Raw genomic sequence first — 100267 nt, forward strand, 5'->3', positions numbered from 1 at the left:
TAGCCTGATTGGAGGCCATTAAGCAAGCTATTGAAAGTGCGATTTTTTTCATCATTTTCCTTGAAGCATATAACGCCTTGTTAAGGTGTGAGCAACGCATTACCAAAGCCGCCGCATACCACCTTAAACACATAAACCAACGCAAAGTGAAAATGCCACGCGTTGCGAATCACTCTTGAACAATTTGTTAGAAGTTTGCTCACCTAGTGCTCCGACTTTCCCTTTTCGCGTCATGTGGGAAACAGTTTGTATACGCACGAGCGACATGACTTTTGCCATTGTCATCTATGACTACACAAACGAGATTGCACGGATTTCCTAATGCACTGCGCCAATTGTGATGACGTTCCTCATATTCTGCTTCAAATTCAACATAAATGTATGCTGAGCGAACCCATTCAAACGGAATTGAATGTTTTACAAGCAACCCTTTAAAAATCTTTGAATAGCGTTCAGTCATGAGGTCAAAGTGCGGGTAATATGGAGCAATCTGTTGGGAGCAAAGGTCTATTGAAACACGCTTGCTTTGAAGGTGGTCTACGGACAGGTAAAGCTTACCGATACCCCAATAACCATCGACATCATTGTTTCTACTCCGAAACGAGCCAATAATACCGCTTGCAATACTACCTAGTTCTCTCCTGCGTCCCATATTTATTCCTAAAACTTCTAACTCTTATTAGTCGGCTAAAATCCGTTTTTTATCCACTAATAATGCAACCTTTTTAATGCCATATCAACGTGTAATCAATAGGTTAATGAGCATTAATAGGGGTTAGATTGCATGATGCCTTATAATTAAAAAAGACGCTCTCCAAACTCCTTCGAATAACTTTTGATAGGGAGAATTACTAGGTTTGAAGTGAGCAATAGCTTTTGCTCTATATAGCCTTGAGGCAAAGGTGAGCCAGCGCTGATCTGGCTGACTCGAAGACGGACAAACTATTAAATCATGCGGCATCACTAAGACGGAGGCTTTCATAATAGTCTTCCGCCAGAGCGGTCATTTTAAACTCAGCATCTACTCCAGCGATCTTTTCAACGGCATCTTTAATTTCCTCTAGATCGACACTGAAGAACTCCTTGCGAAGGTTAACTGCATTAACACGTTGAGAATGGAATTCACGGTGCAAAGCTGTTTCGAGTGCAGGGGCATCATCAGTATAAATCATGGCATGTACGTCAAATGGGAATGGTACACTGGCATCACCAAGCTCTTTAACTCTGTCCATAGGCTCTAACCTGCGCGTTAAACCTATCTTGTAAACATCTTCTCCAAAGGAACCAATGTTACTTATCACGTACACATGGCCCTTACGAGTTTGCTCCGCCATACTCTTAGCACGCTCTTCTTTAGCTTCAGCTTCGGCCAATTGCTGCTCTAGAATGGCTATTCTTTGTTCCATTTCACTACGTTCTTGTTCATTAGCTTGAGCAAGCTCTTGCTGAGCTTTATCAAGAAGGTTTCGATACATTTTTTCTTCTTTCTCAGCTTCAGCAATCGCTTTTTCAAACTCTTTTATTGCTCTCTGCTCTTCACGAATTTGCTCTTTGATGAGCTTTTGCTCGGCAATTTCTTCCTGTTTCTTCAGGGTATATTGATACTGAAGCTTACATTCTTCGAATTTTAGTTCGATGTAGTCAATATCAAAACCACACTCCAGTGTCGCAGCCGACTTTTCTAGATTGTTTGCTAGTTTCTCGATTCGTTCCAGCGTACGACCAAATGAGCTTGGAGAAACCTTGCCAATAAGCATGTCACATTCAATATTGAACGCAGTTAGCATTAGCTTAACTTGACCATTGAGGATTTTTTTATTTAAAGACTTGTCATTAGAAATAACGGTCGTTTCTGGGAAGGTGACTGCGGTCTTCGCTTTAATCATGTCTTTTTGTTGCTGCCGTATGTCTTTGATCTCTTCAGAATAGCGAGTTGATGTTTCGTAAAGATATTGTGGCATTTCAAAATGACCATGAGCAGTATATTCATCGAGTCGTGAATACAAGTCTATCCCACCCATTAGCTCGTTCAGATCCAGTTCGCCTTTTTCAATATTGGCATGAAGTTCATTTAGAGTGTTTTGGGCAGCGTCAAGAGACTGTTGCTGTTCTAGAATACTAATTTTAAGAGAGTCATCTTGTCCTTTCAAAGCTTGTAGATCGGCAGTTTCAGCGTTAATTTTGGAAAGCGCCTTCTTTGCTATCTCAGTAGCTTGCTGTAGTGATTCATTTGCTTTCTTTAATGTCTCGTGCTCTTCTTTGGCTTTCGTTAACGCTTCATCAATTGACTTGTACTGTCCAACTTTTTTATCCGCAGAGCGTTTCGTCACTATATAGGTCAGCAAAACTACTAACAAAGATATGCCTGCTAATATCAGTAAATTATTATCCATTGTTTACCTTAAAACCTCTTGTATGAATTGCTTTCTAAGGGCGGCTCGTTCTTCGCAGCGGTCTTGGTACTCTTCATTTGCATTTGATAGCGCATTTTTAAATGCTTGCTTTGCTGCGGATTGTTGCTGTCTTACTTGCCGCTCTAGTTCTCGCTGAGCTTCGCGCACACCTCTTTCATGCTCTCTAAGCGCTTGAGCTTCAGCACGTTGCCGAGCTTTCTCTCTACGCTGAGCTTCGCGGGCGGCTTGTTTGTTGGCCCTATCTATAGCTTTAACAACCTTTATAGCGGTCCTTAAACCACTTCCTCGTCTGGCCAATGCATTTCTCCTCTGAGCAAATTAAAAATATGCTTCCGATGCTAGCACAACAAAATTGGAAGGGTTGTTATTGAAGTCAAACAGATTGCATAAAGTCTATAGCTATGAGAGTGCTAAGGTTTCAAATATCTATGTTTCTCACAGGCAGATTAGCCCCTTGCTTTGGGTTAGAAAAAATATTCCAAATGATGGCATGGAGAGTAATGACTCATGCAGTCGCTGACTCGTTTTGGGGCATAAATGCTTCAGCCAGACTCGCAGTATCAAAACTCTACAATAGCAATCGACGACTAACCCGAAGCGTAAAGAAAATCCCTTTACACCCTACCCTCTTTTCAAGCATTTTTATTGGTGTATGTATATGAAATTGGCGAATTATGCACGATAGGTAGCCCTACTGCCGACCCGATACATCCTAAAACACTTAGTAGGATTAGTGCGTTATTTTCTCTCTAATGCCCTTGACGATCAAACCGTTTAGTTCCAAAATAACTGTATATATGTACAGTTATATTTTTATTATGAAAGTTATCCCTATCTTAGCAAGCGCTGGTATTACAGGCTTTGAAAGCCCTGCTGCTGAATACAGACAAGTAGGAATGAGCCTTGATGAACTGCTAGTTGAGCATCCAAGTGCTACATTCATCGGACAAGCAATGGGGGAATCTATGCAAGAGATTGGCATTTTTGATGGTGACTTGTTGATTGTAGATCGTCACGTTGCCGTCCAAAACCTTGATGTAATCGTGGCCAATTATAATGGTGAGTTCGTTTGTAAAATGCTAGATATGACACGTCGATCACTCTTATCTGCAAATAAAGCAATGATGCCTATCTGTATTCATGCTCAAGATACATTTTCGATTGAAGGTGTAGTGATTCGATCTATCCGTTGTCACCGCCCAAGCTGTTTACTCTCATCTCGTAGAAAATAATGTTTGCCCTAGTTGATGCTAATTCCTTTTATTGTAGTGCTGAACAAGTTTTTAGACCCGAGTGGAGAGGTAAGCCCGTAATCGTTCTGTCGAATAATGATGGCTGTGTCGTTGCAGCTAATCGTCAAGCTAAAGAAGCAGGTATAGCAAAGTTTAAACCTTACTTTGAAGTCAAAGCATTGTGTGAGTTGAAAGGTGTAATTGCTCTATCATCTAATTATGAACTTTACGCAGATTTGTCGTCCAAAATGATGGATGTTATTGGGCGGTTTGCGCCTGAGCAATATGTATACTCCATTGATGAATCATTTCTTTCCTTTCATCGCTGCTTTCCTGCCATTAAAGACTTACGAGAACATGGCTCTTTAATCCGACGAGCCGTTTGGAAAGAGTGTCGATTACCAGTATGTATAGGTATGGGAACAACGCTAACCCTCGCCAAAATTGCCAATCATGCAGCTAAAAAAATTCAAGGCTGTAAGGGCGTTTGCGTTATCGACAATGAACATCAGCGTACCTCTATATTAAAGCAGCTAGAAGTTGGTGATGTATGGGGAGTGGGCAAAAAAATATCAACACGATTAAAACATATGGGGATTAACTCGGCTTATGATTTGTCTCAGTATGCCCCAGAACAAGCACGTCGGGAATTTTCAGTAGAAATTGAAAGAACCGTTCGTGAATTAAATGGTGTCGCTTGCAAGGGCTGGGACACAGCTAGAGCTGATAAAAAGCAGATTTACTCAACTCGTAGTGTTGGAACAAGAATCACCGACCTTGAACTACTGAAGCAAGCACTAAGTAAACACGCCGCGATAGCAGCACGTAAAGCACGAAATCAAAAGTCGCTGTGTAAAGCTATGCTCTGTTTTGCTTCCAACTCCCCATTTGATGATAAACCTCAGAGCTTCCGTATAGTTCATCATTTTGCATATCCAACTGCTGACTCAATGCAGTTGGTCAAAATTGCTACGAAGGCAGCAACACAATTGTTCAAACCAGGTGTACGTTATTACAAAATTGGCATCGGTTTGATCGATCTAGTTAATGGGCAGCACGAACAATTAGATCTGTTAAATCAAACTCCGAGTAATGATAAGTTAATGAAAGTGTTGGATAGTCTTAATAATCGGTATGGCACTGATACGCTTTTTGTTGGTTCCCAAGGCATAGAGCAGAAATGGAGCATGCGGAGAGAAATGCTTACTCCGCAATATACAACCAACTGGCTAGATATACCTAAAGTAAGGTGTTAACAGTTCAATTCTTAACACCTTACTTTAGGTATATTTTCTGTCTTCTACTGGCTCCATTTGGATTGCCTTCATGTACTCTTCAGCAGCCCCGTCTTAAACTTCTTTACGCTCGTTAGAGTCAAACGCCCTAACGTGAAGAAAATTCTCTTACTCTACTAAGACCTTTGAAACATATCTCTTTATTGAGCACTCCAACAAGACTGCCGTTTCAATCAATTTTTATCTAAAACGCCGTGTTAAAATAGCTGATTATACAACGCACTATTTATGGCGATGAAAACAAAATTAGTAATCTTAGATCTGTAGAGTTCAGCGCCAAAAATAGGATTCTGACGATAGCAATAGATGATGATAGAGACTTGCAAACAAGAATCAGAATGGACGATAAAATCGAAGAAGCTGTGTTCCTTGATGAGTTTATAGATAAAGGCACGTTAATCTACGCCGACGGTAACTATCGTTACCAAGGCCGATGCCAACACGTTCAATTAGAATGGCAAAAAGGTGAGTTGCTCTTACCGAAATACTACAAGGTATTTTTGAATGAGACCTGTTAAAAACTTGGTGCTATAACACTCGTTGTCAGCGGGCTGTGATAAGACTGATTTGGTAGGTAAGTTAGCGTAGGATTCAGAACATAATTTGGTTCTCAATTTCTTGCATGGCAATAATCCTAGGTAGCCTGGGTGTTCTGTTTCTATCTCATCACAAGCTTCATCATGCGCTTCTTACACTCAAGAGCAGCGACTTGATTGCCCGTGAGTAAGAAAATCAATGGCCTATTTGAGAACGGCTAGTACTATTTAACCATCAACTCGGTTCTTCAAGTTTGGTGTTCTTCTGTAAAGCATCGACACCACAGTTTCAACTAGTTCTTGATAGCGATAGAACGTATCTCGTGAGATACCCATAATCTTGCAGGCAACTAGATACATTGCCAAGTTCTTCTGCAAGATTGAGAAGCCCAGCTTTGTATTTGATGATTGGATTACTAGTATGAAGCATGAGAGTTACCACTAGTTGTCTTTGATTACGAATTAAACTCCTTTAATAAAAGTGGGTAACAATCTTATTATCAAACTTAAGTGTCAGATCTAGTCGGAACTAGTACAAGTCACTAGATAATAAACTCTTAGTTATAAACCGACCAGTCAAAATTTAATAATAAAAATACTAATTATAAAAAAGACGTTTAAAGTTTTTGTCTTTAAATTTTATTTTATACATATCTTTGTCTGCTTTTTTTATAACTTCATTAAGATGGCAACTATGTTTAGAATATACTGAGACCCCCATACTAAATTCAATCTTTAATTTAGATGAAAGTCCATCGATAGAGAAAGGCTTAGATAATACATTGGTAATTTTACACTTTATAGCGTCTATTTGATATTCTTCTTTATATGAATCCGTCAGCTTAAATAGAATTATAAATTCGTCCCCACCAACACGGAAACACATATCGCATTCTCGAACACTTTCTATAAGTCTAGAGGAGACACCTTTAAGTAATAAATCTCCCACATTATGTCCATAGGTATCGTTAACAACCTTAAAATCATCAAGATCTAAATAAGTCACTATGTATGAAGAAGAACTGAACAACAAATCAGAACTTTTGTTAATAATACGATCCAATTCGTGTCTATTAAATAACCCAGTCAGAGGGTCTTTGAAGGCCTTAACGTGAAGATCCTCAATTAGTTTCTCAGTGCTAGTAACATCAAAAATGGTTGCAATAGCACAGTCCATTCCATCAAAATAGATATTTGCTATTGAAATTCTTGCTCTAAAAAACTTCCCATTTGAACGTACACACAGGATTGTTCCTCTAGAAGACATATTTCTACTTTGACATTTGTTGGATATAAAATCATCAACTTTTTTATGGTGCTGTTTTGCAAAGTAACTGGGAATTATAACGTCCAATTTTTCATTAAAAATTTCGTTTTTATTAAATCCAAACAATTTAAAAAAATAGGTATTTGCAAATACAATATTAGAATATTTATCTACAATTATATTTGCGTCAGAAAGACAGTTTAAGAAATCTGAAATGTGTTCGGTTGCATTCACTCTACATATACCTTATCAAACCAAAGGATATCTAACCAAAGTGACCCAATGAAAGTGATAAAGATAAATTATATATTTAATACAACATATATCCATTTCTTTATGTATATTTGTGATCTAAGCACGCTCAAAGAAAAATTAAAATTTTAATATATTTAAACAAATTTTAAAAATTTACAAATATGTGAAACAAGAGTTAAATCGTAGTGTGATTGATGCCTATGATAACAATTTCATGCACAACATAGACACCATGTCATCAATTGAATTTAATTAAACATTTCGTACGCGATTGACTTAACCAAGCTCTGCACGGAGTTCTTCATCTCATCTTTGGCGTCATTGTGGTTACCACAGCCAAAAGGGGGTTGCGGGTCATACTCTAAGAGTAACTCTAGACTTTCAACTGACTTAATATCCCCAGATAACTCAGCTAAAAGTTCCAGAGAAAAATCCAATCCAGATGTGATGCCTCCACCACTTATTCTATTACGATCCTTTACAACTCTCTGATTTAAGTACGTTAATTTGGGATATTTATTTAAAGCTTCTTTGTATGCCCAATGAGTAGTTACTTTATAACCATCTAGTAACCCCGTTTCTGCTAGGATTAAAGAGCCAGTACAAACAGATGTTATGTACTTTGCTTGACTGCCAATTTTTGTCAGAAAATCTATGACTTCATTATCTCTGATTTGCTCTATCGGGTTTGCAGAGCCAGGAACAATTAATACATCAACATGGGGAAGATCATGAACACTATAGTTAGGTAAAAGCTTAACATTTGCATCTGAAGAAACAGGTTGAATACTTTTTGAAAAAGTAAAAACATTAACTAATCCACTTACAGCTAAAACTTGTAACGGAGCATATGCATCAAGCATGGTAACACCAGGGTAAATATATATTCCAACATTCAGATTCTTACTTAACTTTTCCATTATCAATGCCTCAATAAAATGATTGAGAAGCCATTTTAGTCTTTTATAAATCAAACACTAGAAACTAAAGAGTCAAACTGTTCGATCTGGGACTATTTTTAACAATAGTCCCAAACCGTTAATGTTAATATTGACTATAAATTTCAACACACTATCCTATTCAATAAGATAGGAGTAAACCTAATGTATAGAAACAAAAGTTGCAAACGAATTCTAGTTGCTTTTCGAGATTTATTATTAGTAAAAGATTATTGTGAAATCTCTGTATTGGAAATAATATCTAAAGCAGATGTTAGTAAAAGTACATTTTATAGACACTATAATGGAAAGCTCTGTGTTTTTATTGAAATGCATAAACTGTTGTTTCAAAAATTATTTACACAAATGAATACTAAAGAAGCTTGGCTGAGTAGCCTACCACAACAATCTTTCATTAATATGGCTAGCTTGGCGTCAAGGCGGAATGGAATAGGTCGTTCTATGGTTTACAAAATGGGTGATGATTGGTCAATTGCTTCAAGGTTAATCAGAGATTGTTTATCAAGTGAAGTGGAAAATCAATTATTAAAAGTATTTGGAAAAGATTCTTGGATAATACCTATCGAGCAAGTAGCAGGTTCTATTGCGGCATTACACATTGATTGCATAACACAATTAGGATTAAAATCAGGCCCATCTTCGGCAGAACAAGAGCTATCATATCTACAATTTTTCACGCAATCTATTATAAACTCATCCTTGAGTTAGTTGAGTAAATAGAAAGCCACCATAATATGGTGGCTTTCTATTTATAGGTCTCGTTCAGAAGAAGAGAATTTTATTTTTTCTATATTTTCTAATAAGACAACACCATCACCATTATCTCGATTATCAGAAATAGAGTATTTTCCATCCCTTAATTTAGTAATTGTATAATTTGACTCATCACCTGAGAAGATAACTGTATTTTTACCTTTATTACCAACAATTTTATTTCCGAGTTTATTTACAATAACATTTACATTATTGCTGCCAGTTAGTGTAATATTCTTCAGATATTGTGAGTGGTGTGTATAAGGCAACTTAGTGTCAAACTTTAAACTAAACGTTCCTTCAAAGCTCTTAGAAACTCTTGCATTATAGGTAAGGTATGGGTGAAGTAATTTCTGTACAGCTTTTAAGCCCAACGGATCAAGAGTAGACATTTCTGCTCTTGTCTTAGCTGTATAAATGCCCCACATACCGCCTTTGAATTTCTCTTCTAAATGTTTTCTTCTTTCTTCTAGGAGAGCTAGTTCTGTCGCATCTAACAGGTCAGTTAATGTGGATGTTTCAGTATCAGCCACATCAGCACTTCCTTCGATACTTACACTAGCAATCTCTTTTTGTCCCCAAGCTCCCCACAAGCCATAATAGGAATCAACAACAGCTGCATAGTATTCTTGAGACAGGCTGTTCTCTTTAGTCAGCTCTTGTATCCATGCCTGATTATCTTCTCCGAGGCCCCAGATTTTTCCTGTAAGAGCGTTGACTTGAGCACTTCTTAACTCCGCTTGATAACCTGGTAATGCGCCCAAAAACTTTTCATTTTGATCCACGCCAATACCGTAGTCATGGACAAGATGCAATATTTCTTCAAAGGTAGCATCTCTATGTTCATAATTTTGTTCGATGTACCAGCTACCACCCTCGACTTGGATTTCCTCCTTGTATAGAGGTTGACCATCAAGTTTTGCCGCTGGGTTAGATCCGTCATCTTTGCCATTAAGCAGTAATAGTTTGGCGTTATTTTCTGCCATCTTATTCGCGATTTCTGATTTATTATCCCCATACTCAGAACCATCAAAGTTGGTTAAGTAATGCGATAATACATTCCTTGCTCTAATTATTTGTTCATCCGTCAACTCGTCTTGGGCTAATATCGGTATTCTTTTTCCGTTTGGAGTTTTAACCTCTGTATAGCGGTCAAATCCTAACTGTAAAGAGTAAGTTTTAGCTAGCTCTTTAGGTACCGTTGTTATACCTAAAAAACTAGATTCCTCAGTGACTATTTCATACTTAACAATTTCATCAAGCGTCAAGTAATGCATGGAGCTTGACTTAGCTGAGTTCAATGTGAACCAGTAAAAATCAGAGTTAATGCCCATATCTTGGTAATAAGACGTGAAAATATCGTGTGAGCTGTGTGATGATGGGTACTCACGACCATCTTTCACCCCGTCACTCCATGAATGTACACCAAGTTTAGCTCCAGCAGACCAACTTCTTGAAGCACCAGCAAGATATAAATCAACGCCCCCAGAAGTTACATGGCTGTTACTATCTACAACCGTCTTCATCTTCTTACTTCTAATTAACCGTCCAAGCTTTAAGTTAGCATCATCATCAATAGAGCCAGAAATATCCCTCAAATACAGCTGATTTACCGATGGATTTTTAGATAACATGTTATTGAATGCCGAAGTTGAACCATCGCATGAAACACCATCGATGATTGCTGTTTTACCTTGAACTTCGAACTGCAAAGGAGTCATTCCCGTGACAGTAGTTGAGCACTCAGAAATAAAAACATTTTTAGCGGCGGGTTTATGCGTAACATCTTTATCAGTGTTTTTCTCACTACTCGAATTACAACCCGTTAACGCAGTGACGATCGCTAGGTAAGATAACGCTAATGTAGTACTTTTCAATGAATCATTCCTTATATGAACAAAGCCTTTACTCTACTAGATAGACATTAATGATAACTTGATTACTAGACTAAGATTACGAGTGCTTACAACTCTAAAAAAATTTTACAAAAGTCATAAATTAGGAAAAAAATGGCCACCTGAGATTAATAAGGTGGCCTTTTCAATAAGAGAGTTATCAAACACAACAGCTACAGTTGCGCTTGTACTTTTCCATCTTACCAATACCAGGATTGAAGGTATTGGTCGGGTCAAGCTCATGATAGAATTTCTGAAGTGAGTTATCAGCTTCGTACAGATGTCCTACATTATGCTCTGCTGGATATTTTGCTCCCCGTGCATTAAGGTGTTTTAACATCAACTTTTTCATCAATTTTGTATCAGTACCCTTTTTGAAAATGTAATCTTGATGAAAAACGTGGCACATAAAATGACCGTAATACAGCGAGTGGACAAGGTTCTTACTAATCTCTTCGGGTAAATTTTCCAACCATTCCTCGTCATTTCTTCTCAACGCAATATCTAAAGCAACTATATCTTCTACATCTTTACGGTGGATCGTTTCATAACGTATAGCCGCTCCTGCTGCTGCAAATCGATGTAAATAAGCTTTTTTACCTTCTTCTGGTGTACACTCAAAGAAATCACAATCTCGCTTTTCTCCCCAGACTTCACGAAGATAGATTTGTGCTTCTCTGATTCCAGCTTCACTCATTTTAAGAACTAAGTGATGTTCGTACTTATCACGGAAATCCAACATCCTTTCTGGCAGATGCTGAGGAAATAATTTACTTGCATAATACATGACTGCATCGGGAAGATATTTGCTAACGAATGGAACGCGATCCAAGATATTTTCAACTTTGGCTTTCAATGCAAACATCTTGGGCAATCTATCAGTACCTAGCAAATCGATTGATAAAAATACGTCTTTGCCATACTTTTCTGCAATATTAAAAATATCTCGATGCATATATTCAGCCATTTCTGGCAAGTTTTCAAAATTCGTCAAGATGTCTCTTCTAAGTTTAGTCAGTTGTGAAGGATCATTTGTACCAACGTAAAATACTTGCTCCTTTTCTGGAACAGGATAACTATCAACACGAACTGCAAATACACCTATTTTACCAGCACAACCACTTGCCTCGAATAAACGACGTTCGTCAGCATTAAATCTAGACGGGATCTCTGAAGTGACATCTCGCACACGTTGATCATATTCCTTGTCGGAAGCCATCCTCTCATCATATTGAATCTGAGTAGAATCAAAATTACCTAACTCAAGATTTCGAAGAATTTCTTCTGGCGTATCACCTAAACCATCGATGCCGAGATGATTTACAAGATGCAATTTACCGTGTTTATCTACTTGACCATAAATTGCAAGCTCTGTATAGGCAGGACCTCGCTTGACCAAAGCGCCACCCGAGTTATTTGCAACACCACCAATAACTGTTGCTCCGATTGTAGATGAACCGATGACAGAGTGTGGTGCTCTATTTACAGATTTAAGTTTCTTTTCTAATGAATACAAACTTGTTCCTGGAAAGCATAATGCTTGCTTGCCGCCATCTAACAACTGAACCTGATTTATTCTTGTAACATTTATTACAACAACATCCCTATCATAATCATTTCCACTAGGAGCAGAGCCTTCTGTAAGTCCTGTTTTAGCAGCTTGCATGATTATAATACAGTTATTATTCACACATGCCTGGATTACTCGCCATTGCTCAACGAGTGAATTTGGAAAAACAATTGCTATTGCTTTTCCGCATCCAGAACGAAATCCTGAACGGAAATATTTGGTTTTATTAGAATCAGTAAGAACATTATCATTTCCGACAATAGATACAAATTCATCGATTATTTTTTTATTATTCATCATCATTTCTCACTTTATGTAGGGATTTGGAAATATAAACTCTTCGGAAAATCAAATCTATTGTAAGTGAATGAAATTAAAGACAACAAGTCCAAACAAACAATAAATAACTTAACTTTCAGATACTTAAATGAATGAGACAAAAAAGAAAAACACTGTTTCTAATTAGAAACATAGATAAATGATTGAATAATATGAACTTTAACATCAATAGCAAATTTAAGAAAAACACTGTTTCTAATTAGAAACAATAAGTTCAAAGTTCAAACTTCATAATTAAGCACTTATATGATTTATATGGGTTTTATATTGTTAACAATTATTAATTAATTGAAAATATATTACACAAATAATTTTTCTGAGATATATACACCATGTTTTATATGTGTAGTAATGAATCATTTAAGGTATTATTTTTACGCTTTTAATTAAGCAAATTTTGATAATACCCCTTACAAAAAATCCAAAATGTGAATGTTTAATTTCAAGGTTGAAATTAAGCATCGGAGTATAATAATGATATCCCTACTTATATCCATCATTCCTATCGCTTTTCTGATATGGATGATGACAAAGAAAAATGCGGTACCTTCACATATAGCACTACCGCTTACAGCTTTTATGGTTGCTCTAATCCAGTTTTTTCACTTTGATACTGACATGATCACAATCAGTGCATATAGCGTCTCTGGCATGCTATCAGCTACAACTCCGATTTCGATAGTAGCAGGTGCAATATTATTAAATAGGTTGCTCTACTATACTGGCTCTGAAAGAACAATTAAGGTTTGGTTAGAGTCCATTAGTCGAAATGAGGTTGCCCAACTAATGATAATTGGCTGGGCTTTTGCTTTTATGATAGAGGGAGCTTCTGGGTTTGGTACGCCAGCAGCTATAGCAGCACCTATTCTTGTTGGCTTAGGTTTTTCTCCAATAAAAGTAGTTCTTTTTACACTGACGATGAATTCCGTTCCAGTATCTTTCGGAGCTGTAGGTACTCCGACTTGGTTTGGTTTTTCAAACTTAGGATTGTCCGAAGAAGATATTATTCAAACAGCACAGTTTTCTGCATTAATTCACCTAGTTTCTGCATTTATAATCCCTCTAATTGCACTTAAGTTTGTTGTACCTTGGGAGAAGATTAAATCAAACTATAAGTTTATATTGGCAAGTACTCTTTCATGTACGATCCCATACTATCATATTGCACAGTGGAACTATGAGTTCCCAGCGTTAATTGGAGGTGCAATTGGACTTTTAATAACAATTTTTATAGCAAAAAAAGAGTTAGGATTAGAAAAACAATCGGATACAAGTAGTAAGATTTCAAATAGTAATCTTGTTAGTAATTTTGAGATTTTGAAAGCAATATCTCCTACTTTATTGTTGATCTTTATTCTAATTATTACTCGTGTTAAACAGTTTGGTATCAAACAATTATTACTCGATGATACATCAATGCTTAATTTATCATTAGGATTGATAGGTGATTTAAGCATCAGTCAGGCGTTTATAATTAAAGTTAGCAATATTCTTGGAACAAGCGCTTCTTGGTCATATAAATTGCTTTACGTTCCAGCTTTAATACCGTTCGTTTTGGTAGTTGTTATTTCCATATTTATATTTAATATATCTTCAACCAGTTTGAGAAGAATATGCAGTGATACTACTGACAGAATTAAGTATCCATTTATTGCTCTTGTTGGGGCGCTAATAATGGTGAAGTTGATGATGCTTGGTGGAAGTAAATCTCCAATAATGACTATTGGGACGGCGTTTTCAGAGTTTACTGGAGAGAACTGGCAATATCTAGCATCATATTTGGGAGCATTAGGAGCGTTTTTCTCTGGTTCAGCTACGGTGTCAAACTTAACATTTGGAGGAATACAACAAAGTATTGCTATAAATGTAGGTCTTGAAGAGTCAAAAGTTCTTGCTCTTCAATCTGTCGGAGGAGCTATGGGTAATATGATATGTATAAATAACATAATTGCTGTATCTACAATATTAGGAATATCCAGACAAGAAGGCTATATATTGAAAAGAACTATCATTCCTATGACTATTTATGGCTTAGTTGCAGCATTAATGAGCTACTTTATATAATATTAACGAGACTTTCGAGTCTCGTTTTAAAAATGGGAGTTTCTTTGACTAAATTTATCATATATATGTTCAATTAATAACTCAACTTTCTCTGATTGAGTTCTTGATTTGGGATAAATTGCATATATACCTATCTCTTTGGCTGTATCATACTTAAATATTTCAACTAAACTCCCATTTTTTATATCGTCATAAATAAGAATTCTTGGAACATATACTATCCCATTACCCAAAATAGCAAGATTTCGTAAAACAGAAGAGTTGTTAGAAGAAAAAGTACTATTGACCTCAACTTCATATCTTTTCTTAGCGTTTTTAAAACTCCAAATGTTTGCTCCACCTTCCTGAAAAGAATACGTCAAACATTTATGCCTATTGAGTTCACTTGGAGAATCTGGAAGTCCATGTTTAGCTATATACATAGGAGACAAGCAAGTAGTCCATTTTGCATCAACCAACTTTCTCACATTAAACGAAGAATCAGGATATGAACCTGTTCTGACTGCTAAATCAAATCCGTTATTTTCGATGTCTACATATTTATTATCCAAATCCATATCTATTTTTATTTTAGGAAACTTATTATTAAACTCGTATATAATCTCAGGAAAAATTAATTCACCTGATATAGTCGGAACAGTTAATTTAATAGTACCTGATAAGTTTTGTTCCAGTCCATTCAGTGCCTCGTCTGCTTTTTTTGCCGCATCATATACTTTCTTCGCTCCTACAAAGAGCTTGCTACCTGCCTCCGTTAAGAAAAGTTTTCTAGTAGTTCTATATAAAAGCTGAACGCCAACCTCCTCTTCCATTCGAAATACAATTTTACTAACAGCTGATTTAGCAATCCCTAACTTTATGGCAGCCTGACTAAAAGACCCACTTGTTACGACACTATAAAACACTATGAAATCAAACGAATTTTTCATAAAATACCTTCATCAAGTAGACGTACATTTTAAATTTCACTCATACACTATTTAACAGGAATGTTAAGTTCAAAAGCAGTTTCTAAAGCATCACTTTTAACTAAGCTTAAGGTTCCTTCCATAGAATTAGCCGCAGATTTTGCAATTGCAAGCCCTAAGCCAAATCCACCCGACTTAGATGCTCGACTATCATCTAATCGAGAGAAAGGCATAAATAACTCTTCTCTTTTATTATCTTCAATTGGAGGCCCATCATTTTTGATAGTGATCCTAATGAATCCACCTTTAGTCTTAACTTCTACATGTACATGATTACATGAATATCTAATCGCGTTTGAAATTAAATTATCCAATGCAAGTCTCAAAAGTATTGGAGAACAAAATAATGTTAGTTCATCATCAGACTCTAACTTAACTTTTTTATCGCAATTATCCCAAAAGTTCAGCCTTTCTTTAACTAAAGCTATAACATTACATGCTTCTTTATTGATTTTTTGACATTTACTAAGATTATTTAGTTTAGAGAGAAGAACAACTTTATCACTTAAATCCGTTAAGTCATCAATATATCTATCAATATCATCAAGTAACTCTTTTGTATCTTTATCTATTTTTCCCTTTCTTATTATTCCTACAGCTAATTGAATTTTACTAAGAGGTGTTCTTACTTCATGTGGTACTGCTTGTGCAAAGATCTGGCTTCTTGTAAAGCTACCAGATATCTCCTCTGCCATTTCATTGAAGTAAAAAGCCAATTTATTTAATGGCTTAGGTATGTTTTCATTAGCTCTTACGGATAGTTCTCCTTTCCCAAACTTTTTTTGTACAAGGGTTAGATTTTCAATCTGCTTTTGAAGTTGATACGTTGGGTAATACAGTAAAACTCCGATAACAATTAGAATAACTGAGCAAACTAGTAAAGGTACAAGAACCTCTGGATCTTTATATATTGGAGTTGTGGATAAAGCCTCTTCACTTAGTTTTAAAGGTGGTCGATCACTAATTAAAAGAAAACCATTTTCAATTCCAATTTCATAAATCGCAAACAGAGTTTCAGAATCTTTTTCAAAGATATCAATTCCTTTTACGTTTGATAGATAAGTTAGATGCCCTAAATTAACCTCGTCTAATTTTGAAACCCACTTCACATCGAAGTGTTGGTAAGGCATTGGATTTTTGGAATCTTCAAAATAGCTCTCGAACGATACGCTATCTTGTTCTAATTGATTTTTAATAGTATTAAATACATATTTTGTATCTCTATGAAAATCTACTAACTCATCATTACTGAGGTATTCAGTAGTGAGGAAGAGAGTGAATCCTACACTGGTAAATAGCGACAAGATCATACTTATATAGATTCTTGTAAACATTGGAGGAAGAAAGTTATTCATCGATCATCATGTACCCTTTGTTTCTTATGGTCAAAATGTACCTGTGTGGAGAACTGTTATCCTGTAACTTTTTTCTTAAAGTAGATATTCTCATATCTATAGAGCGATCATTGTATCCATGCTCTACCCCTCTCAATGATCTGCAACATTCTTCTCTAGTCACTACTTTTCCTACGTTACTCATGAGTACGAGTAACATTTCGAATTCTGCATTCGATAAGTAAATTCTATTCCCTCTAAAGATAAGCCGTCTTGAATGCGGCTCTAACTCAATATCTCGTACTTTTAGCGGTGTTTCTTTTCCATTTAAGGGCAAATCTTTGGTTAGTGCTCTTCTTATCAATGCTTCAATTCTAGCTACTAACACATGTGGCTTAACTGGTTTTGAGATAAAGTCATCTGCCCCAAGCCTCAATAAAGCTACCTCATTCAAGTCATCGGAACACGCAGTCAAAATCAATATAGCTCCATCATAGAAACATCTAGCTTTTTGACATACTTCACTACCATTTAACCCAGGTAGCATAAGGTCTAAAATCAAAACATCAGGGGCATTTTCTTCAATTTCTTTTAATGCATCCTCTCCCCGATCAAAGGTATCAACCTCAAACCCCTCTGTAGTTAAGTACATCTTTATCAATCGAGCGATTTCATGATCATCTTCAACTAACAATACTTTCTTTGTACTCATGTTGTTCACTATTTCATATGATAAACTCATAATTATAGGCTATTTGATAAAGACCATTCATTTCTCTTACATATGCTTACATAAATGAAAAATGATTACTTTTGTTTACTTATAATCGGCCACTTCTCAGTTACTATTGATATCTAATTCAATAGAATTCACAACCATGAAGTGAATTATCATAGATATAGGTTTTTATGTTTATAAAAACAATTAAATTATTAATTGTACTGGGAATTATTTTTGTTACTGGTTGCTCGACAATTAAGGATTCTAGAAGCTCGATCAATGAAAAGAAAACACACCAGTACTCTGTCAGTATTGAAACCCTATGGATTGATACTATAAAAATAATTAACAATTCTGATCTTCAACTTGTTTACGAAGATAAGCCTAACGGAAATATACTGGCTCAAACACCTATAAATGCATTCAGTTGGGGAGAGAATGTATTTATAAATTTATATGGAAATCAGAATGAATCATTTATTAGAATTTCTTGTAAAAGAGCAATTGCAACTAATATAACATCTACGGACTGGGAAAGTTTTATCATAAAAAAACTAGATAATAAACTCAATCAATCAAAACTTGGAAATTAAAATGAAGATAAAGTCTATTTTATTGGTAGTACCATTACTTACTGCACTATCTGCGTCGGCTAACGAAAGTGACTTCTATATTGGTGCTGGCCTAGGTACTGGCGGTATAGATACTGATATAGCTAAAGATATACCTATTCCAATGACTATTGATTCAGAAGGTACACCTATCTTTATCAATGCAGGGTATAAGCTAAACCCTTATGTTTCCTTCGAAACCAAGCTACAAAAGCATGGTGATATTTCTTTTAAATCTCCACTTGCCAAAAATGAGTACAAATGGAGTCCGAAGTCATTATCATTTAATGCTAATGTTTCTTACCCGATTACAGAATTCTTATCTCCTTTCGTTTCTGTAGGTGTAGGCTATATCTCTTTAGATGAGAACCAGGATTCCATTGATAAAGATACTGGTGCAACTTTTACCTATGGTCTTGGGCTAGAGTTTACTCCTGATTTCTTAGGTCCAGTTTCGTTCAATGTTGCATATCATGCCGAACAATTCGATTTAGAATCAAAAGCGAATAACAAAGACTACTCCGTAACACTAGATACTTATAGTATAAATATTAAATACAATTTCTAAACAAATCTCCCTACAATATTTTTGTAGGGAGTTAAAATATTTTCTTTATAAATTTATATATCTTATTGCCAACTCTTTGTTATGATTCTACTCACAATTTATTATTAATTATTATCGAATAGGAACACTCATGTGATAAGCTGCATATAGTTTTCAAGAAAAATATAAAAATGAGGTACTAGAGATCATGACAAAAGAATTTGAAAAAACTCTACTTAATATCCGTAGTTTAAGAGTATTTTCTCGCGATTTATCTTTAATCCAGCTTGAAGAAGCTCTAAGTAAATTTTCAAAGGTTGTAGAAGAACGCCGTACAGAAGAAGACAAGATAAAGATTGAACTAGAGAAAAAACAAGAAAAACTTGAGGAAATTGCTAATCAGATTCGTGAACAAGGACTCGATGCTAATGCCGTAATTTCTGCCCTATCTTCCCAACAGCAAGCCAAAAGCAAGAATAAACGACAACCTTTGCCAGCCAAATATAAATACGTCAATGAAAATGGATTTGAAAAGACTTGGACTGGACAAGGACGTACACCTAAAGTGATACAATTGGCGCTAGACTCAGGTGCCACTTTAGACGACTTCGCTATTTAAATACCCTTATCATTCAGAATTTTTTTCTGATGATATCTATAGTTGACTTTAAAATAGAATCACCTATTGACTGAAGCACTATACTCTCATTAATGTTCATTACAAGGTTCGTGACACTAACTCACCAAAATCAAGTCTATACTCAAATCATTACCTACGGTTTATCAGCTATAAATGCCTTCTACGACCTACTCATAGTAACGCTCGCTTCACGAACCTTTCAAATCAAATAAGAATTACCTTATGTAGTCTTGATTTGAGCAAGAGTTAGTTTCTTCAACCATATAAAACCTTTTCAAGTGGTAAAGTTGTTAACACGCGTAGACTATAATAGTCACTGCATTTCTCAAATCCACTCCAATTGGTAATAATTGGCCTTTAGAACACTCTACCCTTGTAACTTTGTTGCTAAAGCAGAAACCGTTGGTTTCTGCACAATCCGAATGCATTGTATACTTAATGAGTTAGTTGACTCCTTTAGTGTGGTGGGGATTTTGCAACGTCAGCTCGATAATCTTGTCTTCTGCTTGCTCTAGTATGCGGTTTTTACTGCGTTTGAGAGGCTTATGGACCCGTTTTATCCCCATCGCTCCTTCTGCCATTGTTTTCTGTTAGGTTTAGAGTGGGTGGCGAGGGCCACCAAGGATACGAGCGGCTTTAGTTATACTTCCAAACTGTTCAACAAGCACTAATGCTTCTATTCGCCGTTCAACCTCTTTGCCTTAATCACTGCATTTGGGATACTCAACAAGTTCCGTTATATCGAGCTGACGGTGACCAAAATAGGCTGCGAACTTACCATCATACTTACAACGGATTTCCACTTGTTGGTTGACGATTGAATAACGAACGGGTGAATAGATGACATACATCTTATTATCAAAGCTGAACGTATGGTTTCGCCGCATCTTACGATACTCTTTTTGCACATAGATAGTATTGAGGTCTAAATCATCAGGTATGCACTAACAGCCCGAACGCAAACCTGTAGGCTTAACCATGGCGTTTTTTTACCCAGTAGTTTTTATGATCTCTTTTTGCAAATACCGATTCGAACTTTCCATATCCGTGATCTTGAGCAATCGAGGTTCTGTTACCAGCCTATCTTGGAAGGTATCGAAGGATCGCTCTATACATCCCTTAACTTAAGGCAAGTGGGAGAAAATAATTTAGATACCGAGTTCGTTACAAGCTCGCTGCATTTGAAAGGAGTTTTGCACGTCTTTTTTGATCGGTTCTGGGATCTTATTGGTTTGAGCACGACCTTTGTTACCATGAACAGCGAATCGATTACCTTCTTTGCGATAAAAACTCAAGTAATGCTCAACGGTTCTTTGAGATTTTTGCAGCAATTGAGTAGCACTATCGATAGCGATTTTGCCATCAAGGACTTTACTAATGATATCGACAGTGGGCTGGGACTTTGAATCCATGTGAACATCCTTAGCCCCCTTTAAAGCTTATTTGATTACTTAAAAAATTACGCTAAATCACACCCGACATTTTCCCTCGGCAGTTAGTCTAATGACAAAGTCGCTTGGTAATTAAGGTACGACAGAATCGCTTGGTGATCACACACATGACCTAATTGCTGGACTCACTTTTGGACAAAAATGTTTCAGTGACTTTGCTAAATTAGCGATCCATGAATTAGTTAAGGTATGAAAAAATCACTTAACAACGTGTCTCGTCTGGCTGTACAGCACATATAGAGAATCCCAGTTTGTTCAACAGTCAGGGTTGCAGCGTTTAGTCCTGATTTGTTAGAGCGCATTCTCGATGATGACTTTTGCCCCTGTTTGGCTCTTGATAGTTCTATAATGCTGACCGTCTACAAAGTGAAGCGCTGCATAATCGCTGATACCATAACACGGAGTGTTACAATGCTCTCTGGAGAAGCGACCGAACAAGTCTGCCTTTTCATCACTTCCAGTAAAATGTGCCGACGCTAACCCACGAACAAAACCTAACGCATCAATAACAGCATATTCCTCAGGATTACTGTCGGTAATACCATGATCAAACAAACATATAGCTCCTGCGCTCATGCCACATAAAACAACGCCACTTTCATAGCAATCTCGAAGTATGTTATCTATGCCCCATTCTTTCCAGATCGCAAGCATTGAGCGAGTATTTCCGCCGCCAACATAAATGACATCTTGTTCTTGTAACTTAGTACGCCAATCTAAGTCTGGCTTGAAGAGAGGAAAGTGATTTAAATTACGACTAAGACTTGAATTATAAAAACGTTGAATGGCCTCGTCTGCGTCACCCGACGCTGTAGGCACATAACAAACTTTAGGATCTTGCTTGCCAGTTATGTCGAGTACATAGCGATCTAATTCGCTTCGCTCTTCTCCCATCATCCAACCACCACCGCCCAGCGCTACGATGTGCTTTTCCATATACAATACTCCGATTTTGAACTACGCACTCTAAACCCCTGTCGCTTAAACTATGTGGCACCAAACCACTCCACCCCAAAACAGAATATTTAAAGTCCAGACCATAACACTCTGTACAGGAAGCATATGGAAAACTAACTGGGGACATGCCTTAAGCTCACTCAGTGAGAACAGCATTTGAGGTTGAAAATCCCAACTGGTTGCTAAACTAAGACCTCGTTTGAACCTTGGATGATTCACCAAATATTCAGCATAGGATGAATAAATAGTCCATAAGCCCAAAAAGCCAAATAACTCAATAAGGGAGATTACCTCCAAACTAAATGGTAATAGTGAAGGTCCACTGATGAGCAAAATAGCTGCAAACATCCATTTTTTGTTTCTCATTACTCATCCTTGTTAATGATTTAAGCAACACCTGTAAGGTGTATGAAACACAATACTGATGCTACCATGAGCACTAAAATATAAGGATAGAAAAATGCCATACGTGCCGAATCAATCTTGAATAATTTGGTATCTAATCAAGTTTGTTAAGATGACTCAACGCATATTTTCTCATAACATGCGCATTATCGCCTGAGCCTTGCTCACCACATATTAGGTCACTCACAAATAATTCTGGGGATGAGTAAGCAGCTATCTTCTGAGGGGCAAATGACATTACCGTTCCGTACTTACCACAGCGCCAACCATAAGCAAATGGTTCAATCCTAGGATAGGTCGTTTGCTCGAATGCATCCAAACTTGGATAACTTGATAAAACGGTTTCGTGATCGTGATGCGCTCCACTTAAATGTCCTATTTCATGTTCCATAACATAGTCTGCGCAATCTAAAGCAGCGAAGAAAAAGTTGCCCGAATCGCTTGATAAACCACAATTGATTCCGCCAAAACTAGTCTGATAACTTTCAAAAACCACACCAATAAAACTTGGTATAGACTTGTCATTGAGTTCTAGCGGCTCATAACCAAGGCTTAAAGCGAGCAAAACTTTCGCTGCGCTTAAAGATTGAAACCAACTCTCATCGATTTCATCGAGAAATTCGACTTTGCTTATATGGCGCTCCATTGGAACACATGAATTACGCAATACTGTGTTCGAAAAGTTAACCCATTTGTTGAGAGTGTGGTAAACATCATCCTTACTTCGAGCATCCAATACTTTTGTTGGTAAATAAAACTGAATCGGCGTTTTCAGACTTTCGCTTTGCTTGCACTTCGGATATGAAATTGCTTCAGCAAATGAAAAGCTACTCCACAGAGTCAGAATGAAACAAAGGCAATGTTTCTTTAACACTCCATACTCCTTATTGACTAACTTTTTAGGGGTGAGACAACACAAGACCAGAGTCGCTACATACAACTTCAAACACTAAAATCAACGCATACCAAAAATGCCACACGTGTTGAATCCCACTTAAACTGTTTGTGTGAACTTATGCCTCTGATATATAAACACTTACTTCACGATCTTTACCTTGCATGCGGTTTGTCTGATCGCCCACGTATTTGACACCAAGCTTTTCAATAACTGATTTTGAACGCTCATTTCCAACTAAACGCATTACTTTTAACCTTGTTAATCCATAATGCTTTTTTAAATATGAAATCAAAACCTTAGATGCTTCTGTAGCATAACCACAGCCCCAGTAAGGAACGCCCAACCAATAGCCCAGAATACCCAAACCATTTTCCAGTTTTGGAAAACTAATAGCACCAATAAGCTCAGAACTCTCTTTTAGGGTAATGGCTTAGACAACACCTTTACCACTTAAAAACAACTCAGCATGAGTACGAATCCAATTTTCAGCATCACTGACGCTATATGGATAAGGAATATTTGCCGTCATTTCTGAAATTTGCTTGTCACCAGCCAACTCGGCAACACGCTCAGCGTCAGGCAGAGAAAATGGTCGTAATATGAGTCTCTTACTTTTAATTGCTTGCTGCATAACTTCCCTATTCACATAAAGCTTCTTAGTCGCCTAAAAGCCGTTTTCCATCCCCTTATTATGCAACCCCCTTAATACAACTTCAACATGTAATCAAACGGTTAATGAAAGTTAACAGATATTCGATTACACGATGCCTTATAATTTCTCAAAGTCTGATTTCCATACTCCTTCGGATAACTTTTGATAGGTAAAAGCACTAGGAACGAAGTGGGCAAGAGCTTTTGCTCTGAATTGCTTTGGGGCAAAGGCATGTTGGCCTAGATCACAAGTTTGCGGAGACCAGCGTCAGCACGTTCTAGGATAAAAGCTACTTCGAGGTTCAGCTCTTCTATTTGTCTTCGGATAATGTCTAGCAATACAACTGGCTAGAGATCCTCATCGTTCAAATGTAACTAAGTGACAAAACCCAGCGTATCACTTCACTTCAAATCAAAGAAGTTGAAGAATTGAAGAACTATCACTATCATTTTTGCCATTCTTCATAATATTTTCAATTGGTTAGAAGGCGATTAGAGAATGAGAAACGTTGTTAGTGACGATAAAATCAGTGATTTTCGAGACTTAGTTAACTCAAACTCTAGCTTTGTGTATCAAATATACAAAGATAAAGGTGGTAAGAATCTTTTTAACCTCGTTTGCTCTGCTATGGATTGGATCTCTGTCTCTGTTCGCCACTTAGAAAATGCGCCTGAGTTTGACAAGAACATAGATAGTAGATGTATGCAGGTCTACTCTCTGATCTCTTCAATAGACCTTATTTTCGAGTCAATAAAACAACTCCATCGAGTGTTTATAACTGATAAGAAAGATCCGTTTTATGGTGAAAAGAAATGTTTCAAAGATCGTCTCTTCGCTAATGAAGATGATAATAATTATTTTAAAACTATCAGGGCGTGTTTCGGTGCTCACCCTGTAAATCTGAATCAAGAAAACTCAAAGCGTTTCGCAAGTTGGCCATTTCAAAGTCATTTCAACACTGGCGATTTGAGTATTCATTTGTACAGTCGAGATGTGGGTAAAGAAGACCTAACGTTAAACCTCAATATCAATGAGCTGCTGGAATTTCTCAGAATTCGATATGAGTATCTTGATGTTATTGCTGATAGGATTAAAACGCTGTTTGTTGAGTATCAACACAAACTTTCAAAAGAAAAAATTGAGACTAAATCAGATCCTTTAGAACAACTCTATGTTCTTCGTACTGAGTCAGAAAAACGATTAGATAACGACTACTATAACGGGGAGATTGACGACCTGATTATGATTTTTGAAGCGGAAGTAACTGACGCTGACCTTGTACCATTGGCTGATAAGTATAAAGAATCCCTCCTACCTCTGATTGAAGAGATTAAGGCGAATCTTCAAGAAATGAACATCGTTGACCTAGCAAACGATAGTGAGCTGAGAATAAGATCTGAACTTGATAAAGAGTTACGTTATGAACTTGGTAAGTTCTACACTTGGGTTCACGGTGGCAGGTACGATCCGCTACTTGAATACTATTTTGAAAGGTTTAACGCTTCTACTGACGGTAAGTTCAAGTTCACCAAAACTGATGACATCAAACTTACGTTTCTTAAAGCAAAGCTCATGCTAACTGAATAGTGTGAACAAATTGGCTCAGCTTTTTTCTTTTGCTGTTCATTACTTTTTGTATATCAAAGTTACCTCAACATCACTGTTTGAACTTTGTTTTGCTGTGTATCTTAACTGATACACTCCTACCTTATTGAACGCCTTTTGGATAGTTGTTGAGACTTGGTGGCGATCATTTTCAACTATCAAACCCTAGTTACGCATGATTGTTCTGTTACGGGCTTATTCATACGCATCAGGAGCAACACCTCTGTTAAAAAATTGGCGAGGCTATATGCCTCGCCGTTTTTAGTTTTTTTAACACTGACTATCACTACAAAAGTTTAAACGTTGCCACCTTGTCCGTTAGTTCTTGTTCTTGTAGTTTCAACTTGGTTGACTCTTGCGAGCTTTCTTGAGTTCTGATGACAAGCTCATCGGCCACGTCTTTGATAGAAGTGATATTTTGCGTGATCTCACCCGTTACGTGTGTCTGCTCTTCCGCTACTGTCGCAATTTGTGTTGCCATATCGCTGATCAACGAAACCGCTTCATGAATTTCACTCAACGCATTCGTTGCTTGGTCTGTGTCTGATACCGACGTGTTTGCCAAGTTAGAGCTGCTATCCATTAAGCTAACCGCTCGTGTGGTAGTTTGCTGAAGCGTATCAATCGTCGCTTTGATCTCTTCAGTGGACGCATGAGTATGTTGTGATAGTACTCGAACTTCATCCGCTACCACGGCAAAACCGCGTCCTTGCTCACCAGCGCGTGCTGCTTCGATTGCCGTGTTAAGGGCCAGTAGGTTTGTTTGCTCTGCAATGCCTTGAATGGTCGAAAGGACGGTAGAAATCTCTTGCGCGTGGCGCTCCAACTCACAGATAACGGTGCTTACTTCGGCAAGCTCCGTCGCAAGACTGTTGATATACCCCTTAGTGCGTTGAACCAAAGACTGACCGTTGTTCGTACTCGCGGTTGAATCCTGCGCAGCGTTGGCAGTTTGTTCAGCATGAGAGGCAATTTCACGGGTAGCACTCGCTAACTCTGTTACCGCTGTTGCAACCATGGTGATCTCTTGCTGCTGCTGATGATTCTCAGAAACGGCGTTGTTCGAACGCTGAGTGTTGTTGTCTGACTGCTCATTGATGAGGTGTGCTTGCTCACGAATATGACCAATCAATTTTTGCAGACTACCCACAAAAGTATTGAAGTTGTTCGCCAGGCGGCCTACTTCATCAACACTCTCCACTTCAATACGCTGAGTAAGATCACAGCTACCATTGGCGATCTGCTCCAGCGCTTGAGAAACGTTATTTAACGGTCTAAACAGAATGCTACATAGCAGGTTGAACAGCAGTGTACAAATAACAACCACGATTGCTGTTGCTAACATTTGGCGCCTTACCCAGTGAAACTACGTTTGCGCCAGTAGCAGCGGCAACTGTTGGGTTATCCATAAATACTTTGTTTGGGTCTGCGACAGCATTGATGTACCAACCCCATTTACGCGGATCATCATTCCCTGGCGGTAATACAACGCCATTCGCATTTACTTGACTACCGTCTGGATATGCCAAGAATACGTTGTCGAAAGCAGCCGAGTGACTAATTTGTTTTAGGTGCGTAACGATTGCGGCTTTATCTACCTCTGAGACAGCGAAGTCAACGCACGCTCTTTTGATAGTAACCAGTCAGCCACATATTAATTGTAAAATGCCGTTGCACTCTCAAGGCGCTGCTCAACTTCTGCATCCATGCGGCTTAGCGAAGCGTTGAATGAAAGTGCTTCTACCAGTAGTCCCCCGACTACAATGGCAGTACTCGCTGAAATCGCAAGTTTGTTTTTAAGTGACAGTTTCTGAAACATTGGAAACCTTTTTATAGTGTCATGTTCAGTTCCAATTGGAACAAGCAAAAAGAGGCGTAAATATAATTTCAAAACGTGAATTGAATAATGAGATAAGTTTAGTTTTCAAAGTTGTAGCGCTCAAATATTCATGAAAAAGTCACCACCTCTAATTCAATTCCCAATATTTATGTCGTTGTGCAATCGTATAAACCTACCGTTGCTCTAGCCTACTGAACCCAGTGGCACATTTAGATTGACATTAGTTCTGCCCAACGGTTCGACAGTTAAAGGGACGTTTGCCACCCAATTGGCATACTGAGTGGCTGTGGTGATGGGTATTGCTCACCCGTCACTTCCTCAAAGCTGACACTATTGCCACGGTTCGGGTCACCATAAGTAATTGGCTCAGAGGCACTAAAGTCCTGCTTATAAGCAGGACAACATCAATTGCTAATAGGCTAAAGAAGCTTATAGTTAACGGCATTGTGAAAATGACATATGGTCTGTTGTGCGGTTTCTAGCTTTAAGCCACAATAAGGACAATGAATGATGTTAAACGCGGTTTGCCAAAGCAATTCACCGACTTCATTAATTTCATGGCTTAGTTCAAGGTCCATCTCTTTTGCTGTCTCAGAAATAAACAAAAACCATTTCTTATCCGCTGTGTAATGATCTGTACAATACACTTGAACTTCTTGCGGCATATGCTCGCATTGATGCTGTTTATTCATCCCCTCTCCCTACTTCATTTTAAAAAAAGCAAAAAATTTCAGTGTCTTTTACTTGTTGTATTCTCTTTGATTTGTAGCGATTACAACCAAAGAGACCAGGGACCCGAGACTCTTTGTCAGTTTGTTTTGGAAAAGTTGATTGATACTCGTTGGTTCTAGCGTTACGTTGACCAAAAGACCTGTGGCCAGAAAAACAGTTGCTAGGGTTTGATGATCTTGATTTAAAAATCTGACGTTGTTCTTCAACAGTTAAACTGTTTGCTTTTTGTAAAGCTTCGCTATCTGACATTATAACGCCCTCTCCTCTTAAATCCTCAATTAAATTTAAATCATCGTTTAAAGGATTTTTAATAACTTTCAAATTAGGATTGTTATACACGTATTTACTTCGTTTTAAACTCATCAATTTCAAACTCCTTACAATGTTTTAATATGGACTTAATAAATCACATAAAAACCCCATTGTAAATATAAAATTAAAAATATAAATCAATAAAAATATTTTTAATTATTAAAAACTAACACTCTTTTTTAGTTTCGTTTAAAATTAGGTTTCTATCCATTTCAAATTTAATAGGAATAAAAACCTAATGACACTTACTGAAAAGCAAGAAGCAGCAATAGAAATATTTAGTAATCGCAATAATATCAGAGGGTTGCAGCTATCTCTTGGCGAACTAGAAGCTATCTGTGATAGAGTTGGACATATCATAGAAGAACTAAAATCTGCTGAAGAGATTAAAAAAGTTGAGACGGCCATACAAGCGTTGAAAGCCGTTGGTATTGAGATCCCTGAGGAACTCTCCCACAAGCAAAAGAGTTTGTCTGGCTCGAAATCTTCTGCTACCACTCAGCGTAAGCGAGCGCCACTCGTCAAATTTAAAGTAGGAGACGAGATTTTTAAAGAAAGGTCTCAAGGTAAAGCGTCACGCGAGCTGGCGGCAGCAATAGAAAAGTACAATAGTGACAATGGCACCAGTCTTACTAAGAAAGATTTTAAAACGGATAACGGATGAAGTTGTTTAGGATAGAAATCTTGAGCCTAAGGAAACTAAGGCTAAATACCATTAAGACTTCATCGGCGTTGATTAGCACAACTATTTTAAACGAATTTAGTTAACCACGAGTTCATTGTTGGAACAACTAATATCTGTTTATTGGCAAGTAACCACCCAATTGAACTTCTCGCTCGAAGAGCGAGTATATCGACAAGAGTATGGTAGCTTTGAGGTGGGATATCGATTGAACGCTTGATGTTGAGTGTCCACTTCTCCCTTTATATTATTATATATACCTTAGAGAAGTGGACACGTTCGCGGTTTACATTGTAATGGAAAATTGACGTTCAATTGAATCACTAATACGTTTAGCATGCTAACGCATGCAGCATTCGATGTTGAGATGTTACGTTAGACTCTCAGGTTAGGACTGTTGACTCAAGGCCCACACATTCATTTATTTTACATATTAAATGTGACCTGCCCCATTTTTATAACCCCATACCACTTAAGTAACCTCTCCTTCTTGAAGCGAACTTAGCTACAGGTTCAGCCTTATTAACAATGAGATGGATATTTCAAAACAAATATCTTAAACACATCTAAATTATTTTCATTTTCTATTTATATTTAAATACTCTGATATATTATAAATTAAATATAAAAACCAAATCATTTAAACAACTGAAATACAAACCATAAATCAATATCGATAAAAAACTTAAAAAATTGATTGATCTTATCATTACTTATTAATTAGAATTTTATAAAACTAATTAATTGAGAAGAAACAATGGAATATTTTTATAAAAATATTAGTGGCGCAACGGAATTTAAAAACATCAAACTACATGTCACTAAGAATGAAAATGATATTATAACAAGTACTAATACCCGTGATGATTTAACGATGAAACTTCCGAGTGAAGTACTCTCTACTATCCCTGTTTACCAAAACAGGGTTAGTTCGATAGCGATTTATGCGTCTACTAGCGTACAAGATATGATTGATGCTATAGCCACTTCCATTCATTTTAAAAAGGAATTGTTAATTTCAGGCCATTCCATCGATTCACTTAACATGATACCTTTGCTTCAAGAGGTGTACCTTATTTCTCATGCATGCCGATTAACCGATAATAATAGTGAGTTAATAGAACATGCTCTAAAACAACTCAAACAGGCAGTTCACAGCGCATTTGTATCGATTGAATCCGCAATATTCTTCGCTTCAACACTCTTCAACATCAGTAGTCATGAAATTGTCCGTCAGTTAACGTCCATCAATGAACAAGAGGTGGAAGCAATCAAACTCTCCCTGGATTTTTCAAGCGCTAAACAAGTTTCCTGTTTAAACCAAATCGAGTTAGCGTTAAACCGCGTTAATGTTATCTCTGCTGAAACTGGTGTTGGAAAAACCACCTACGTCATTGACCATTATCTTCGCCAACGACTTAAGGCCAATCCAAACTTAAAAATTGCTACCATTTCCCATAAGGATGCCATCAATAGTAACATAAACAATAAGATTTCAAAGCTTTTACCACATGCGAAGCAAGCAAGCCACAATACCCAATCGCTAGAGAAGCTTGAGAATGCACAGCTCATCGTTTCAACGACTAACTCGCTGCCCAAGATGCTTCAGTATGTACTCCGCTGTGATTTAGTTATCTTCGATGAAAGTGAAAAAGGATTTATATCCATTGATGGCAGTCATTACAATAGTGATTTACTGAAAGCAAACTCCTTTGATGCAATAAGAACGGTCATTACTGATGCTAAACATGTCATCATGATGGATGCAGACAGCACAAACTGCATCACAGGCCAATTGATTGCATCTACAGGAATTAAAGATTATCAGCTGTATAAAGTAGAAGGCGGAAGATACTCCGACATCAATATCACAATCACGAATAGAGACGAAGTACTGAACGAAATCGGGGGTGGACACAATCCTTATAAAGTGATGGCTTTCGATAAGAAAGAAGCGTTGTACCAATATTTGTTTTCGATGGGTTTTCAATCTTCGGGTAAAGGCTGCGCTGAAAAAGCGCTAGAAGCTGGATACCTCGTGATTACGGCTGATACCCGTAACAAAGATGCCGTGAAGAAATTTTTAGCCAACCCAAACGATTCGTGCTTCTTGTACAAAAAAATCTTGTACTCACCTTATATTGATTCAGCAGTCAGTATCGAGGCGAATTACACCGACAAGGTTTTGGTGGTATCACATAGCATACTCATGCCCAAAGAACTGATACAAATGGGACGCAGGTTTCGCCAAGCCAAAGAAATTATTTTCGCTGTACAGAAAGACCATGTGACTTGCTATCAGAACAAAAACATGAATACCAATGGTGAGCCACTCAACAAGTCCTTTTCTTTTGAGTATATGCAGCACCTTATCCATCATATTTCCACACATACGCGTCACAATATGCCGTTATCTCTACAACGTACTGCTGAAAGTTTAGGTTTTCGAGTTAAAATCAAAGAGTGTTCTCCATCACAACGTTACCGTGAATCCTTGTTGCAAAAGCAAATTACAGAAGCTTACAAAGCCTCTGTCAACGAATCTATCTACAAGGCACCTGAGCACGTTAGTGACCTGAATGAAGCAAATCAAGTCATTCATTCAGGCCAAGCGAATAACTTACAACTCTGTGCAGCAGAAAAAAGAGTGATTTCTGAAAGACTGTGCATCCCAATGGATTCTCTAACGAATGAGGCGATTTCATTTTCTAGAGACCAAGCCTCTTTACTCGAACATTTACAGAAATATATGGAATGGCGCACGACGAAAACGCCCTACAACGAACTTTATGAACTGATAGATATTATTTTTAAAACGTTAGAAATCTCTATTGACAATATCAACCAGAATCAATCGATAACTACGTCAAATTATTATCATGCTTATGATGTCATTAATCAGATATTAAATAGCAATTCTAAACTCTGTAAAAAACTAAGTAGCATGAAAACAATGTTAAAGCCCATTATTTGCAAATCACAGTCTAAAAGTTATCGAACACGAGCGATAAATGACTTTCTTTCTAAACTTGGTTTTGATTGCCAGAGAGATTATAAAACGAACAATAAATATAGAAAGTATAACATCAGCCTAAACCCAAATGCGTATCCATCTGTACTTTATGTTTATCATCGTGATGTTACTTCACTTGATTCACTGCATTCTAATATGCAATCATTCAGCTCTATTTAAATCATTGTGACTTTTAATCCATGAAAATGATTTTCGAAATGCAGTATCGACGTACTGAAAAGTTTATCTATAAACGTGAAGAGATCTGCTCAATCTTTAGAAGTAATGATATCGAGCAGATCATCGCAAAGCATGACTATATCATCAACATCAATTTTGAGCGCTTTGTTTACTTACGTTCTACGTTACCTGATGAGTTTTTTGAAAAGTTGGCGCTATCTCTGCGTGAAGACGATTTGAGTTATGTTTCTTTCGAAGATGCCCTATCTCGCTGGAGTGTGATTTCTCAGGTCCCAATGCTATTGATTTTAGCTACGACTGGCGAGTCGGGTTTTTATAAGACCAGGTTTGGAAGCATTGAGTTTGTCCACGTTCCCCACAGCAAAGACACCATCTTGGCAAATACCAGCGAACCTTACGATACGCTTAGGCTTGCTAAAAAGCTTTTTGCTTTTGAAGATTTAAAACGGATTGATAGAAACATGCATCTTGTCGATCATGAAGAACTCGATGCGGATGATTAAATAATTAAAATGCTCTCATTTTTCTTTTTTGCAAAAATCCATTGACTTTTAAAACCATCGATTATAATTTAATTGCAGACACGTTAAACACCCCGACGTGTCATAAAATAAATCTACAATAAACGAGTTCAGTGGGGTAAGTTTATTGAGGATTTATCATGGCAAGCATTAAAACCTATCAAAAACAGTTTAGCTCTCATTTCTATTCATTCAATCATGCTGGTTCAAATACGCCAAACCTCCGTTTAAACGGAAGAAATTTACATGTGAATACCCCACTCGATCTTTGTCTTGCGTTCGCTCAGTCTATGAACCTTGTACTTCTATCGCATCAAAGACTGAGTGATGGTTTCGCAATCAAAGCAACTTTTTCAAAAATGTTCGTAAGTCAAATTGAAAGTGATGACGATATTCTAAATGTCGCTTTTGCTGTACATAAGTCTAGCTTTAAGACGGTTACTGAAGACTTACCGTTAATGCTTTATCTTTATGATGATGGCGTTAACGATTCCAAAGAGAATGCGTTTTGGTGTTCTTTTTCGCTTCAAGACTGGCTACATCACGTGCAAGTAAATTGACGCTCATAAAGTTCAGACCTACTCTCTACGTTAATCTTTCCCCAGATTGACTAGTGCCAGCGTGAAAACGCTGGCTGTGATTCTCTACTAGATTAATAAAGACATGAGTAAAGTCCCATTATCCACCATACATCTCATATCGTCAGATACTTGAATAACTCCCCTAGTAAATATCAATTTATCCAAGCGCACTCTAAATATGTCAAGCCATGATGATTCATCTTGCATGGTAGCGGCCAAGAGCAGACGATAACCAGTGGCAGAATGACTGACTATCGCTACTTACCATTGCAAAGTACCAACTAGACCCCAACGAATGTTTTACGCCCCTCCTAAGAGCTAACATCATGAAAAACTTACTCTTTACATTAATAAACATTGTCCTTCATGGTAAGAGTTTATCAATAATGGTTATTTGTCATTTTACGCAATAACTACTGACTTGATACTACCGTGATAGAAATGAAAAAACTCACACTCTTCCGAAAAATTAGTTCTTCACTACTTTGTATTTGCCTCACTCTGGATTTTATTATCCGATAAAGCGATAGAACTGTTACCTGGAAGTATAGGTGTGTATTCGTTAGTTCAATCACTAAAGGGAATACTATTAATCGTTGTAACCTCTCTATTGCTGTGGGTGCTAATAAAAAGGAACGAGAGCTACAGCAGGCGTATGATGTCGATTATGTGACTGGTCTTCATAGCCCTCTCGTCTTTTTCGCTATTTAGAGCAAAAAATCAGTAGTGTGAGTGAACCTGAGCATTATGTACTCTTTCTTCTTGATATTGATAACTTCTAGCCTTTTGCCGATCAACTGGGCTTTGAAAAAAGCAGTCTGTTTTTAAAAGACATCGTACAAACTATCGACTCTCAGAGCGTCTTCCTAATTTTATCATCGCGTATTCACACTGATGGGTTCGCGTGTTTGATTCGCATGCGGGACAAAAACCAGATTGATACACATTTAGCTCGTGTTCAAAGACAATTCAACGAACACTCACAACATCATGCTATTGATGTTACATGTTCTATTGGCGTTGCACTCTATCCCGTTGATGGAAGAAGTGTTAAACAGCTCATGTCTTCGGCCAAATATGCCCTAACCCAAGCGAAAAAGACCAAAAATACGATTCGCTACCACGATAAAAAACTCGCCGAGCAGGATTTCCAAAAACAAGAAATGATTAATGACCTTCGCAATGCAATACAAGAGGACCAAATACAGATCGTTTTTCAACCTAAGTATGCGCTGAAAGACAAAAGGGTTACGGGAGTGGAAGTGCTCTCACGATGGAAACATCATCAATACGGAGATATTTCACCAGCACTATTTATCAAGTTAGCTGAAGAAAACAATCTGTGTAGTGCTTTGACAGAACTGGTTATGAGGCAAGCATCAAAGCAACTTAAAGAAGCTCAGCTCCTAGGGTGTGCAATTCAGAGCGTATCAGTAAACATTTCTGCTACCGAGATAAATAGTGTAGAAGACATGGAGAAAATCGAAGCTTATCTAATGCAAGATACTGAATTTACTAGATATCTTTGTTTCGAAATCACAGAGACTGCCATGCTAAAGAATATTGAGCAATGTGCAAACCTGGTGAAGAAACTCAAGCAGTATGGTGTGACGTTCTCTATTGATGACTTCGGAGTCGGCTATACCTCATTCGAAATATTTAATAAGTTAGAGGTCGATGAAGTCAAGATAGACCAGAGCTTCATTAAAGACATTGCGCATAGCTATCGTTCAAGATCGATTACTTCAGGCATTATTGATATAGCGAAGGGATTCGGTATTCAAGTCGTTGCCGAGGGTATAGAAACGCCTCAACAACTCAGTATCCTAGAAGAGTTAGATTGCGGACAAGCTCAAGGTTTTTTCTGAGCCGCCCTGTACCTATCTCGAAGTTGAAAGAAAAATTCTTAAATATGGAGCAATCAGGCAACAGACTAAGTCTGTGATTGTTCTCAGCCAACAGTTTGAGTGCGAAGTTAACTCAGTGTAGTAGCTATTTGGTTTAAGTATCCGAATTAAACAGGTAATCGTGAGACCTAATCGTAAAATTGCAACTCGAAACCACAGAGCTAACTTATGGACAAATGTGAGTTACGATCCATAGAGCATTCTGGCTTTTCGAATTACTTCTAGTATTGCAACCATACGACTAGCCCACATGTGGCAGGCCAAATTCCCTTATCCACTACAGACCCCTACGCTCAGTATAATCTCGGGCTAATGTATATTGAAGGGTTGTATGCTAAACAAAATCTTCCTGAAGGGTATGCGTGGTGGGCAATCTCATCTGATGCTCTCGACTTGGCTAAAACAAACTCGCAAGATTTATGGGGTAAATTATCCATAATGAACAGATTGAAAGCCATGTGGCGCATTAGGAAATTAAAAGAGCAACTTGCTAAGTCCCAACTTCCTTAAACACATAACAGGTATAAGGAAATGTTAGTCACAGACCTACTTTGATAAAGTGCCGACCAAACTAGCTAGAACACATTTCGGGGCGTGCGACGTGAGGTCGTATGAAGCGCTGTTCACCGCTTAACGAGTGAACCATCTGTATCACCAGATGAACCTAGGACTCTGAATAAAGTAGCGAGTCTGACAATGTAACGAAGGTTGGTATTTTCCAATCGGGATCTAAATCGTGAGAGGACGATCCTCCTGATAACCACATAAATCGGGTGAGTGCTAGGTAGTCAGCATGATGAACATACGTGAATTCGCAGAAGGTGCGTTATGTGTTGAAACAGCGGAAGTGGTTAATACGCTGTAGCCAAAAGGCAAGAGAATCGGAAAGAGATTGCCCCATGCTCTTTCGTGATCATTGAACTCTCCGCACCATAGCGAGCATCTACCCTGACATTGCGCGACATACGGAACACGGTAAGCCTGTATCACTCCCTCTGGGAAAGCCTTCGTGGCCGATAGTGATGCAGGTATAGGAGGTTGGAAAAAGCGAAGGCTGCATTGTAACGATGCAGATACAGATTCATATCTGATCACGAAAGTGGGCTGACTTCCGACTGGTCTTCCGTTGCAAGAGAATTTGAAGAACTTTATTCAAGGCGAAACGCAAATGATGATTTCAAAAGAGATTAGTGCCTCTCCTGACAGTGCTCAATGGCAATCCATCAATTGGAAAGCCGTTGAATCCCATGTTTTAAAGCTTCAGATGCGTATTGCAAAGGCAACTAGAGAAGGTAAACACGGCAAAGCGAAAGCGTTGCAGTGGATACTGACTCACTCGCGTTCGGCAAAACTTCTTGCTGTTAAGCGGGTATCACAAAACAAAGGCAGTAAAACGCCTGGAATAGACGGCGTTATCTGGAACACAGATACGCGCCGTATGAAAGCAGTCAATCAATTGAGCAGAAAAGCTTATCAAGCCAAACCGCTCAAGCGTATCTACATCCCCAAGAAAAACGGCAAACTCAGACCACTTGGTATCCCCTGCATGGTCGATAGAGCGCAACAAGCGCTTCATCTTCTTGCACTAAAACCAGTATCATAAAGTCTTGCAAACCCTAACAGCTATGGTTTTAGGCCAAACCGCAGTACTGCCGATGCTATAGCGCAGTGCTTCAAGTGCTTGGCTATGAAACGATCTGCTCAATGGGTTCTTGAGGGTGACATCAAAGCTTGTTTCGATAAAATCGGACATCAATGGCTGATGGATAACATTGCCATCGATAAACGTATGTTGGAACAATGGTTAAAGTCTGGTTTTATGGACAAAGGGTTGTTCTATCGCACTGACGAGGGAACGCCACAAGGTGGGGTCATCTCCCCAACCTTGATGCTAATGACTCTTGCAGGGCTTGAGCAACGCATAAAGTCTACCGCACTCAAAAAGGGTGCAGAGCCAACTTTATTGGATACGCCGACGATTTCGTCGTCACCTGTGCTTCAAAGGAAGTGCTGGAGAACGATATCAAACCGTTGATTGCTGATTTCTTAGCAGAAAGAGGCTTAACACTCTCCGAAGAGAAAACGCACATTACCCATATCAGCCGTGGCTTTGATTTCCTAGGTTTTAATCATAGGAAGTACAAAGGGAAATTGCTCATTAAACCGAGCAAATCCAACACACTGCTGTTCATGAGTAACTTGCGCGAACTCATCAAAAAGCACGCAACTATCCCCGTTAACGATTTAATCAAGTTGATAAATCCGAAACTCAGGGGCTGGTCGAATTACTATCGGCACTGCGTTGCGAAACAGGTATTCGGATATGTAGGTCACAAGCTATTCCATACGTTATGGCACTGGGCTAAAAGGCGTCATCCAACAAAATCTAGAACTTGGATCGCCCTTAAATACTTCATCAACCGTCAAGGTCAATGGCAATTTCACGGTTGGCAGAAGATCATGAATATGGATTGTCAGTTCAATCTGTTTCAAATAGCTAAGGTGCCAATAGAGAGACATGTGAAAATCAGGAGTGCCGCTACGCCTTTTGATCCTCAATACCAAGAATACTTGGCAAAGAGAAAGTCAAAGAGACAATATCGTAACTCTTGGCATGAGCCTACCCTAACTGCTTTATAAGTTGCTGGGTGCCAATCGGTGCCTTCGTGAAGGCTTGAGCCTAGTGCGGTGAAAGTTGCACGCTGGGTTCTTAGAGGGACGACACTTGGTAACAGGTGTCGTCTACTCGACATTTGTACCTGTTGAAAACCAAGGAGACATTCTCGTTGATGGGGTGTTCTAAGTGTTGTTCCTGTTGATACGGCTAGAGAGTTAGGTGCACAAAAGGTCATAGCGGTTGATATCTATTGTCAAAATCAACCAGCTCCTGAGATATCAGCGGGTAAGATCACACTTGCAGCCTTTCGCATGCAGAGCTGTCGGTTATCTCAGCAAGAGCTAAATCGCGCAGACATCATTATTGCGCAAAGTTCGAGCCAAGCAGCAGCGGTGCATTTGATGAAAAAGAGCAAGCGATTGGAGCGGGATACCTTGCTGCCAAAGAAGTGATGCCTCAGATGTGTGATTCATAGACATGCTTTCAACTATACTGGGTGTCTATGGACAGAGAAATCCAACAAAGACTACGGTGGGTAAAAATGTATGAGGAATGTGGTGATACAGGCCTCGTATGTCGACGCTGTGGTATTTCCAGACCAACATTACGTAAGTGGGCTAAGCGATATAAGCAGTATGGAATCGCTGGTCTGGAAAGCCAGAGCAAACGCCCTCCTTCATCTCCAGATACCAAACTCAATAATGAGCTAAGAACATTGATCCTTACGATGCGTGAGAAACGCAATTTAGGGGCGCGGCGTTTACAAACGGAATTAATCCGACTTCACCAAATACACCTAAGCACAGCGACACTCCATAAAGTTTTATCCGAAGCATCAGTCAAACCCATCGTAACTTACCGACGCAAAAAAGATTTCCAAAGATATGAGCGCCCAATTCCTAGTGATAGAGTCCAGATGGACACCTGTAAAATAGCGCCTGGAATTTACCAGTATACAGCTATTGATGACTGCTCTCGCTATCGGGTTCTAAGGTTCTACTCTCGGCGCACAGCAGCAAATACAGTCGACTTTATCGATTGTTTCGTGGAAGAGATGCCATTTCCTATCCAGCGTATTCAGACGGACAGAGGGCGTGAATTCTTTGCTGAGAAAGTCCAGAAACAACTCATGATTTATGAGATCAAGTTTCGCCCAAATAAGCCTGGATCACCTCACTTGAATGGTAAAGTGGAACGCTCGCAGATAACAGTGAGTTCTATCCGACCATAGATGTCTCTGTGGGGTTGGAAGAACTAGATCTGCTGCTAGCTGAATGGCAACACTACTACAACTGGGAGCGGCTCCACAGCTCGTTAAATGGGCTAACCCCGATAGACAGGATTACTGAGATATCTGATCAACCCCCTTTGTCTGAAGAGGTATCTCAGAACTACCAGATCAAGAAAGAGAGGTTTCAAGAGCAGAATTACAAGCTCGACCTTCAGCTAAGAAAAGTGAAACCATCTCTATCAATCACACAATTAATAGATATTTGATGCAATGTCTTCCCAATATTTAAAGTGCTCATCTGACTCAAATTCATTAGGTGACACATGACAGTCAATTTCCTGCCCATTCTGGAAGACTAGAAATCCACAATCACAACCAAAAGCATATTGGTCAGCAAATTTTACTTTAAAGCGGATTTCACGGTACTTCTTTGATATGGCTATGAATATTGGGTATGGAATAATATTTAAAGTGATAAAATTCACTCTACCGTAAACATAATCAGGCCTTTCCTCAAGTTTGAACTTACTATGAAAAGCGTTCCAATGTGACTTCCAATGTTTATAATTCCAATCACTGTCTTGCTTAACATAACAAGAATTATTTTTTTCTTCCAACACCTTCAGATATCCAGGACTAGGAATTAATCTATTAAAGTCCAATTCATTATTTTCATTACTAATGGACTCAATAATAGCACTTGCATGAGAAAGATCTTCAGTTCTAAATTCGATAATATTTAACATATGATTAGGCATTTTTTCACTCCTATTTATGAATTATTTATGGTTTTAACTTGAAATCTTTTGTCTTCACAAATATTGAGTAAATCCACTGGGATCTTTAGCCTTAAAGTCGCGCCTTCACTCAAGACGGTTGTCCATCGTTTTTTTGAGCCACCCGAAGTGGCATAGCCCGCTAGCAATGCAATTCCAGTTTCAATTCGAGCACCTGAATCACGACTAAATGCTTTACAAATAGGATACCCAAGAAACTCTATCGCCTTGCCCTGCTCTTGTATTTCCTCGATAGCTTCAATTTCAACAGTAACGGGAGCGCTGTTGAAGATCTCATCGAGTTCTTCAACTTCTTTTTCTACAATACTTGAAAATATCCAAGCGCCCTGAGGTTTATCCCAAGTACCGCCGAGTTTACGGCACTCTTCAATCAACAGTGTGTTATATGCTGTTTTTAAAGAACAAATGCCTAATCTAGTTTGTTCTTCTACGTTTGCTGCTAACTTGTAAATCAGGTCAGTTCCATACTTTGAGCGTACTGAGATATCTTTAACAGCAAGAAAATGCTCACCTAACGCTAAGTCTTTTGAGCACTCGTCGATCAAAATCTTACAAGATTTATTATTGTCTGTTGTCGCAGCAAAGTACTTTCTGTTCTTTTTAATTACATTGAAATTCATAATATTTACTCCATTTATTTACTAGTGATACCCTCCTTCTCACCGCTAGGGTGACGAATATTTTTAATATTGTTTCATTTATTTAACTCAATCTTTACGCAAGTAGAGATAGAGAGTTTTCAGGTATATTAAAACCAATAAAAACTACCCAGTCAACCACTATTTACATTATAAACAATGACTTACATTTACTTTTGAGCTTGTTTATATCTAATAAGAAACATGAACTAGCGAGAGGAAACCTCTTTACCCCCCTATCGGGGGTAAAAGCCGACTTACCCCCTCTAGAGGGTAAATTGCACTATAAACTTTGGTTTGATTAAAACTATTCAATTATTGACCAATGCACTGTGTAAACAGTGCTCGTTCACGGGAAGCTGCTCCCGCCGCAGATTACAAATGACCGATTTGGTTAACTGTGACTTAGGGCACTCTTAAAGGTCGTCAATCACGGGGGCAAACTATTCGTTATGGCTGCTTAAAGGATAACTTTGACCGAAACAATGATATGGTGCTTCGTGCTGTGGCCTGCGCACCATATAGAACTAGGGATATCGTAGAAATGGTCAATGCGGCGAGAGATGTCTAACGCCGCAGAATACTACCCACAGGATTGATTTAACGAAGAGCAGGTACTAGCTTTTATAAGCGGTAACTTACTCTCGATAAGTGGTAAGTTTCGAAGTCTTAGAGAAACCGCCATCGACTAATTGCCGATGCTCTTCGAGAACTGGGCTGATTGAAATCGAGTGTCTCAACACAAAGTCAATGAAAAATGCGGCCAAAACGCTCTGCTTTGAACTTCACTGTATATCGATATAGTTTAAATACAAAAAATCGAAAGAATGATACTTAGTATTGTGAATAAACAAATATTAAGAAACATTTGCTTCTGCTAGTAACAGTTTTAATAGAACACTGTAGAAGTCACTTCCATAACTCTCAGGTAGTACAACCTGCGCCCCTAAACTGAACGACTAAGTGTGTTTGGCGTTCTATTTCTATGAGCAACTAGCGTAAATTTGTAATCAGTCGATTTGAAATAGTTGCGACTGTATTCAAACACCACGTCACCTTGTAAAAAACCACGAGTGCGTTTTTCGATAATCGGTTGAGCAGGGTCGATGTCCAGAAGATCAGCAATTTCTTGCGGAGGCAAAATTGGAATAATTTCCTGCTCACTGCGGTCAATCACCATCCCCTTTTCTTTCTCGATAAAGTGGTATTTAGAGCCTTGCATCACTTGATAGGTCAGATCAGGGAACATGTCCGTTGGTAACCATGTTTCTTCAACAGTGATTGGCTTGTCATCCAAATAACGAACACGTTTCACGTAAAAGATTTTATCGCCTTCGCCAATATCCAACAAGTCAGCCATGGCAAGTGACGCTTTTGTGATTTCAAACGCTAAAACATCACTGTGCGTCATTACATTTAAATGCGCCCACTTTTCCGCAAAACTGCTCTGCTGATAAATATCGTAGTTAATCTTGTTTTCTTTTACATAGGTTCCACTGCCCTGCACACTTTCCAATTCACCACTCTCGATCAGTAACTTTAATGCTTGGCGAACCGTGACTCGACTGCAAGAAAAAGATTCTCGCAGTTGGGCTTCGGTAGGAAGTGCCGTTCCTACTTTGTATTCGCCCTTAATGATCTTCTCGCGAATTGCATTCACTATCTGACGATACATTGGCAGTCTGGCCATATTTACCTCTTTAAAAACAATACAAATAACGGTTCGAATAAGCTTGTTTGAGACAACTCTAAACCAGTTACACTAGGATGAACTATCATTGCAAAAAGATTTGGCTTACAACCCATATAATACGAAATTAGGTCAATATGACAAGCATTTGTTCGCATAACTGAACAACAAACAATACAACAATAATACATATTACCACTTAAACGCGATCATGATCACGGATCATTTGTACTTAAGATGTATTATTGTAACTATTGTTGAATGTTCAACAATGTCGAATGTGACAATGGGACAAACGTTATGAAATTAACCTCTCTTACAAACCCATCGCTGATAAACTTACAAACGACGTTCGAAAGTCGTGACGCAGCGATCCGTGCACTTGCCGAACAGCTAAACCAGCAAGGCAAACTGCATAACAAGGAAGAATATCTACAAGCGGTATTTGCACGCGAGGAGCAAGGCCCGACGGCGCTTGGCGAAGGTTTAGCAGTACCACACGGTAAGACGGATGCAGTAAAAGAAGCTGCATTTGCTGTGGCTACACTAAAACAAGACCTAAAGTGGCAAGGACTAGATGAAGACGAAGACGTAAACCTGATCTTTCTGATTGCTATTCCAAATGCAGAAGCAGGTTCAACGCACATGCACTTGTTGACCGAACTGACTACAACCCTCGTGGATGATGACGTGCGTGAAGCAGTGCTGAACGCTACAAATGTAGAACAAATTATTTCATTACTTGACGGACAAGGCGAACCAGAAAATAAGGACAGCGAATTAGATACAAATGCGCCAACAATCGTTTGTGTCACAGCTTGCCCAGCGGGTATAGCTCACACCTACATGGCAGCAGAGTACCTTGAAAAGACAGGTAAGAAGCTCGGTTATAACGTTCACGTTGAAAAACAAGGCGCAAACGGCATCGAAGATCGTCTGACTGCCGAACAGCTCAACAGTGCAACAGCGGTCGTTTTCGCGGCAGAGGTAGCGGTCAAAGAGTTAGAGCGCTTTGAAGGCATTCCTCGTGTAGAAGTGCCAGTAGCAGAGCCAATCAAACACTCAGAGCGCATTCTTAACGAAGCAGTAGAAGCAGGTAAAGCTGGTCGAAGCGCAGGCGCTGCTGTGGCAACCAACGACAAACCAAAAAAGCTACCCCTTAAAACGGAATTGAAACAAGCGTTGCTATCAGGTATCTCTTACGCGGTTCCTTTAATCGTAGCAGGCGGTACCGTGCTTGCTGTTGCCGTACTATTGGCACAAATGTTAAACCTCCAAGATTTGTATGCTGAAGAAGGCTCTTGGTTGTGGATGTACCGCAAGCTAGGTGGCGGTCTACTAGGCACATTGATGGTGCCTGTACTGGCAGCTTACACGGCTTACTCATTGGCAGATAAACCAGCACTTGGACCTGGCTTTGCAGCAGGTATCGCAGCCAACCTCATCGGATCTGGCTTCCTTGGTGGCGTTGTCGGTGGTTTGATTGCAGGTTACGTCATGCGTTGGGTAAAAGAAAACGTACGTCTAAACCCTGCATTCAATGGTTTCCTAACTTTCTACTTATACCCTGTTATTGGTACTTTGGTTGCTGGCTCACTCATGCTGTTCGTGATCGGTAAACCCGTAGCTTGGTTAAACCAAGGTTTGACTGACTGGCTAAACGGCATGTCTGGCACGAACGCCCTACTTCTGGGTGCGGTGATTGGCTTGTTCGTATCTTTCGACCTTGGTGGTCCCGTAAACAAGGCAGCTTACGCTTTCTGTCTGGGTGCGATGGCGAACGGTGTTTACGGTCCGTATGCCATCTTTGGTTCGGTCAAAATGGTATCGGCGTTCACAGTAACGGCATCAACTCTACTTGCGCCTCGCTTATTCAAGGACTTTGAAATCGAAACGGGTAAATCAACGTGGTTGCTTGGTCTTGCTGGCATCACAGAAGGTGCTATCCCAATGGCAATTGAAGATCCAATTCGTGTTATTGGCTCATTCCTTCTTGGCTCTGTTGTAACAGGGGCAATGGTAGGTGCAGCTGGTATCGGTCTATCAACTCCAGGCGCAGGTATTTTCTCAATCTTCCTACTGCATGATGCTGGTCTGGGCGCATTCACGGCCGCAGCAATCTGGTTTAGCGCTGCGCTGGTTGGTGCAACCATCTCGACCATCACCCTCATAATGTGGCGAGCACATGCTGTAAAAAAGGGCAAATTTGCCACTGAGGCTACTGCAGAAAATTAATTCGAATCACTCATAGATCCGCTCAACTCGAGCTTTGGGCGCAGGATTACTGCGCCCTAAATATTCGTTGGCAAACTTAAATGCCGCAAAAACGAATAGAAAACAATCAATTTTAAAACAAATTAACGGCAATTATTGCCTAAGACGGTAAAAGTTATGACTACATCTCGCGTTCATATTACTCCTCACATGCACTGGGATCGTGAATGGTATTTCACTACAGAAGAGTCTCGCATTCTGCTAGTGAACAACATGGAAGAAATCATGACTCGTCTGGAAAACGATCCAGACTACAAATACTACGTTCTAGACGGTCAAACCGCAGTTCTGGAAGATTACTTCGCGATCAAACCAGAAAATAAAGAGCGCGTACGTGAACTCGTACAAGCAGGTAAACTGATTGTTGGTCCTTGGTACTCTCAAACGGATACGATGCAAGTATCTGGCGAATCTATCGTACGCAACATGCTTTACGGATTGCGCGACTGTCTAGCACTAGGCGAGCCTATGAAGATTGGTTACCTGCCAGACTCATTCTCAATGAGTTCTCAGCTCCCCGCTATCTACAATGGCTTCGGTATTACGCGAGCCATGTTCTGGCGTGGTTGTTCAGAGCGCCACGGCACAGATAAAACCGAGTTTTTATGGCAATCAAACGACGGTAGTGAAGTATCAGCGCAAATATTGCCACTGGGTTACGCGATTGGTAAATACCTACCGCAAGACGAGGAAGGTCTACGCGCCCGTCTAGATAAATACTTTCCTGTACTAGAAAAGCCGTCAGTAACCAAAGACATTCTACTACCAAACGGTCACGACCAAATGCCTATCCAAAAAGACATCTTCGAGGTGATGGATAAGCTGCGTGAAATCTACCCAGATAAAGAATTCAAAATGAGCCGTTTTGAAGAAGCGTTCGAGCGTATTGAAGCCGAGCGCGAGCAACTTGACACCATCAAAGGCGAGTTCAACGACGGTAAATACATGCGTGTGCATCGCACTATCTCTTCAACTCGTATGGACATCAAACTCATCCACGCAGAAGTTGAGAATAAGATCGTCAACATCCTGGAGCCGTTAGCGTCTATCGCTTGGACACTCGGATTTGAATACCACCACGGCTTGATCGAGAAAATGTGGAAGGAGAGCATGAAGAATCATGCTCACGATTCAATTGGCTGCTGCTGCTCAGACAAAGTGCACGCCGAGATATTAAATCGCTACATCCTTGCTGACGACATGGCAACCAACCTGATCAACTTCTACAAACGCAAGATTGTTGACCACATGCCAACACGCGAAGGCTGCGACAAGTTAGCGCTATTCAACCTATCTCCATACGCTCGTGAAGAGGTGGTCAACACCACCATCACAATCCGAGCAGAAGAATTCAATATCTTTGATGAAAATGGCACACCAGTTGAGTACTTCATTCAAGACCAGCGCATCATTGACCCAGGTAAGATTGACCGTCAGATCGTACATTACGGTAACTACGACCCGTTTATCGAGTACGACATTCAAATCAAGTATTCAGTGCCAGCCATGGGCTTCACAACCCTACACATTAAAGCCAACGAGAAAGGCTCGCAAAAAGTGGCTGAGCAAAAAGACTTCCTTCTTGAGAATGAATTCTATCGCATCAACGTAAATGCAAACGGTACTCTGAACATCTTCGACAAAGAGACTGAGCATCTTTACGAGCAAGCGCTGCGCATTGAAGACGGCTCTGATGATGGCGACGAATACGACTACTCGCCTTCTCGTAAAGAGTGGCTACTGTACTCTGACGAGTTCGATGTAGAAGTGAATGTGAAGCACGAAGGCTTCCAGTCTGTCGCAACCATCAAGCTACGCATGAACTTGCCTGAGAACCTACAACAACGTGAAGAGCGCACAGGCCAAAACGGGTACCTAGATGTGAACTGCCAAGTGGTTCTGAAACAAGGTACACGCCGTATTGAAGTTCGTATGGAGCTGGACAACCAAGCTGACGACCACCGCGTACGCGTACTAGTACCAACACCGTTTGTATCGGAAACCGTGGTAGCGGATAACCAGTTCGGCTTGATCACTCGCCCAACCAACGATCCAGAAATGGCGAACTGGGAAGCAGACGGCTGGAAAGAAGCGCCTGTACCAGTTTACCAGCTAATGAACTTTGCCGCGGTTGAAAACGCACAAGGTGGTATGGCGTTAATGAGCAACGGTTTGCGTGAGTTTGAAGTGATTTCAAGCCAAGGTAATGAAGAGCGAGACACATTCGCCCTAACCCTTCTGCGTGGTGTCGGCGTGTTGGGTAAAGAAGAGTTGTTACTTCGTCCGGGTCGTCCATCTGGTATCAAGATCCCAACGCCAGATTCACAAGTACGCGGCAAGATTGTTTGTGAATTCGCATTGTTCGGTTTCGCAGGAAACCACATCGAAGCAAACGTCATGGCAGCGGCCCGTGACAACGTGACTCCAATCCAGTGCTACAACAAAATTCCTTACAACGCAATGAAGCTCAACGTTGGCGAGCAAAACCTACCACTAACACACAGCTTGTTGAACAAATCGCAAGACGGCGCAGTATTGAGCGTATTGAAGAAAGCAGAAGACGAAGATGCGCTCATCCTACGCGTTTACAACCCATCAGAAAGCGACGTGATTAACGACACAGTGACGTTCACCTCGAAAGTGGCCTCATGGAAAGAAACACAGCTAGACGAAAAAGTGCTACCAAATGAGGTAGACACAGCATCGTTCGGCATGCTGAAACCGTGTCAGGTTAAGTCTTTCCAAGTGAAATTTTAAGTTAACCATAGCTCCGCGACATGCGGAGCTTAAGGAATTTTCATGAAAATTGTAATCGCCCCAGATTCTTTTAAAGAATCACTCAGCGCTAAGATGGTTTGCTCTGCAATTGAACGGGGTTTTCGCGACTCATTTCCAAATGCTGAATACGTGCATCTTCCTCTCGCGGATGGCGGTGAAGGAACTGTGGATGTGCTACTGGAAAGCTTAGGTGGCTCATTGCAGAAAACGCAAGTTGAAGGACCAACGGGTGAATGGGTCAACGCACACTGGGCTTTGTTAGATGACGGCAACACCGCACTCATAGAAGTTGCTGCGGCCTCAGGGCTAGACTTACTCACGAAAGAAAAACGCGCCCCTCTTTTTACATCTACCTACGGTACGGGTCAGTTAATTAAAAGCGCTCTGGACCATGGTGTGAGTAAAATTCTCATTGGTTTGGGAGGAAGCGCTACCAATGACGGAGGCGCAGGTATCATTCAAGCACTTGGAGGCCACCTATATGACTCTCAAGGTAATGAATTGATTAGAGGGGGAGGAGATTTATCTCGGCTTAGCAAAGTCGATCTAAAAGGTCTCGACTCTCGTTGTCAAAATATTGAGATGATAGTGGCCTGCGATGTCACGAACCCGTTGTGTGGTCCACACGGAGCGAGTCATGTGTTCGGCCCTCAAAAAGGTGCTTCGGTGGCTGATATAGACAAGTTAGATACCGGTCTCATGACTTTTTCCTCTTTCGTTTCACCTAACAAGCAATTCGACCCATTATTCACTCCCGGATATGGGGCTGCTGGAGGGACGCCACTAGGTTTGTCGTTAGCTTTCGACGTTCAATTAAAGCCTGGTATAGATATGGTTTTGGAAGCTATAGATGCCAGGAGCATCATCAAAAGTGCGGACCTCGTTATAACTGGTGAAGGGCAAATGGACAACCAAACTATACAAGGTAAAGCACCTTGGGGGGTTGCAAAGTATGCCAAAGAAAAAGATGTCCCTGTGATCGCAATAGCAGGCTCTTTGGGGACAGATATTCACAAGCTTTACTCACACATTGATAGCGTATTTGGCTCAGTGCGCAGCCCTCAGTCTCTCTCACAAGTCCTGATAGAAGCCGAAGCAAATTTGATAAGAACAGCAAGAAATATTGCCGCAACTCTCAAACTAGGTAAAACGTTAATCTAAAGAGGATTGCACTATGAAAAATTTATTTTTTAAGCTTGAGAATACCATTCAAAACTATTCTTGGGGCAGTCGTGATGCGATTAAAGAACTTTTTGGTATAGAAAACCCTGACAACTCACCCCAAGCTGAGATTTGGATGGGCGCACACCCAAACGGATGCTCGCGTAAAGCCGAAACCCATGAATTGCTATCCGATGTAATAAACCAAAACAAAGTTCAATCGTTGGGAAACTATACAAAGGAAAGATTTGGCGAGCTGCCTTTCTTGTTTAAAGTATTGGCCGCAGAAATGCCACTCTCAATCCAGGTTCACCCAAGCAAAAGCAAAGCTGAAATGGGTTTTACTCGTGAAAATGAACAAGGTATTCCACTTAACGCGGCAAACCGTAATTACAAAGATCCAAACCATAAGCCAGAGCTAGTTTATGCGCTGACCTTTTACAAAGCGATGAATGGTTTCAGACCAATAGAACAAATTTTAACTTTGTTTGAGCAAGCGAATATTACAACGCTTAGAGCAGAAATCAGTGCATTAAGAGCGTCTCCAAACAGTGACGGTCTCAAAGGCTTTTTTTCTGCAATTATGTCTCTGGAAGGTGAACGCAAGCAACAAGCACTGGAAGAGCTTTACACGAGTCTTGAGCGCCCAGCAAAAACAGCTATAGCTCGTGAGGCTTATGGTTATATCAAAGATTTTCGTCAGTACTATGCCGATGATATCGGTTTGTTTTCACCATTGATGCTAAACACTATTGAGCTTGAACCTGGTGAAGCTATGTTTTTGCATGCGGAAACACCACACGCCTATGTTCAAGGCACCGGCTTAGAGATTATGGCGAATTCAGATAACGTGTTACGGGCAGGCTTAACCACAAAGTACATAGATGTGCCAGAGCTGATTGAAAATACAACTTTTATATCCATTGATCCAGCACATATAAAACTTGAACCAATCCATAAAAACGGAAAACTAAGTTACCCAATTCCTGTTGATGATTTTGGGTTTGAAATTGTACCTGTCGCAAATCAAAACATTACACAATTTGTTCGTAGTGCAGAGATTCTATTTTGTATTGAAGGACAAGTGACCATTTCAAACCAACAAGATAAAATAAGACTGAAAGCAGGAGAATCCCTCTTTGTCAGCAGTCATTCCGTTAAGTATTTGTGCGAAGGGAACGGCACATTAGCTCGTGCATTTAACTAATTAAAAGCAAGAGCGAAACGCAAAGACTAATCAACTAATATTATCTTCATTTTTCGTGACTGTTAATTTGAAGAAAAAACAGTGCTTGTTATCAAATATAAACAAGTTACATATGGCCGACGCTACTCCCTCCTTGGGCCATTCCCACCAATGCTCACGTTCATTGGTGGGTGATTTTTCTTCATAAAAACTGTTCCTGAATGTAAATCTCCGCGTTAGGGCAATAGGCGACCAATGTTTTCCAGATAATTAAACACTGACTGCTTATCATACAAAGCATTCAATTTTTCACCTGAACTTTGCCTCACCACCAAAATAACGGGCAATACTTCAGAGGTAATTCCCTCCCCCTTCTCCACCAGGCTTAGGACCAATTTGACCGCCTTACGCCCGAGTTCGTTAAAGTCTTGTTTAACCGTTGTCAAAGGAGGTGAGAAAAATTGACTGTCCTGAATACCATCAAACCCAACTACTGATCCGCCCCAGCAGTTTTGGACACTGAGTTAAGTGAGTACAATCACTAACGAGGTGAACAATGACAACTAAGAAAACTAGAATTAAACATTCCCCTGAATTTAAAGCAGAAACTCTGAAGCTAGCAGAGAAAGTCGGAGTAGCTGTCGCAGCAAGACAGCTTTCTTTACATGAATCTCAAATCTATGGGTGGTGGAAGAACTCGAAGAAAGACACCAATACGAGTCAGCGAGAGCAAGAGCTAGCCGCAGTGCTAATAATGCTCTCTGGACTGTCGCTATGGTAAGAATGCGTAGTGATCCCAGAACGAAAGACTATGTTGCACGAAGAACGGCTGAAGGGTTATCAACCAAGGAAATCGCTCGTAACTTAAAACGTTATATAGCGAGAGAGCTATTCCACTCATCCTAAAAGATCTAGCGAGGCTGGCTTGACATAGGAGCGTCAATGCTTGTGTTGAGAGCTTCTTCCATTCTATGAAAGTTGAAGCGATCCAATATGAGCCGATTATGACTAGAGACCAGATGCGTCAAACGATCTTCGAATACATAGAGGTTGATTATAATCGGACGAGAAGGCACAGTGCTCTTGGGTATCTAAGCCTAGTTAACTTTGAACAGCAAAATGTCGCTTAATGTGGTGTCCAGTCTTGCTGAAGCAGATCAGTTGGCAAAAGATTTAGAAATAACCTTCAGAAACCAACTTAAACAACATCTTCCCATCAATATCATTACTTAAAGAATCAAGACTCGACTTATTTAAACATATCAAACCGTTAGTGTATGGCAATAAAACACCGTTACCATCTCCTATTAACTTATCAATATCAAACTTGAAAGTTTTTAACCTTCCTACTGCTTTCAAACCAGCATACTCTAAAAACTCCGAGCTAGTTTCATGAATGTACTGAGAGCGATGTGTAACACTTTGTGCTTGCACAGCGTTAACCATGAAAAGCATAAAACTCGCAATAAACACAGCAAGATTCTGGTTCATCATTGTTGTCCCGAAAAATAAGAAGAGTGAGAATATACAAACATGTCCTCTTAGATGACTAAGCTTTATTGTAATTTTCTATTGATGCACCAATCATTGTGTAACCAGATTCAACGTCCAACTCTTCTGTAACCAAGGTTTCAGTCTGAAGTGTGCCCGTAATGTAAACGATATCCCACAGATCTTTTGTTGGGGCCCCCTCTTCAAATTTCACATGAATAATTTGATTAGGTGGCGGAGGTGGGACATGGATACATGCACCATAAAATGGAACGAGTAAAAATTCCGATATGCTGTCCGCATCTCCTTCAAGAGGAATAACAAAGCCTGGAATTCTTATGTGCTTCCCTGCCATTTCCGCTCTGACAGCACCAACTTTTACCTGTTGCGCGGCTTCAAGATTATGGTTCAGAGCTTTCATTCGAGATTCACTAATACGATCACGCTCTTCTTTTGGAATGAGGTCGAGCCATTCAATCTCTAACGTTTTATTTGGCATTGCCACTTCATTAGCAACTGATGGCAATGCCAGAGAAATGAAGACTAGCAGGATCAGAAATCTCATTAGTTCTACCTTATTTACTACAATACATATAAGACCTTGAGTTTGAAAGGGAAACAAACTCAAGGCTAACTCATTAATTGACTTGATATTGGCTATTGGTGCGAATGTAGATTGTCGCTTCTGAGTCAGTATTGTTAGTAATTTCATGGCTAAAATCACCCACTGATTCAACGTAACTACCTGGTGCGAGACGTTGTGCTTTTTTCATATCATCAGAGGTGTACTCTACTGAGCCAGAAATCACTACGGCACGAAACTCTGTTGCTTTAGTATCAATCGAACCTTTGAAACCTGCGGGTAACTTAACCATTGAACCACCAATATCAGCGGTGCTCCCCCAAACATAAGTCGATTTCACACCTTCCACATTAAGATCGTGTAAATCGCTACTATCGAGCCAGACGATGTTGTCTTTGTGCAGGTTCAGTGGGCGCTCACCGTTATCGAATTGCTCTTTAGAAGGTTTAACTAGGTATGGGCCTGCATCTATCTCAAGGTAGATAAGGTTTGTATCGCCATTTGCTGCAGTTGTATGATCTTCACCCGCTGGCTGTGTCCAAAAAGAGCCTGTTGGCATCCACATTTTGGCTGATGTGGGGTCATCATTGTGCATAAGACCGTCAATCACAATGCCACGATAAGTAATATTATGAATGTGTGGTGGCGACTCAAATCCTTTCTTGAAGCGCACTAACATACCTGTTGCGGTATCAGTTGTACGATCGCCCCAAAGGTCTGCAGCACCAGGGCTTAGAATTCCACGCAGTGGGTTTAGGTAGCCCCATTCAATATCATCAGCGGCCACCACCTTAGATCTACCATCCGCTGCAAGTGTAGGTAGGGAAAAAAGTGACGCTGCTAGTGCAACCGTCGATGCTGTAAATAAACGTTTCATATATTTTACCTCAGTTGTATTTGCGTGCTGTGAAGTTTATTTACAATGACTTTCTCGATAAATAGCGAAATTCTTTATACACTTTCGCTAAAACATGGACAATCAACAGTAAGTGCCTAATCACCCTATTGCAACTTACTGATAATGAGAGCAACATGAAGATTTCTGACTTACGAGTATTAGTAAAGATCGCAGATCTACAATCCATTACTGCAGCCGCTAATCAACTTGATATAAGTTCATCAGCCGCAAGTGTCTCTTTAAAACGCATAGAAGAATCCCTCGGTGCGCAAATGTTTATCCGCACAACCAGAAAACTGCGTTTAACCCCAGAGGGTGAAAGGTACCTTCCTATCTGTCAGCAAGCTCTAGACCTGCTTCAACAAGGGCAAATGCTTATCAACGAAAAGCAACAATCAATTAGGGGAGAGATTCGTATTACAGTCTCATCTGAAATGGGGCGGAATTTAATGCGTGAACTTCTTAATGATGTGATGGCACAACATCCATCTATCACGTTGAGGCTACATGCTAGTGACAGCCGAACAGATTTTTATAGAGATGATGTTGATGTGGCTTTACGTGCGATGACCAAAGAGGCTGCGGCTGAATCCAATCTATACGGCTTTAAGATCTGCAATATTCCTCACGTATTGTGCGCAGCTCCTAGTTACATTGAGAAATTTGGAGTTCCTCAAACTCCCGAAGAACTACCCGAACATAACGCCCTGCTTTATAAACTCTATGAAGTTGTACATGACTGTTGGGAAGTATTTGATGCCAGAAATCAGCCGCACAAAATTAAACTTAGTAGCAACCGTGCTGTAAATGATGGAGATATTGTTAGGAGATGGTGTGTTGATGGTGTCGGTATCGCAAAGAAGTCAGCCATTGATGTCGGAGAAGATCTTCTCGCCGGTCGGATAGAACGTTTTTTGGCTGACTGCACTATCCCGCTCACTGAGATGTGGTTGGTACTACCTAGTCGCCAACTGATCTCTCCAGCGATACGTCTGATTAGAGATGCGTTAAAACAACGAATCAATGATTTGCGGAAAAGGTTGATAGAACAAGAGATAGTCACGAAAGAAGAGTGGCCAGAATCTGACTAATTCACGTTGGCTGTACTCATTTATCGGTTGGGTCTGAGTTCGGAGAGTTGGAAAATTTAGTTACAAAGATAGCGCTCTAAACATAAGGAGATATAGAAAGCACATATTTTAATTCAGATTCAAGCTAGCCTGTGTCACTTTTAGGGAGCAATGTTTTAGTTGTAATTTTGCTAGAATGGATTTGGAAAAAATGACACAGTTATTTTGCTAAGACATACCCAGCGCTCTTTAACGAACAACGGAGAATTCAGCGCAATCAAGTGGTGGGAGTTTCTGTTTAGAACTAACTTGCAATACCGATATCAATTGCGCTTTATCAGCAAAAAGCGTTAACTACTTGATGTTAAAATTAAAGGGGTTGTAGAAGCTGGGCTTCCAGTTCTTTGCCCATGATGATCTCAAAAGAGGTATAAATTGCAGTAAGACTCTCTTCGTTTCCCCATATATCAATACGAACAAAACCTTTAGATGAAAGGTCATCAATAGAAATCGAAAGGTCTTCGACACTGTGACCTGTGATCTCTGATAACTTCCCGACACTATTTGGTCTCTCATGGTAAATCACATTCAAAAGCTTAATATTATCGTTACTTAAAATCTGTGCCAGCTCCGTTAATGATGCAAACCAAAAATGAGGAATATCTTCGACATGGTTTAATTTACCAGCTGAAACACACAACATATACTTACGAACTAGTTCTTCATCGGCAATTCCAATTCTAGCTTTCATAGTCTATCCATACTTATAAAATACAATAATTCCCTATAAATTAAAGAGAAAATAGTGATAGTAATGATAAATTACAGCAGGTTTATCAAGCCTAAGTAATTAACCTATTTAACCAACCGTATCATTATTCACTACTTTGATGACTAGCAATAAGCTTAAGAACACCAGCTGTAATATCAATTGCTTTAGTGCTAGATGGTATATCCATCTTATCTTGATATTGCACCCAAACCTCCCCGTCTTTAGATATGCGGATCATTGCGAATGTGTCGTTAAGAAAGGACTTATTGACACCAAGCTGCTCATGAATATCATCATTCATAATCATCCCTATTACATGTTGACAGAAGAGTATGAGTTAATACTAATCCATCATTTTGTGAAAGACAATCCTATTCATCCACTAGATTCCAAAATGTACATTCGCATAAAATGTAAAAAGCCAGATCTTTGATCTGGCAGATATCAATGAGGTTTATTAAAGAGTGGAACACAAAGACTCTAATACCTTTCTTTCAGTGCTTAACTTTTTAACTCTATTACCAGTTTCAAAACTATCTATTTTACTCATGTGTTTAATAAAACGATCAGCATTTGCTTTACTTGAAATTTTGAAGTTAGATAAATGATTGTAAGTCTTAATTTTATCAGTTAATTTTTTATCATAGAAAAGCATATTCTGAAAGAGAATATCAGGCATAACGTACGCGTCTAATACTTGTTTAATTCTGTACATTGACTGATACAGATCTTGTGCTTCTACAGCAGTCAAAATACCATCTAGAGCAAGCTTTTCAACAATATCTGCTACGTCATGCACTGGCTTTGATATCTTTGCCGCCTCTTTCTTAATTCCCGCTCTGTCAATCTCGAAGTAACCACGGCATTCATTCACTTTTGCTTTTTGATATATTCCGTAATAGTATTTATGCTTAGCTAAAAATTTCTCATATGCACCTCGAGTAATCTCGAACTCCCCCGACTTCACACATTCAGAAGCATTGTTAGTTACAAATTCTTCAAATGTATACTTGGGGTACTCATCAATACGTTTTTGAGCAACATTAATCACCATTGTCATTGGAGATCTATTTCTAGAATCTTCATTATTTATCTTTATATTTAATCGAAGATAAAGAGTCATACCTTTTCTATGTCGATACGGAGTATAATACATACCATCATTATTTTTGTTATATCTTTCTTTATCTACTGCCACATTAATTGCATCTGCGTTATTGGCCATAATTAAACCTTGAAAATTATTCTTGTCTTTTAATATAAGATACCAGTTAGATTAATATAAGTAAAGAAACTGAAATTTACCAAAAAAATAATTTTAAGATATTGATTCGCAAGATCTATCTAATACAAACGAACTAATATTGAATTATTATCGTCAGAAAAAATTATAAATAATTTATTAACCATGACGAATCATTAATTTTTAAGCATTAGGTAGACATTAAAAATAATGACTAGGGCGTTATATATAGAAAGTAATATGACTACATTTAATAACAGCTATAAGTATTAGGCTACTTCTCTATATCTTTGTTAACAAGGATAATGATACGTTCTAATAGTTTGTTCACCGACCTTCGTTGTGGTTTATCATTCTGATGTAAGATCTCAACATGAGCACTAGCAATAAAAGTCTTATAGTCACTCTCGGAAATGTGTTTTATACTTAAATTTTCAAATACATTTTCCATTGCTTTTCGCCTAGTGAAGCAACTAAATGCCTTATCAATCGTATCCAACAAAAGCGCTTCAATGACAGTTTCAAAACCCATTTCAACATCTTTAAGCGTAGAAATCATCTCAACAACATACACGACATCAGAAGCGCCTTTTAATCTTTTACGTGCTCTCAGATTCCACTTCATGTCATCTATTAACCGTTCCACTTCCCTGCGATATCTAACATTCACAGAAAGCATCACAAGATAAGTCTTCATATCTTGATCTTGCTTACTTTCATAAACTCTAAACGCATTATCTGATTGTTCTTGAGCGTGCGCAGCCGCTCTTTCAAGTTCTTCTTCGTAGTTACTGAGGTCCTTACAGGCGTCATGTAGAATACCGTTTCCAATAAGCTTTCCGAGTGTATATTTTCGATTTCCACCTAACTGGGAAGCAGACATTCGAACCCCGTCGAGATTAAATACTATACCCACCGCCATCCCCTTCTTTGTTTGTAGCTCTACTTTGAGGCTTGAATGTGTTGACTCAACAGCAGTGACAAACTCTGCAAGATTAGAACCAGGCTTTAACTTATTGATACCTGTTTTTACTAGCCGAGCGATTTTAGCCTTTTTGTTAAATTTTTTAGAGTCATTAATAGCAGCATCGGTATCGTAACCAATCTCATTACTACTTACTAATTGTCGCAGACCAAACTCTATCTCTAGCTCCCTCATTACTTTTTGTGCTCGTATCTTGCTATAAGAGTCTTTGATGCGCTTTCTTGTCACTATATCGATGGTAGACGTGATTACATGTATATGTTCTTGGTCGGTATCATTATGTTTAAAGACAATATATCTACAATTTGCATAACCTAAACGGCTCATCAAATTTTTAGCTGTTTTACACCATTGTGGATTAGTTAAGCTTTCATTTGTATCGAGGCTAACTATCATGTGCTTAAACTGCTGTTTAGCACTTGGGTTAAGCCTTATAGATTCTTGCATTTCCCTTATCGCAAGTGACATATCTAACATCTCCCCTGGTGCGTTTTTAGCATTTACAGGGATATTTATAATATTATTTGCATAAATAAATTCTGTTAATGCACCAGCGAATTTAGTGGCTCCTGCACCATAATTTACTAAATATTTAGCCACTCGTTCATCGTCACCAGCAACATACTTTATGAGAGCATCTGCGGTTTGCTCTGTGTGTTTACCGCCTTTTTGTTCAGGTTCCTTATAGATCATGACTTGACCCTCTGAATTCTTTCAGTGCCTGAACAAGCTTGTCTTCACTTAAATGCTGTTTTGCTATTTCATAAGCCGCTTCTTGAGTAAAGCTATTTACTAGCAAGTGACGAGTTGCCTGAAACTCTCTTAATAGTCCCCCTAATATTACAAGAGTACTTTCTATTTCATCTCTTGTGAGAGCTTTACTATTCTCAATATCGGTGGCAATTGTTTTAATTTGATCACTGAGTTCTGAAGTTTCTGTAAAGAACTCTTTAGATGCCTCTAGAATGATGGGTTTGACTTTTACAGCATTATTGATGACGTCACGAGTAAATGCTGAAAGCTTTGAATAACCAGCCATACATTGCTTTTTAACTAGTTCTTGATATTCTTTTTCAGTGAGATTTGTCTTTACTGATTTAATCTGCAAATCACCAGGTTCTTTACGAGGTTTGTATTTCTCTTTTTTTACTGTCTTAATGGCGGTTTCAATAGCTCTAAAATCTTTTGCACCTACACTTCTTAAAATGTCTAACATATCGTGTTTCATAATTATTACCTTTTATTGTATCTATACTCACCTCTCAAATAATTAGATATAGCTATTAATATTTAAGACTAACAACATATGATAAACCAGCGCTAACACCGAAGGGGGTTAGTGCAACCAACCAGAATGGGCGGAGTATTTGTCGGAGTTTTTATTTGGGACAAATAAACGCGCAGACACAGCTTGCTTCAAAACCAGATAATTATATTATTAATTTAAATGATAAAATTTTCAATATTTTTTTCACAAACAAAAGCACAGTTCACATTTAAAATAAACTTATAGAAAATACAATCAATAAATAACCTCATAAAATTCAACATTATAAAATAGTATCTTAATTAAATTTTTTTATTTTATTATCATGTAAGTAGGTTTAATATATAATTACTTAAATATTAAGCAATCTTAGTGTAATTTATTTTTGTTGCGTAAGTAGTATGACATCAAGACTAATTAAAAATAAAATAGACTTTACTTACTAAAAATGAATATCTCATTTAGAATTTAATAGGTATAGCTCTATTCTTCATTGTAATATAATTAATAGTAATATTTATGTTTACTATAAATTTTATAACCAAATTATGCATATATATCTAAGATTTGTATACTTGAAGTTATCTTTAGAGCGAAATCGAACGTCCTATGTAGAACTCTAACTTAACTCAACACCTTCCGTTCAAGGCGTTGAGGAGTGCTCATCTATCCCAAACGTTAAGTGAGATTTCTGCTCTAGCAGTTATAAATCTATATAAAATTAGAGCAGAAGAAATACTGCTCATTTATTATGAGTAAAACAATGATACGGCTGGTTCAATCGTATAACAGTCTTGTATCTTGTACATATTCGAATGTTCCTACGATCCTGGTACAGTGGGTAGGTTAAATCTAAGTAATCCCTTACCTTCTGATTTACCAGATTTTTCTTCTATTCCAACTAAACCATTTTTTGAATAAGATTCAATGATATGATCTATGTCACGGTTACTATCATCATATCCACACTTTATCGAAAAGTTGTTTAAAGAACCTATAATTATTTCCATTCTCTCCTTTGTGAAATATACTGTTATACGATTATCTTTCAAAAACTGATTGAATAAAACTCTATCCTTTTCTTTCGAAAAATCAATATCAAGGTTAGACAATTTTCCTGTAATACGTGATTTACTAGCTTTAATTTCATTTTCAATTTTTTCTCTTTCCATTCTTTTAATTTTATATTGATTCTCCCATTCTTCATCATCAGAATATTGTGTCATATATTCACGTATCTTTGACATGCTCTTATCGATCGTATTAATTTTCTCCTCTAAGTGAGAAATGTCTACACTTTGGTCAATGTCAAATTTTAAAGACTTAAGCACATTATAAATTTTATTTTGAGCCAAGTAATAATTTATATTTTCAGAGTCGCATTTAGTACTTTTTCTTTTTCTGTTACACTTTAAATACATACCTTTAGTTGGATTCTTAACTTTCCTACTAGAGAATGCCATTATATAACCACATTTAGCTAAACTACCACAACCGTTCTCATTTTCCTTCCGTATTAAGCAACCACATTTACCAACACCAACAAACACATTACGGAAAATTTCACCAACTCCACCTGTATTTTCCCGAGTTCTTTTTTGAACTGCATAGAATGTTCTATCATCAATAATTCTAGGATAGTAATCCTTACCATCTAACTTTCCAATTACATTCGTATTTCTGATGTATGCATTAATAGATGATTCACTAAGAGGACTATTTTTTGTTGTTTTTATTAGATTTCCATTTTCATCAAAACTGTATCTGTAGATATCCAAGTCACCGAGACTCTTAATGATTTTTTGAGGCCCGTAATTGAAGTTAAGTTTTAAATCAAATATTTTCCTAATAATTTCCGCATTCTCTTCAATTATTGTATAAGATTTTAAATCTGAGTTTCTAGCTAACCAGAAAGGTGGTTTTGCTATAGATTTCCTTCCTGAATCTTCAAGCAATTTTCTACTGGCTTTTATTCTTGAACTTTTTTGACTAGATTCTTGATATGCTAAGTACATTCCAATTTCAAGTAGTATTCTTCCTGTTACACTAGATACAGATTCCATATTTTCTTCAAAAACAAGATTCCATTTCGTGATAGCAATTTTAACACCAGCATCGATAATCCGTTGAAATTGACTTCTGACAAAGTCAACATTAGCTCGACTAAATCTATCTATTAGCTCTATAACAATAAGGTCGCCTTTCTCGATCTTTCCATTTTCAATATCATTAATCAAAGCCCCCAGTTCACCTCTTTTAAAGTTCGCGGCTGTGTAAGCGCTCTTACCACGATCTTCATAAATTAATCCCTTTGAGTATGCCGATTTCCCTTCACTTAAAAGGCGCTTGTTGTAATCAGAAATCCAATGCTCACAAGCCTGTTCCTGCCTTTGTATACCCTGTCCTTCCTCAGCCTGAATTTGCTTACTAACACGTTGATATAGATGATACTTATTCACTTTTTCTTACACATTCCTAGGAGTTATAAAATGTAGTATAACATTTAGTTGTCTTTTGCAAACTGTGGCTTACCCTATCACATTGGTGGTGATATCCAAGAGCGCAGCAAACTGCTTCTTCAAACGCCTGAGAGCTTTTTAGCGCGTTTCAATGTTGATGTCCGTGTGATGAACGAAGTGGTTTCTATTAACCGTCAAGACAAAACGGTTACGGTTAAGAATTTGCTTGATGGCTCGGAATACCAAGAGAGCTACGACTTTCTTCTACTCAGCCCTGGCGCAGGTCCAGTTGTGCCGCCTATTCCGGGTATTGATAACCCGTTAACGCACTCGCTGCGCAATATTCCAGATATGGATCGCATCATTAAAACGATCGAAACCAACAAAGTTGAACACGCTACGGTCGTTGGTGGTGGTTTTATCGGTTTGGAAATGATGGAAGCCTTCCACCAGCTAGGCATAAAAACCACATTAGTTGAAATGGCGGATCAAGTGATGACGCCCGTTGACCGTGAAATGGCTGGCTTCGCACATGCTGAAATTCGTGAGAAAGGCATCGACCTTAAACTTGGCGTCGCACTTGAGTCGGTGAAATTCGTACCTAACGAGCACGTGGCAAGTTTCGACTCTGGTGAGAGCGAAAAACACCAACATCTAGAAGGTGAATTGGAATTAACACTAAACAATGGTGAAAGACTCACCACCGATATTTTGATTATGGCAATTGGTGTTCGCCCCGAGACCAAATTAGCAAAAGAAGCTGGCTTAGAAATCGGCGCTCTTGGTGGTATTTATATCAATGAATACATGCAAACCAGCGATCCTTCGATCTACGCTGTCGGCGACGCGGTAGAAGAGAAAGACTTTGTGACTGGCGAGCAAACTCTAGTGCCACTTGCGGGCCCGGCAAACCGTCAAGGCCGAATGGCAGCAGACAACATGCTTGGCCGCCAAGAAACTTACCAAGGTACGCAAGGCACGGCGATCTGTAAGATTTTTGATTTAGCCGTCGCTTCTACTGGTGAAAACGAGAAACAGCTGAAACGTGAAAACATCGCTTATGAAAAAGTGTATGTGCATACAGCAAGTCACGCGAGTTACTACCCAGGTGCAGAAACCGTGTCATTCAAAATGCTGTTTGATCCAGTAACAGGTAAAATATTAGGTGCGCAAGCAGTAGGTAAAGACGGTGTTGATAAACGTATCGACGTAATGGCAGTTGCTCAGCGTGCTGGTATGACGGTAGAGCAACTGCAACACCTCGAGCTAACTTACGCGCCACCTTATGGCTCTGCTAAAGATGTAATTAACCAAGCGGCGTTTGTGGCAAATAACATCATCAAAGGTGACGCGATTGCGATTCATTATGATGAAATGGATTCACTGACAGAAGACCAACTGTTACTTGATGTTCGTAATCCTGGTGAATTGGAGTCCGTTGGTTATCTTGAAGGTGCAATTAATATTCCTGTCGATCAACTACGTCGTCGCATGCACGAACTTCCTAAAGACAAAGAGATCGTGATTTACTGTCAAGTTGGGTTACGTGGTAACGTAGCATACCGTCAGCTGGTCAACAATGGTTACAAAGCCCGCAACTTGATTGGTGGATACAGAACTCTCAAATTTGCTCGCTTATAACTTGATAATAAAAAGAGAAAACCACGTGCTTGGTTTTCTCTTTTTTTGCAGGAAAGAAAGCGTAGATCATTCACCTTCAATTGCCAAACGGACTGCTGCTTGAGCATGGATAGAAGTGGTATCGAGTAGTGTAACATCGGTGTGACTTTGGTTTACAAGTAAGGCAATTTCAGTACACCCGAGAATCACAGCTTCAGCTCCGTGCTCTTTTAGTTTTTCAATAATTTGCAAGTATATCGTCCTTGACTCCTCTTTGATTTCACCTTGGCATAACTCTTTATAAATAATGTTATGTACTTTAGAGCGGTCGTCTTGATCGGGAATGACGACATCAAGCCCATAACGGTCGGAAAGCCTTCCTTTATAAAAGTCTTGCTCCATTGTGAATTGAGTACCAAGGAGTCCGACCTTTTGAACCCCTTTCTCACGAAGTAACTCAGCAGTCGCGTCTGCGATATGTAGTATGGGGATATTAATACTGGCTTCAATTTGAGGCGCAACTTTGTGCATTGTGTTAGTACAAATAAGAATGAAGTCAGCGCCCCCTTTTTCTATTGAAGATGCAGCATCAGATAGAATGCTTGCCGTTTCTTCCCATTTACCTTGATGTTGAAGTTTCTCTATCTCCGAAAAATTCACGCTATACATACAAATTTTTGCGGAATTTAAGCCGCCTAACGTCTCTTTGACTCCTTCGTTGATCAATTTGTAATAACTAAGCGTCGACTCCCAGCTCATACCACCTAGAAGACCGATAGTTTTCATATAACTCTCCAATCGTTATACACCACCGTGCCAGGGGTGTTTTTACAAAAAAATCAGCCACTTAAATAAGTAGCATTCAAGCGTCCTCACTATTGAGCATTGGGTAACACGAAAATAAAATCATTCCCACAAGGACCGCTACGCGATTCTCATATATCCTCGCAATATCGTTACTGCATTTCCAGAAAGCTTAACGTGCTCAGTGCTTAACAACTCTGTATGGACGACCCCACTTCTCTCGGAGGCTTGGAAGCCTTTCAGTTGCTTTTTGTTGAGCTCTTTAGCCCAGTAAACACATAAAGCGCAATGTGCAGAGCCTGTAACTGGATCCTCATTAACACCTACCTAAGGCGCGAAGTATCGAGAGACAAAATCGGCGTCAGTACTTGATTGAGCAGTGATGACGACGCCACGGCCCTTTTGTTTAAGCAGCGCACCAAAATCAGGGTCGAGCTGTTCAAGCACAAATTCATCATTAATGACGATCAACTGCTTATTATCAAACTGACCGTAGGCGACTACATTGGCGGCATCTAGCCCCAAGCCATGAAGTAAGTCTTTGTTAATACTCGCTCTCATATCTAAAGTTGGCGCAGGAAACACCAAATGAATTTCTTCATGATCGAGTTGTGCAGTTAAAACCCCAGATAGCGTAACGAACTCAATCGTATCTCCAGTATTATATAACCCCTGCTCTTTCAGAACGTGCGCCGTTGCAAGTGTGCCGTGTCCACACAAAGCAACTTCCGTCCTCGGTGTAAACCAACGAAGTTGCATTGTATTGAGTGACAGAAATGCCGTTTCAGATAACGACATCTCGGCCGCGATGGCCAACATCGTTTCCTCATCAAGGCTTGACTCTGTGATACAAACACCCGCGGGATTACCTTTGAAAACCTCTGATGTAAACGAGTCAACCTGAAAAATTTTAACTTCCACGAAATATCCTTAAGTTCTATCAAACACGTAATTCTGTATCACGTGATTTTTAATATCTGTTGTTTGAGCGAAAAAAACCTATGAAATTTTCTACCAACCTTATAGGTCTTGTTGGAAGCGCTAACAAACAGGAGAATGTAGTTAATTATGCAAAACGTAAAAAGCCATCATCAATGTGACTCAATTGGATATCTTATCGGAGTTTTCGGCGTTTCTTTAGTTCTAATATGGATTGGTATTTATAAATTCACACCTACAGAGGCCAAGCTTATACAACCGCTCGTTGAAAATCATTTTCTGATGAGTTGGTTGTATGATGTGATGTCAGTTCAAGCCGTATCAAACATCATTGGCGCAACAGAAATCATTGTCGCTATTGGATTAATCGTTGGCCTTAAAAACACACGAGTCGCTTATTTTTCTGGCATAGCCGCCGCAATTATTTTTCTTGCGACACTCAGCTTTCTAATTACGACACCGAATACATGGAAAGTGTCTGATGGGGTTTTGGTGACAAACTTCTTTTTAGTAAAAGATATTCTATTTTTAGCTATTGCGATTAGCGTCATCGAACGAAACAAGCCAAACAGAGAATAACTCTAAATAGTTCGAAATCTTGTTTTTCCAGAACGTAGCCTGAAAGGTGCAAACGACTTACAAGTCGAATGGTTCTGTCAATAACTCTAAACAAAGGCTCTTAAATTTAGAGTGTTTAAGAGTCTTTGCCTCTTAATTATGCGAAACAACATCCTAGCGTAAAGTGAAAAGAAAAGCCTTTCACTCTACTGCTAAGGTTTATTGATACTTTGCCGAAGTAATGAACTCACCGAATGTCTCGCACCATACAACAACCGTATTGTATTCAGAAATTGAAGTGCTTTGAGGAACCTCAACAACGAAGTTATCGAACGTTTTGACATCACCAATTAAGCTCATCTCAGATTTAAGGTCATTAAACTCTTGTTCCGTTTCAACAAACTTAGGAGATAGATAGAGTTTATAGTCTGGTCCGGGAGCGAGTTTTCCTACCAACGTAATGACTTCAGAACTCAAATGAATTTCTCCCTCTCCCCAATGAAAAGCATCGCTACCTTTGAGTTCCCTCTTAAACACTGCGCTGTATTCTGCACCTTGCTTGCTCTTAGCAACTTGTTCATCGGTCGGCGCAGGTGGTGCAATAAGGATCGGTAAAGTATAGATACCTATCGCAATGCCAATAGAAACTGCCACTAAGTGACTGATTGTTAATTTAATTATATTTTTCAAGGTCATAAGCATCTTCTTATTAGTTTTACTACTTGAAATTAGATTCAAATCGGCCTTATCTGTCTATTATCGAGCAGCATTATGTCATTAACATTATACACAAGCTATGCGCACTAAATGCAGACTGAGCGAAATTAAAAACGGCTGATAATTAATATCAGCCGTTTGCTTATCGGAAATGTCGTTGTGCCGGTTTGGTCACTATTCCGCTTCCACCAAAGCGATCTTATCGGATGTCGATTTTTCCAATTTGATCGCAATAAACTTAGAGGTTGGCGTAAACGTTCTATCCCCATAACTGTCCAAAGGAACCAATGGGTTCGTTTCTGGATAGTAAGCCGCCGCCTGACCTGCTGGCACATCATAGGCAACAAGCGTAAATCCTCTTACGCGACGCTCTACGCCATCTTCCCATAATGACACCATGTCCACTTTGTCGCCCGGTTCAAAACCGAGTTTACGAATATCCGCTTCATTGATGAACAGCACTTCGCGCATGCCAAATACACCACGATAACGATCATTTAAGCCGTAAAGTGTCGTATTGTATTGGTCGTGTGAGCGCATGGTTTGCAAAATCAAATCTGGCTTTTGGCCTTTTTCGAGTATCGCTTCGCTGATCAACTGCTTCGGCAACTCGCTAGAGCTGAACTGTGCTTTGCCGCTTGGTGTATTCCATCGACGCTCGGCAGCTGGGTTTACCAAGTGGAATCCACCTGGGTGTTTAAGCTTATGGTTAAAGTCGGTAAAACCCGGAATCGTGTCGGCAATCAAATCGCGAATACGGTCGTAATCTTCAATTGCCCACAACCAATCAATTGGTTTTGCCCCGAGTGTCGCATTGGCAATACCAGCAATAATCGCTGGTTCTGAACGCAAATGCTCCGAACGCGGTTTTAGCTGACCAAATGAGATATGCACCATGCTGAAAGTATCTTCAACCGTCACACCTTGTGGGCCCGTCGCTTGCTGATCAATCTCGGTACGGCCTAAGCACGGAAGAATAAGCGCATCTTTACCTGTGACAAGGTGAGAACGATTTAACTTCGTCGAAATGTGTACGGTTAAATTACAGTTTCGCATCGCGTTGTGCGTACGTTCTGTGTCTGGCGTTGCTTGTGCAAAGTTACCGCCCAAACCGATAAATACTTTCGCTTGTCCTTCTTCCATCGCTTTAATGGCTTGCACAGTGTTGTGGCCTTCACCACGCGGGACGGCAAAGTTAAATCGACTTTCAATGCGATCCAATAACAGATCTGAAGGTTTTTCATCAATGCCCATCGTACGGTCGCCCTGAACGTTACTGTGACCACGCACTGGTGAAAGACCCGCGCCCGGCTTACCAACGTTACCTCGTAACATTTGCACGTTTGCGACTTCTTTAATGGTTGGCACAGAGTGACGATGCTGAGTCAACCCCATCGCCCAACACATGATCACACGTTCTGCACGTCGATACATGCTCGCCACCATCTCGATTTCACTTAAATCAAGACCCGATTGTTCCGTGATGTGTTCCCAAGCGGTTGCGTCCACTTCAGCCAAATAGTCATCTATACCTATCGTGTGCTGCTTGATGAATTCACGGTCAAATACCGCTTTGCCACCGTTTTGCAATGCCTCGCGTTCCCATTGCAACAAGAATTTCGCGATGCCACGAAATACTGCCATGTCTCCGCCCAAAGCAGGACGCAGGTACGCCGTGTTTGTAGGCTCTGAGCCGTTACTCAACATCTCAATCGGCATTTGTGGGTTTTGGAAACGCTCTAATCCGCGCTCTTTCAGCGGGTTTAGACAGATAACCTGTGCACCACGTTTTACCGCTTCGCGCAGAGGTTCAAGCATTCGTGGGTGATTCGTGCCCGGGTTTTGACCAATCACAAAAATCGCATCAGCTTCTTCAAAATCATCAAAGATCACTGTGCCTTTACCAACACCAATGGTGTCTTTCATCCCGATAGCACTGGCTTCGTGGCACATGTTGGAACAATCTGGGAAGTTGTTGGTACCGAATGCGCGCACAAATAGCTGATACAAAAACGCCGCTTCGTTGCTTGCACGACCAGAGGTATAAAACTCCGCTTGGTGTGGTGAATCCAATTGGTTGAGATGTTTAGCCACAAGAGAAAAAGCCTCATCCCAAGAGACAGGCACATAGTGGTCGTACTCGGCATCGTATCGCATTGGGTGCGTGATACGGCCTTGGTATTCCAACCAGTAATCGGTTTGAGTTGAGAGAGAAGAAACGCTGTGATTGGCAAAAAACTCAGGATCAACCAGACGATTGGTCGCCTCCCAGTTTACCGCTTTCGCGCCATTCTCACAAAAATTGACTTTACCACTATCTGGCGACTCGCCCCATGCACATCCCGGACAGTCGAAACCGCCATTTTGGTTGGTTTTGAGCATAGTGCGAATGTTTTTAACTGCATTTTCACTGCCCCACCAACTTCTGGTTACGGCTTTCAATGCACCCCAACCACCAGCTGGACCTTTGTATGCTTTTATTTGTTCTTTTTGGCTCACGACTTTACTCCTCGCAGATATACCAGCAAGCAGGGTGCCCGTGAAAACAAGCGCGTTATTTATTGAGATAATGCGGAAGTATTGAAGGGCTTAGTTTCTAATCCATGTATTTTTTAATCCAAATAAGTAACCACTCAACATGCTCTCGCCTGTCCGAGCGTTTACTTATCTAGATTCTTGATATCGGATACCCGCCTACTGTTTCTAAGACTGTTAGATTCAATGTGCATTGTTGCGTCTTGATCTAAATCAAAGATTAAGTCGTTATTCAATATGCGTCCAATTGATAATCCTGACCGAGTGATAAACAAAATCTATGACGAATTTTTCCACTGACGGTCATCACATTTTTAATCAATACAATTTATAAGGTTAATCGTTTTCCCATCCGATTCCACCTAGTTCGCTTAACGAACTCAATAAAATCGGCACTCTTGATAATAGATAATATCTATCACACTATAGATACTTTAAATTTGACCCTAATTAATATCAGGAATAGCCTTGATTCAGATCAATTTTGAGTGTGGTTTTATTCTTGACTTGGTTTTGGTTTTCCATTCCCCAGTTAAAACGCTCCAGCGCTTAAAAAGTACGGTAGTGCTGTGCCCTTTTTAGGGAGTTCCCCCGTACATGTGACTCACAACGCAAGGTTAACAAGCCATTATGGATATCAAACAACTTAAATATCTCATCGCACTTGAACAGACCAAACACTTTGGTCAAGCCGCCGCATTGTGCCACATTACGCAGCCTACCTTGTCCATGAGAATCCGAAGCTTAGAGGAAGAACTCGATCTCGAATTAATCCAAAGAAGTCAACGATTTGAAGGGTTTACTGAAGCAGGAGAGCGCATTTTAGCTTGGGCAAAAACCGTCTTAGCCGCTCATGATGGATTGCAAGCTGAAGCCGCCAACTGCCGTGGTCAGTTGGTCGGCTCTCTTCGGCTTGGAATGGTGCCACTCGCCAGCCAAAACCCGATGCAATTGCTCAAACCATTAGCTCACCAGTTCCCTGAGTTACGCTTTCAAATACTCTCCATGACGACCGAACAGATCATAGACCAACTCAATCGCAATCAACTAGATTTGGGGATGTGTTATGTCGATCAAGTTAACACCGCTTACTTCGATGTTATCGAGCTCGACTCGACCAAACTTGGCGTTTTATTCGATGAGCGTCATTTTGATTTTGCCGAATCTGAAGTGTTGTGGGAGTCACTCAATAACATTCCGCTAGGGCTGCTTTCGAAGGGTATGCACTATCGCCACTCAATTGATCTTAGCTTTGTGAGTAAAGGGCTAGTTCCGCAAACCGTCATTGAAAGTAACTCCACCTTTCACTTGATCCAAGCAGTAACCAGTGGCCTTTGTTGCGCCATTATGCCGCTGAACTGTGGATTAGAAGAGTTGAACGATACGCTTCGCATTATCCCTATCGAAGAAGCCGCCGTTCACGCCCCGCTAGGTTTGTTAAAGCGAAAACAAGAACCCTTCTCCGCACTAACCGATCAGTGCTTCGCAGAAGCAAAAAACATATTCAATCGATAACAACAACCCACACGTCAATGTTTGGCATACATAACGGCTTATGAGGTGATTTCATGAGATGTACTACTCAATCTTATTTTGAACTGTCCGATTTCAATCAACCACCACCTCAACCAAGTGCGTTCAATTACCGAGAATTGATTGATGGCCGCCCAGTGCAACAAATGTCGCTGGCGAGTGAGTCAGCTTTAGCTATCAGCTATAACGGCATTAGCCAAGCGGTCATGATGGTGACGCCAGGCCATCTGGAAGACTTTGTGAAAGGGTTTAGCCTAAGCACAGGCATCGTCCACGACTTCAAAGAGATCAAAGACATTGAAGTTGGTGGCGATCACGAATCTCACTATGCGGAAGTGGAAATCAGCAACCGCGCTTTCTGGGCGTTAAAAACACAGCGCCGAAATCTTGCCGGCACAACCGGATGCGGCATTTGTGGTGTCGAGGCTCTGGAACAAGCTTTGCCTGATTTGGCGCCGCTGACACCGTCTCTTCCTCCGCGCTCCGATGTATTTGAAGGGCTGCGAGACAAAGTCGCACTGCATCAAGAAGCCGCACGTGAATCTGGCGCGTTACACGCCGCCTTATTTGCAGATTTACAAGGCAACATCAAGTTGTGCCGAGAGGATATCGGCCGCCACAACGCGCTAGATAAGTTGATTGGCGCATTAGCCAACAATCACATCGAGCCTCAAAGTGGCTTCGCTATCATGACAAGCCGTTGCAGCTTGGAGTTGATCCACAAAGCCGTTCGCGCGCGTATCCCCACTCTGGTTTGCTTATCTGCACCGACAGCGTTAACCGTCGAATGGGCAAGAAGAAACCATTTGAACCTAATTCACTTACCAAAACACGGCTCGCCGCGTCTATACAGCCCTGCGCCTTAACACGTCAACCTAGCCGAATTCCTAATATTTCTAACAGAGACCTCCGGGTTTCTGTTGTTTGCTTCTCATTCCCAATTGATACTTAGCGACAAGCCACTATTCTCTCCAACCAAACGTGCTCACCCCTTGTCTGCACTAAGCTTACGCATATTAACCCGCTTGCATTTGAACGCTTTCCAATCCGATAAGAACCCAGTCAAAAACCCATAGATTAGTAAGGATTTTGTGTGACTCTTTTCACGCTTTTCCGCCTTCCTAGGCATTTCTAGGAATTTTTCCTAGCCGATCTAGGCAACCATCTCATGTGCCTCACAAAACCACTCTCTAGAATTCCGCTCAGTCAAAGGTAACAAGAGCGCATAACGGTCTCCGTTGTGTTTCTAAAACAATTACAAGAGAGTTCATCATGTTAAAATTCCTCGAACAGGTGCGGAAGCCGACCCTCGATCTTCCTGTCGAAGTTAGAAGAAAGATGTGGTTTAAACCGTTTATCCAATCTTACTTGGTCGTATTCATCGGCTACCTAACCATGTACTTGATTCGTAAGAACTTCAATGTCGCGCAAAACGACATGATCTCAACTTACGGTTTGAGCATGACAGACCTAGGTCTTATTGGCCTTGGCTTCTCCATCACATACGGCATCGGTAAAACCGTTGTGTCTTACTACGCTGACGGTAAGAACACCAAGCAATTCCTCCCTTTTATGCTGATCCTTTCTGGTCTTGCAATGCTTGGTTTCAGCTTCAGCATGGGCGGCGGTAGTGCAAGCCTGTTCTTGATGGTGGCTTTCTACGCTCTGAGTGGTTTCTTCCAAAGTACTGGTGGCCCTTCTAGTTACTCAACCATTACAAAATGGACACCTCGTAACAAACGCGGCTCTTACCTAGGCTTGTGGAACATGTCACACAACGTTGGTGGTGCGGGCGCAGCGGGTGTTGCTCTTTTCGGTGCCAACTACCTATTCGACGGACACGTAATCGGCATGTTCGTGTTCCCTTCTATCATCGCGATCATCGTTGGTTTTATCGGTATGCGCTTTGGTAGCGACTCTCCAGAAGCTTACGGTCTAGGTAAAGTAGAAGAACTTTTCGATGAAGCAGTGAGTGAAGAAGACACCGCCGCTGAAGAAAACCAGATGACCAAAAAAGAAATCTTTGTTGAATACGTTCTTAAAAACAAAGTTATCTGGCTACTTTGCTTTGCCAACATCTTCCTTTACATCGTTCGTATCGGTATCGACCAATGGTCAACGGTATACGCGTACCAAGAACTTGGTCTGTCAAAAGAAACGGCAATCTCTGGCTTTACTCTATTCGAAGTCGGTGCGCTTGTGGGTACTTTGATGTGGGGTTACTTATCTGACTTAGCAAACGGTCGCCGCGCATTGGTTGCTTGTGTGTCTCTTGGTTTGATCATCGTATCGCTTGAGTTCTACCAACACGCCACTAGCGAGTTCATGTACTTAGCCTCTCTATTTGTATTGGGCTTCTTGGTGTTTGGTCCGCAACTTCTTATCGGTGTTGCCGCGGTTGGTTTTGTCCCTAAAAAAGCAATCAGTGTGGCTGACGGCGTAAAAGGTACATTCGCTTACCTAATCGGTGACAGCTTCGCGAAACTTGGTCTCGGTATGATTGCAGACGGTACACCAATCTTCGGTCTAACAGGCTGGAAAGGTACCTTCGCAGCCCTAGATACCTCCGCCATGATTTGTATTGTTTTGCTTGCTTTCGTTGCTATCGCGGAAGAGAAGAAGATTCGACACGCGAAGAAGCTTCAACTTGCACAAAACCAAGCCTAACTTCTCTGCGCGCTTTACTTCGGTAAAGCGCGCAAGATCATTAAAATGAGTTGATCAATTCAGTATCATTAAAGGTTTTTCTATTGGCTCCTGTTGGAGCTTATTGTTGTTAGTCGTCTGCTCTATTTGGTTGTAATAATGATTCATGTTGCTCTAGTTGATGATCACGTCATCGTGCGTTCAGGTTTCGCACAATTATTAAATTTAGAAAGTGCTATTACCGTTGTTGGTGAATTCGGCTCTGTCGCCGAAGCGCGAAAAGGCTTGCCTGCGGTACACCCTCATGTCGTCATCCTAGATATATCCATGCCAGATGAAAGCGGCTTAAACTTTCTTAGCGAAATACCAACTGGCATTGCCTGCGTGATGCTTAGCGTGCATGACTCCCCTGCGATGGTGGAAAAATCACTAAAGCTAGGTGCAAAAGGCTATCTTAGTAAACGCTGTAGCCCAGACGAACTTATTCAAGCCGTGAGAACCAGTGCTTCTGGCGGCTGTTACCTCACATCAGATATTGCACTTAAACTTGCAACGCCTAGCGACAACACCACCTCTCTATGCCAACTGACAAAACGTGAAAACGAGGTATGTCAGCTACTTGCGACCGGGTTGGATGTAAAGTCTGTCGCGGCAGAGCTTGGCTTGAGCCACAAGACCGTGCATGTGCATCGTGCGAATGCCATCGACAAACTCGGCGTGAAAAACAACGTTGAGCTCGCCAAACTATTTTCTCAAGAGTCCTTTTAATGCGAGCTTACGCTGTTACCACCATTTGCGGACTATTTGTTATGGCTTGCGCCTGGTTTTGCTTGTGGGTGATTGCCTATTACTTTGTCAATGATCCCGAGTTGGCGATCTTATTGTTTCCTTTCGCTTTACGATTAGGTGTCACCCTACACACTCGCACCGCTTATTGGCCGACGATTTACCTTTCGGAGTGGGGACTTTCCATCGCACTTGCGATGTTACTGGGTCAACCGCAGTGGCTTACCGTGCTGATTGCGAGCATTGCCAGTATCCCGGTCACACTGATTGCGAAAAAATACTACTACGGTGACCAAAACCGCCACTTAGCCGTGATGAGCGCAGTCATTATCATTAGCGCGTTTATTAATGTGATGGCCGTTGGTTTTCACGTTCCTTCGGTTTCCATGGTATGGCTGGCTAGCATTTCTGGAGGCTTGCTCGTGGTGCCTATGTGCTACTTGTTATGGAGTTATTTGTTCCAAAGTCGTTGGTCTCCGCTTAGCTCTCTCCTACTTAGTAATGCCGTTGTATTTCAGGTGCGTCATATCGTGCTTTATGCGCTGCTTTTGATCGGCAGTATTTTGGTGCAAACCAGTTTACCTGAAGAGCTAAAACGATTTGCGCCATTTTGTATGGCTATCCCAATCATCGTGTTGGCACTTCGTTACGGCTGGCAAGGAGCCCTGCTCGCCACCATGCTCAACAGCATTGCGCTGATTGCGGCTCGCAGCGGCGTATCAAATCTAGAAATCACCGATTTGTTATTATCTCTCTCGGCGCAAACCATTACTGGCATTATGCTCGGTTTAGGGGTTCAGAAACAAAAAGACCTCAATCACAAACTGCGCGGCGAACTTGCACGCAATCAGAATTTGTCTCGCCAGCTTATCAAAGCGGAAGAATCGGTAAGACGCGATATTGCGCGCGAGCTACATGACGAAATTGGACAGAACATCACAGCGATCCGCACACAAGCCAACATCATTAAGCGGGTAAATAACGCCGAAACAAGCGTGGGTTGCGCCGACATGATCGAAGGGCTTTCCCTCAACGTGTACGACACCACTAAGCGACTGTTAAGCAAGCTAAGACCAAAAATGCTGGATGATTTGGACTTGAAAGAATCCGTCGAGCAACTGACGCGAGAGATGGAATTTGCCAATCACGGAACGACTGTTCAACTGAACTGGCAAGGCGATTACACCAACTTGAGTGACACGCTCAAAGTCACCCTATTCCGTTTATGCCAAGAGTCATTGAATAACGCCGCCAAGTACGCAGGAGCGCAGTTGATCAATATTGAGCTGACAATTGGAGAAACGGCGGTGTCACTAATGATTCACGATGATGGTGTCGGCTTCAAAGTTCAGGACAGCATGAAAGGCATGGGCGTTCGCGGCATGCAAGAGCGTGTGCACGCGTTAGGTGGAAAAATGGTTATCTACTCCACCAGCGATCAAATGATCGGCACACAAATCAGCATTACTTTACCTAAGGTGTAACTCAAGATGTTTGGATTTTTACGTTCACCTAAATTTACTCAACCGAGTCTGAGCAACGAGCAAATCGACCAGCGTTACCGCCATTGGCGTTTGCACATTATGTTGGGGATGTACATCGGCTACGCAGGTTTCTACTTTACCCGTAAGACCTTTAACTACGCAGCACCAGCGATGATCACCGACCTTGGCTTAGATAAAGGCGACTTGGGTCTTATCGGTACACTTTTCTACATCACCTACGGCTGCTCGAAGTTTATTTCTGGCACGATTTCGGATCGCTCTAACCCTCGTTATTTCATGGGATTAGGATTGATTGCGACAGGTCTGGTCAATATCGCGTTCGGTTTTTCTAGCTCACTCGCGGCTTTCATTACTCTGTGGATCTTAAACGCCTGGTTCCAAGGCTGGGGCTGGCCTTCATGCTCCAAGCTGTTAACGACTTGGTATTCACGTTCCGAGCGTGGCTTCTTATGGGCGATTTGGAACACCGCACACAACGTTGGTGGCGCGCTGATCCCTATTTTGGTGGGTTATTTAACGTTGCACTACAGCTGGCGTGAAGGCTTTATTCTACCCGGCATCATCGGGGTATTACTCGGTCTATTCGTTTGTTGGCGATTGCGCGACAAACCCACAACAATGGGCTTACCAAGTGTCGGACAATGGCGCAACGACGCACTAGAACTTGCGCAAGAAAATTACGGACGTGGCCTCACCTACCGCGAAATTCTGAAATCGTACGTATTTAACAACAAATACATCTGGCTACTCGCGTTCAGTTATGTGTTGGTTTACATCGTCCGAACCGCAATCAATGACTGGGGAAACCTGTACTTGACCGAGCAGCATCACTATAGCCTGATTAACGCCAACGCTGCTCTGTCGATGTTTGAAATCGGCGGTTTTGTTGGTTCATTGGTTGCGGGTTGGGGCTCAGACAAACTCTTTGGCGGTAACCGTGGGCCAATGAACTTGCTGTTCGCTATTGGGATTTTCTTATCTGTCTCCGCGCTTTGGCTAATGCCTCTGACCAACTTTGCATTCCAAGCGGCGGGATTGTTCTCCATCGGCTTCTTTGTCTTTGGGCCACAAATGCTGCTCGGTATGGCAGCGGCTGAGTGCTCTCACAAAGATTCTGCCGGCGCGGCAACAGGATTCGTGGGCTTGTTCGCCTACATGGGCGCAGCATTGTCAGGTTACCCACTGGCATTAATTCTTGAAGAATATCATTGGACGGGTTTCTTCATCACTATTTCAGTTTGTGCAGCCGTCATTGGCCTTTTGTTGCTGCCATTTTTGCAAGCGCAGCCATCACGAAAACCTCTCGAACCAAAGCCTCGGTTGTAAATCGACTTATCGCCCTTAGGGCAAATTGGCGAGTGACCTAACCGCGCTCGCCCTCCTTATTTAACGTATCTCTGCTCAATTTTTCTTCCGATTCAGTTCGGAGGGTTAACTATGGGAAAAATTCATGAATTTGAACACTATTTCATCGCATAGCTTCTTTCAAATGAACAACAAAATCCAAAACTACGCTTGGGGAAGCACCTCTTCTATTCACGATTTGTTTGGCTTTTCTAACGAAACGAATGAGCCTCAAGCAGAAGTATGGATGGGTACTCACCCAAACGGCTGCTCTGAAGTTCAGATTGAGCAAAACACGCTGCCTTTGTCTGAACTGATCAAACAAAACCAACCCGCTTACTTATCAGCAGAAACCGCAGCGAAATTTGGCGACCTGCCCTTTCTGTTTAAGATCTTAGCGGCCGAACATGCACTGTCGATTCAAGTTCACCCAAGCAAACAAGATGCCGAAATAGGCTTCGAAAAAGAACAAAGTGCCGGGATCCCACTAAACGCAAGCCATCGTAACTACAAGGATCCAAACCACAAACCTGAGTTGGTGTACGCGCTGACAAGTTACCAAGCCATGAACGGTTTTCGCTCGTATGCCGAGATTATTGAGGCATTTAGCCTTTGCGATATCGATGAGCTACGCACACCGCTAGATGCATTCAAACGCGAAATCAACTCACAAGGTTTACGCGATTTCTTTGTGCACATTCTTACCATGGAAGGAGAAACAAAAGAGCGAGCACTGAAACAGCTTCTTGCCCACGCTTCACGTCAATCGGAGCAAGGCGCTGACAGCGACGTTTTCCAGCTCATCTTGGATCTATCCACTCAATACCCTGGCGATGTCGGCTTGTTTGCGCCATTACTGTTGAATGTCATCACGCTGCAACCTGGCGAAGCGATGTTCCTGAGCGCAAGAACGCCACACGCTTACATTAAAGGTACGGGATTAGAGATCATGGCGAACTCAGATAACGTTTTGCGTGCAGGACTCACGCCGAAACATATGGATGTTGAAGAACTGGTTAAATGCACAGATTTTGTGCCTAAGCCGTTTAACAGCCTTGTTCTTAAACCCAATGCCAATGGTTGCCAAAGCCTTTATCCGGTCCCAGTGGCAGACTTTAGTTTCAGCATTATTAACCAACCGAACAATGAAGTGGTTGATGCCAATAGCGCAGAGATTTTGATGGCGATTGATGCCGACCTGACACTCATCAGTGATAACGGTGAGACATTAACCGCCGCGAAAGGACAGTCTGTATTTGTTCCTGCTTACGTTGGCCATTACCGTATTCAAAGTGCAGGACGTGTGGCTCGCGCCTTTAACTAACTTCTGAATAACGGATTCAAGCTAACGTCTGACCCAAGGGACTGGGTTAGACAATTTATTCCTCTCATAGATTGAGCCTGTCCGGTTTTAAGACACGCATTCTTACACCTTATCGACTCAAAGCCGCTGCGGTCTAAACCATCTAAGTTTTCTGAGAACCATAGATTCCTCTATTCACTGCAACATTCATTGTCAAAACCCATTTATTTCCGGTAAATTCGCCGCTCCAATATAAAATCACTTGGATAATAAAGGCGCTTGCACAGTGGTATTTGTTGCAAAACGTATAATCAACGTTGTAATCAAAGCCCCAATCACTACAATCTCTGGTTCGATTTTTCAGTTAACGTTTGTATGCCGAAGTTAAACCAAGATAACCCTGTTCAAAGCTCCGCCCTTTCCGATATCGAAACCAGCAGTAAGATTCAATCGGCATTAGAACCGAAGTTTCACAAGCCAGAGAAACGTCTCTGCTTAAGCCCTGGCCTGTCGGATAAGCATTTGGCGCGCCGTTGGCAAGTATTGGAACACGTGACCAATAAAGATCATATCCTTGATCCTTTCACGCAGTCACATTGCGACGCTTACTCCAACAACATCGAGCACTTCATTGGTACTGTCAATGTGCCGGTCGGCATCGCAGGCCCTTTGCGCGTCAATGGTTTGTATGCGAACGATGACTTTTTGGTTCCGCTCGCAACGACAGAAGCCGCGTTAGTCGCTTCCTACAACCGTGGCGCAAATCTTATTACCGCCGCTGGTGGCGCGAGCGCATTGTTGCTGAGTGAAGGGGTGAGCCGAACGCCAGTGTTCGCCTTTAATAACCTTGCCGACGCTGGCCAGTTCGTCAGTTGGGTTGTGACCCAGTTTGACGCATTTCGACAAATTGCGGAATCCACCACCTCACATGGCAAACTCAAAGACATCAATGTAAATATCGAAGGAAACCATGTTTATTTGGTCTTTGAATACGTGACTGGTGACGCTTCCGGACAAAACATGGTGACCATCGCAACAAACGAAGTGTTCCATCATATTTTGGCGACCAGCCCAATCAAACCAACTCAAGCATTCTTGGATGGCAACTTATCAGGTGACAAAAAACCAAACGCGCACACGCTGCGCTCGGTACGAGGTAAAAAAGTATCCGCCGAAGTGACCATTCCTGCTGAGTTAGTGGAAAAATATCTGCATACGACGCCGGAGTCTATGGTCCAATTTGGCAAAATGACCACAGTGGGCGGTTTACTCAGCGGGACAATTGGCGTCAACGCGCATTACGCAAACGCCCTTGCCGCGCTGTACATTGCTTGTGGTCAAGATGCCGCTTGCGTTGCAGAGTCTGCCATTGGAATCACTCGTATGGATGTGGACGCTCAAGGCAACTTGTACGCGTGCGTGACCTTGCCAAACATCATGGTGGGAACGGTTGGCGGTGGTACTGGCCTTCCAACGCAAAAAGCATGTTTGGATATTTTGGGTTTGCACGGCAACGGCAAAGCGAAAGCGTTAGCCGAAGTCGCAGCTGCGCTTTGTCTGGCTGGCGAACTCTCGATTGTTGGCGCATTTTGTGCCGATCACTTTTCTCGTGCTCACCATAAGCTTGCCCGAAAATAACCTTTGTTGCTTTGTACAAGAGAACATCCGTGTGGTTTTCTCTTGTGCAAACCAATGGACTTTATTTATTGGCTCAATAATTTCTTGAAACTAACTTAAGCCTTAACAAACATACCAATCTCTTGTTAACAGTACTTTAGCTGTCCCCCTTCTATATCCATTGCGATATCTCTGCTTGTTACTCTTCATTGGCCATATTTAATATCAGTATCTTAGAAAAAATAGCATCAAAAACTTCTAGCACTATAGTACCAAATTCATCGTTTGAGTTTTTTGTTCACCACTTATAGCTACTATACTCGCCTATGCAGCTGCTTGATTTTCATAAATTTACTAAACAGCTCAAAAGAGCTTAATAACTCCCGTTAAATGGACTTAAATCGTTACTTCCGGTAAGCGAGTTAACTATGAGACGTCAGAAGCTAAATAAAATCTCTGCTTGGGTACTAGGATTGGCTATCTTATTGCTGAGCCATGTGCCTAATGTATCAGCACAAATACAGCAATCCCCATCCGATCAAACCGTTGCGCGTTTTCTCTATCAAACCTCTTTTGGACCAACACCTGCATTAATTAATGAGGTTAGGGAAAACGGGTTAGAGGATTGGATACAGAAACAAATCAACCTGCCAGCAACCTACCATCAACCACTTTATCAAACGCCTTTTTCTAAAGGCCTACAGTCAAACCGAGAAAATGCTTGGTATCAAATTGTTGTTACTGCTGAAGATCAGCTCAGACAGCGAATGGCTTATGCATTGAGTCAGATCGTAGTCGTTTCTCGTTATGGCGGCGTTCTTTCCAGCAAACCTACAGGGTTAGTGAATTACTACGATCTGTTGGTTGAGCATGCGTTTGGCAACTACCGAGACCTGTTGTATGACGTTTCCATCCATCCAGTCATGGGGAGCTATTTGTCTATGCTCGGTAGTGCAAAAGAAAATAGTGCGACAGGAACGCTTCCCGATGAGAACTTTGCTCGAGAGTTAATGCAGTTATTCACTATCGGTTTGTATGAACTCAATTTAGATGGCAGTAAAAAGCTAAACCACGCAACAGGCAAACCTATCCCCACATACAATCAAACTGATATTCAAGAGCTCGCGCGAGCATTAACTGGATGGAAAAATTCCGACATCGCATTCGTGAAACCGATGCGAGTTATCAGTCAAAGACACGACACCGGCGAGAAGCGATTTCTAGGGAACGTGATCCCATCGGGTCTAACCGCACAAGAAGAGCTTTCAAAAGTGATTGATGTGTTGATGTCTCACCCAAATGTTGCTCCATTTGTTTCAAAGTTACTTATCCAACGTTTGGTCAGTTCAAATCCAAGCCCAGAGTACGTCGCGCGTGTTGCTACGATATTTAACAACAATGGGGAAGGAGAAAAAGGCGATCTAACCGCCGTTGTTCGAGCCATATTGCTAGACCCTGAAGCATTAGGGATGACGGATACCCCGCCTATAAAAGTGAAAGAACCGATACTGGTCCTGACTAATTTTCATCGAGCATCAGGTTTTACGGTTAAAGGATCACGTTACGAAGACGCAACAACGATGATGAACATCGCTAATCAAGGGCCGCTTCGTTCTCCTTCCGTGTTTAATTTTTACTCTCCAGACTATCAGCCGTCTAACGAGTTTACGGAGTCTGGTATTAACTCTCCAGAGTATGAACTTCTCAATTGGTCTGTTTATACCGATTTGGTCAACTATATGTTAACCAGCACTCGTAGAGGAGGTGGTGATTCCTACCACTTCGATCTTAACGAGTTTTATCTTCTTCTGGACGATCACCGTGCCTTAGTCGAATTGGTTAACGAGCGTTTCTTTGCTGGAACGGCTTCTGCTGAATTGAAAGAGCTTATGCTCACCGCCCTGAATAATTATCGTGGGGACTATGTGCCAACAACAAAACTCGCTCTAGTGATATTTACCGCCATTTCTGGCGACGAATTCTATATTCAGGATTAGGAGTGAATTATGGATATTTCACGACGACATTTTATACAAAGCACGCTATCGATGGGCGCACTAGCCTCTCTTAGTCTGCCAGGTTACTCTCTCGCAGCGCCATCCAATGACTTTCGAGCATTAATATGTGTGTATTTAGCAGGCGGAAACGACGCATTCAACACCATACTGCCATTATCGGAGGCGCACTATCATCAATATTCCAAAGTCAGAGGGCCACTCTCTGTCGCCAAAGAAGACATACTCCCTATCAATTTGAGTGCTGTCGATAGCTCAAATCACCCAGTGAAGCTCGGCTTACACCCAAAGTTAAATGCGTTAACTTCCGTTTTCGAACAAGGCGATGCCAGCATCGTGCTCAATAGTGGCATTCTCAACCATCCCGTCACCAAACAAGCTATTGAGCAAGGTGAAGCATCACTACCCGAGCAACTGTTTTCTCATAATTCTCAAACAGACGCTTGGTTACTTGGTGGAATGAGCGAGTCTAAAAATCTTGGTTGGGCTGGCAGAATGTTGGATGTATTAAACTCTGAATCAGAAATAACACCGCTATACAGTGTGCATGGCAACTCGCTTTGGTTACGGGCAATGGAACACCGCCAAACCGTCCTGAAAAAAGATCGTGCAGTTCAGCTTACCGCGATTGATAACCCGCTATACAAGGGGATCTATGATCGCCTTCTCTCTCATCAAACTGACAATCCATTTAATGGTCATTTTAATTTGATGGTTGATGAGTCGATGGTAATGAGCAGTGTACTGAGCGAGCAACTCAACCACATTGCTGACGAGCCGCTGTTTACGTCATCGACGCTCGGCAAGCAGATGCAAACCGTGTACAAATTGATAGCAAGCCAAGATGTCCTGAAGCAGCAACGACAAGTCTTTTTCGTTAAACACTCTGGGTACGACCTGCACGATTCGCAATTGGCACGTCATCCAGTGCTACTTGAGGATCTCGCGACAAACCTTTTAGCAATGTATCGTGCGGTCGAACGGTTAGGGCTAAACAAGCAAGTCACCTCTTTCACTATGTCTGACTTCGGTCGACGGATGATGAGCAACGGAAATGGTACCGATCATGGCTGGGGTGGCCATCAACTATTAATTGGAGGCGCGGTAAATGGGAAACAACCTATCGGTACATGGCCGGAACTAATACTGGGCGGAAACGATGATTACTCTCAAGGCCGACTCATACCCAAAATTGCCGCTGATCAAGTTGGTTCAACACTAGCGCAGTGGATGGGCGTGAGTGATAACGCTGCACTGGAATATGTGTTCCCGAACATCCGTAATTTTACTCATTCAAACCTAGGTTTTATGGCTTAAGATATTTTACAGGTTAGCTGTAGAACGCATCATCAAATAAGGGAGCCTCGCGCTCCCTTACTCATCTTATGTTTGCAGAGTGTCCGTTACACCTCGTCGCGACGGCGTTCGTTACACAGCTTAATGGCACGCTCAAGTAATTCTAACGCGGATTGCTCACATTCAGGCAGAACCGCATCACTTTCAGAAACTGGCGTTACGCGGTCACCCCATTTCAATACTGCCGCACCCCATGTCAAACCTGCACCAAACGCAGCTAGAAGCATATTATCACCTGGGTTAACTCGACCTTGCTCTACCGCTTCACACAATGCAATTGGCACCGTCGCAGCTGAAGTATTGCCATAGTTTTGAATGTTAACAAACGCTTTGTCGTGTGGAATTCCAGACAGGTCACACAAGGTTTGAATAATACGAATATTCGCTTGATGCGGAATCACAACATCGATTTGTTCCGTCGTTAACTGTGATGTTTTCAGTACGGTTTTCGCAGCTAGCCCCATGCCTTTTACTGCACGTTTGAAAATTTCTTGTCCTACAAAGTTGAAATCCCAGTAACCGTTGTCTTCCGCAAAGCGATCCATACAAGTACCAAACTTTGGTACGGACAGAATATCGCGGCCTTTTGCGTCACAACCGATTTGAGACTGTAGTAAACCCGTTTCTTTTTCCGTTCTTGATAACACAACGGCGCCCGCACCATCACCAAATAGAACAGCGGTATCTCGCATTGCCCAATCGATGTAGAAAGACAATCTTTCCGCACCAATAATGATCGCGTTACGATAGTTACCTGATTGAATCAAACGTGTGCCCGTTTCTAGGCCATAGACAAATCCCGTACATGCGGCATTTAAGTCAAAGGCAGCGGCTGCACGAATACCTAGGTTCTGCTGTACCTTAGACGCGATATTTGGAATCAATGAATCTGGTGAACAAGTCGCCACAATGATTAAATCCACGTCTGTTGCATCGACGCCTGCTCGAGCTAATGCATGTTTAGCAGCAACGGTCGCCATGTCTGACGTGTTTACATGACTAATACGGCGGTTTTCGATACCAGTGCGGGTACGAATCCACTCATCGGAAGTATCGAGGAAAGTGCTAAGATCATCGTTAGAGAGCACGGCTGGCGGAACACATTTCCCCCAACCTGTAATTTCAGCGTAGTAATTTGTCATCGCAGACCTATTTATTGTTGTATTTTAATAAAATTTCTTAGAACCTTAGGCTCAAATACAAACCTGCGCTGCGTTATTTCGGCAGGTTAAAAAATAAGTATACAAATAATGAGGCTGACTGGTAAGTCATGTTTTCATCAATACGTAATAAAGGAAGAAGTCATGTCATCGTTTAAAACTCGCTGCCCTTCGTGCGGCGGTCTAAATCGTGTCCCTAATGAGCGCGTTGCCGAATCTGCAACTTGCGGTAAATGTAAAAGTGCACTTTTAGACGGCTCGCCTATCGAAGGTACACAAGATAACTTTTCTGCTCTATTACAAAGTGATATGCCTGTTGTAGTAGATTTTTGGGCCCCATGGTGCAACCCGTGCGTTGGTTTTGCTCCTGTTTTCTCTGATGTTGCTCATGAGCAAGCCGGAACAGCTCGTTTTGTTAAGATTGATACCGAAGCTCAACAACAACTTGCGGCGCAATTTGGTATTCGCAGTATTCCTACCATTATGGTTTTCAAGAATGGTCAACGCGTTGATATGATCAATGGTGCGTTACCTAAAACTCAATTCGATCAATGGTTAAATCAAGCACTTACTAAATAATCTTCCACGCCAACCTTGTTTGTAGGTTGGCGTTTTTATGCAACTTATCAACCTATCTAGTTAACAAATATTATTTGTCGAAACGACTTAAATTTATCATTTTACTTGCCTAACTATTAGCCTCATATTCGCGCCGAATAACCCTTAGATTTCATTTAACTTATAGGCGCAAAACAGTGGAAAACACAGTCGTTCCTGCAGCATCACCACGAGTTACAGTTCCAGTCGTCGCACTGTCTCTTTATGCGGTGGCTTCGGGCTATTTAATGAGCTTGATCCCTCTCATGCTCGGTGAATACAACATCTCAGCAGATTACGCGAGTTGGTTGGCGAGTGTGTTTTATGGCGGCTTATTAACCGGTGCTATTTTTATTGAACGTATCGTACGTCAAGTTGGTCACCGTAACGCGTTTATTGGTTGCTTGGCCGTATTTTCGCTAACTATCGTCACACTACCCGTGTTTGCTAACGGATTGATGTGGCTTGCCGCTCGCTTTATTGCGGGTATCGCGGTTGCTGGTGTTTTTGTCATTGTTGAGTCTTGGCTAATGTCTGGAGACGAAGCATCGCGTGCGAAACGTTTGAGCTTGTACATGCTATCGCTTTATGGTGGTTCAGCATTAGGCCAGTTTGGTATTGGCGTGCTTGGCGTAAGTGGCGGCGTTCCGTTTATTGCGATCACGACGTTGATCCTAATGGCGATGCTGGTGCTAATGTTCATTGAGTGTGAGCAGCCAAACAGCCATGAATCAACCGCTTTATCATTTAAGCAAATTGCCAAACTAAACCATGCAGCAATTATTGGTTGTGTTGTTTCAGGTTTGACCTTAGGTGCGATCTACGGATTAATGCCAGTTGAGTTAACTAACCGTAAAATTAGCCATCAAGACATTGGTACATTGATGGCGCTAGTGATTCTAGGTGGCATGCTAGTTCAACCAATGGTGACCGCGTTAAACAAATACATGAGCCGCACAGTGCTAATGGCGTTTTTCTGTATTTTGGGTATTTTTTCGATCGGTATGACCTTTATTTCCTCGTCAGCCGTGGTATTGGCTGCTGCATTATTCTTTTTAGGTGCAGCTACTTTTGCCTTGTACCCGATAGCAATCAACTTAGGTTGCGAAGGACTTGATGAACGCTTTATTGTCTCTGCGACACAAGTCATGCTGTTTAGCTACAGCACCGGCTCTGTTGCTGGTCCAGTTGTCGCTGATAAATTTATGGGCCAAGAACACGGCTTACTAGGCTACTTGTTTGCCGCTTTGGTTGCGACTGGCGTATACATGCTACTTGCTGCGAGCAAAACCAAGCAGCGTATGGCCGCTGGCCTCTAATCACGCCGCTTCTACTCAACGAACTCAACGAAAACGAGGGCATGTCGCCCTCGTTTTTTTATTCTTCGCATTTTTGTTTAGATAAACGCTTGTGACGGTTTGACGCGTTCGCTGCAGGCTCTTCCGGTACCATGCGCTTTTCATGAAGCAAATGACGAACCGCCAAGATGGGATGTTTCAGTAACATTCTAGGGCCAGAGTAACGCATGACCAAACGCATTTGTTCTTTCGGCTCTGGTTTGTAGCAGTGAATCGGACATTTATTACACGTCGGTTTATTCTCTCCATAAGGACAGCGGTCGAGGCGCACTTCTGCGTATTCAAGCAGCTCACGACATTCTGAGCATAAGTCACGTTTTGTTCCATGATGGTCATGACAGTAAACCTCTACCATGGCTTTTACTGTCTTAAATTCAGTGGCGAGTTTGCCAAGTAAAATATCGCTCATGCGCTATCCAAAAATCACAACATCATTGTGTAAAGTTCTAACGTGCGGCCATTATCATATTGCTGCTCAACTCGTTCAAACTCAAAGCCCAGTTTTTTGAGCAAACTTATACTACGAATATTGTCATTGTTGGTGATGGCAACCAAATTATCGAGTTTCATTTCCTCTCTAGCGTATTCCAGCACTGCGGTTGCAGACTCCGTTCCGTAGCCGAAGCCATAAGCGGAAGGTAAAAATCCATATCCGAGATCATAGTGTTGTAATGTGTCACGTTTAACCAACCCACAAACCCCGATGGGTTGCCCATCTTCTTTCTTCTCTACAACGAGTAAACTCACGCCTTTAATTTGTTGCATGCGTAGCATGTTTTCTTTTATGTAACGCGCCGCTTCATATTCGGTACGAATTTGTTTGTCTCCGACAAAACGGTAGAAGTCTGGGTGGTTATAAAGTTCTAGTATAAATGGTGCATCATCTACACTCACAAGACGCAGTATCAAACGTTCGGTGTACAGTATTTTCATTTGGGCTCCATTAAAACGCGATAGATGATTGGACATAGGAACGTACTTGAATTTTGCGACCGATACCGGCGCTTATTTAGTTGTAACTTGATAAAAAAGTAACTATCCTGCCTCGCTAAATTAAAGGACCACCACCATGAACCGCAAGAAGAAAATCAATCAGATCTTGAAAGCGAAGCAGAAGAAGCATAACGCTAAGCTACATAAGAGCAATAAGCCGCGTTATATCTCCAAAGCTGAACGCGCGAAAATGGAAGCTGAAGAACAAAACCAAACTTCAGAACACACGGAAAACGTTGTAGACACAGCGCAGACAGATCAAGCCTAAAAGAAAAGCCGCTTCAAGCGGCTTTTTTGATATTCGGAGAGAGTTAGCTTTAGTATTCGACACTGTAGTTCAGTGTGAATGTGCGACCTCTTCCTTTGTAGTCGTACGCTGCTGCATCGTAGTGTGCTGCATAAAGAATCTGCGCACGTTGTCCCCAAGCGGTTGTGTAGTCTTCGTCAAATAGGTTTTGAATACCAAAACCTAACTGCCCGATAGGTAGTGTTACGTTACCAAGAAGATCAAACGTAGTGTATCCATCTAGTTTATTGTTTGCGTCATCTTCGTAATCAAACATCGTCTGGCTTTGTAAACGTACTGAATAGCTATCCTGATAGTAAGCCGCCCACGCGTTCGCTTTTGATGTACTTGCTTTACCCGCACTTAGATCTTCCCACTTACCGTTGGTTTTAAGCTCAGAAACCACATAGTGACCTGATGCACCTAACAAAATATCACGGTTTACCCAGTAGTTAATGTTTGCTTCGGCACCGTATACACGTTGCTCGTCATCAACATTGGTGATTAGGAGCGTCTTCTTGTCATACTTGATTGAGTTATCCGAAACCGAGTAGTAACCCGCCGCTTGCAGTGCGACAGTATCCGTATCTAATCGGTAACCAATTTCATAGCTGTCCGTTTTGATGCCCGACATTTTTGAGTCAGATACATTAATGCTATTGTTCAACGCGTAGTGACCATTTGCATCCGCGGCATCGTAGCTACCTTGGCCGTAGTACTTTGCAGGATCAGCGAGTTCGAAACCTTGAGAGAAGTTCGCCCAAAGCTGAGATTCATCGTTAAGCTGATAAATGGTGCCCAAATTAAATAAGCTCACAGAGTAGTCAGTGCTGCCACCTGGTACCGCATCCGCTGATACACCATTACCCGATGCGATCTTCTTTTGTATACTATAGGCAACAAAATCATCAATCTTATTGTCCATGTATTGGTAGCGGTAGCCTGCTTGTACTGACCAATCTTGATTGATTTGGTAATCCCCCTGGACAAACATTGCGTAAGACGCCACATCAACATCAGGGTAACGCCCCACTTCGGCATAGGTTCGATTAATTAAGTTCCCAGAGCTGTTCGCAATGGTTGGATCGAACAGAGCCTGGTTACTTTCAAAACGGTCTAAGTACGCATCGACACCATAAACAAGTTTGAATGACTCCCAGCTTTTAGCTAACGCTAAGCGCCCAGCAAAAACTTCTGTTTTTTGTTGAGAGGCACTTTGGTAATAAGGAGTAAAGGTTTGGTCTTCACTACGGTAAGATAACTCGCCTATCAGTTGATGACCGAATACGCTGTCGTGAGCGTAGTTCGCACTTAAGAGAACTCGCTCTGTACCATGTTCACGGTCGGAATCGAACCCCTCTCGTACATCAACAAATTTATTGTTAACAATGTACAAACCGTATGGCGAATCTTGCTGGCTGTCATAGTATTGTGCGACAAGGTTTAACTTGCTGGCATCGGAGATTTGAATCTCGGTCGATCCCATAACATCGAGCGTTGAATTATACTGCAAAGAGCCCTGTGAAATGTCTGGGGTGACAATGTCGCCATTTGCGTCAAATGCACCTTGTGTCTCGGTGTACACAACCGAACCTCTAGCGGTAATTCGCTCATTACCACCCGAGATAGACTGAGCGAGTTTGTAATCAAAGTCATCGCTGCTATTAAAACCTGTAGTGCCACTCACGTAGGATTCAAACGACAAGTCATCCGAGTACGCTTTCTTGGTGATAATGTTAATAACACCACCAGTAGCGCCTGCCCCATAAATGGAGGTTGCACCAGATAGTACTTCAATTCGCTCGATGTTGAATGGGTCTATTGCGTCTAACTGACGACTAATCGGGCGAGAAGACTGTAACGAGACACCATCAATCATTACCAACATTGCTCTACCGCGAAGGTTCTGACCATAGTTAGTTCGACCACCGGTGCCGACGTCTAAAGAAGGGATGGTTGCAGAAAGAATATCACCCAGTGTCTTGCCCGCACGATATTGCTGAGCAATCTCTTCTTGGCCAACAAACCAAACCGTTCCTGGAATATCGGAGATCGATTTCGGCATCACACTGCCTACAACAACCAATTGCTCATCGTTCGGAGTCGATGTTTGTTGAAGATCTTCTGCTGCTATTGAGCTAACTGCGTATCCACTGCTCATCGCAAGTACGATGAGATTGAAAGAAAACGTCCTTTTCATCATTGTATTTATCTTTTTGTTGTCAACAAGAGCGTGCAATGATACTTATTCTCACTCTCAAATCGAGCACTGTTACACAAGTTAAATAAATGTTGATTAAGAACCTTCTTGCTCATAAGCTGTCGATTTTTCTCTAAACGAGGACAATCTGCACAAAGCTTTCTGCCTTCACACTTATAGACTAAACAACAACTTTTTCTTACTAACTTTAGCGGCTGATCAGATTCCGTCTCATGAAGTGAGCGGCTATTATCAACATCCAAACCCATTGCGCTTAGCCACAAGACCGCATGCTCCTGAAGTGTCGAGTTAGTCATTTGCGGAAAGCGCTGTTGGAGACGAATTAAACAAGCCATGATTCCGTCCGACATCAATTGATGAGTGAAGCCAGGACGAATGCGTGTCCATTGACTCATCTCTTGTTGATAGAAGTCGAACAGTTCTCGGATTTGACGCCCCGCCTCTTTTATCAACGCTTCTGGCTCGCCATGTATATGCGCTTCGTCGGCGAATCGGTACCCAGAAACAAAACAAGGTTTGAGGTGCTGCGCTATCTCGCGAATGTTTGGCAACGTGTGGTAACCGTAAATAGAGATGAATGCGACATAAACTGGCTGCCAACAAAGTAAATCCCACGTTCTTGTCAACCAATATGCTTTTCCCGCTTCCGGATGAGCCTCCGAGATTTGCTGGTAAAGGCCTTGGATGATCGGGTTGATATCATTCTCGATATGGATAGCTTCTTGCCCTATCTCGCCGATATCACCGTGTAGGTAAGGTGTAATCTCACTCGAAGTTTGAAACAGTTGCGGGAAAAATTGCTCAGACATGATGGCTTATTGTTGGTGTAGTCATTCTGACACCTTTATACCCAAGCACCAATCGCAATGCAAACTATTATCCTTTGCGTTTTCATAACAAAGAAACACTCTTAGGGTTAGTCATGACTGTATTTCCGAGTTCTGTGAAGCTGTAAGGTCTGGTTAAGTATGCGATGAATAGCAACAAACTCTTAAACCTCTTCGCATTTAGCGCTGACATGACCGCAAAAATACACAGCATAAAAACACCCTAATAAAACTGTGTTAACAGTTTCCCTGTGTAGCGTGAGTTATTGCCAATAATTGAATATTGCTGTTTCTTATCCAGCGGATTGTGAACAACATGAAGTATTTTCTTTCTGAATATCGAGACAATACAAAGAGGTAATTTGGCTATGTAGCCCTCTGTTTTGAATAAGGAAATCCACATGTTGTATCTTGAGTTTCTATTTTTGCTCGTGATGCTGTATATCGGCTCACGTTATGGTGGTATAGGCCTTGGTGTCGTATCCGGAATTGGCTTGGTGATTGAAGTATTCATCTTTAAGATGCCGCCAACCTCTCCTCCTGTCACCGTCATGTTGATCATTTTAGCGGTAGTAACATGTGCTTCCATTCTTGAAGCCGCTGGCGGTTTGAAATACATGCTGCAAGTTGCCGAGCGTGTGCTTCGTAAGAACCCAAAACGCGTCACCCTTATTGCTCCTTTCGTGACTTACTTTATGACCTTCCTGCTTGGTACTGGCCACGCGGTTTACTCCATTATGCCAATCATTGGCGACGTTGCATTGAAAAACGGCATTCGTCCAGAGCGTCCTATGGCTGCCGCTTCTGTCGCCTCTCAAATCGCAATCACAGCCTCGCCAATTTCAGCGGCCGTAGTTTACTACTTGGCGCAACTCTCTGATATTCAACACGAGATCACTCTGCTCTCAATTCTGCTCGTTACTGTACCTGCAACCTTATTCGGTACGTTGTTGATGTCACTTTACAGCCTAAAGCGTGGTAAAGAGCTAGACGACGATGAAGAATACCAAGAGCGTTTGAAAGATCCTGTGTGGCGCGAAAAGATCCTCAACACAACTGCGACGTCTCTTGATGAAGTACTACCAACAAGTGCTCGTAACTCTGTATTGCTGTTCATTGCATCGATCTTGGTTATCGTCGTTATCGCGATGTGGCCAGACATTCGTACCATCGTAGATGGCTCGAAGCCAATCAGCATGGCAGTTGTGATTCAAATGATGATGCTTTGCTTCGGCGGTATCATTTTGCTTGCGACCAAAACTGACCCGCGCGACGTACCAAATGGGGTGGTATTTAAATCTGGTATGGTGGCGGCGATTGCTATCTTCGGTATTGCATGGATGTCAGATACCTACTTCCAGTACGCTATGCCTCAATTTAAATCTGGCATCGTAGAGATGGTAACCAACTATCCTTGGACATTCGCGCTTGCATTATTCATTGTGTCGGTTGTGGTGAACTCTCAAGCTGCAACGGCTCGCATGATGCTGCCTGTTGGTCTCGGCTTAGGTTTGGAACCTGCGCTGCTTATCGGCTTGATGCCAGCGGTATACGGCTACTTCTTTATTCCCAACTACCCTTCAGATATCGCGACTGTGAACTTCGATACCTCGGGCACAACTAAGATTGGTAAGTGGTACTTCAACCACTCATTCATGTCTGTGGGCTTAATCGGCGTGATTGGTGCGTGTTGCTTGGGTTACTTGCTAGGGCAAATGATCATTCCTTCGTAACTAGCCAAATCAACGATAAATTAGAGGCGAGTCATTGTACGTTTCGTACAGCCTGAGTGACTCGCCTTTCTTTATTGCACTATTCACTACAGCAAGAAATCGTCATCAATCGCGACAAAATTGTCGGCACAATCAATCAGAGTTTGAGATGTAAGTTTAGGTACACCATAAACGGTCACCGTTTTATTGAAGCGCTGCTGAATTCTCTCTACTAGCAGACTAAAGTCTCCATCTCCCGAAACTAGAATCACTTCCTCAACTTCGGGAGCAATTTCAATTGCATCGAGAGTAATACCCACATCCCAATCGCCTTTCGAGCTGCCATCACGACGCTGGATGTAGGGTTTAAGCATCACCTCAAATCCAACACCGCGTAAAATGTGATGAAACTGACGTTGTTTTGGATCGTTACTCGCGATGGCATAAGCACGAGCACTTACCACCTCTTTCCCTTGTGTGGCGACATACCAAAACTGGTTGTAATCAAAATTGCTTCGATACGCTTCGCGACAGGTGTAATACACATTCTGTACATCAACCAAAATGGCGATTTTTTGTTTGCTTTCCGAACTCATCTATTTCTACGCTCAATTTATTTGCTGCCTACCCTATGCCAGTTTTGGAAAAAGCACAATGAGCCAATTCCACTAAACTTAACGTATAAAAAGTTATTTGGGTTTCTAGGGGAACTGTCATGGGCGGAAAGTTACTAGTGATACTGCTTTCTTGTATCTTGTCATCGACAGCATTTGGTTATCCAGCGCACTCCAAATACTGGCCACATAGAAGCGTGCTCTACTTTGCGCCAGAAAATGATGAATACGTCAAACAATTCTTGCTAGAAACACTTATGAATGAGTGTGAGTTGGAAGACAGAGATGTCGTCACGCTGGTCATTACAGAACAAGGTTATACTTTTCCTGCTTGGCTTAAAGAAGAGTTCGACCTAAAAATGCTAGCTCGTCTTTATGAGGTCGAAAAAGGTTCTCATACAGCTATTTTGCTTGGTAAAGATGGTCTAGAAAAGCACCGCTGGGGCGCAGAAACAGACTGGTCGTTTATCAACAACCTCATTGATCAAATGCCGATGCGTAAGCAAGAAATGCAGAGGCAACAAAGCCCCTGTAAAATATAGTCACTTCTGGGCAGTATTACTTTGCGAACCAATCCAACTTGTTGTGAAGTTGAGTCACGCTGCCAACCACAATCAATGCTGGGCTCACGGCTTGCTCTGCCATGATCGATAGCTCGTTCAACTTTCCTTGGAACACGCGCTGCTCTGGGCGCGTACCGTTTTCAATAATGGCGCATGACATCTCAGGGTCTAAGCCGTGAGTGATCAGCTTATCCATAATATGGCCGCTTTGCTTTAAACCCATGTAGAACACAAGCGTGTTGTTGGATTGCGCCAGTGAATGCCATTCAATCTCACGACCATCTTTTTGTACGTGACCAGTGATGAATTGAACGCTTTGCGCATAGTCGCGGTGTGTTAATGGAATACCAGCATAAGCCGTTGCACCCGCTGCCGCTGTGATACCCGGAACCACTTCGTATTTGATACCAAATTCCGCTAGTTCTTCTAGCTCTTCTCCACCACGGCCAAAGATAAATGAATCACCGCCCTTCAGGCGCACAACACGTTTACCTTCTTGCGCTTTTTGCACCAAGATTTGGTTGATTTGATCTTGAGGCACACAGTGAAAGTCTAATTTTTTACCTACGTAGATCATCTCTGCTGATGCATGAGCCAATTCTAGAATGTCTTTCGACACCAAACGGTCGTATACAACAACTTCAGCCGCTTGAATGGCTTTTAAGCCTTTTACTGTGAGCAAATCAGGATCACCAGGACCTGCACCAACAAGAGAAACAAAGCCGCTGTTTAAAGATGAGTTAACAGTTGTCATATCAACGCCTATCGAAAATTTGGACATAAAAAGTAACACTCAAGTCATTAACTCAAGGTTAAAATCACCCCAAGGAGTTATTACTTTTTATAGCTAAATCAATACAATACTTATCGAAAGTTAAATGAGTTGAATAGCCCTACCTACCATAGGTAGGGCCAGATAAAAGCGGTTTATTTTGCGATTGCAGGCTCTGCTTTTACTTCTTCTTCAACTACGTTGATAGAAGGCGCTGTTTTCGCGTGAGTTAGGTACAGTGGAATACAAGTCATTACGAGACCACCGACAATATTACCTAGAATGGTTGGAATAAGGTTGAAGTTCAACCAAGTCGCGATACCAAAATCCGCACCTAGAATCATACCTAGTGGGAATAGGAACATGTTTACTACGGTGTGTTCAAATACTAGCGCAAAGAAGATGAAAATTGGGAACCACATCATTGCTACGCGACCAGACACCGAACGTGCCGTCATGTTGCCGATAACGCCTAGACACACCATTAGGTTACAGAAGATGCCGCGTACGAAACATGTGATCCATCCGTCCATACCCATGTTTTCAAAACCAAGGCTACGCGCGGTAGAAACAGCCACAAATTTCTTCGCTACTGCGTTCAGTTCTAGAGAGAAGTTACCTGTTAGAGAGATAGCCACTAGGTAAGCAACGATCAGAGAACCGATAAGGTTACCCAAGCCTACAAGACCCCAACAACGGAAGATACGACCCCAAGTGATGCCCGGACGGTTAGCAAACTTAGCCAGAGGCGCTAGACCAAAAACACCGGTTACTAGGTCATACCCCATCACACTTAGAATTACGAAACCAACGGGGAAAACAAGTGCTCCTACAAGACCGATACCCGTTTGTACAATCGCGGTAATAGCAACCACCACCGCAAGCGAAAGAATAACGCCAGCCATCGTACCGCGAAGCAGAAGGTCTCGCGTGCTTGTATTGGTTTTCGCTTCACCAACATTGATCATGGTTTGCACGAATTCTGCAGGCTTAAAATCAGTAGACATGAATGTGTCCTTATCCAAAATTGAAAGTTAAAAAGTTAAAGATTGAATAGAGAAAGGCTTCCCGTTGACACCTGAACGCTGTCTACAACACCTCGCTTCCCTGTTCCCCTGAGATGATGCTTGGAAAGCCTTTGTCTATTGAATCTAGGTTTCAGTTCATTCCCTCCCCCTAAGAGGAGGGAATGAAAACCAAGCTTACGCAGAGATTTCTACTTCGCCGTTGGTTACGCGGGTTTTGTACGCTTTCACGCTAAAACGCTCGTCTTCCATGCACGCACCTGTTGTCAGGTTAAAGCGTTGCTTCTTAAGTGGGCTAGCCACCCAAAGCTCGCCTTGGTGCTCACAGATCAAACCGCGAGAAAGCACGTTTGATTGGAAGAACGGGTCTGTGTTGCTGATCGCCAGCACTTCTTCTGCTTGTGTTGGGCGGAATACCGCAACTTGCTGACCATCAACCAGTGCACAAACACCCGTGCCCGGTACGATGTCGCTGATTTGGCAAATCTTTTCAAATGACATAATCAACCTTCCCTTATGCTTCAGTGATCGCTACGTGTAGGATGTCGCCTTTCGCTTCAGGATGTTTTTCCGTGAAGGTTGCTGGGCGGTGCTGTTCACGCTCTTGTACAAACACAACGTTGTCATCGCGCTTGTCAGAGTTGATGAAGTGCGCGAAACGAGTCAGTTGTGATTCGTCGTTGATGGTCGCAGTCCACTCACACTCGTACTCGTCTACAAGCTTCGCTACGTCTGCCTCTAGTTGAGCGTTGATACCAAGCTTGTCGTTAACAATCACTTCGCGTAGGTAGTCAACGCCACCTTCCATGTTTTCCATCCAAACTGATGTGCGTTGTAGTGGCGCAGCAGTACGGATGTAGAACATCATGAAGCGGTCGATGTACTTGATTAGTGTTTCTTTATCTAGGTCACTTGCAAGTAGGTCTGCGTGACGAGGCTTCATACCACCGTTACCACATACGTACATGTTCCAACCTGCATCAGTCGCGATAATGCCAAGGTCTTTACCTTGTGCTTCCGCACACTCACGAGTACAACCAGAAACACCGAACTTCATCTTATGAGGGGTACGAATGCCTTTGTAACGGTTCTCGATGTAAGAACCTAGACCAACAGAATCTTGAACGCCGTAGCGGCACCACGTTGAGCCAACACATGTCTTCGCCATACGAAGTGCTTTTGCGTACGCTTGACCTGTTTCGAACCCAGCGTCGATAAGCTTGCGCCAGATCTCTGGAAGATCGTCTTTTTGAGCACCAAACAGACCAATACGTTGAGCACCGGTTACTTTGGTGTATAGGTTGTATTCTGCTGCAACGTTCGCTAACGCACCCAGTGCTTGAGGTGTTACTTCACCACCCGCCATACGTGGGATAACAGAGTAAGTACCGTCTTTTTGGATGTTACCTAGGAAGTTATCGTTCGTGTCGTGCAGCTTAACCAGTTGTGGCTTAAGAATGTGCTCACCCCAGCAAGAAGCCAAGATAGAACCAGCCAGTGGTTTACAAACTTCACAGCCGTAACCTTTACCGTATTTCTCTAGAAGCTCATCAAACGTTTTGATCTCTTCAATACGGATTAGGTGGAACAGCTCTTGGCGTGAGTATGCAAAGTGCTCACACACGTCGTTCTTCACTTCGATACCAGATTTAGCAAGCTCAGCATTTAGAACAGACGTCACTAGAGGAATACAACCACCACAGCCTGTACCTGCGCCAGTCACTGCTTTGATGTCGCCCAATGTGTGGTGACCATTAGCCACCGCTTGTGCGATCTTGCCTTTGGTTACGTCGAAACAAGAACAGATCACTGCGCTTTCTGGTAGAGCATCTGCACCTAGTGCTGGTTTCTCAGCGCCTGCGTGTGCAGGAAGGATCAACGCATCTGGGTGTTCTGGTAGGTCGATTTCGTTCAACATAAGTTGAAGCAGATCGCCGTAGTCAGAGGTATCGCCAACCATTACCGCGCCAAGCAATTTCTTGTTGTCTTTAGAAACGATAAGACGTTTGTAAACTTCTTGTTCTTCGTTCTGGTAAACGTAACTCTTACAGCCTTCAGTACGACCGTTCGCGTCACCGATAGAGCCTACTTTAACGCCAAGAAGTTTCAGCTTCGCAGACATGTCAGCGCCTTCGAATTTGCTTTCTGTGTTACCTAGTAGGTGATCAACGGCAACTGTCGCCATCTTGTAGCCAGGAGCAACAAGGCCGTAGAACATTTCGTTCCAAGACGCACACTCACCAATCGCGTAGATGTTCTCATCAGAAGTCTGACAATGATCGTTGATAGCAACACCGCCACGAGGTGCCACTTCTAGCTCCATTTGGCGTGCTAGTTTGTCTTGTGGACGAATACCTGCAGAGAATACGATGAAGTCTGTTTCTAGTTCTGAACCGTCAGCAAAACGCATAACGTTGCGTGCGTTTGTGCCTTCTGGCGCAATCTCAAGCGTATTTTTGCTGGTGTGAACGTTCACGCCCATACGCTCGATCTTTTGACGAAGTTGGTTACCACCAGCCAGGTCAAGTTGCTCAGCCATTAGTTTTGGCGCGAACTCAACAACGTGCGTTTCTACACCCAGTGCTTTCAGTGCGCCTGCTGCTTCAAGGCCTAGCAGACCACCACCGACAACAACGCCTGATTTGCTCTTCTTCGCACACGCTTCGATCGCTTTAAGATCTTCGATAGTACGGTAAACAAAACAGTCTTTGCTTTCGTGACCTTTGATAGGTGGAACAAATGGGAATGAGCCAGTAGCAAGAATCAGCTTGTCGTATTGAACTTCACGGCCAGTGCTTGAGTAAACAATGCGGTTTTCACGGTTGATGTTAATCGCGCGTTCGCCGATCAGCATGTTAATACCGTGTTTCTCGTAGAAGCCTTCTTTTACTAAAGAAAGTTCATCTGCCGTATGGTGAGAAAAGTAAGAGGAAAGGTGCACACGGTCGTATGCGACACGAGGTTCTTCACAGAAAACTGTAATGTCCATATTAGACATATCAGCTTTCTCGACTAAGTCTTCAATATAACGGTGCCCTACCATACCGTTACCGATGACTACTAGCTTCAACTTGCTCATTATAATTCCTAAGGGTTAGGTTCTTATCACTGAGCTCATTGTTAATTGTGAAAGAAAATTAATACATGATGTAAATCAATTACAATTTCAAACTACCCTAAAGGGGTAGATGAACGTATTTATCTGACTATTGCGAAATAAAAAGTAATTTATTAACGGATATTGGTAGTTTTAACAAACTGAGATAACCGAAGCCATGCTAGCAACGGACTATACCGTTTTGCTTTATGAAGTAAGGCTGACCATCGAAACCGAGCACACCTACGATAAATCCTGCTTTGCTTCTAAACGACGCACTCACTTGACTTCACCGTTTCAAGGTGATCAGAGAACAATATCTGAAGTGATTGAAAGATTTAGAAAAATCAAGCTTCACAACAAAAATTTTTTACTAGCTAAGTCGCACTATAAAGACTAAAATCAGGTTTAGTTCATATGGAATAGCGTCCATATGATTGATACCGTAATTGACATATAGAGTGCCGTCCCATTTTTGTGAGGCGGCCTTTTATTTGGGAGTCATAAAATGTCAGAAAACAATTCTATCTACATCTCAAGCTTAGATATGAACCGAATCACGGCTTTGTTGGATAAAATGCCAAACATCGCAGCGGAGCTTGTGGAATTAGAAGCAGAGCTCGACCGAGCAACAGTTCTTGAGCCAGAACAAATGCCAGATAACGTGGTCACGATGAACTCGACTGTAGAGTTTAAATTTTCAGGTGAAGATAGAACCATGACAAAGACACTGGTTTACCCTTCTGAACTGAAAAGCAGTGATGATATCTCTATTTTTGCACCCGTAGGCAGCGCACTGATCGGTTTGTCTGTCGGCCAAAAACTTGACTGGCCAATGCCAAATAATCAAGTGAAGACAATTGAAATTGTCGATATCACATACCAACCTGAGCGTTGTGGTGCACTAAACCGCTAACCCTCAGTAGTCCCGGTGCAAAGGCCTCCATTTAAGACTTTGCACCAGGAGAGCCCCTCGCTTACCCCCTATTTCCTTCTTTGTTTTCCAAGCATTTACTTTACTGCTCTTAAGTAACATCACCGATTCTTTATTATTTACCGCATATTCAATATTTATATCTCCAAGCTCAATCATAGAAATTGCAAAGTATTTTTCGTATATTGTCGCTCCGAAAACGACGTAAATTATGCGCAAAATGGAAGAATATCTAACTCGAATTGCCTGCTTAGAAAAAGAAAATGAAGAGCTGAAGCGGAAGAATGCGCGACTACAAGAAAAGTTGAATGCTGCACTCGACAGTAATGGACTGTGTTTGTGGGAGCAGCATATTCCTTCAGGTACTTTGACGATATTCAATATGCAGTGGGGAAAAATGCTAGGTTATCAGCCCCATGAGTTAACCGCGACGGTTGAAACGTGGAAAAACAATCTCCACCCTGAAGATTACGATCTTGCGGTGGGTGCATTTGAAGATCACCTAGCAGGCAAGACCGACCTTTATGAGGTAGTGCATCGCATGATTCATAAAGACGGCAGTGATAGCTGGGTCTACGATCGAGGGCGCATCGTCGAGTATGGTTCTGATGGCGAACCACTACGGATGATGGGTACTCATATCGATATTACAAAAGAAAAGCGTTATGAGCAGCAACTGGCCAAGTTGGCTTCGAGTGATCCATTGACTGGATTGTTAAATAGAAAAGCAATTGAGGAAAACTTTAATCATCAACCTCAAACCGAACCGTCTCAGCAGTCTGCTTTAGTGTTTGTTGATATAGATAATTTTAAAGCAGTTAACGACCAGCTAGGCCATCATACTGGCGACACCCTCCTCATCAATATCGCCAATAGCTTAACAGAGCTTGCGTCAAGCAAGTCTCAAGTTGGACGCATAGGAGGCGATGAATTTGTTATCTTAAACTGGCATTCAAGTCGAGAGGAAATATCCCAACTTTGCAATCAACTCTTAGATTCAATCATTCCAGCGATAAATCAAGACTTACATAAAGTAACGATAGGAATGAGTATCGGTGTTTGTCTCTTTAACAAAGGAAAGCAACCGTTTAATGAAGTGTATCAAAAAGCCGATCACGCAATGTATGAGATAAAGAAAAATGGCAAAAATGGAGTACAATTTTTCAACTTAAAAAGTTGATATCTCTCCATAAATCATCATGTTATGAAATCAGTCATTTGCTACAACTTGAACTAACTAAAGATAAATTCTTTATATCTAAGCCAGTTACCGAAATTACCCCTAGGTACTCATAAATTTGGCACGATACAAATAAATCCCCTCCTCTCCTAGCATCAACCCAATAAGCAACTACACTCATTTAACTGATAGATTAATTACTACTATTATGAAGGGAGTTGTTTTTGATGGATACAAAACAGATTTCTACAGTTATCATAATTTTAGTTCTTTCTGCATTAGTAGTTGCTTATTTAAAGTTAACAACGGTATCAAATGCTATCCACAAACCTACAACAATCGGTATATCTAAGACGCCTCTGTCAGCCCCTTTTATCATTGCAGAGCACATAGGTGCGTTTGAAGAAAACGATTTAAACGTCGAACTTATCATGTGCTTTGGAGGGGTCGAATGTTCAAACCTACTTCTAGAAAACCATGTTAATTACGCCACTTTTTCTGAAAGCGTACTGATGTTTAAAAGCTTTGAATACAAAGATTTAGCATTAATCACTTCTTTTGCATCTTCTACGAATGATATTAAGCTGCTAACTAAAAAGCGGTCTGGCATAGAAAGTATAGATAAATTACCAGGAAAAAAGGTTGGTGTAATAAAAAAGAGCGCTAGCGAATATTACTTAGACTTGTTGCTACAGGTAAATGACATTGATATAGAAAAAGTAGAAAAAATATCATCAACAACGCAGGTTATTATAAATCATTTAATGCAAGGAAACGTCGATGCAATATCTACTTGGGAGCCATACGGATTTATGGCCAAGAATAGAATAAATGAAGAAGTAAAGAACATAGGAATTATTGGCGTGTATAAACTTTACTTTTTGCTTGTATCAAAAGAAATACACATTGAAAAATCAGATCAAGAAGTAATGAAAATAATAAAGTCACTTCATCACTCAATTAACTGGATGGATAAAAACCCTCATTTAACAATGAAAATACTATCACAAAAACTTAACACAACAGTTGAAGAAATATCTTGGAGTTGGGATGATTATAACTTTCGATTAAATTTAACGAATTCTTTATTATTTACATTACAATCAGAAGCTAATTGGGCATTAAAACAAAACTATGTAGAAGGACAGATTCCAAATTACAGAAAAATATTTAAAGAAAACTATATCAATTCATATTTTGATGGTCTAGATTAAAATGCATCGTTCGTTAAACCACTATTTAGCATCACTATTCAGTCTAAGCGTAATACTATGTACTGAGGAATCCCCTAATGATTTTGATAAAAATCATAAATTTAAGGTAGATGCACATCTTGTCATGTGATCAAATGGT

Annotated in this window: 79 protein-coding genes and 11 pseudogenes; 43 read left to right on the plus strand and 47 right to left on the minus strand. The window is 41.1% G+C overall.

From position 1 onward, the window contains the following. Positions 1-199: 199 nt before the first annotated feature. The 3 genes from R7035_RS18815 to R7035_RS18825 form a co-directional block, all read right to left on the minus strand. On the minus strand, positions 200-652 hold the full coding sequence (locus R7035_RS18815; RefSeq protein WP_053350286.1) for a hypothetical protein: 453 nt from the start codon (positions 650-652) through the stop codon (positions 200-202). A 298-nt stretch (positions 653-950) separates the two neighbouring features. Then, positions 951-2393, minus strand: a complete 1443-nt coding sequence (locus tag R7035_RS18820) for a DUF4041 domain-containing protein (protein ID WP_193269598.1) — start codon at positions 2391-2393, stop codon at positions 951-953. A 3-nt stretch (positions 2394-2396) separates the two neighbouring features. Further along, positions 2397-2711, minus strand: coding sequence for a hypothetical protein (locus R7035_RS18825; RefSeq protein WP_025510681.1), 315 nt, complete (start codon positions 2709-2711; stop codon positions 2397-2399). 521 nt (positions 2712-3232) lie between these two features. On the opposite strand from R7035_RS18825, the gene R7035_RS18830 reads away from it, so the two are divergent. The 3 genes from R7035_RS18830 (at position 3233) to R7035_RS18840 (ending at position 5459) form a co-directional block, all read left to right on the plus strand. Further along, a complete protein-coding gene (locus R7035_RS18830) occupies positions 3233-3646 on the plus strand; it encodes a S24 family peptidase (protein ID WP_213907059.1) in 414 nt (137 codons plus the stop codon). Beyond that, positions 3646-4902, plus strand: coding sequence for a Y-family DNA polymerase (locus R7035_RS18835; protein WP_213907045.1), 1257 nt, complete (start codon positions 3646-3648; stop codon positions 4900-4902). Before R7035_RS18830 ends, R7035_RS18835 begins: the two co-directional genes overlap by 1 nt. 377 nt (positions 4903-5279) lie before the next feature. Beyond that, positions 5280-5459, plus strand: coding sequence for a hypothetical protein (locus tag R7035_RS18840; protein WP_250159040.1), 180 nt, complete (start codon positions 5280-5282; stop codon positions 5457-5459). A gap of 252 nt (positions 5460-5711) precedes the next feature. On the opposite strand, the pseudogene R7035_RS18845 reads toward R7035_RS18840, so the two are convergent. The 3 genes and pseudogenes from R7035_RS18845 to R7035_RS18855 form a co-directional block, all read right to left on the minus strand. Continuing rightward, a pseudogene (locus R7035_RS18845) lies at positions 5712-5907 on the minus strand (helix-turn-helix domain-containing protein); the annotation flags it as partial. A 168-nt stretch (positions 5908-6075) separates the two neighbouring features. After that, positions 6076-6978 (minus strand): diguanylate cyclase, encoded by a 903-nt coding sequence (locus R7035_RS18850; protein ID WP_213907046.1) that lies wholly within the window; start codon positions 6976-6978, stop codon positions 6076-6078. A 269-nt stretch (positions 6979-7247) separates the two neighbouring features. After that, positions 7248-7919 carry a DJ-1/PfpI family protein gene (locus R7035_RS18855; RefSeq protein WP_258452880.1) on the minus strand — a complete coding sequence of 224 codons (672 nt, stop codon included), beginning with the start codon at positions 7917-7919 and terminating at the stop codon, positions 7248-7250. A gap of 183 nt (positions 7920-8102) precedes the next feature. Here R7035_RS18855 and R7035_RS18860 point away from each other — a divergent pair, with 183 nt between their 5' ends. Continuing rightward, positions 8103-8666, plus strand: a complete 564-nt coding sequence (locus R7035_RS18860) for a TetR/AcrR family transcriptional regulator (RefSeq protein ID WP_213907048.1) — start codon at positions 8103-8105, stop codon at positions 8664-8666. Between the two features lie 41 nt (positions 8667-8707). Here R7035_RS18860 and R7035_RS18865 read toward each other — a convergent pair whose 3' ends face one another. Continuing rightward, positions 8708-10588 carry a hypothetical protein gene (locus R7035_RS18865; protein WP_258484661.1) on the minus strand — a complete coding sequence of 627 codons (1881 nt, stop codon included), beginning with the start codon at positions 10586-10588 and terminating at the stop codon, positions 8708-8710. 178 nt (positions 10589-10766) lie between these two features. Next, on the minus strand, positions 10767-12473 hold the full coding sequence (dld, locus tag R7035_RS18870; protein WP_213907061.1) for a D-lactate dehydrogenase: 1707 nt from the start codon (positions 12471-12473) through the stop codon (positions 10767-10769). Positions 12474-12989: 516 nt separating this feature from the next. On the opposite strand from dld, the gene R7035_RS18875 reads away from it, so the two are divergent. Further along, positions 12990-14579: an L-lactate permease gene (locus R7035_RS18875; protein WP_258484332.1), complete on the plus strand. Its 1590-nt coding sequence runs from the start codon at positions 12990-12992 to the stop codon at positions 14577-14579. Between the two features lie 26 nt (positions 14580-14605). Here the strand turns inward: R7035_RS18875 and R7035_RS18880 are convergent, their stop codons facing one another. Genes R7035_RS18880 through R7035_RS18890 form a run of 3 tightly spaced genes read right to left on the minus strand, consistent with a single transcriptional unit; the run spans position 14606 to position 17593 of the window. Further along, positions 14606-15508: a LysR family transcriptional regulator gene (locus R7035_RS18880; protein ID WP_318131182.1), complete on the minus strand. Its 903-nt coding sequence runs from the start codon at positions 15506-15508 to the stop codon at positions 14606-14608. 47 nt (positions 15509-15555) lie between these two features. Further along, a complete protein-coding gene (locus R7035_RS18885; RefSeq protein ID WP_213907052.1) occupies positions 15556-16902 on the minus strand; it encodes a sensor histidine kinase in 1347 nt (448 codons plus the stop codon). Next, entirely contained in the window at positions 16895-17593 is a 699-nt protein-coding gene (locus R7035_RS18890) for a response regulator transcription factor (protein ID WP_258484523.1), read from the minus strand. The genes R7035_RS18885 and R7035_RS18890 overlap by 8 nt, the downstream gene beginning before the upstream one ends. A 197-nt stretch (positions 17594-17790) precedes the next feature. Between R7035_RS18890 and R7035_RS18895 the strand changes: the two genes are divergently transcribed. From R7035_RS18895 to R7035_RS18905, 3 genes are all read left to right on the plus strand, one after another. Next, positions 17791-18195 carry a hypothetical protein gene (locus R7035_RS18895; protein WP_046875420.1) on the plus strand — a complete coding sequence of 135 codons (405 nt, stop codon included), beginning with the start codon at positions 17791-17793 and terminating at the stop codon, positions 18193-18195. A 1-nt stretch (position 18196) separates the two neighbouring features. Continuing rightward, positions 18197-18781, plus strand: a complete 585-nt coding sequence (locus R7035_RS18900) for a porin family protein (protein WP_213907055.1) — start codon at positions 18197-18199, stop codon at positions 18779-18781. A 187-nt stretch (positions 18782-18968) separates the two neighbouring features. Continuing rightward, complete coding sequence (locus R7035_RS18905; RefSeq protein WP_213907056.1) at positions 18969-19379, plus strand: H-NS family nucleoid-associated regulatory protein; 411 nt, start codon at positions 18969-18971, stop codon at positions 19377-19379. Between the two features lie 722 nt (positions 19380-20101). On the opposite strand, the gene R7035_RS18910 is transcribed toward R7035_RS18905, so the two are convergent. From R7035_RS18910 to R7035_RS18935, 6 genes and pseudogenes are all read right to left on the minus strand, one after another. Further along, on the minus strand, positions 20102-20287 hold the full coding sequence (locus R7035_RS18910; protein WP_250159041.1) for a hypothetical protein: 186 nt from the start codon (positions 20285-20287) through the stop codon (positions 20102-20104). A gap of 261 nt (positions 20288-20548) precedes the next feature. Next, positions 20549-20812 (minus strand): hypothetical protein, encoded by a 264-nt coding sequence (locus R7035_RS18915; RefSeq protein ID WP_258484530.1) that lies wholly within the window; start codon positions 20810-20812, stop codon positions 20549-20551. A gap of 330 nt (positions 20813-21142) precedes the next feature. Continuing rightward, positions 21143-21787 (minus strand): peptidase E, encoded by a 645-nt coding sequence (locus tag R7035_RS18920; RefSeq protein WP_258484529.1) that lies wholly within the window; start codon positions 21785-21787, stop codon positions 21143-21145. Between the two features lie 45 nt (positions 21788-21832). Continuing rightward, positions 21833-22174 (minus strand): hypothetical protein, encoded by a 342-nt coding sequence (locus R7035_RS18925; protein WP_258484528.1) that lies wholly within the window; start codon positions 22172-22174, stop codon positions 21833-21835. Positions 22175-22307: 133 nt separating this feature from the next. Further along, complete coding sequence (locus tag R7035_RS18930; protein ID WP_258484527.1) at positions 22308-23087, minus strand: hypothetical protein; 780 nt, start codon at positions 23085-23087, stop codon at positions 22308-22310. A 139-nt stretch (positions 23088-23226) separates the two neighbouring features. After that, positions 23227-23742 (minus strand): annotated as a pseudogene (locus R7035_RS18935) (GNAT family N-acetyltransferase). Between the two features lie 519 nt (positions 23743-24261). Here R7035_RS18935 and R7035_RS18940 point away from each other — a divergent pair. Continuing rightward, complete coding sequence (locus tag R7035_RS18940) at positions 24262-25350, plus strand: hypothetical protein (protein WP_258484526.1); 1089 nt, start codon at positions 24262-24264, stop codon at positions 25348-25350. 304 nt (positions 25351-25654) lie between these two features. On the opposite strand, the pseudogene R7035_RS18945 reads toward R7035_RS18940, so the two are convergent. The 3 genes and pseudogenes from R7035_RS18945 to R7035_RS18955 all read right to left on the minus strand — a co-directional run bounded on the left by R7035_RS18945 (position 25655) and on the right by R7035_RS18955 (position 28303). Next, positions 25655-27187, minus strand: a pseudogene (locus tag R7035_RS18945) (methyl-accepting chemotaxis protein). Positions 27188-27627: 440 nt separating this feature from the next. Further along, positions 27628-27900: a hypothetical protein gene (locus R7035_RS18950; RefSeq protein ID WP_213906856.1), complete on the minus strand. Its 273-nt coding sequence runs from the start codon at positions 27898-27900 to the stop codon at positions 27628-27630. 19 nt (positions 27901-27919) lie between these two features. Further along, on the minus strand, positions 27920-28303 hold the full coding sequence (locus R7035_RS18955) for a hypothetical protein (RefSeq protein ID WP_213906857.1): 384 nt from the start codon (positions 28301-28303) through the stop codon (positions 27920-27922). A 187-nt stretch (positions 28304-28490) separates the two neighbouring features. On the opposite strand from R7035_RS18955, the gene R7035_RS18960 reads away from it, so the two are divergent. From R7035_RS18960 to R7035_RS18990, 7 genes and pseudogenes are all read left to right on the plus strand, one after another. After that, positions 28491-28916, plus strand: a complete 426-nt coding sequence (locus R7035_RS18960; RefSeq protein WP_213906858.1) for a hypothetical protein — start codon at positions 28491-28493, stop codon at positions 28914-28916. A gap of 775 nt (positions 28917-29691) precedes the next feature. Next, positions 29692-32127, plus strand: a complete 2436-nt coding sequence (locus R7035_RS18965) for a DEAD/DEAH box helicase family protein (protein ID WP_213906859.1) — start codon at positions 29692-29694, stop codon at positions 32125-32127. Positions 32128-32147: 20 nt separating this feature from the next. Then, the gene (locus tag R7035_RS18970; protein WP_213906860.1) at positions 32148-32651 is read left to right on the plus strand and encodes a hypothetical protein; all 504 of its coding nucleotides are present in this window, start codon (positions 32148-32150) and stop codon (positions 32649-32651) included. A 158-nt stretch (positions 32652-32809) separates the two neighbouring features. Then, entirely contained in the window at positions 32810-33229 is a 420-nt protein-coding gene (locus tag R7035_RS18975; RefSeq protein ID WP_069493738.1) for a hypothetical protein, read from the plus strand. A 526-nt stretch (positions 33230-33755) separates the two neighbouring features. After that, a pseudogene (locus R7035_RS18980) lies at positions 33756-35195 on the plus strand (putative bifunctional diguanylate cyclase/phosphodiesterase). A gap of 1130 nt (positions 35196-36325) precedes the next feature. Beyond that, positions 36326-37797, plus strand: a pseudogene (gene ltrA / locus R7035_RS18985) (group II intron reverse transcriptase/maturase). Positions 37798-38276: 479 nt separating this feature from the next. Further along, positions 38277-39271, plus strand: a pseudogene (locus tag R7035_RS18990) (IS481 family transposase). On the opposite strand, the gene R7035_RS18995 reads toward R7035_RS18990, so the two are convergent. The 3 genes from R7035_RS18995 to R7035_RS19005 form a co-directional block, all read right to left on the minus strand. Further along, a complete protein-coding gene (locus R7035_RS18995; RefSeq protein ID WP_213906861.1) occupies positions 39257-39763 on the minus strand; it encodes a hypothetical protein in 507 nt (168 codons plus the stop codon). The pseudogene R7035_RS18990 and the gene R7035_RS18995 sit on opposite strands and share 15 nt — an antisense overlap. 14 nt (positions 39764-39777) lie before the next feature. Beyond that, positions 39778-40422 carry a hypothetical protein gene (locus tag R7035_RS19000; protein ID WP_213906862.1) on the minus strand — a complete coding sequence of 215 codons (645 nt, stop codon included), beginning with the start codon at positions 40420-40422 and terminating at the stop codon, positions 39778-39780. A 964-nt stretch (positions 40423-41386) separates the two neighbouring features. Further along, on the minus strand, positions 41387-42130 hold the full coding sequence (locus tag R7035_RS19005; RefSeq protein ID WP_318146230.1) for a GntR family transcriptional regulator: 744 nt from the start codon (positions 42128-42130) through the stop codon (positions 41387-41389). Between the two features lie 300 nt (positions 42131-42430). On the opposite strand from R7035_RS19005, the gene mngA reads away from it, so the two are divergent. The 4 genes from mngA (at position 42431) to manA (R7035_RS19025) (ending at position 49550) form a co-directional block, all read left to right on the plus strand. Beyond that, positions 42431-44365, plus strand: coding sequence for a PTS 2-O-a-mannosyl-D-glycerate transporter subunit IIABC (gene mngA / locus R7035_RS19010; RefSeq protein ID WP_258484544.1), 1935 nt, complete (start codon positions 42431-42433; stop codon positions 44363-44365). Between the two features lie 156 nt (positions 44366-44521). Continuing rightward, the gene (gene mngB / locus R7035_RS19015; protein WP_031817734.1) at positions 44522-47161 is read left to right on the plus strand and encodes a mannosylglycerate hydrolase; all 2640 of its coding nucleotides are present in this window, start codon (positions 44522-44524) and stop codon (positions 47159-47161) included. Between the two features lie 42 nt (positions 47162-47203). Then, positions 47204-48343: a glycerate kinase gene (locus R7035_RS19020; protein ID WP_031817735.1), complete on the plus strand. Its 1140-nt coding sequence runs from the start codon at positions 47204-47206 to the stop codon at positions 48341-48343. A gap of 13 nt (positions 48344-48356) precedes the next feature. Next, complete coding sequence (manA, locus tag R7035_RS19025; protein WP_258484545.1) at positions 48357-49550, plus strand: mannose-6-phosphate isomerase, class I; 1194 nt, start codon at positions 48357-48359, stop codon at positions 49548-49550. Between the two features lie 215 nt (positions 49551-49765). Here manA (R7035_RS19025) and R7035_RS19030 read toward each other — a convergent pair. Beyond that, positions 49766-50014: pseudogene (locus tag R7035_RS19030) on the minus strand (substrate-binding domain-containing protein); the annotation flags it as partial. Positions 50015-50085: 71 nt separating this feature from the next. On the opposite strand from R7035_RS19030, the pseudogene R7035_RS19035 reads away from it, so the two are divergent. Both R7035_RS19035 and R7035_RS19045 read left to right on the plus strand, forming a co-directional pair. Then, positions 50086-50274: pseudogene (locus R7035_RS19035) on the plus strand (transposase); the annotation flags it as partial. Positions 50275-50470: 196 nt separating this feature from the next. Continuing rightward, a pseudogene (locus R7035_RS19045) lies at positions 50471-50659 on the plus strand (IS3 family transposase); the annotation flags it as partial. A gap of 43 nt (positions 50660-50702) precedes the next feature. On the opposite strand, the gene R7035_RS19050 reads toward R7035_RS19045, so the two are convergent. The 3 genes from R7035_RS19050 to R7035_RS19060 form a co-directional block, all read right to left on the minus strand. Continuing rightward, positions 50703-51023, minus strand: coding sequence for a hypothetical protein (locus tag R7035_RS19050; protein WP_258484546.1), 321 nt, complete (start codon positions 51021-51023; stop codon positions 50703-50705). A gap of 55 nt (positions 51024-51078) precedes the next feature. Then, entirely contained in the window at positions 51079-51585 is a 507-nt protein-coding gene (locus R7035_RS19055) for a DUF3299 domain-containing protein (RefSeq protein ID WP_258484547.1), read from the minus strand. 73 nt (positions 51586-51658) lie between these two features. Then, positions 51659-52480, minus strand: a complete 822-nt coding sequence (locus R7035_RS19060; RefSeq protein ID WP_258484548.1) for a DUF4437 domain-containing protein — start codon at positions 52478-52480, stop codon at positions 51659-51661. A 155-nt stretch (positions 52481-52635) separates the two neighbouring features. Here R7035_RS19060 and R7035_RS19065 point away from each other — a divergent pair, with 155 nt between their 5' ends. Then, positions 52636-53592, plus strand: a complete 957-nt coding sequence (locus R7035_RS19065) for a LysR family transcriptional regulator (RefSeq protein WP_258484549.1) — start codon at positions 52636-52638, stop codon at positions 53590-53592. Positions 53593-53941: 349 nt separating this feature from the next. On the opposite strand, the gene R7035_RS19070 is transcribed toward R7035_RS19065, so the two are convergent. The 6 genes from R7035_RS19070 to R7035_RS19095 all read right to left on the minus strand — a co-directional run bounded on the left by R7035_RS19070 (position 53942) and on the right by R7035_RS19095 (position 60297). Beyond that, positions 53942-54322 (minus strand): transcriptional regulator, encoded by a 381-nt coding sequence (locus R7035_RS19070; RefSeq protein ID WP_258484550.1) that lies wholly within the window; start codon positions 54320-54322, stop codon positions 53942-53944. Between the two features lie 124 nt (positions 54323-54446). After that, positions 54447-54644 carry a hypothetical protein gene (locus R7035_RS19075; protein ID WP_258484551.1) on the minus strand — a complete coding sequence of 66 codons (198 nt, stop codon included), beginning with the start codon at positions 54642-54644 and terminating at the stop codon, positions 54447-54449. Positions 54645-54800: 156 nt separating this feature from the next. Next, positions 54801-55568, minus strand: coding sequence for a hypothetical protein (locus tag R7035_RS19080; RefSeq protein WP_116920536.1), 768 nt, complete (start codon positions 55566-55568; stop codon positions 54801-54803). Positions 55569-55860: 292 nt separating this feature from the next. Beyond that, the gene (locus R7035_RS19085) at positions 55861-57264 is read right to left on the minus strand and encodes a relaxase/mobilization nuclease domain-containing protein (protein ID WP_258484645.1); all 1404 of its coding nucleotides are present in this window, start codon (positions 57262-57264) and stop codon (positions 55861-55863) included. Continuing rightward, the gene (locus R7035_RS19090; RefSeq protein ID WP_258484643.1) at positions 57254-57799 is read right to left on the minus strand and encodes a chromosome partitioning protein ParA; all 546 of its coding nucleotides are present in this window, start codon (positions 57797-57799) and stop codon (positions 57254-57256) included. Before R7035_RS19090 ends, R7035_RS19085 begins: the two co-directional genes overlap by 11 nt. Before the next feature lie 860 nt (positions 57800-58659). Continuing rightward, the gene (locus tag R7035_RS19095; RefSeq protein WP_069493746.1) at positions 58660-60297 is read right to left on the minus strand and encodes a recombinase family protein; all 1638 of its coding nucleotides are present in this window, start codon (positions 60295-60297) and stop codon (positions 58660-58662) included. Positions 60298-60345: 48 nt separating this feature from the next. On the opposite strand from R7035_RS19095, the pseudogene R7035_RS19100 reads away from it, so the two are divergent. Beyond that, positions 60346-61938 (plus strand): annotated as a pseudogene (locus tag R7035_RS19100) (FAD-dependent oxidoreductase); the annotation flags it as partial. Between the two features lie 66 nt (positions 61939-62004). Here R7035_RS19100 and R7035_RS19105 read toward each other — a convergent pair. Next, positions 62005-62703, minus strand: coding sequence for an aspartate/glutamate racemase family protein (locus R7035_RS19105; RefSeq protein WP_262651295.1), 699 nt, complete (start codon positions 62701-62703; stop codon positions 62005-62007). 138 nt (positions 62704-62841) lie between these two features. Further along, a pseudogene (locus tag R7035_RS19110) lies at positions 62842-63642 on the minus strand (PhzF family phenazine biosynthesis protein). A 147-nt stretch (positions 63643-63789) separates the two neighbouring features. Between R7035_RS19110 and R7035_RS19115 the strand changes: the two are divergent. Beyond that, a complete protein-coding gene (locus R7035_RS19115; RefSeq protein ID WP_005376100.1) occupies positions 63790-64239 on the plus strand; it encodes a YkgB family protein in 450 nt (149 codons plus the stop codon). Between the two features lie 198 nt (positions 64240-64437). Here the strand turns inward: R7035_RS19115 and R7035_RS19120 are convergent, their stop codons facing one another. Next, positions 64438-64914, minus strand: a complete 477-nt coding sequence (locus R7035_RS19120; RefSeq protein ID WP_005376099.1) for a DM13 domain-containing protein — start codon at positions 64912-64914, stop codon at positions 64438-64440. 195 nt (positions 64915-65109) lie between these two features. Next, positions 65110-67434: an FdhF/YdeP family oxidoreductase gene (locus R7035_RS19125; protein ID WP_318146231.1), complete on the minus strand. Its 2325-nt coding sequence runs from the start codon at positions 67432-67434 to the stop codon at positions 65110-65112. A gap of 666 nt (positions 67435-68100) precedes the next feature. Between R7035_RS19125 and R7035_RS19130 the strand changes: the two genes are divergently transcribed. The 10 genes from R7035_RS19130 to R7035_RS19175 all read left to right on the plus strand — a co-directional run bounded on the left by R7035_RS19130 (position 68101) and on the right by R7035_RS19175 (position 81536). Next, positions 68101-68985 carry a LysR family transcriptional regulator gene (locus tag R7035_RS19130; protein ID WP_005376096.1) on the plus strand — a complete coding sequence of 295 codons (885 nt, stop codon included), beginning with the start codon at positions 68101-68103 and terminating at the stop codon, positions 68983-68985. A 53-nt stretch (positions 68986-69038) separates the two neighbouring features. Next, the gene (gene fdhD, locus R7035_RS19135) at positions 69039-69869 is read left to right on the plus strand and encodes a formate dehydrogenase accessory sulfurtransferase FdhD (RefSeq protein WP_132936439.1); all 831 of its coding nucleotides are present in this window, start codon (positions 69039-69041) and stop codon (positions 69867-69869) included. A 406-nt stretch (positions 69870-70275) separates the two neighbouring features. Further along, entirely contained in the window at positions 70276-71670 is a 1395-nt protein-coding gene (uhpT, locus tag R7035_RS19140) for a hexose-6-phosphate:phosphate antiporter (RefSeq protein WP_021707729.1), read from the plus strand. A 138-nt stretch (positions 71671-71808) separates the two neighbouring features. Next, a complete protein-coding gene (uhpA, locus tag R7035_RS19145) occupies positions 71809-72417 on the plus strand; it encodes a transcriptional regulator UhpA (protein ID WP_318146232.1) in 609 nt (202 codons plus the stop codon). Next, the gene (gene uhpB, locus R7035_RS19150) at positions 72417-73919 is read left to right on the plus strand and encodes a signal transduction histidine-protein kinase/phosphatase UhpB (RefSeq protein ID WP_318146233.1); all 1503 of its coding nucleotides are present in this window, start codon (positions 72417-72419) and stop codon (positions 73917-73919) included. Before uhpA ends, uhpB begins: the two co-directional genes overlap by 1 nt. Before the next feature lie 6 nt (positions 73920-73925). Further along, the gene (locus tag R7035_RS19155; protein ID WP_132936437.1) at positions 73926-75266 is read left to right on the plus strand and encodes an MFS transporter; all 1341 of its coding nucleotides are present in this window, start codon (positions 73926-73928) and stop codon (positions 75264-75266) included. 124 nt (positions 75267-75390) lie between these two features. Beyond that, positions 75391-76608 (plus strand): mannose-6-phosphate isomerase, class I, encoded by a 1218-nt coding sequence (gene manA / locus R7035_RS19160; RefSeq protein WP_262651302.1) that lies wholly within the window; start codon positions 75391-75393, stop codon positions 76606-76608. 354 nt (positions 76609-76962) lie between these two features. Then, positions 76963-78225 carry a hydroxymethylglutaryl-CoA reductase gene (locus R7035_RS19165; RefSeq protein WP_318146234.1) on the plus strand — a complete coding sequence of 421 codons (1263 nt, stop codon included), beginning with the start codon at positions 76963-76965 and terminating at the stop codon, positions 78223-78225. A gap of 407 nt (positions 78226-78632) precedes the next feature. Then, a complete protein-coding gene (locus tag R7035_RS19170) occupies positions 78633-80201 on the plus strand; it encodes a DUF1800 family protein (protein WP_258615789.1) in 1569 nt (522 codons plus the stop codon). A 9-nt stretch (positions 80202-80210) separates the two neighbouring features. Beyond that, complete coding sequence (locus R7035_RS19175; RefSeq protein WP_258483491.1) at positions 80211-81536, plus strand: DUF1501 domain-containing protein; 1326 nt, start codon at positions 80211-80213, stop codon at positions 81534-81536. Positions 81537-81622: 86 nt separating this feature from the next. Here the strand turns inward: R7035_RS19175 and R7035_RS19180 are convergent, their stop codons facing one another. Continuing rightward, positions 81623-82717: a ketoacyl-ACP synthase III gene (locus R7035_RS19180; RefSeq protein ID WP_262651307.1), complete on the minus strand. Its 1095-nt coding sequence runs from the start codon at positions 82715-82717 to the stop codon at positions 81623-81625. 162 nt (positions 82718-82879) lie between these two features. Here R7035_RS19180 and trxC point away from each other — a divergent pair, with 162 nt between their 5' ends. Next, complete coding sequence (gene trxC / locus R7035_RS19185; RefSeq protein WP_005376074.1) at positions 82880-83314, plus strand: thioredoxin TrxC; 435 nt, start codon at positions 82880-82882, stop codon at positions 83312-83314. A gap of 176 nt (positions 83315-83490) precedes the next feature. Further along, entirely contained in the window at positions 83491-84651 is a 1161-nt protein-coding gene (locus R7035_RS19190; RefSeq protein WP_262651308.1) for an MFS transporter, read from the plus strand. Positions 84652-84709: 58 nt separating this feature from the next. Here R7035_RS19190 and R7035_RS19195 read toward each other — a convergent pair whose 3' ends face one another. Then, a complete protein-coding gene (locus R7035_RS19195; RefSeq protein ID WP_262651309.1) occupies positions 84710-85099 on the minus strand; it encodes a nitrous oxide-stimulated promoter family protein in 390 nt (129 codons plus the stop codon). Positions 85100-85113: 14 nt separating this feature from the next. Beyond that, positions 85114-85623 carry a GNAT family N-acetyltransferase gene (locus tag R7035_RS19200; RefSeq protein ID WP_318146235.1) on the minus strand — a complete coding sequence of 170 codons (510 nt, stop codon included), beginning with the start codon at positions 85621-85623 and terminating at the stop codon, positions 85114-85116. Positions 85624-85759: 136 nt separating this feature from the next. Between R7035_RS19200 and R7035_RS19205 the strand changes: the two genes are divergently transcribed. Further along, positions 85760-85951, plus strand: coding sequence for a DUF2986 domain-containing protein (locus R7035_RS19205; protein ID WP_042520968.1), 192 nt, complete (start codon positions 85760-85762; stop codon positions 85949-85951). A 49-nt stretch (positions 85952-86000) separates the two neighbouring features. Here the strand turns inward: R7035_RS19205 and R7035_RS19210 are convergent, their stop codons facing one another. Then, positions 86001-88172 carry a TonB-dependent receptor gene (locus R7035_RS19210; protein ID WP_262651313.1) on the minus strand — a complete coding sequence of 724 codons (2172 nt, stop codon included), beginning with the start codon at positions 88170-88172 and terminating at the stop codon, positions 86001-86003. A gap of 5 nt (positions 88173-88177) precedes the next feature. After that, positions 88178-88999, minus strand: coding sequence for a siderophore ferric iron reductase (locus tag R7035_RS19215; protein ID WP_262651315.1), 822 nt, complete (start codon positions 88997-88999; stop codon positions 88178-88180). A gap of 419 nt (positions 89000-89418) precedes the next feature. Here R7035_RS19215 and R7035_RS19220 point away from each other — a divergent pair, with 419 nt between their 5' ends. Continuing rightward, complete coding sequence (locus R7035_RS19220) at positions 89419-90750, plus strand: anaerobic C4-dicarboxylate transporter (protein WP_005376060.1); 1332 nt, start codon at positions 89419-89421, stop codon at positions 90748-90750. Between the two features lie 86 nt (positions 90751-90836). On the opposite strand, the gene R7035_RS19225 is transcribed toward R7035_RS19220, so the two are convergent. Beyond that, positions 90837-91325: an NYN domain-containing protein gene (locus R7035_RS19225; RefSeq protein ID WP_005387978.1), complete on the minus strand. Its 489-nt coding sequence runs from the start codon at positions 91323-91325 to the stop codon at positions 90837-90839. Positions 91326-91444: 119 nt separating this feature from the next. Between R7035_RS19225 and R7035_RS19230 the strand changes: the two genes are divergently transcribed. Further along, positions 91445-91885, plus strand: a complete 441-nt coding sequence (locus R7035_RS19230) for a DUF4174 domain-containing protein (protein WP_005387976.1) — start codon at positions 91445-91447, stop codon at positions 91883-91885. A 16-nt stretch (positions 91886-91901) separates the two neighbouring features. Here R7035_RS19230 and cobA read toward each other — a convergent pair whose 3' ends face one another. The 4 genes from cobA to nirB all read right to left on the minus strand — a co-directional run bounded on the left by cobA (position 91902) and on the right by nirB (position 96782). Continuing rightward, a complete protein-coding gene (gene cobA, locus R7035_RS19235; protein WP_054575960.1) occupies positions 91902-92660 on the minus strand; it encodes a uroporphyrinogen-III C-methyltransferase in 759 nt (252 codons plus the stop codon). A gap of 173 nt (positions 92661-92833) precedes the next feature. Continuing rightward, on the minus strand, positions 92834-93685 hold the full coding sequence (locus R7035_RS19240) for a formate/nitrite transporter family protein (RefSeq protein WP_025767739.1): 852 nt from the start codon (positions 93683-93685) through the stop codon (positions 92834-92836). Positions 93686-93880: 195 nt separating this feature from the next. Further along, a complete protein-coding gene (nirD, locus tag R7035_RS19245; protein WP_005387969.1) occupies positions 93881-94204 on the minus strand; it encodes a nitrite reductase small subunit NirD in 324 nt (107 codons plus the stop codon). 13 nt (positions 94205-94217) lie between these two features. Continuing rightward, positions 94218-96782, minus strand: coding sequence for a nitrite reductase large subunit NirB (nirB, locus tag R7035_RS19250; protein WP_132936432.1), 2565 nt, complete (start codon positions 96780-96782; stop codon positions 94218-94220). 526 nt (positions 96783-97308) lie between these two features. Between nirB and rnk the strand changes: the two genes are divergently transcribed. From rnk to R7035_RS19265, 3 genes are all read left to right on the plus strand, one after another. Further along, positions 97309-97716 carry a nucleoside diphosphate kinase regulator gene (gene rnk / locus R7035_RS19255; protein ID WP_005390213.1) on the plus strand — a complete coding sequence of 136 codons (408 nt, stop codon included), beginning with the start codon at positions 97309-97311 and terminating at the stop codon, positions 97714-97716. Between the two features lie 238 nt (positions 97717-97954). Then, a complete protein-coding gene (locus tag R7035_RS19260; RefSeq protein ID WP_025767735.1) occupies positions 97955-98914 on the plus strand; it encodes a GGDEF domain-containing protein in 960 nt (319 codons plus the stop codon). A 227-nt stretch (positions 98915-99141) separates the two neighbouring features. Beyond that, positions 99142-100128 carry an ABC transporter substrate-binding protein gene (locus R7035_RS19265; protein ID WP_318146236.1) on the plus strand — a complete coding sequence of 329 codons (987 nt, stop codon included), beginning with the start codon at positions 99142-99144 and terminating at the stop codon, positions 100126-100128. The last annotated feature ends 139 nt before the right edge of the window (positions 100129-100267 follow it).

This window comes from Vibrio sp. 1731 (genome assembly GCF_033339955.1).
Taxonomy (GTDB): domain Bacteria; phylum Pseudomonadota; class Gammaproteobacteria; order Enterobacterales; family Vibrionaceae; genus Vibrio; species Vibrio alginolyticus.

What these genes read in the sequence shown, in the direction of transcription:
- R7035_RS18815 (WP_053350286.1), bottom strand. Translation starts at nt 652, where the DNA reads ATGGGACGCAGGAGAGAACTAGGTAGTATTGCAAGCGGTATTATTGGC.
- R7035_RS18820 (WP_193269598.1), bottom strand. Translation starts at nt 2,393, where the DNA reads ATGGATAATAATTTACTGATATTAGCAGGCATATCTTTGTTAGTAGTT.
- R7035_RS18830 (WP_213907059.1), top strand. Translation starts at nt 3,233, where the DNA reads ATGAAAGTTATCCCTATCTTAGCAAGCGCTGGTATTACAGGCTTTGAA.
- R7035_RS18835 (WP_213907045.1), top strand. Translation starts at nt 3,646, where the DNA reads ATGTTTGCCCTAGTTGATGCTAATTCCTTTTATTGTAGTGCTGAACAA.
- R7035_RS18840 (WP_250159040.1), top strand. Translation starts at nt 5,280, where the DNA reads ATGGACGATAAAATCGAAGAAGCTGTGTTCCTTGATGAGTTTATAGAT.
- R7035_RS18855 (WP_258452880.1), bottom strand. Translation starts at nt 7,919, where the DNA reads ATGGAAAAGTTAAGTAAGAATCTGAATGTTGGAATATATATTTACCCT.
- R7035_RS18860 (WP_213907048.1), top strand. Translation starts at nt 8,103, where the DNA reads ATGTATAGAAACAAAAGTTGCAAACGAATTCTAGTTGCTTTTCGAGAT.
- dld (WP_213907061.1), bottom strand. Translation starts at nt 12,473, where the DNA reads ATGAATAATAAAAAAATAATCGATGAATTTGTATCTATTGTCGGAAAT.
- R7035_RS18875 (WP_258484332.1), top strand. Translation starts at nt 12,990, where the DNA reads ATGATATCCCTACTTATATCCATCATTCCTATCGCTTTTCTGATATGG.
- R7035_RS18880 (WP_318131182.1), bottom strand. Translation starts at nt 15,508, where the DNA reads ATGAAAAATTCGTTTGATTTCATAGTGTTTTATAGTGTCGTAACAAGT.
- R7035_RS18885 (WP_213907052.1), bottom strand. Translation starts at nt 16,902, where the DNA reads ATGAATAACTTTCTTCCTCCAATGTTTACAAGAATCTATATAAGTATG.
- R7035_RS18890 (WP_258484523.1), bottom strand. Translation starts at nt 17,593, where the DNA reads ATGAGTACAAAGAAAGTATTGTTAGTTGAAGATGATCATGAAATCGCT.
- R7035_RS18895 (WP_046875420.1), top strand. Translation starts at nt 17,791, where the DNA reads ATGTTTATAAAAACAATTAAATTATTAATTGTACTGGGAATTATTTTT.
- R7035_RS18900 (WP_213907055.1), top strand. Translation starts at nt 18,197, where the DNA reads ATGAAGATAAAGTCTATTTTATTGGTAGTACCATTACTTACTGCACTA.
- R7035_RS18905 (WP_213907056.1), top strand. Translation starts at nt 18,969, where the DNA reads ATGACAAAAGAATTTGAAAAAACTCTACTTAATATCCGTAGTTTAAGA.
- R7035_RS18910 (WP_250159041.1), bottom strand. Translation starts at nt 20,287, where the DNA reads ATGCGGCGAAACCATACGTTCAGCTTTGATAATAAGATGTATGTCATC.
- R7035_RS18915 (WP_258484530.1), bottom strand. Translation starts at nt 20,812, where the DNA reads ATGGATTCAAAGTCCCAGCCCACTGTCGATATCATTAGTAAAGTCCTT.
- R7035_RS18920 (WP_258484529.1), bottom strand. Translation starts at nt 21,787, where the DNA reads ATGGAAAAGCACATCGTAGCGCTGGGCGGTGGTGGTTGGATGATGGGA.
- R7035_RS18925 (WP_258484528.1), bottom strand. Translation starts at nt 22,174, where the DNA reads ATGAGAAACAAAAAATGGATGTTTGCAGCTATTTTGCTCATCAGTGGA.
- R7035_RS18940 (WP_258484526.1), top strand. Translation starts at nt 24,262, where the DNA reads ATGAGAAACGTTGTTAGTGACGATAAAATCAGTGATTTTCGAGACTTA.
- R7035_RS18950 (WP_213906856.1), bottom strand. Translation starts at nt 27,900, where the DNA reads ATGAATAAACAGCATCAATGCGAGCATATGCCGCAAGAAGTTCAAGTG.
- R7035_RS18955 (WP_213906857.1), bottom strand. Translation starts at nt 28,303, where the DNA reads ATGAGTTTAAAACGAAGTAAATACGTGTATAACAATCCTAATTTGAAA.
- R7035_RS18960 (WP_213906858.1), top strand. Translation starts at nt 28,491, where the DNA reads ATGACACTTACTGAAAAGCAAGAAGCAGCAATAGAAATATTTAGTAAT.
- R7035_RS18965 (WP_213906859.1), top strand. Translation starts at nt 29,692, where the DNA reads ATGGAATATTTTTATAAAAATATTAGTGGCGCAACGGAATTTAAAAAC.
- R7035_RS18970 (WP_213906860.1), top strand. Translation starts at nt 32,148, where the DNA reads ATGAAAATGATTTTCGAAATGCAGTATCGACGTACTGAAAAGTTTATC.
- R7035_RS18975 (WP_069493738.1), top strand. Translation starts at nt 32,810, where the DNA reads ATGGCAAGCATTAAAACCTATCAAAAACAGTTTAGCTCTCATTTCTAT.
- R7035_RS18995 (WP_213906861.1), bottom strand. Translation starts at nt 39,763, where the DNA reads ATGCCTAATCATATGTTAAATATTATCGAATTTAGAACTGAAGATCTT.
- R7035_RS19000 (WP_213906862.1), bottom strand. Translation starts at nt 40,422, where the DNA reads ATGAATTTCAATGTAATTAAAAAGAACAGAAAGTACTTTGCTGCGACA.
- R7035_RS19005 (WP_318146230.1), bottom strand. Translation starts at nt 42,130, where the DNA reads ATGGCCAGACTGCCAATGTATCGTCAGATAGTGAATGCAATTCGCGAG.
- mngA (WP_258484544.1), top strand. Translation starts at nt 42,431, where the DNA reads ATGAAATTAACCTCTCTTACAAACCCATCGCTGATAAACTTACAAACG.
- mngB (WP_031817734.1), top strand. Translation starts at nt 44,522, where the DNA reads ATGACTACATCTCGCGTTCATATTACTCCTCACATGCACTGGGATCGT.
- R7035_RS19020 (WP_031817735.1), top strand. Translation starts at nt 47,204, where the DNA reads ATGAAAATTGTAATCGCCCCAGATTCTTTTAAAGAATCACTCAGCGCT.
- manA (WP_258484545.1), top strand. Translation starts at nt 48,357, where the DNA reads ATGAAAAATTTATTTTTTAAGCTTGAGAATACCATTCAAAACTATTCT.
- R7035_RS19050 (WP_258484546.1), bottom strand. Translation starts at nt 51,023, where the DNA reads ATGATGAACCAGAATCTTGCTGTGTTTATTGCGAGTTTTATGCTTTTC.
- R7035_RS19055 (WP_258484547.1), bottom strand. Translation starts at nt 51,585, where the DNA reads ATGAGATTTCTGATCCTGCTAGTCTTCATTTCTCTGGCATTGCCATCA.
- R7035_RS19060 (WP_258484548.1), bottom strand. Translation starts at nt 52,480, where the DNA reads ATGAAACGTTTATTTACAGCATCGACGGTTGCACTAGCAGCGTCACTT.
- R7035_RS19065 (WP_258484549.1), top strand. Translation starts at nt 52,636, where the DNA reads ATGAAGATTTCTGACTTACGAGTATTAGTAAAGATCGCAGATCTACAA.
- R7035_RS19070 (WP_258484550.1), bottom strand. Translation starts at nt 54,322, where the DNA reads ATGAAAGCTAGAATTGGAATTGCCGATGAAGAACTAGTTCGTAAGTAT.
- R7035_RS19075 (WP_258484551.1), bottom strand. Translation starts at nt 54,644, where the DNA reads ATGAATGATGATATTCATGAGCAGCTTGGTGTCAATAAGTCCTTTCTT.
- R7035_RS19080 (WP_116920536.1), bottom strand. Translation starts at nt 55,568, where the DNA reads ATGGCCAATAACGCAGATGCAATTAATGTGGCAGTAGATAAAGAAAGA.
- R7035_RS19085 (WP_258484645.1), bottom strand. Translation starts at nt 57,264, where the DNA reads ATGATCTATAAGGAACCTGAACAAAAAGGCGGTAAACACACAGAGCAA.
- R7035_RS19090 (WP_258484643.1), bottom strand. Translation starts at nt 57,799, where the DNA reads ATGAAACACGATATGTTAGACATTTTAAGAAGTGTAGGTGCAAAAGAT.
- R7035_RS19105 (WP_262651295.1), bottom strand. Translation starts at nt 62,703, where the DNA reads ATGAAAACTATCGGTCTTCTAGGTGGTATGAGCTGGGAGTCGACGCTT.
- R7035_RS19115 (WP_005376100.1), top strand. Translation starts at nt 63,790, where the DNA reads ATGCAAAACGTAAAAAGCCATCATCAATGTGACTCAATTGGATATCTT.
- R7035_RS19120 (WP_005376099.1), bottom strand. Translation starts at nt 64,914, where the DNA reads ATGACCTTGAAAAATATAATTAAATTAACAATCAGTCACTTAGTGGCA.
- R7035_RS19130 (WP_005376096.1), top strand. Translation starts at nt 68,101, where the DNA reads ATGGATATCAAACAACTTAAATATCTCATCGCACTTGAACAGACCAAA.
- fdhD (WP_132936439.1), top strand. Translation starts at nt 69,039, where the DNA reads ATGAGATGTACTACTCAATCTTATTTTGAACTGTCCGATTTCAATCAA.
- uhpT (WP_021707729.1), top strand. Translation starts at nt 70,276, where the DNA reads ATGTTAAAATTCCTCGAACAGGTGCGGAAGCCGACCCTCGATCTTCCT.
- uhpA (WP_318146232.1), top strand. Translation starts at nt 71,809, where the DNA reads ATGATTCATGTTGCTCTAGTTGATGATCACGTCATCGTGCGTTCAGGT.
- uhpB (WP_318146233.1), top strand. Translation starts at nt 72,417, where the DNA reads ATGCGAGCTTACGCTGTTACCACCATTTGCGGACTATTTGTTATGGCT.
- R7035_RS19155 (WP_132936437.1), top strand. Translation starts at nt 73,926, where the DNA reads ATGTTTGGATTTTTACGTTCACCTAAATTTACTCAACCGAGTCTGAGC.
- manA (WP_262651302.1), top strand. Translation starts at nt 75,391, where the DNA reads ATGAATTTGAACACTATTTCATCGCATAGCTTCTTTCAAATGAACAAC.
- R7035_RS19165 (WP_318146234.1), top strand. Translation starts at nt 76,963, where the DNA reads ATGCCGAAGTTAAACCAAGATAACCCTGTTCAAAGCTCCGCCCTTTCC.
- R7035_RS19170 (WP_258615789.1), top strand. Translation starts at nt 78,633, where the DNA reads ATGAGACGTCAGAAGCTAAATAAAATCTCTGCTTGGGTACTAGGATTG.
- R7035_RS19175 (WP_258483491.1), top strand. Translation starts at nt 80,211, where the DNA reads ATGGATATTTCACGACGACATTTTATACAAAGCACGCTATCGATGGGC.
- R7035_RS19180 (WP_262651307.1), bottom strand. Translation starts at nt 82,717, where the DNA reads ATGACAAATTACTACGCTGAAATTACAGGTTGGGGGAAATGTGTTCCG.
- trxC (WP_005376074.1), top strand. Translation starts at nt 82,880, where the DNA reads ATGTCATCGTTTAAAACTCGCTGCCCTTCGTGCGGCGGTCTAAATCGT.
- R7035_RS19195 (WP_262651309.1), bottom strand. Translation starts at nt 85,099, where the DNA reads ATGAGCGATATTTTACTTGGCAAACTCGCCACTGAATTTAAGACAGTA.
- R7035_RS19200 (WP_318146235.1), bottom strand. Translation starts at nt 85,623, where the DNA reads ATGAAAATACTGTACACCGAACGTTTGATACTGCGTCTTGTGAGTGTA.
- R7035_RS19205 (WP_042520968.1), top strand. Translation starts at nt 85,760, where the DNA reads ATGAACCGCAAGAAGAAAATCAATCAGATCTTGAAAGCGAAGCAGAAG.
- R7035_RS19210 (WP_262651313.1), bottom strand. Translation starts at nt 88,172, where the DNA reads ATGATGAAAAGGACGTTTTCTTTCAATCTCATCGTACTTGCGATGAGC.
- R7035_RS19215 (WP_262651315.1), bottom strand. Translation starts at nt 88,999, where the DNA reads ATGTCTGAGCAATTTTTCCCGCAACTGTTTCAAACTTCGAGTGAGATT.
- R7035_RS19220 (WP_005376060.1), top strand. Translation starts at nt 89,419, where the DNA reads ATGTTGTATCTTGAGTTTCTATTTTTGCTCGTGATGCTGTATATCGGC.
- R7035_RS19225 (WP_005387978.1), bottom strand. Translation starts at nt 91,325, where the DNA reads ATGAGTTCGGAAAGCAAACAAAAAATCGCCATTTTGGTTGATGTACAG.
- R7035_RS19230 (WP_005387976.1), top strand. Translation starts at nt 91,445, where the DNA reads ATGGGCGGAAAGTTACTAGTGATACTGCTTTCTTGTATCTTGTCATCG.
- cobA (WP_054575960.1), bottom strand. Translation starts at nt 92,660, where the DNA reads ATGACAACTGTTAACTCATCTTTAAACAGCGGCTTTGTTTCTCTTGTT.
- R7035_RS19240 (WP_025767739.1), bottom strand. Translation starts at nt 93,685, where the DNA reads ATGTCTACTGATTTTAAGCCTGCAGAATTCGTGCAAACCATGATCAAT.
- nirD (WP_005387969.1), bottom strand. Translation starts at nt 94,204, where the DNA reads ATGTCATTTGAAAAGATTTGCCAAATCAGCGACATCGTACCGGGCACG.
- nirB (WP_132936432.1), bottom strand. Translation starts at nt 96,782, where the DNA reads ATGAGCAAGTTGAAGCTAGTAGTCATCGGTAACGGTATGGTAGGGCAC.
- rnk (WP_005390213.1), top strand. Translation starts at nt 97,309, where the DNA reads ATGTCAGAAAACAATTCTATCTACATCTCAAGCTTAGATATGAACCGA.
- R7035_RS19260 (WP_025767735.1), top strand. Translation starts at nt 97,955, where the DNA reads ATGGAAGAATATCTAACTCGAATTGCCTGCTTAGAAAAAGAAAATGAA.
- R7035_RS19265 (WP_318146236.1), top strand. Translation starts at nt 99,142, where the DNA reads ATGGATACAAAACAGATTTCTACAGTTATCATAATTTTAGTTCTTTCT.